Consider the following 85,562-nt stretch of genomic DNA (forward strand, 5'->3'; position numbering starts at 1 on the left):
CGGAGAGGCGAAGCGCGCCGGCCCAGTCGCGGGGCGGCGCGCTCGACTTCCCTATGCGGCCTCGGCCCGCCGGCTCGCCACCACCTGCTCGGCGGCGCGGCCGGTGAGCTCCGCCATGTGATCCAGCGTGAAGGTGAAGGTGCCCACACCCGAGGTCGCCGAGCGCAGCTCGATGATGAGCGAGGCCATCTCGGACTCCGGCATGTGCGCCTTCACCGTGTCCCAGCCCGGCCAGCCCTCGCGGCCGTCATAGCCGAGAAGCTGCCCGCGATGTCCCGTCACGATCTGGTTGACGCGCGAGGTGGCATCGCTCGGCACGTGGATCTCCACCGCCACGATGGGCTCGAGCAGCACGGGCGAACATTGCGGCATGCCGTCCGTCATGGCGATGCGCGCCGCCGTCTTGAAGGCCATCTCGGAGGAGTCGACGTCATGGTAGGAGCCGTCCGACAGGTTCACCGAGAAGTCCACCACCGGGAATCCGAGGGGACCGTGGCCCATCCATTCCCGGATGCCCTGTTCCACCGCCGGGATGTACTGCTTGGGCACCACGCCGCCGGTGATCGAGTCCGAGAACACGAAGCCCGAGCCGCGCGGCAGGGGTGCGATCTCCACCACCACGTCACCGTACTGGCCGTGCCCCCCGGACTGCTTCTTGTGCCGACCGCGCACCTGGATCGGTTTGCGGATCGTCTCCTTGTAGGCGATGCGCCGCGGCCGCGACTGGGCATGGACGCCGAACTTGCCCTGGAGCTTCTCCAGCGCCACGCGGAGATGCATCTCGCCCTGCCCCCACAGCACCATCTCGTGGGTGTCGTGATTGTGCTCGAGCGACAGCGAGGGATCTTCCTCGACGAGCTTGGCGATGGCGCTGGTGAGTTTCACCTCGTCCTTCCGGTCGGAAACGGAGATTGCCAGCCCGTAGACGCCGGGCGTCGTCGCCAGCTTGACGAGCTGCGGCGTGCTGCCCTTGGTCGTGGAAAGCGTTTCGCCCGTCTTCGCCGCATCGAGACGACCCAGCGCGACGGTGTCCCCGGCGGCGGCCTTCTGCACCTTGGCAGGCGTCGATCCCATCAGCGTGAAGACGCCGGCCACGCGGCTGTCCTGCCCGGAGGCGCCATGCAGCACCGTGCCATCCGTCACCTCTCCGGAAAGAATCCGCGAAAGCGAAAGCTTGCCGCCATGGGCTGTGTGGAAGGTCTTGAGCACCTGCACCGTGGTGCCGTTGCCCTTGTAGCCGAGCCGCTTCGCCGTCTCGGCGATGCCGGGTGCCTCGTGGCGGAGCGCCTTCATCAGCCGCTCGATGCCGGTGCCGTGCTCGGCCGAGCCGAACAGCACGGGCGTGATGTAGCCCTCGGCGAGCTCGCGCGAGAGGTCGGAGAACACCCGGTCGCGCGGCGGCTCCATGTCGGAAAGCAGTTGCTCCATCAGCTCGTCGTCATGGTCGGCGAGCTTCTCCAGCATGGCGAAGCGCTGGGATTTCTCGAGCTCCGCCATGTCCTGCGGCATGTCGATGAGCTTGCTCTCGAGGTGCTCCTGGTAGACGAAGGCGCGCTCCAGCGCGAGGTCCACGAAGCCCGTGACGATCGAGCCCTTCATGATCGGCAGCTGCCGGAGGATCAGCGGCTTCGATGAGGCGGGCTGCAGCCACTCGAGCACGTCGCGCGGCGCGGAATCGGACTTGTCCACCTTGTTGATGAACAGCATGCGCGGCAGCCCGATCTCGTCAAGCTGCTTGAGGATCAGCTGCAGCGCGGGGGCCTTCTTGTCGTCCGCCTCGCAGACGACGATGGCCACGTCCGCGCCGAGCAGTGCTGCGCGCTGGTCCTGCGTGAATTCAATGGAGCCGGGGCAGTCGAGGAAGGTGTAACTGTCGCCGAGATAGGTCGTGGTGGCGGCATTGAGCTCGACGCTCATGCCATGGGCGCGTGCTTCCGGGGCGGAATCACCCACCGTCGACCGCTCCGCCACCTTGCCCTGGCGCGGAATGGCGCCGGTGTGGAAGAGAATGGCTTCGAGAAGCGTGGTCTTGCCGCTGAGATAGGGGCCCACGAGTGCGACGCACCGCGAGCCCGAAGGCCTTCTGCCGTTTGATTGATCCATGGACGATGCTCCTTTGACAGCTCAACTCAATGCCCGTCGAAGGACCGCCCTTCTCAAAAACCGTGTCACCACGCCGGGGCGGTTCCACGGCTCAAAGAGTACTCCGTTTGAAGCACCCGGCAAGCGTTTTCGGAGAAAAGCGAGGCCCGGCGCAATGGCCGGGCCCCGCTCGAAAATCCTGGTGAAGTGGTCAGTTCGCGCGCTTGAGGCGCAGGCTGGCGACGCCGGCGGCGATGTTGAGGCCTGTCTGGGCCTGGACGCTCAGCGGCTGCAAGGCGATCGACTTGTCGGACCCGCCGATCAGCACGTTGGCGCCGAGACCGAGCGCCACCGACGCTTCGGCCGAAGCTCCGGCATAGCGTCCGGCAAGCGCACCGCGATTGATCTTGCCCGGTGCGAAAACTGCCCAGGCCATGACGGCCTTCCCGGTGACGCCCACGTCGAGACCAAACCTTCCGATGCTGCCCACATAGCGCTCGCGCTGGCCGACGGTGCCTTCGAAAACGCAATCGACCGACCTGGAAGAACCGATGATCATGCCCACGCCGCCGGACACGTCACAGCTCAATACGCCGATCTTGACGCCTTTCTTGGCAAGCGCCGGGGTGGTGGCGAGTCCGAGGGCGATCAGCGAGGCGAGGACGATCTTTTTCATGGTCGAGTCTCCTGTTGGCAGAATGGCCGTAGAGGCCGGAAATGTGTCGGGAGTTGGACACTGGATGAGAGCGCATAGCGGATCGTTAAGCCCGCCGCAACCCGGGGCTGTGCGCGCCTTTCATTGCCTCAATCGACGTAGCGAAGGGTGAAGCTCGCGAGCCCCGCGGCGATGTTGAGGCCGGTCTGTCCCTGGACGCTCAGCGGCTGCAGCGCGATCGACTTGTCGGAACCGCCCACCAGCACATTGGCCCCGAGTCCCACCGCGACGGTCGCCTCGGCCGTGGCCCCCGCATAGGTGCCTGCCAGCGCGCCCTGCCCCACTTTCCCCGGCGCGAAGACCACCCAGGACATGATGGTCTCCCCCGTGACCCCAATATCGATCCCGAGCTTGCCGATCCGCCCCTCGTAGTTCTCCGGGCCGTTCGGCCCCTCGAACACGCACCGCGCCGCCTGGGAGCCGCCGAGGATAAGCCCCACCCCAGCGGACACGTCGCAGGTGAGCACGCCGAGCTTGACGCCGTTGTCCGCGGACGCGGACGCGGCCGAGAGCGCCAGGGCCAGCGCGGAGAGCGATGCAGCAATCGGTTTCATGGTAGCCATCCCATTGAAGTTACGGGGCCCCCGAGGTCCCCACGCCTCGAACATGGCATAGGCAAGGGCCTGAAGGAAGAGCACCCCGTCCGCTCGCTCTCGGAAGGCTTGGCAGTTCAGAGAACGCTGGAGGATTGGTTGCGAAGTGCCCGAAACGACTCGGTTTTCAGCGCAGATTGCCGCAGAAGCGCTGGATGCGCTTGCAGGCATCCTCCAGCACCTCGGTGGCCGTGGCATAGGAGATGCGGAAGAAGGGCGACATGCCGAAGGCCGCGCCATGCACCGCGGCGACTCCTTCCGAGGCGAGGAGCTCGGTCACGAAATCCTCGTCGTTGCGGATGACGTTGCCGGTGGGTGCGGTCTTGCCGATGCAGCCGAGGCAGGAGGGATAGACATAGAAGGCGCCTTCGGGCGTCGGGCATGAGAGGCCGGAGGCTTGGTTCAGCATCGACACCACGAGGTCGCGGCGCTCCTTGAACACCTCGTTGTTGCTGGCGATGAAATCCTGCGGTCCGTTCAGCGCCTCCACCGCCGCCCACTGCGCAATCGAGGACGGGTTCGAGGTCGACTGCGACTGGAGCTTGGCCATCGCCTTGATGAGCTGCTCCGGCCCGGCGCCATAGCCGATGCGCCAGCCCGTCATGCAATAGGACTTCGAAACGCCGTTCATGGTGAGCGTCCGGTCGTAGAGCTTCGGTTCCACCTGGGCCGGCGTGGTGAACTCGAAATCGTCATAGACGAGGTGCTCGTACATGTCGTCGGAGAGCACCCAGACATTGGGATGCTTCACCAGCACGTCGGTCAGCGCCTTGAGCTCGGCGCGCGAATAGGCGGCCCCCGAGGGGTTCGAGGGCGAGTTGAGGATCAGCCACTTGGTCTTGGGCGTGATCGCCTTTTCGAGGTCCGAAGCCTGCAGCTTGAAGCCGTTCTCGAGCTTGCCCTCGACGAACACAGGCGTGCCGCCGGCCAGCATCACGATGTCGGGATAGCTCACCCAGTAGGGTGCGGGCACGATCACCTCGTCTCCGGGATTCACCGTGGCCATCAAGGCGTTGAACAGCACCTGCTTGCCCCCGGTGCCGACCGAAACCTGGGAAGGCTTGTACTCGAGACCGTTCTCGCGCTTGAACTTGTCGCAGATCGCCTTCTTGAGTTCCGGGATGCCGTCGACCGGCGTGTACTTGGTCTTGCCGGAGCGGATCGCCTTGATCGCCGCCTCCTTTATGTTGTCCGGCGTGTCGAAGTCCGGTTCGCCCGCCGCGAGCCCGATCACGTCGCGCCCCTCGGCCTTCAGCTGCATCGCCTTGTTGGAAATGGCGATGGTGGCGGAAGGCTGGATGCGGTTCAGCGAGTCGGAGATGAAGCCCATTGCGGTAACCTTTCGATTTCGCTGGCTCTCTAGGGGCAACCGGAGGCAAGGGCAAGCCTCAATCCGCCGCATCAACACGTGCTTCTGGATGCGCTAATGAGGCCGGTCATGGAGCGTGAACCCTTCCTCGTGGCGGGTGGCGGCATCGCCGGCCTCGCCGCCGCCCTGGCGCTCGCCCGGCACGCCGGCCCGGTGCGCCTTTTCGAGCAGGCCGCGGCCTTCGAGGAGGTGGGCGCCGGGCTCCAGATGTCGCCAAACGGCGTGGGCGCGCTGCGGGCCCTGGGCGCCTGGGAGGATGTCGAGCCCTCCTGCGTCATTCCGTCGGAAATCCATGTCCGGGACGGCGTCTCGGGCAGGCTCCTGCAGCGCATCCGGCTGGGCCGTCCCTTCGAGGAGCGCTTCGGCGCGCCCTATCGCGTCTGCCACCGGTCCGATCTCCTGGCGGGCCTGCTCGCGGCAGCCCGCCGCCATGGCACGATCGAACTCAACACCGCTCAGCGCGCCGTCTCCGCCCGGCAATCGGGAGACAGCGTCACGCTCGAATTCGCTGGCGGCTCCGCGGCGAGCGGCAGCGGCGTGATCGCGGCGGACGGCATCCGCTCCAGCCTGCGCGCCCTGGTCTGCGGCGAGGTCGCGCCCGTGGCCCGGGGCTCCGTCATCTGGCGCGGGCTGATCCCGCTCGGCAAGGTGCCGCCCGAGATCGAAGCGGACTGCGTGACGCTGTGGCTCTGCCCGGGCGGCCACGTCGTGCACTATCCGGTCAGCAACTGGCGGAGTTTCAACATCGTCGCAGCCGCCGACGGTGCGGTGGAAGATGGCGGCTGGCAGACACCGGCGCCCTCCTCGGAGGTGGTACGGCGCTTCGCTGTCGTGTGGGAGGAGCTGGGTGCTCTTCTCGCCACGCCCGATACCTACCTGCGCTGGCCCGCCGCCGACCTGCCGCCCCTCCCCGTCTGGTCGCGCGGGCGCCTCGCGCTCATCGGCGATGCGGCCCACGCCACCCTGCCCTATCTCGCCCAGGGTGCGGTGATGTCGCTCGAGGATGCCGTGGTGCTCGCGCGTGAACTCGCGCGGTTCGACAGCCTCCCCGAAGGTTTCGCCGCCTATGAGCAGGCGCGCAAGCCGCGCACCGCCCGCATCCAGGAGCAATCCCGCGGCATGAGCCGGGTCTATCACGCGGCGGGTCCCCTGGCCCTCGCCCGCAATCTTGTCCTCGGCTTCGGCAGCCCGTCGCTCGCCCTGAGGCGCCTCGAGTGGATCTATCGCTGGACGCCGGAAGCCGCCGCCTGAGCGATCAAGAAATCGTGTGCGATACGTCCACGGGCGGAGGTGTATCGTAAGAGCAGGAAACCCACAGGAGGAAGTCATGACGAGACTGGCGGCCGCGACCATCGCAGTTATCCTTGCAGCTGCCGCGCCCGCCCTTGCTGCGGGCGGCAACAGCGGCGGCGGCAACGCCTCTCCCGCCAAGACCTGCAAGAAGGGCGAGGTGTGGAACACGCAGAAGAAGAAATGCGTGAAGGTCCAGTCCGGCGTCCTGCCGGATGAGGATCTCTATGCCCAGGGCCGCGCCCTCGCCCGCGAGGGCCATTACGACTGGGCGATCGAGGTGCTCGCCAGCGTGCAGAACCAGAATGACCCGCGCGTCCTCAACTACACCGGCTACAGCCACCGCAAGGCTGGCCGCCTTGAGGTCGGCATCGCCTATTACCGGAAGGCGCTCGCCATCGATCCCGGTTTCAACCTCGCCCGCGAGTATCTCGGCGAAGGCTATATCGCCGCCGGCCGGGTGGATCTCGCCATGGCCGAGCTTAAGGCGATCAAGAGGAGTTGCGGCACCTCCTGCGAGGAATACCGCGAGCTCTCCGCCGCAATCGCCGCGGCGAACTGAGGCCTCCTCACACCGGCGGCACGATCCACTCGACCGTGCCCTGCCCCCACTCGCCGAGGCCCAGCCGCCCGGCGAGCGCGGGCAGCAGAAGCCGCATATCTTCCTCCATCGTCCACGGCGTGTTGAGGATGGCGAGCCCCGATCCCGCCAGCCCGCCCGCCGCGAATGCTTCGCGCACCCGCAGCTCCACCCTCAGCGTCGCCGGAACGCCCATGGCCTTCACCGATGCGAGAATGTTTTCCGCCGTCGCATCGGCCTTCAGCGGATACCACAGCAGATAGACTCCCTTGGCGAAGCGGCGCAGCGCATGGGCCAGCATGCGCACCGTTTTTTCCGCCTCGTTCCTCGCCTCGTAGGGCGGGTCGATGAGGACCACGCCGCGCCGCTCTGGCGGCGGCAGCTTCGCCTTGAGGCAGGTCTCGGCATCCATGCTGGTGACGTCGGCGCGGGGGTCGCGGATCAGATGGCGCTCGAGTGCGACCGCGTCCTCCGGGTGAAGCTCGTTGGCGATCAGCCGGTCTTCCTCCCGCATCAGGCGCAGCGCCAGTTCGGGCGAGCCCGGGTAGAAGCGCAGGCCGCCGCCGGGGTTGAGGCCCGCGATCACCGCCCGGTAAGGCGCCAGCAGCGCCTCGATCTCAGGGGGGAAGGGCTCCGCCAGGCGGCCGATGCCGCCTTCCCACTCGCCCGTCTTTCCCGCCTCGATGCCGGCGAGGTCGTAGAGCCCGATCCCGGCATGCGCGTCGAAGACGCGGAAAGGCTTCGCCTTCTTCTTCATGTGCTCGATGACGCGCGCCAGCACCACGTGCTTCAGGACGTCGGCGTGGTTTCCGGCGTGATAGGCGTGGCGGTAGTTCATGAGCGGAAGACGAAGAAGGCGCCCGCCGCGATCAGCGCGAAGCCGATCATGTGGTTCATGGTGATCGCCTGCTTCAGGTACATGACCGAGAACACGGCGAAGACCGCGAAGGTGATCACCTCCTGGATGGTCTTGAGCTCGGCCGCCGAATAGACCTGGTAGCCGATCCGGTTGGCGGGCACCGCGAGCCAGTATTCGAAGAAGGCGATGCCCCAGCTCGCGGTCACCGCCATCCACAGGGGCTTGCCCGTGTAGTTGAGGTGGCCGTACCAGGCGAAGGTCATGAACACGTTGGAGGCCACGAGCAGCAGCACGGGCAGCACATAGGGCGAGGTCAGGAAGGCCATGGCGAAACGATCTGTCTAGTCGGTGAGGGTGATCGAGGCGAGGTCGATCATCGTGCCGTCCTGCCCGAGATTGGCGAACAGCACCCGGCCCGGGTGGCTTCCATCGACCATGAAGAAGGACAGGGCGTCCACCGTGTAGCCGAGTTCGCCGCAGGGCGGCTCCGGAACCTCGATCTGCACGACGGCGTCGAAGGCCTCCTTGCGCTTGCCGGTTGGCACCACCTGGTAGGCGGTCCAGCCCGGGGGCACCGGCAGGCCCGGCACCTCGGCCATCACGCATTCGGGGTCATCCAGCACCAGGCCCTGCGCCTTGAGGTCTGCCAGCAGGGCGGGAGCGCCCTCCGCACGGAACTGGCGCAGCACGGCATAAGGCTCCCCCGCATTGACGCGAAGCGAGAACACGTCCTTGCCGGGATCGTAGACCACGTCCCACACGCCGGAGTCGAAGCTGCACTGCTCGGTCCACAGCCCGATTCCGCGGCCTTCCTTCCATTGCCACGAGCAGTTCTGCTTGTCGGTGGAATAGAACGGCACCGTCCGTCCGTCGGCGCCCGCCCGGGGCACCCGGACGCTCACCTCTGCGGCCGGAATGCAGACCTCTCCGCCCGGAGCGCGCGAGAGGGGCGCAAGACCCGGCGAGCCGGGCTCCAGCCCCTTGCCCTCGCCATAGAGGCAGATGCTGTCGCTTGTGGTCTCATAGACGATGACGCCGGCGATCTCGCGCGCCGGCAGGCGGTCCTTGGCGAATCCTTCCGAGAAGCGCACGTCGATCTGCTTGCCGAGCGCTGCGCGGAGGTTGAGGGTGGCGCTGTTTGCCGGTACGTAATGGTCCTCCGCGGAGGCGAAGTCGGATGAGAGGGCGAGGAGCCCGGCAGCGGCAAGCGGCGGGAGAGCGCGTTTCATGCACGCCAGTCATGCCAGACTCCCGGGCGTTTGGCTATCGCCTCCCCCACCCCCGGGTTAGGAAGGCCGGATGACTGCCATGACCGCGCCGGAACGCCCCTCCTACGCCATCCTCGTGGCGATCAGTGCCGTGGGCCCTCTGGCGCTCAACATCTTCATGCCCTCCATGCCGGGTCTGCAGCGGGAGTTCGGCGTCAGCTACGGCGTCGTCCAGCTCACCCTGACGCTCTATCTCATCGGCATGGCCGCCTGCCAGCTCGTCTACGGCCCGATCTCGGACCGCGTCGGCCGCCGCCCCATGCTGCTCTCGGGCCTCGCGCTCTTCGTCGCGGCGAGCCTCATGGCGGCGCTGGCCCCCTCGATCCACGTGCTGATCGCCGCACGGCTTCTCCAGGCCGTCGGCGGTGCCGCCGGCGTGGTGCTGGCCCGCGCCATGGTGCGCGACGTCTTCGACCGCGAGACCTCGGCCAGCGTCATCTCCTACATCACCATGGCCTTCGTCGTGGCGCCCATGGTGGCGCCGGCCATCGGCGGCTACATCGACGTCCACGGCGGCTGGCGCCTGGGGTTCTGGCTGCTGGCCCTGCTCGGCGGGATGGTGCTCGCCGCGGCGTGGTTCCACCTGCCGGAAACCCACCTGGTCCGCTCCGGCTCCGGCAAGGGGTTCGGCCTCGTCACCGGCGCGGCAAGGCTCTTCGCGCTGCCCCGCTTCCGCGGCTACACGCTCGTCCTCGCCTTCACCTCCTCGGTCTTCTTCGCCTTCCTCGGCGGCGCCCCCCACATCATGATGGACGTGCTCGGCCGCACGCCGATGGAATACGGCCTGTGGTTCGCCACGGTCTCCGCCGGCTACATGACGGGGAACTTCCTCTCCGGCCGATACACGAGGACCGTCGGTCTCGACCGCATGATCATGGCGGGCTGCGCCACGACGCTGGCGGGAGGCCTGCTCTGCTTCGCCGCGGCCCTCACCGGGCTGCTGACGCCCGCCACCCTCTTCCTTCCCATGTGCCTCGCCGCTCTCGGCAACGGCCTCACCATCCCGAACGGAACGGCGGGCGCCATCAGCGTGGATCCGCGCCTCACCGGAGCCGCGGCCGGATGGTCGGGCTTCGCCCAGATGGCCTGCGGCGCGGCCGCCTCGCAGCTCGTCGGCTCGCTGCAGGATGGCTGGCCCACCGCCGTGTTCTGGTTCATGGCGGCGGCGAGCCTTTTCGCCCTTCTTTCCAATGTCGTGATGGTGCGGCGGGCGGAACCAAGCCGCTGACCCGCCGTTCAGCCCCGGACCACATCCGAGGAGCCGAGACATGGCCGAAACCCGCGTCGAATCCGAAGAGCGCCTGGTGCAGTGGCTGCGCGACGCCCATGCCATGGAGAAGCAGGCCGAGACCATGCTGCACGGCATGGAGGAGCGCATCGAGAACTATCCCCATCTCAGGAAGCGCCTCGCCCAGCACCTGAAGGAGACGCAGCACCAGGCCCAGCGCCTCGAGGATGCCATCGGCCGCCTCGGCGGCTCCACCTCCGCCATCAAGGACACCGCCGCCAGCATGGTCACCCTGGTGCAGAACCTCGGCACGGCGCTCGCCGGCGACGAGGTGATGAAGGGCGTGCTCGCAGGTTTCGCCTTCGAGCACTACGAGATCGGCTCCTACCGCATCCTCATCGCCGCCGCCGGGGTGCTGGGCGACAAGGAGACGGCCCGCATCTGCCGCGAGAACCTGCGCGAGGAGGAAGACATGGCCCAGTGGCTTTCCCAGAACATCGACTCCATCACCGCCGAATACCTCGAACGCGAGGACCGCGGCAGCGAGCGCGCGAAGCGGTAAGGGGCCCTTCCCCTTCTCCCGTTGCGGAGCAATGGGAGAAGGTGTCCGAAGGGCGGGTGAGGGCCACGTTTCCGCCAGCCCCGCCCTTCCCCCTCCCCGCCCCAGCCCCTATATTCCGCCCATCATGGGACACTCACGTCAGGAAGGCGGCTTCGCGGAAGCGCCGCAGCCGCTCGATTTCGACTCCGCCGAACCCCTGGGCGGCGGCCTCGGGCCGCTCCGCCCGGAATTCGTGCCGCTGGCGAGCTTCACCCCCGTCAAGCCGCCCAAGCCACCGAAATCCGCGGGCGGCAAGCCGCTGAGGATCGTCTCGGAGTTCGAGCCGCGGGGCGACCAGCCGCAGGCCATCGCGGAACTCGTCGCCGGCGTGCAGCAGCTCGAGCGCGACCAGGTGCTCCTGGGCGTCACCGGCTCAGGCAAGACCTTCACCATGGCCAAGGTCATCGAGCAGACGCAGCGCCCGGCCCTGATCCTCGCCCCCAACAAGACGCTCGCCGCCCAGCTCTACGGCGAGTTCCAGAGCTTCTTCCCGGAGAACGCGGTCGAGTATTTCGTTTCCTACTACGACTATTACACGCCCGAGGCCTACGTCCCGCGTTCGGACACCTACATCGAGAAGGAATCCGCCATCAACGAGCAGATCGACCGCATGCGCCACTCGGCCACGCGCTCGCTCCTGGAACGTGACGACGTGGTGGTGGTCGCCTCCGTCTCCTGCATCTACGGCATCGGCGACGTCGAGACCTATTCCGCCATGGCCTTCGAGCTGAAGAAGGGCCAGAGGACACCGCAGCGCCAGCTCCTCGCCGATCTCGTGGCGCTCCACTACAAGAGGAACGACCAGAACTTCGTGCGCGGCACCTTCCGGGTGCGCGGCGACACGATCGAGCTCTTCCCCTCCCACTTCGAGGACCGCGCCTGGCGCATCTCGCTCTTCGGCGACGAGGTGGAGGCGATCTCGGAATTCGATCCCCTGACCGGCCAGAAGATGGCGGAGCTCGATCAGATCAAGGTCTATTCCAACTCGCATTACGTGACGCCGAAGCCGACGCTGGAACAGGCCGTCTCGCGCATCAAGCACGACCTGCGCCTGAGATTGCAGGAGTTCAACGCCGCGGGCCGGCTGCTCGAAGCCCAGCGCCTCGAGCAGCGCACCATGTTCGACATCGAGATGATGATGGCCACCGGCTCCTGCGCCGGCATCGAGAACTATTCGCGCTACCTCACCGGCCGCAAGCCCGGCGAGCCGCCGCCCACCCTCTTCGAATACCTGCCCGACAACGCGCTGGTCTTCATCGACGAGAGCCACGTGACGATCCCGCAGATCGGCGGCATGTTCCGGGGCGACTTCAACCGCAAGGCAACCCTCGCCGAATACGGCTTCCGCCTGCCCTCCTGCATCGACAACCGCCCCTTGCGCTTCGAGGAGTGGGACGCGATGCGCCCGCAGACCGTCTGCGTCTCGGCCACGCCCGGCAAATGGGAGATGAACCAGACGGGCGGCGTCTTCGCCGAGCAGGTGATCCGACCGACGGGCCTCATCGATCCGCCCGTCCACATCCGCCCCGTGAAGGACCAGGTGGACGATCTCGTGGCCGAGTGCAAGGAAACCGCGCTCAAGGGCTTCCGCACCCTCGTCACCACGTTGACCAAGCGCATGGCCGAGGACTTGACCGAATACATGCACGAGCAGGGCATCCGTGTCCGCTACATGCATTCCGACATCGACACGCTGGAGCGCATCGAGATCATCCGCGACCTCCGCCTCGGCGCCTTCGACGTGCTGGTCGGCATCAACCTGCTGCGCGAGGGTCTCGACATTCCGGAATGCGCCCTCGTCGCCATCCTCGACGCCGACAAGGAAGGCTTCCTCCGCTCCGAGACGTCGCTGATCCAGACCATCGGCCGCGCCGCGCGCAACGTCGAGGGCAAGGTGATCCTCTATGCCGACCAGGTGACGGGTTCGATGGAGCGCGCCATCGCCGAGACGAACCGCCGCCGCGAGAAGCAGATGGCCTACAACGAGGCCAACGGCATCACCCCGCAATCGGTGAAGAAGAACATCGGCGACATCCTCAAGTCCGTCTACGAGCAGGACCATGTCCGCGCCGATGCCGGCCTGATGGAGGATGGCCCGCTCATCGGACACAATCTCGAGAAGGTCCTGGCCGACCTCGAGAAGAAGATGCGCGAAGCCGCCGCCAACCTCGAGTTCGAGGAAGCCGCCCGCCTGCGTGACGAGGTGAAGCGCCTCAAGGCCGTGGAACTCGCCGTGATCGACGACCCCACCGTCCGGCAGTCCAACATCAAGGACGCGACGGCGTCATGGCCGCAGCCGAAACCGGAAAGAAAGGCGAGCTCGAAGGCGGGAAAACCGGGGTCGAGAACGTTTCGCGGCCGCAAGCCGCGATGAAAAGGTCCAGTGGACCTTTTCACGTTCGAGACGCGCTGAGCTCAAGCGAAGCGCCGGGAGGGCGTTCAGGGGGCCGAAGAAGAGGTAGCAGATCCGGATGACACAAGCCTCGATTGGCGTCGTCCCGAGAAGACCGGAATAGTGTGTGGGAGATGACGTATCCTCTCCCGCGGGAGGTGGGAGAGGGTGCCCGAAGGCCGGGTGAGGGCCTCCGTCCGTGCCCCAGGCCGGTAAGGCCCTCATGCGGCGCTGCGCGCCACCTTCTCCGAAGCGGTTAAGGGTGGGACTTCTTTTTGTATTTGCGATCGATGCGGGCGCCGCCCGGGAAAACTCGACTGCCAGCCCCATGAAGGACCGGCAAGAAGGCGTGGGCAGCGCCCGCGCCGGGGAGAAGAGACAGAACCCAGACGGAGAGGCCTTGAGGGCGTCCGGGAGATGGCCTGTCTCCCGGTCTCTCCGCCTGCCCCCGGATCCCGCGCCACGTTCGCGCGAGGCCCGGAGGGCCTGCCGCTCCCTTTCCAGGTCCGGGCTTCCGTCGCGAGCGGAACCCCTTCCCCGGCGGGAGTGACGACTATCTAGCTCATTCTAGGAATAAAGTCAACAGATAAGATTCCTGTCATTTCCTCCGATGAAGGGGTGACAGCCCCTCCCGCGCGTTGCACAATGCGCGGCAAGGACGGTCAGCCCACTCCGCACGAGGTCACACCCATGCGACGCCGCTCTCTCCTCGCCCTCCTGGCGCTTGCCGCCTCCGCCGCCCCCGCCGCAGCCCATCACGGCTGGGGCTCCTATGATGCCGAAAAGCCGCTCACCCTCGCGGGCGTGATCGACGAGGTCACCATCTCCAACCCCCACGGCATGATGATGCTCACGATCGACGGCGTGATGTGGCACGTCACCCTCGCCCCGCCCTCCCGCATGAACGCGCGCGGCGCCACGGCCGAGATCGTGAAGAAGGGGGCGGAGGTCGCCGCCTTCGGCTATCCGAAGCGCGACGGCACGAAGGAGATCCGCGCCGAGTGGATCGAGATCGGCGGCGCGCGCTTCGAACTGCGCTGAGCCCCTGCCATGGAGGGGCTGTGGCTCGCCCTCGAGCAATCGGCCTTCGGCGACCTGGTGCGCCAGTCCACCTGGCTCTACCCCGCCGCCAACGTCCTGCATGTGCTGGGGGTGATCGGCTTCTTCGCGACGGTGGCCGTCATGGACCTCGCCCTCCTCCGTGCCCTGCCCGGCGGCGCGGCGAAGGCGGCGGTCGCACGGTTCCGGCCCTTCGCCGCGCTGCTGCTCGCCGTGATCGCTGCCACCGGGCTCGTGCTGTTCACGCCGGAGGCCTCGGCCCTCGCGGCCAACCCGGCGCTCCGGGCGAAGCTTCTGCTCGTGCTGCTGGGTCTCGCCAACGTCGCCGTGAACGAGGCGGCGCTGCGGTCGGCCGGCCCGGACTCAGGAACGGTCCGGCTGACGGCGGGCCTCTCGCTCCTCGTCTGGCTCGGCGTGGCGGCCTTGGGCCGCACCATCGCCTATGTCTAGCCGGGAACTTGCCTTCCGCCGGCGTCGTTTCCCGCCGAACCGGTCAATTCACGTACAGGAGGCGAGCCATGCCGCAGGGTGACAAGTCGGCCTACACGGCCAAGCAGAAGCGCAAGGCGGAACACATCGAGGAAGGCTACGAGAAGCGCGGCGTCTCCCACAAGGAAGCGGAGAAGCGCGCCTGGGCCACGGTGAACAAGCAGGACGGCGGGGGCAAGAAGTCCGGCTCGGCGGCGAAGCACTGAGAAGCCGCCCAATTCTTGCCGACTTTTCAAGCTCTAGCGTGGAAGCAGCGCTGCCGCCTTCCGCCGCGGTCGGCATTTGTGTATGGATGTGCCCTGTGGGCATGAGAGGGGAGAACCGATGGGCCTGAAGATGAAGGACGGTCGCATCGTTGCGGCCATGGCGCTGGTGGGCCTGCTCGCCGCGGGCTGCTCGACGACGGGTGATTCGGGCGGTGCCGATTCCTCCTCCACGGTCGGTTCGCAGCAGCTCTCGGCGGCAGAAATCCAGACCATTCTCGCCGGCAAGAGCTGGCGCTTCCAGGGCCCCAACAACACCGGCACCACCCTCTATGCCGAGGACGGCAGCTCGCTCGTCGAGGTCGACGGCAAGGGCACCACCAAGGGCAAGTGGATGACCAAGGACGGCCAGCTCTGCGAGAGCTTCGATCCTGCCCCGCCGTGGCTGCCGGGCGGCGTTCCGATGAGCTGCTATCCCTTCTCCCGGGGCGCGGCGCCGGGGTCCTACCAGGCGGGCAAGGCGGTCTTCACGGTCGCGTCATAGAGCTTTGATCCCTCGCCACAATTGGGCCACAGGCTGACCAAAGTCACGCCTTCTGCACGCAGGATAGGCTCTCAGCGCCAGATCCCGTGAACGATTAGGATGAATTGATGACGATGCGCCTTTCGCGCCGCTCCTTGCTGTTGACAGGTCTCTCCGTGGCGGTTTCCGCCCGCGCCGCCTTCGCGCAGTCCACTCCATACGACGAAGCCGATCCCTTCGGCGGCGGCAGCGACAGCTTCGCCACCGACGAGCAGTATTACGATCCGGCCCTCCTGCCGCCGCCCGAGTCTCCCATCGATTACCCGATCGAGCCCGTCTCCCCCCGCCGCATCAAGAAGCGCTTCCGCCGCCAGATGGTGGAGTTCGACGGGATGGAAGACCCCGGCACCATCGTCGTCGATCCCGACAACCGCTTCCTCTATCACGTGCTGGCCTATGGCAGCGCCGTGCGATACGGCGTCGGCGTGGGCCGCGCCGGCTTCGCCTGGGCGGGCGACGCCAAGATCGGCATGAAGCGCCGCTGGCCGCGCTGGGTGCCGCCGCGCGAGATGGTTGACCGCGACGAGCGCGCCCGCCAGTGGGTGAACGGCCAGCCCGGCGGCCCCGAAAATCCCCTGGGTGCGCGCGCGCTCTATCTCTACGCGAACGGCCAGGACACGCTGTACCGAATCCATGGCACCAACGAGCCGCAGTCGATCGGCAAGGCCATGTCCTCCGGCTGCATCCGCATGCTGAACCAGGACGTGGCGGAGCTTTACGACAACGTCATCGTGGGAACGCCGGTGATCGTCCGGCCATCGCGGGGCGCGTGAGGGCCATGGCGGCGGGACCTGGGATCACCGCCATCGGCTTCGACGCCGACGATACGCTCTGGCAGAACGAGACCTTTTTCCGCATGACGGAGCAGCGCTTCGCCGAACTGCTCTCCGGCCACGGCGAGCATCACGTGATCTCCGCCAGGCTGCTCGAGGCCGAGCGCCGCAACCTCCGCTACTACGGCTATGGCGTGAAGGGCTTCACCCTCTCCATGATCGAGACGGCGGTGGAGGTGACGAGGGGCGAGGTGCCTTCCTCCGTCATCGCCGAGATCCTGAGCTTCGGCCGCCAGATGCTGGAGAACCCCGTCGAGACCCTGCCCCACGCGCGCGAGACGCTCGATGCGCTGGCCGGCCGCTACCGCATCCTCCTCATCACCAAGGGCGATCTCTTCGATCAGGAGAGGAAGCTCGCCCAGTCGGGGCTGGGCGAATACTTCAATGCCGTGGAGATCGTGAGCGAGAAGACCCCCGGCACCTACGAGCGCATCTTCACCCGCCACGCCGACGGGCCCGGCCGGGCCGTGATGGTCGGCAATTCGCTGAAGTCGGACGTGGTGCCCGCCATTGCCGCGGGCGGCTACGGCATCCACGTGCCGCACGAACTCACCTGGATCCTGGAGCACGAGGAGGCGCCGGAGGACAATCCCCGCTTCCGCCGCATCGAGGACCTCGCCCAGCTCCCGCCGCTTTTGGGGCAAATCACTTGAAGGCCTGCGCCCCATGTGGCACATGCCGCCAACTGCTTGAGGACAACCGATCGTGACCGCCCGCAAGACGATTCGTACACTGAGCATTTTCGCTCTCGCCGCACTCCTCGCCGCCTGTTCGCAGGGGCCGAAGGGCGTGCGCATCACCAATGACGGCACCTCGGCCACCACCGACAAGACGCCGGTGCCGATCTCGGACTTCACCGCCGACCAGATCCGCACCGCCATCGCCGGCAAGACCTTCCAGTACACGCGGCCGGACGGCAACGGCTTCATCACCTACAACGCCGACGGCACCTTCAGCTACCAGGACGACGAGAAGGGCGGCGGCGAAGGCAAGTGGACGGCCAACGGCACGGAATACTGCGAGACCTTCGGCAACAACCCACCCGAGTGCGGCGTGTTCAAGAACACCGGAGACGCCTATTTCGCCGCCAAGTCGCGGCTGGTCGAGATGAAGGTCTAGAAGCCTTCGTCCGCCCTTCGGAGGAGGTGGCGCGGCACGCGCCGGATAGGCCCCTCACCTACGCGTTGAGAAACGGATTCGTCCGCCGCTCCTCGCCGATGCGGCAGGGCGATCCGTGGCCGGGGAGGCAGACGACGTCGTCGCCCAGCGGGAACAGCTTCTCCCTGATCGAGCGCAGAAGCGTGGCATGATCGCCGCGCGGAAAATCGGTGCGGCCGATCGAACCCTGGAAGAGGACATCGCCCACCAGCGCGAAGCGGTTCTCCTGGTTGAAGAACACCACCGAGCCCGGCGTGTGGCCCGGCGCCTCGTAGACGGCGAAGGAGAGATCGCCGACCGTGACGCTGTCGCCCTCCCTCAGCCAGCGGTCCGGCACCACCGGCCGTGACGCCATCCCGTACTGCGCGCCCGACTCCGCCAGCTTCTCGAGCAGGAACAGGTCCTCCGGGTGCGGCCCTTCGATGGGAACGCCCAGCTTTTCCTGGAGCTCGGCAGCGCCGCCGGCATGGTCGATGTGGCCGTGGGTGAGGAGGATCTTCTCGATCGTGATGCCGCTTTCGTGGATCGCCTCGATGATCTGATCCACGTCGCCACCGGGGTCCACGATGGCGCCCAGCTTGCGGGCGTCGTCGAAGACCAGCGAGCAGTTCTGCTGGAACGGCGTGACGGGGATGATGAAGGCCTGGAGCTTTGTCATGGCTGGGCTGCATAGCTGCCGCTCCAGTCAGGCGCAACCTCCTTGCCGGACGGTCCGCCCCCGTCTACAGCCATGTTGAACGACGATTCAAAACCAGGTCCATGCCTCCCGCCGCAGCGACATCGCGCACCGGAAACATCATCGCCGCCCTCGCGGCGGTGGGTGCCTGCGACGTCGCCTTCGGCCTGACGCTGCAGCTTCTCCCCCTCCTGATGGAGCGGGATGGATGGCCCGCCTGGGCCATCGGCCTCAACGTCGCCATGGGGCCCATCGGCATCCTCCTTGCCGGGCCTTTCCTGCCGAAGCTGCTCGGCAATTTCGGAACGCGGCGCGCTGCCGTCGCGCTGATCCTCATCCTCGCCCTGAGCCTCGCGGCGATCAGCGTCTCGCCGGTATGGATGTGGTTTCCGCTGCGCTTCGTCTTCGGCATGGCGACGAGCGCCCTCTTCACCATCAGCGAGGCCTGGGTGCTCTCCTTCGCCACCGCCCAGAACCGCGGCCGGGTGATGGGGATCTATACCTCGATGCTCGCCGTCACCTTCGCGGTGGGCCCCCTGATCCTGCCCTGGACGGGGATAACCGGCGTGCTGCCCTGGGCCATCGGCATCGCCTGCATCCTGGTGGGGCTGCTTCCCCTCGCCTTCGTCAGCGTGGCGGATGACGACTTCCGCGAAAAGGAAAGCGGGCGCTTCTTCGCCTTCGTCAGCAAGGCGCCGATGCTGCTTTTCGCCGTGGCCGCCGCCACCCTCTTCGACAATGTGCTGATCTCCTTCTTCACGATCTACGGCCTCCGCCACGGCCTCGAACTCGACGTGGCGAGCCGCATCCTGGGGATCGGCATCATCGGCAACGTGCTGATGTTCTATCCCATCGGCTGGCTCGCCGACCACTGGTCGCGCCAGGGCGTGATGCTGGTGACCGCGGGCCTCACCGTGCTTCTCTCGCTGAGCCTCCTCCTCGTCATCACACACTGGACCGTGTGGCCGGTGATGATGCTGCTCACGGCCTCCGCCTTCGGCGTCTACGTCGTGGCGCTCGCCGTGATGGGCGACCGCTTCGCCGGGCCGGACCTGATCGCCGGCGCCGCGGCGATCGCCGCCATGTGGGGCGTGGGCGGCCTCATCGGTCCGCCGATCGCCGGCGCCGCGATCGACCTCTTCGGCATCAACGCCATGCCGGTGACGCTCGCCTTCTTCTACGTGCTGCTGCTCGCAGGGCTGATCATGAGCGGCGGCAGGCTGGTGCGCGGGGAGGCCCATGGATAGGCAGCGCCTCGTCAACCTCCTGGCGGCGATCGCCGCCATCACGGTGTTCGGTTTCACCTTCGGGCTGATGTTCCCGCTGCTCTCCCTCATCATGGAGAGCCAGGGCATCCCCTCCCACATCATCGGCTACAACGCGGCGATGCACCCCGTGGGAATCGTCCTCTCGATATTCGTCATCCCCGCGGTGGTGCGCCGCTTCGGGGCGAAGCGCGCGGTGATCGGCGCTGCCTTCCTCACCGCGGCGGTGATCGTCTCCTATCCCTTCTTCCCGGTCTTCTGGTGGTGGTTCGGCTTCCGCATCCTGCAGGGCTTCTTCGTCTCGATCCTCTTCGCCATCAGCGAGGCATGGATCGTGAAGTTCGCCGAGGGCCCCTGGCGCTCGCGCATTCTCGCCCTCTACACCTCCATCCTGGCGCTAAGCTTCGGCGGCGGCCCCGCAATCATTACCCTAACCGGCATCGAGGGCACCGCCCCCTTCCTGGTCGGCGCGGCGGTGCTGCTGGTGGCGATGCTGCCCATCTTCTTCGTCAAGGACGAGGAGGTGAAAAGCGAGGACGAGAACCCGCTCTCCGTGCTGGCCTTCGCGCGGAAAGCGCCGATCCTGCTCTTTGCAGTCGGGATGTTCGCCATTCTCGATGCGGCGAACCTGAGCTTCCTTCCCGTCTATGCCGTGAAGAAAGGCTTCGACCAGGAAACCGCCGCCCTGGCCTTGACCGCCTTCGTGGTCGGCAACACCGTGCTGCAATTCCCCATCGGCTGGGCGGCCGATCATTTCCCCAAGCGCCTGGTCATGGCGGTGTGCGGCGTCCTCACCGGCGCCGCCTCGTTCCTCGTGCCCTTCGTGTTCGGCACCTTCGCGCTGTGGCCGGTGCTCACCGTGATGGGCGCGACCGCCGCCGGCATCTACACCGTGGCGCTCGCCGAACTGGGCGAGCGCTTCTCCGGCCATGAGCTCGTCACCGGCACCGCCTCCTTCTCCACCATGTGGGGGCTCGGCGCGCTGGCGGGCTCGCTCACCGCCGGCTGGTCCATCGCCGCCTTCGGGCCCGACGGCATGCCTTTCACCATGGCGGCCGTCTTCCTCGTCTTCATCATCAGCCTCGCACGCCGCCGCAAGCCGGCCTGATCTGCCCCGCTGGACTTTCCCGAAGCCCGCGGCGATGCTGCGCCGGACGAGATCGAGACGGGGGACAATACCCATGCCAGACGCCAGGCCGGACGTGAACGCCGCCGCGAGCCAGCTCTCGACGGTGCGCGACTTCCTGCGCTGGACGATCTCCGAGTTCCGCGCCGCCAAGCTCGCCCATGGCCACGGCACGACATCCGCCACGGACGAGGCCGCCTTCCTCATCCTCGAAACGCTGCACCTGCCGGTGGACGACATCAACCCGTGGCTCGATGCCAGGCTGCTCGAGCACGAACGCAAGGCCGTGGCCACCGTCATCCGCCGCCGCATCGAAACGCGCATGCCCGCCGCCTACCTGGTGAAGCGTGCCTATATCCACGGCGTTGCCTTCTACGTCGACGAGCGGGTGATCGTGCCGCGCTCCTACATCGGCGAGCTCATGTTCTCCGGCATCTTTGGGGGCGAGGAGGCCGCGCTGGTCGAAGACGTCGGCACGGTGCAGAGCGTACTCGACCTGTGCACCGGCTCGGGTTGCCTCGCCATCCTTGCGGCGGGCTTCTTCCCCGAGGCGGAGATCGATGCGGCAGACCTTTCCTCCGCCGCGCTTGAGGTGGCGCGGATCAATGTCGCCGAACACGGGCTTGCGGACCGGATCAGCCTCATGGAGGGCGATCTCTTCGAGGCAGTGGATGGCCGCACCTACGACCTCATCATCTCCAACCCGCCCTATGTGGCGGGCGCCGAGGTCCACGCCTTTCCGCCGGAATACGGCCATGAGCCGATGATCGCGCATCTGGGCGGCGAGGACGGGCTCGACATCGTGCGCCGCATCATCGACGAGGCCCCCGACCACCTCAATCCGGGCGGAGGCCTCCTCTGCGAGATCGGCACCGGCCGCGAGCGCCTGGTGGCGGACTATCCCCATCTCGACTTTCTCTGGCTCGATACCGAGGAGTCGCAGGGCGAGGTGTTCTGGATCACGCGCGAGCAATTGCTCGGCGAGTAGCGCTCAGTCCCTCAGGCCGGTGGCGGTGACGAGATTGTCGTACATGCGCCGCGTCATGCGCGCCATCTGCGGCATCAGCGGGTAGCACTGGCGCAGGAGCTGGGGATAGGCGCCCTCCCCCAGGCACCTCTCGAGGGACGCGATGTAGCCCGGCAGCGAAGACCAGCCGGCCACCGTCTGCGGCGTGAACTCGCAATGGAATTGCGTGCTCATGGCGTGGTCGCCCACGGCCATGGCCTGCACCGGAATGAGCGGCGAACTGGCGAGCACCGAGGCCCCTTCCGGCACGCGCTTCACCTCCGCCATGTGCCACTGCATCACGCTGTGGCTCTGCTCGAGGCCGTGAGTCAGCCGGTGGCGCCTGGCCTCCTCGGTGAGTTGCACTTCGAAGACGCCCACTTCTCCCTCCTCGGCGAGCGATACCTCGCCGCCGAGCGCAGTGGCCAGCAGCTGGTGACCGAGACAGACGCCGAAATAGGGTTTCGCGCGCTCGGCCACCCATTCGCGGATCGCCTGCTTCTCCGCCGCCAGCCAGGGGTGCTGGTCCTCCTGCCAGGTGTCCTGCGCACCCCCAAGCACGAAGAGGAAGTCGTAGTTCGCAAGGCTGGGGATCTCCTGGCCCTCGAACAGCCGCACCGGCTCCGGAATGATCCCGTCCTCGGCGAAATAATCGAGGAAGCGGCCCGGATGGTCATGATCCATGTGCTGGAAGACGAGTGCGCGCTTCATCAAAGCTCCTTCATGCCGCGGCGGCGGGGAACCGCGGATGAAAGCGAAATGGCGCAAATCGCGCCGCCTGTCGAGTGCGGCGCGGCCTGGCGGGGCAGATCACGTCGGCCGGCCCTGCGGCCGGCGGACATCAGACGATCTGCAGGTTCACGGCCTGCGGTCCGCGGCCCTTCTTGTCGGGCTGGACCTCGAAGCTGATCTTCATGTTCTCCGCCAGCTCCGGAATGCCGGAGCGCTGCACGGCCGTGATGTGCACGAACACATCCTTGCCGCCACCTTCCGGCGAAATGAAACCGTAGCCCTTGGCCTGGTTGAAAAACTTCACAGTGCCGTTCTGGCGCATGAGAAGGGCGTCCCTCATCCATTTATACGTTGCGTCCGGACTCTGCCGCTTGTGGAAGGCGGCAGCGAACTTGGCTCAGCGGCGTCTTCAATGGAAAGGCACGTGCCCCTGCATTCGGGAGGCGGTCTTGACCAGTTGAACAGCACTGCCGGCGTCCGGACCTTGCCGCCCGGACAGGTTTCATTATGCGGCACCTATGCGCCCGGGGCAAGAGGGGGCTTCTGGAAAGACAGGGCTTGATCTTGGCCGCCTGCCGCCAATATCGTGTCGCTTCCACGGGGGATTTGCGATGAAGGCAGCATGGGGTCTGGCGGCGTTTGCGGCGGCACTGGGCGTTGCGGGCGTGGCCGCGGCAAAGCCCGTCCAGTCCACGAAATACACCTACTATACGATCAGTGGCGACAGCGCGGTCGAGATCTACGACGCAATGATCCGGAAGGGGCCCAAGGTTAACGGCGCCAAGGCCTATGCCGCCACCTCCGCCACCACCACCCAGGACGGGCAGTTGCTGCAGGGCTCCTCCTGCCGGATCGAGGGCTACCGCCTGAAGCTGGATTTCGTGATCAAGCTGCCGAAGATCCGCAACGAGAAGGTGCTGCCGGCCTCCGAACGCAAGCGCTGGCAGCAGTTTTCCACCTTCCTCAAGACCCACGAGGAGACCCACCGCAGCATCTGGATGGGCTGTGCCGCCGACCTCGAGAGGAAGGTGAAGGCGATCAAGGCCGGCTCCTGCTCGGACGCGGACCGGAAGGCCAACCAGCTCTGGGAGAAGATGCGCGCCGCCTGCGGCAAGAAGCACGAGGCCTTCGACGCGGCCGAGCAGAAGAAGCTGATGTCCCACCCCTTCGTCCAGCTCGTCTACCGCCGTGCCACCCAGACGCACGGCGCGAAGGTGAAGTAGGCCAGGCCTCGGCGAGAGGCCCTTACGCCCTCAGCACGCGCCCCGCCACGGCCTCGAGCTTCTTCAGCAATTCGCGATCGCGCTTCTCAGGCACCGTCATGATAGCGTGGTCCAGTGCCCGGTCGGAGCCGATGGGGCATGCGCGGTGCTCTTTCGGGAAATCGCGCGCGATGCGGCTGACGAGGCGCCTCGCATTGCCGGAATTGGCCTTCAGCACCTCGATGACCTTGGCGACGTCCACCTCGCCGTGCTCCTCGTGCCAGGAGTCGTAATCCGTCACCATGGCCACCGTGCAGTAACAGATCTCGGCCTCGCGGGCGAGCTTGGCCTCCGGCATGTTCGTCATGCCGATCACGGATGCGCCCCAGGAGCGGTAAAGCTGCGACTCGGCGAGCGTCGAGAATTGCGGCCCCTCCATCACCACATAGGTGCCGCCCCGCACATGGGCGATCGCCTCTGCCTCGAGCGCCGCCGCCACGGTCTCCATGAGGCCGGGCGAGACCGGATGCGCGAAGGGAACATGGGCCACGCAACCCGCGCCGAAGAAACTCTTCTCGCGCGCGAAGGTGCGGTCGATGAACTGGTCGACGAGCACGAAGGTGCCCGGCGGAAGGTCTTCCTTGAGGGAGCCGACGGCGGAGAGCGACACGAGGTCCGTCACGCCCGCCCGCTTCATCACGTCGATGTTGGCGCGGTAGTTGATGCTGCTCGGCGACTGGACGTGGCCCCGCCCGTGGCGCGGCAGGAAGACGACCGGCAGCCCCCCGACTTCGCCGCGCCGCACCTCGTCGGACGCCTCGCCCCAGGGTGAGGCGATGCGCTCCCAGCGGGCGTTCTCCATCGGAATGTCGTAGACGCCCGAACCGCCGATGATGCCCACGACCGATGCCGTCATCCCCTGCTCCCTTTCACCTCAGAATGCCCGAGACGGCCGCAAACGGAAAGGCCCGGGTCTGCACCCGGGCCCTGCTTGTCTCTTGCCGATGCAGGGATCAGTGGGCGTTGGCCCAGATCCGCTTCTTCACGAGATAGAGCATAAGCGCCAGGATGCCGAGATAGATCATCACCATGAAACCGGTGCGCTTCCGCTCCTCCATCTTGGGCTCCGCCGTCCAGGCCAGGAAGGCGGAAACGTCGCGCGCCATCTGGTCCACCGTGGCGGGTGTGCCATCGTCATAGGTCACCTGGTCGTCGGCGAGCGGCGGCGGCATGCCGATCCAGTGGCCGTTGGCGAAGAAGGGATTGTAGTGCTTGCCCTCGGGCTGCTCGGCGCGGAGTTCCTCCGTGAGCTGATCGTCAGCCACGTAGCCCGTCAGCACCGAGTAGACGTACTGTGGGCCGCCGATGCCGTTCACCAGCTGGTTGAAGGTGCCGTACCAGCCCGGACGGTACTTGGTGATGAGCGAAAGGTCGGAGGGGTATGCCCCGCCATTGGCGGCGCGCGCGGCTTCCTCGTTGGGGAATGGCGAGGGGAAGCGGTCGGAAGGAAGGCCCGGGCGCTCGAACATCTCGCCCGCCTCGTTGGGGCCGTCCTGCACGGTGTAGCCGGCCGCCAGCACCTTCACCTGCTCTTCCGAGAACTCGGGCCCGCCGGGCTCATGCAGGTTGCGGAACGAGACGTACTGCATGGAGTGACAGGCGGCGCACACCTCCTTGTAGACCTTGTAGCCGCGCTGCAGCTGCGCCCGGTCGAAGGTGCCGAATGGGCCTTCGAAGCTGAAGCTGATGCCCTTGGCCGGCTGCTGGCCTTCCGCCGCCTGGGCGGCACCCAGTGTCAGCATGAGGCCGGCCGCGGCGATTGCGAGTGTCTTGAGCAATGTCATGTCAGTTTCCCCCGGATCACTCAGCAGGCACGGCGGCGGTGGCAGGACGCTTCCTGGCGAGCACGTCGTCCGAGATGGAGGACGGCAGCGGCTTCGGGCTTTCGAGCAGGCCCAAGAGCGGCAGGATCACTAGGAAATGCGCGAAGTAGTAGATCGTGAGGATGCGCGAGAACACCACGTAGAGACCTTCCGCCGGCTTCGAGCCCAGATAGCCGAGGCCGATGCAGACCGCGACGAAGATCCAGAAGAAGCCCTTGAACAGGGGCCGGTAGGTGCCCGAGCGCACCTTAGAGGTGTCGAGCCAGGGCAGCGCGAACAGGATCAGGATCGAGCCGAACATGGCGATGACGCCGCCGAGCTTGTCGGGGATGGCGCGCAGGATCGCGTAGAAGGGCAGGTAATACCATTCCGGCACGATATGCGCCGGCGTCACCAGCGGGTTGGCCTCCTGGTAGTTGATCGCGTGGCCAAGATAGTTGGGCGCGAAGAAGATCCAGGCCGCGAAGAACATCAGGAAGATGACGATCGCGAAGGCATCCTTCATCGTGTAGTAGGGATGGAAGGGCAGCGTATCCTGCGAGCTCTTCACCGAAACGCCGGTCGGGTTGTTGTTGCCCGGCACGTGCAGCGCCCAGATGTGCAGGCCGACGAGGGCGGCGAGCACGAAGGGCAACAGGTAGTGCAGCGAGAAGAAGCGGTTCAGCGTCGGGTTGTCGACCGAGTAGCCGCCCCACAGCAGCGTGGTGATCGAGTCGCCAACGAAGGGAATGGCCGAAAACAGGTTGGTGATGACCTTGGCACCCCAGAAGCTCATCTGGCCCCAGGGCAGCACGTAGCCCATGAAGGCGGTGGCCATCATCACGATGTAGATCAGCACGCCGATCATCCACAGCACCTCGCGCGGCGCCTTGTAGGAACCGTAGTACATGCCGCGGAAGATGTGGATATAGACCGCGATGAAGAACATCGAGGCGCCGTTGGCGTGCATGTAGCGGATGAGCCAGCCCGAGTTCACGTCGCGCATGATGTGCTCGACCGAGGCGAAGGCATAATCCACATGCGGGGTGTAGTGCATGACCAGCACCACGCCGGTGACGATCTGGACGACCAGCATGACGGCGAGGATGCCGCCGAAGGTCCACCAGTAGTTCAGGTTCTTCGGGGTGGGGAAATCGAGCGCCTGGCCCTGCACCAGTTCCATGACGGGAAGGCGCTCGTGCATCCACTTTCCGAAAGCCGACTTGGGCTGATAATTCGAATGTCCGCTCATTGAGGAATGTCCTTCTTAGCCGATGCGGATCTTGGTGTCGGAGGTATAGGCATATGGCGGAACCGGCAGGTTCTCCGGCGCGGGGCCCTTGCGGATGCGGCCGGCCGTGTCGTAGTGCGAGCCGTGGCAGGGGCAGAACCAGCCGCCGTGCTTGGCGGAACCTTCGACCACCGCGTAGTCGCCCTCGTTGGCGATCGGCACGCAGCCCAGATGCGTGCACACGCCCATCATCACCAGGAACTGCTCCTTGCCGCCGACCACGCGGTTGACATCGGTGGCCTGCTCGCCCTCGGGCACGTTGGCGTTGCGCGCCATCGGGTCGGGGAGCTCGGCGATGGACACCGCCTTCGCGGCTTCGATCTCGGCCGGCAGGCGGTGGCGGATGAACACGGGATTGCCGCGCCACTTGATGGTGATCTCCTGGCCCTCGGCGATCGGCGCCAGATCGACCTCGACGGAGGCCAGCGCCAGAACCGAAGCGTCAGGGTTCATCTGGTTGATGAAAGGCCAGACCGTCAGCGCTGCGCCGACGGCCCCCACGGCACCGGTCGCGATATAGAGAAAATCGCGGCGGTTGGTTTCCGCATGTTCCGCTGTGGACACGTCTCTTCTTCCCTTTTGTTGCCGCGCCAGCCCGCCCCATGAGGTACGGGCCGGCGTTCCCCGGCGCTCAAACCCGCGACCTTTTGGCATTGCGACCGTGAGAAGTCTAGCCATCAAGTGTCGCAGTTCGCAGGGAATTCCGGCCTGCCCGGGCCTTGGTCTAAAGTTTGAGAATCATGATCGAAATCGCCCTCTACCAGCCCGATATCGCGCCCAACGCCGCCACCGTCGTGCGAATGTGCGCCTGTTTCGGCCTCACCTGCCGCATCATCGAGCCCGCCGGCTTCGTGATGACCGATTCCGCTTTCCGCCGCGCCGGGATGGACTATCTCGACAAGGCGGCACTGCGCCAGGATCGCTCCTGGGCCGCCTTCCGCCAGGCCACGGCCGGGCGGCGTAGCGTGCTTCTCACCACCAAGGCCGCCCTGCCCTACACCGAATTCGCCTTCCGCCCCGGAGACATCCTGCTGATGGGACGGGAAAGCTCGGGCGTGCCCGAGGAGGTGCACGAGGCGGTCGAAGCCCGCATCACAATTCCCCTGAAGCCGGGCTTGCGCTCGCTCAACGTGGCCCTTGCCTGCGCCATGGCGACGGGTGAGGCGCTGCGCCAGCTTCGGGGCTTTCCGTGAGGAGCAGGGCGAACGCCTGTTCAGCCGGGGGAGGCTGATGCTAGGCTCCGCCCGCCCACAGGAATCGTTCATGACCGCCCTCCTCCAAGCTCGCAAGACAGAGGCCCGCCGCTGGTTCGAGGCCCTGCGCGACGAGATCTGCGCAGCGCTCGAGGAGATCGAGACCGGCGCCCGCTTCGAGCGCAGGCCCTGGGAGCGGAAGGATGGCGGCGGCGGCGTCATGTCGATGCTGCATGGCAGCGTGTTCGAGAAGGCCGGCGTCCACACCTCAATCGTCCATGGCGAGTTCTCGCCCGAATTCCGCAAGCAGATTCCGGGTGCGGAGGAAGACCCGCGCTTCTGGGCCTCCGGCATCTCGCTCATCATCCACCCGTCGAACCCCTTCGTGCCCGCCGTTCACATGAACACCCGCTTCATCGTGACGACGAAGAGCTGGTTCGGCGGCGGCGCCGATCTCACCCCCATGCTGGACCGGCGGCGCAACCAGGAGCACCCGGACTCGCTCGAATTCCACGCCGCAATGAAGGCCGCCTGCGAGGCTCATGCGGTGGCGGATTATCCGCGCTTCAAGGCGTGGTGCGACGAGTATTTCTTCCTGCCACACCGGAACGAGCCGCGCGGCATCGGCGGCATCTTCTACGACCATTTCGACTCGGGCGACTGGGAGGCCGACTTCGCCTTCACGCAGGACGTCGGCCGCGCATTTCTCGGCGTCTATCCGAGGCTGGTCCGCCGCAACATGGCTCTTGCCTTCACCGAGGCCGACCGCGAGGAGCAGCTGGTCCGCCGCGGCCGCTACGTGGAATACAACCTGCTTTACGATCGCGGCACCATCTTCGGGCTGAAGACGGGAGGAAACGTCGAATCGATCCTCTCCTCGATGCCGCCCATGGTGAAATGGCCCTGATTTCCGGGAGAACGGCAATGGACCTGAGGAACGGCTTCGACATCAAGCGCTACATCCGCACCATCCCGGACTATCCCAAGCCCGGCATCATGTTCCGCGACATCACCACGCTGCTCTCCAGCATGCACGGGTTCCGCGCCGCGGTGGACGAACTCGCCTGGCCGTTCCTCAAGGGCGAGATCGACTATGTGGCGGGGATCGAGGCGCGCGGCTTCATCCTTGGCGGTGCCGTGGCCCACAATCTCGGCCGCGGTTTCATCCCCATCCGCAAGAAGGGCAAGCTGCCATCGCGCGTCATCGGCCAGGAATACGCGCTCGAATATGGCGTGGACACCATCGAGATCCATGCCGACGCGATCCAGAAGGGAGACCGCGTGCTGCTGATCGACGACCTCATCGCCACCGGCGGCACGGCGGGTGCTGCGATCGACCTGATCCGCAAGTCGGGCGGGGAAGTCGTCTCCGCCGCCTTCGTGATCGACCTGCCGGATTTAGGCGGCGCGGCGAAGCTCAAGGCCAAGGGTGTCAAGGTGCACACGCTGGTGAGCTTCGAGGGGCATTGAGGGCGGCTAGGCCGGTCGCCTCGGCGTCAATACCTTGCCTTCGAAGGAGAACACCAGTTCGCCCCTCTGGTTGAAGCCCTCGTTGAGCGTGAAGACGAGGCCCCATCCGGGCCTGGACTTGAGTTCGCGCTTGCCGGTGACGGTGGAGCGGTAAGTGACGGTGTCGCCCGGCGTCACCGGCTTCAGCCAGCGCAGATTGGTGAATCCCGGCGAGGGCCCGACGGGCGCCGGCACTCTTCCCTCGGCACGGAGCTTCGCTTCCGCCCGCTGGTTGCTGGCCACGTAATGCTTCATCCAGGCCGAGGCCGTGTGCCAGCCCGAGGCCGAGAGCACGCCGAAGGGGCCCTTCCGTGCTGCCTCCTCGTCGAGATGGAAGGGCTGCGGATCATATTGCGTCGCGAAGGCGAGGATCGCCTCCTTGGTGAAGTGATGGCTGCCGAGATCGACGACGCGGCCTTCTTCGATCTCCTCGAGATAGAGCCCGATCATGGCCGGCGCACCCGCATGAACTGCACGCCAAGCATCTCCAGCTTGAGCTCGCCCCCGGTATTGAACATTTCGAACTTCATGCGGAGAATGCCCATCTCGGGCCGCTTGGAGGAGACCCTGCGGGAAAGCACGGTGGCGCGGCCGGTGAGCGTCTCGCCCGCATAGACGGGCTTCAGCCACTTCACCTCCTCCATGCCGTTCGAGGCCATGGCGGCCGACTTGTTGGCATAGGCCTCGACCGCGAGCCGCACCGCGATGGCGCTCGACTGCCAGCCCGACGCCGCCAATCCTCCGAGCACGGAGCGTTTCGCCTCCTCCTCGTCGAGATGGAATGGCTGCGGGTCCCACGCCCGGGCGTAGGCGATCACCTCCTCCTTCGAGAGGTGATAGGTGCCGAAGGGGATGACCATGCCTTCGGGAAAGTCCTCGTAGTGAAGCAGGTCCGCCATGGCCGGAAGCGCTATGTATTGAACCGGAAATGCATCACGTCGCCGTCCTTGACGACGTAATCCTTGCCCTCCAGCCGGAACTTGCCCGCTTCGCGCGCGCCGGCCTCGCCGCTGTTCGCGACATAGTCGTCATAGGCGATGGTCTCGGCGCGGATGTAGCCCTTCTCGAAATCCGTATGGATGACGCCTGCAGCCTGAGGGCCCCTGGTGCCCTTGGTGATCGTCCAGGCGCGCGCCTCCTTGGGGCCCACGGTGAAATAGGTGACGAGATGGAGAAGGTCATAGCCCGCGCGGATCACGCGGTTGAGGCCGGGCTCCTCGAGTCCCACCGCCGCGAGGAAGTCCTTCTGCTCGTCGGGCGCCATCACGGCGATCTCGCTCTCGATTTTGGCGGAGACGACGACGGCCACGGCATTCTCCTCCGCAGCGCGCTTGAACACGCGGGCGGAGAATTCATTGCCCTTGTCGGCGGAGGCCTCCTCGACGTTGCACACGTAGAGCACTGGCTTGGACGAGAGCAGGCCGAGGCCGCGGAAGTTCTTTTCCTCTTCCGGTGTCCTCTCCACGAGGCGGGCGGGCTTGCCCTCGCGCAGCAGCGTGAGCGCCCGGGTGATGAGGGCGGCGAGTTCCTTCGATTCCTTGTCGCCCTGCTTGGCCTTCTTCTCGATGTTGACGATGCGCTTCTCCAGCGAGTCGAGATCGGCCAGCATCAGCTCGGTTTCGATGGTCTCGATGTCGGCGATGGGGTCGATCTTGCCCTCGACATGGGTGATGTCGCCATCCTCGAAGCAGCGCACCACATGCGCGATGGCGTCCACCTCGCGGATGTTGGCGAGGAACTGGTTGCCGAGCCCCTCGCCCTTCGATGCGCCGCGCACCAGCCCCGCGATGTCGACGAAGGTGAGGCGCGTCGGGATGATCTGGGCGGAGCCTGCGATCTTCGCCAGGATATCCAGGCGCGGGTCCGGCACCGCCACGTCGCCCACGTTGGGCTCGATGGTGCAGAAGGGGTAGTTGGCCGCCTGCGCCGCGGCCGTCTGCGTCAGCGCGTTGAAGAGCGTCGACTTGCCGACATTCGGAAGCCCGACGATGCCACACTTGAAACCCATCAGTTCTCTGCCTTCTTCGGCGGTTTCTCCGGCGCTGGATTGAGCGCCAGGTGCACCTTGTTCTGGAATGACCCCTCATCACCCTTGACGAGGAGCGGAATGTGATCGGCCACCGCGTCGAGCAGCGGCTCGAGCCACGCCTTGTCGGCCTTGGCGAAATCGCTCAGCACATGCGGATGCACCATCGCCTTGTCGCCCGGGTGGCCGATCCCCAGCCTGACGCGCACGAAATACGGCCCGCAATGGGCGATCATGGACCGGATGCCGTTATGCCCCGCGGCACCCCCGCCGAGCTTCACCCGCATCTTGCCGGGCTCGAGGTCGAGCTCGTCATAGAGCACGAGGAGGTTCGCCGGGTCGACGTCGTAGAAGCGCATGGCCTCGCCGACGGAGCGGCCGCTCTCGTTCATGTAGGTCATGGGCTTCAGCACCAGCACCTTTTCGCCTTCGAGCACGCCCTCCGAGGTCTCGCCCTGGAAGCGCTTGCGCCACGGCGAAAAGCCATGGCGGCGGACAATCTCGTCCACCGCCATGAAGCCGATATTGTGCCGGTTGCCCTGATATTTGGAGCCCGGGTTGCCGAGCCCCACGATGAGGTGCATCTGGCCCTCTTCGAAAGAAGATTACTTCTTCTTCGCGGGAGCGGCCGCGGCCGGTGCGGCACCCTTGGCAGGAGCGGCACCCTTGGCGCCCGCGGCGGGAGCCGCTGCAGCGGCGGCAGGCGCCTTCTGGTTCGTCGCCGGAACCTCGGCCGTCGCGGCCTCTGCCGGGGCTTCCTCTTCCTTGGCCTGGGCGGTGATGGCGCAGAGCGTCACGTCGTCCAGGGCGGCCGAGGTGACGCCCTCGGGCAGCGAGATGTTGGAGAGGTGAATCGACTGGCCGATCTGCATGCCCGAGACGTCGACCGAGATCTCGTCCGGGATGAGGTTGGCCGAGCAGTTCAGCGCCACCGAGTGCGAGACGATGTTGAGCGTGCCGCCCTGCTTGATGCCCGGGGCCACGTCCTGGCCGGTGAAGTGCACGGGCACGTTCACCTTGATGCGGGCTTCCTTGCCAAGGCGCAGGAAGTCGATGTGGATGATGAAGTCGCGCACCGGCTCGAACTGGACGTCGCGCGGAATGGCGCGCACCGTCTTGCCGTCGACGTCGAGGTCGATCAGCGTGGAGAGGAAACGGCCGGTCTCGACGTGGGGGAGAACGTCGCCGTAGGTGAGCGAAACGAGCTGGGGTTCCTGGCGGTCGCCATAGACGACGCCGGGGATGAGGCCTTCACGGCGGACTGCGCGAGAGGCCCCCTTGCCTGCCCGGGCGCGCGACGCGGCCTTGAGCTGCACGATCTTGGACATTGGTCTGCTCCTGATATGAATTGCCCGCCCCGCCTTCCTCCAGGGGTGAACGATGCCGGACGGACGGACGCGCGTATAGCGGAAGGGCGAATCAAGCGCAACCCGGCCGGGGTAAGGGGCTGGCTGGCCAATCACTCCGGGTCGAGGACGCAGCCTTCTCCCAGCTCCCCGATGCCCCGGAGTGCCCGTTTAGGCAGGCGCCGCGTGGTGGTCTGGGTCTCGTCGCTCTCGATGTTCCCCGTCGTGGTGACGACCTTTCCGGTGAGGAAGTTTATGCTCGTTACGGTTGTATCGCCGGTCATTCGGTTGGTGTTGTCGCGGTCATAGCCGATGAGCCCGAAGCGCCCGCCCGCATAGCGGAACCGGTAGGTGCAGAAGCCGGCGTCGGAGCCACCGGCGTTGGAGAAATAATAGAGGTCGACCTTGAGGCCGCCGCGGTCGATGGCGACGCCGCCCGCCTCGCTCAGCGGGTCGGACTGGGCGAAGGAGGTCACCCGCGGGATCAGCGTGTGGTTCTCCAGCACCAGGCGGTAGCCCTCGCCGGCTGCGAGCGCGGTGGCAAGGATGCGGGGATTGGTATCCACCCTTTCCTCCTCCGACCATTCCGGGGTGAGGATATTCGCGGGGTTCCTGTCGCGCAGCACGAGCACCAGGTCCTCGGCCCCGTCCATGTCCAGGTCGCCACGGATCTCCTTCTCCGGCACCCAGCCCTCCGGCACGAAGCCAGCCGCCGAGGACGCATTCCCGGGAAGGGACGGATAGTCCACCTCTGGCACATCGAATTCCTGGGCAGCGGCCGGCCAGCCGAGGAGGATCAGCAAGGCGGCGAGCGGGGCGGCGCGGCGGAGCATGGCGGAAATCTCCGGTACCCTCGGGGGCGACTACTCGAACAGGCTCGAGACGCTCTCTTCGCGGTTGGTGCGGCCGATTGCTTCGCCGAGCAGCGAGGCGATCGGGATGGTGCGGATGTTGCGGGCGATCTTCACCGCCTCGGTGGGCTGGATCGAGTCGGTGATGACCAGCTCCTTCAGCTTGGAATTGGTGATGCGGGCCACCGCCCCGCCCGAGAGCACGCCGTGCGTGATGTAGGCGGCAACGTCCCTCGCGCCGTTCGCCAGCAGCGCTTCCGCCGCGTTCACCAGCGTGCCGCCCGAATCCACGATGTCGTCGATCAGGATGCAGGATTTGCCCTTGACGTCACCGATGATGTTCATGACCTCGGACTCCCCCGCCCGCTCGCGCCGCTTGTCGACGATGGCCAGCGGCGTGTCGAGCCGCTTGGCGAGCGCCCTGGCGCGCACCACGCCGCCGACGTCCGGCGAGACGACGACCGTGTTGGAGACGTCGAGATGGTGCTTGATGTCCCGCACCATCACGGGGCCGGCGAAGAGATTGTCCGTCGGGATGTCGAAGAAGCCCTGGATCTGGCCGGCGTGGAGATCCATGGTCAGCACGCGGTCCGCTCCTGCCCGGGTGATGAGATTGGCGACGAGCTTGGCCGAGATCGGCGTTCGGGGTCCGGGCTTCCGGTCCTGGCGGGCATAGCCGAAATAGGGGATCACCGCCGTGACGCGCCGCGCCGAAGCCCGCTTCAGGGCGTCGATGATGATCAGCAGCTCCATCAGGTGATCGTTGGCGGGAAAGGAGGTGGATTGCACCACGAACATGTCCTGTCCGCGGACGTTCTCCTGAATCTCGACGAAGATCTCCATGTCGTTGAAGCGCCGGACAACGGCCCTGGTCATCGGCACGTTGAGGTAGGAGCAGATGGCTTCGGCCAGTGGCCGGTTGCTGTTGCCTGCCACGATCTTCATCATGCCCGAAATCCCCTGATCCGCCCTGCTTGCGCGGCTCTATAACAACCGCATGACGCGCTGCAAAGGGGCTTTCACGCAGCTTCCCCTGCGACTTCAGCCTACTGGAAGCGCTTCACGATGTCGAAGATGCCGCCGGCGGCCGCCTCGGCGACCGCAAGGGCGGCTGGCCCCCAGCCGGCATCGAGGGCACCCTTCGGCACCTCGTTGGCCTGCTTCACGTCGCCCAGCGTCCTGCCGTCGGGCGAGCGCACCTCCCAGCGCACCGAAACGGCCTCGTTGGACTCGCCCTTGGCGGCCACCTTCACCCGTCCGACGATGGTGAGAGCATCCGGGCCGGGCTTGCTCACCACCGGCCAGCCGGCCGCCGAGAGCGTCTTGCGCATTGCGGCGGTGAGTTCGGCATCGCCCGCGCCGGGGGAGCCTTCGACCGGCACCACCGCCACGGCGCGGATCTCGCGCTGGCCCGGCTTCGCGCTGGCGGGCTTCGCCTCCGGGCGTGCTTTCGCCTCGCGGTCCGTCTTGCCGGGAGCCGCGGCCGAGGCGACCTCGGCTTCGGGAGCCTCCCCCGAAACCTCGGCATTTTCTTCCGGCGCCGGCGCAGCGGCCGAGGGGCCGTCGGGCTCCGCCACGCGCGCCATCAGCGCCTCGCCGGGAATGGGCTCCACGGCGGCAACGGTGGGGGGAATGTCCTCGTGCTTCACGATCTTTCCCGCGCCTGCCAGCATGGCGGCGCCGAGCCCGCCGAGGCCCGGCCCGTTCACCGTCTCGAAGTCGATCTCGCGATGGGCATCGCGCGCCGCTGCGGCAAAATACTCCGCCGGCGGCGCGGTCAGCCCGGCAAGCCGCGCGGCATAGCCCATGGCGGCGAGCTTGTTCGCCATCTCCTCCGCTGTCCGCCGGGCGATGCGGTCGAGAACGGCGCCGGAGACGCCGGCCCAGGGATCACTGCCCGCATGAACCCCGGCATTGTCCTCCCCGTCGATGGTGGCGATCAGCACGCCCTCGGCATCCCGGAACTGCCAGCGATAGGTGATGCTCACCCCCGCGCTGGCGTTGCTGGCGCGGAATTCGCCCGACAGGCTGAACACGCCGGACTGGAAATCGCCTTCGACGAAACCGATGTCGTGCTGGCCGCCCGCGGCGGAGAGCGCGGAGCGGAGCTCGGCGAGCTTTCCCGGAGGAATGCCGGTGATCTGCTGCACGGCAACCGGCGGCACGGTCTTGCCCTTGGGCTCGGCACGTCCCGCGGACCCTGAAGAATCGGTCAGGATCGAACTCGCAGAGCAGGAGGTCAGCAGCAGGACGAGCACGGTCATCACCGCGCCGTAGGCCACGGCGCGGAACGACTCCAGCCATCTGATGGTGACGCTCGGCTGCATGCTACCGAATTATCATCTCCAGCGGCGCCGTTGAAACCGGCTCAAGTTTCTTTTCCCCCACGATGTAGGTGCGGCCAAGGCAGAAGGCGGCACCGGCCTCCGAATTCATCAGGATCATGTGCGCGAAGAATACCATGCCGGGGCCGATCTCAACAGGATTGTCCTTGTAGAACATGGGGCTGTCCATCCAGCTCGGGGTGAACTTGGCGCCCAGCGAATAGCCGCAGGCGTTGAGCCGGTGCTCGCGCATGCCATGCGCGTCCATGACCCTCGCGTGAGCGGCGAAGACCTCTCCCGCCGTGCGCCCGGGCTTCAGCTGCTCCTCGACCGCCGCGAGCGCCTCGCGGCAGGCGGCATCCATCGCGACATGATGCTTCGTCGGCTTGCCGACGACGAGCGTTCGCATGAAGGCCGCGTGATAGTGCCGGTAGACGCCTGCCCACTCGAGCGTCAGCTGGTCGCGCTTTCCGAGCTTGCGGCGCCCGGACTTGTAGCGGCAGAGCAGCGCGTCGCGCCCTGAGCCGATGATGAACTCGTTCGCCGGATAGTCGCCTCCGCCGGCGAAGACGGCGCCCTGCTGGGCGGCGAGGATCTCGCCCTCGTCCGCACCCGCCTTGGTCTTGCGGATGGCGGCCTTCAGCGCCGCATCGCCGAGTTCGCCCGCCTTGCGCACGTAGCGCAGCTCCGCCGGCGACTTCACCACCCGGATCATGTTCACGAGGTCGCTTGCGTCGGCCAGCCGGCAGAAGCCGTCGAGCGCCGCATCGACGGCCTTGCCGTTCGCATGGGTAAGTCCATAGGACTGGTTCTCGATGCCGAGACGCTTGCCCTTGCAGCCGAGCTCTTCGAGCATGTCGCGGAGCTGGGTCGAGGGCTTCGCACCCGCCGCGTCGGTCCAGATGCGGATGTCCTCGATGAGCGAGGTGTGCTGCGCCTGGCGCAGGTCGGCGGAGCGTGTGAGCAGCGCCAGCCTGCCATCCGCCCCGAGATAGAGGCACTGGAAGAAGCAGAAACCGAAGGTATCGTAGCCCGTCAGGTAGTACATGCTCTCCTGCTGGAACATCAGCAGTCCGTCGAGCCCGTTCCGCGCCATCGCCGTGGTGACGGCCGCGATGCGGCGGTCATATTCGGCGCGTTCGAAATGCAATGCCATGTCTTCTCCCTCTGCCCGCCCGCTTAGGCCAGCGCAATGGCCGAAATGAGCCGGCCATAGTCCTTTTCCTTGCGGTGGGTCGCCCGGCGATAGCTGAAAAACCGCTCCTCGTCACCGAATGTGCACAGTGACAGGTTCACCACCCTGCCCACGCCTTCCTTCCGCAGGCGGTCTTCGAGGTAGGCCGGAAGATCGAACATGGCGTGGCCGGGCCGGGGCGAAGGGGCAAAATAGCGGGCGTTGGCCGGGTCGGCCTCGGTGAAGCGGTCGGGAAACTCCGGACCCACCTCGTAGGCCTCCTGCGAGATCATGGGCCCGATCACTGCGACGATGCGGGAGCGTTCCGCCCCCTGCTCCTCCATCACCTCGATAGTGCGGCGGGTGATGCCGGTGAGCGCCCCCTTCCAGCCCGCATGCGCCGCGCCGACGACGCCCGCTTCCCGGTCTGCGAACAGGAGCGGGCCGCAATCGGCGGTGAGGACCCCCAGCGCCACCCCCGGCGTGCGGCTGACCAGTGCATCGACCCGCGGGCGCTCCTCCCCCTCCCAAGGCCCCGACACGACGGCGGCCTCGGCACTATGCACCTGCCAGGCGGAGAGCAGGCATTCCGGCCGGACGCCGAGCCGTTCCGCCACGATGGCGCGGTTCCTCATGACCGCCTCGCGTTCATCGCCCGAGCCCATGCCGCAATTGAGCGAGGCGAACACCCCGCGCGAATGCCCGCCCTGCCGCGTGAAGAAACCGTGGACGATGCCGTCGAGGCGAAGGGCGTCTGATTCGATCATGGGCGTCCGAAGGGATAAGGCATTCCGAGTCCCGGCGAGGTGGCGGCGAGCACCTTGAACAGGTTACCCATCTCCTTCTCCGCTGCAAGCCGCTCCATCTGCCGGTGGAGAGTGGCGCGCGTTTCCAAAGTGGCGCGGGAGGCAAGCTGCTCGAAGCGTGGTACGAGCCCCATGGCGAGCAGGAAATCACGCTGGGTGAGGGCCGGCCAGGCCTCCGCTCCGCCCGCCCTGAACGCCTTTGCGAGCGCGGCGAAATCCACATGCGAGGTGAGGTCCGCCTCCCCGGGAGCTTCGGTGACGGGCACGAAACGGTGGCGGCGCATGGCCTGCAGCGTGTCGCCGGGGGCGGAGACGAGGTGGCCGTAATCGATCACCAGCGCAGCACCGGCGTGGCGCGCCAGCCGCCCCCCGATGGCGCGCGCCACTGCCTCGCGCTCGGGGGCGAATTCCACGATGGCGCCCTCTGCACCCTCGCCCCCCGGCACCTCGGGACCGAGGCCCAACACGAGCCGCCCGTTTTCGAGGCCGACCACCCGTTCATGCCAGCGGCCACCGCGCTTCTCCCGCTGGCGCACCGGGAGGGCGTCGAAGAATTCGTTGGCGATCAGGATCATCGGTCCCTCCGGCACCGCCTCGAACTGCCCATGCCAGCTTGGCCCTTCGCCGAGCGCTGCCTTCTGCTTGTCCCGAAGCACCGGGCTGGTCTCGACGAGATGGACGGCAGCAGCAGCCGCAAAGTCCGGCGCGGCCTTGCGGACCGTACGCAGGATGTCGGCCATCAGCGTGCCGCGGCCGGGCCCGAGTTCCACCAGGTGGAAGGCCGCGGGCCTCCCCATCGCCCCCCAGGCGGCCACGGCCCAGACACCGACCAGTTCGCCGAAGACCTGGCTCACCTCCGGCGCGGTGACGAAATCGCCGCGCTCGCCCAGGGGATCGCGCGTCATGTAATAGCCATGCAGGGGATGCCCGAGGCACAGGCTCATGTAGCGGTCGAGCCGCATCGGGCCCTCGCCCGCGATCACCTCGCGGATCAGCGCCTCAAGCGGCGGCATGGCGCGACCTGACGAGCAGCCAGACCCCGACGGCGCAGAGCGGCAGCGACAGGATCATGCCCATGGTGATGAACCCCGCGAAGTAACCGAGGAAGGCGTCCGGCTCACGGAAGAACTCCACCAGGATGCGCGCCATGCCATAGCCCAGCGCGAAGATGCCGGAAGCACGGCCCGGATGCTGGAGCGCTCCGTGCCTATGGGTGGCGATCCGAACCGCCAGGAACAGCACCAGACCTTCGAGAACCGCCTCGTAGAGCTGGCTCGGGTGGCGTGGCAGCTGCAGCGGGTCATCCGGGAAGACGAAGGCCCAGGGCACATCGGTTTGACGGCCCCAGAGCTCGCCGTTGATGAAGTTGGCAAGCCGCCCCAGCCCCAGCCCCACCGGCACCGAGGCGGCACCGAGATCGAGCATCCGGTCGAGCCCGGCGCCGATCCTGCGGCCATAGAAGAAGCAGACGACGACCACCCCCAGAAAGCCGCCATGGAAGGACATGCCACCATCCCACATCCTAGCGATTTCAAGGGGATAGGCGAGATAGTGAAAGGGTTTGTAGAAGAGGACGTAGCCCAGCCTGCCCCCCACGACGACGCCCAGAACCGACCACAGGAAAAAATCGTCGACCTGGGCCGCCGTCATCGTGGGTTTCACCCTGCCCCAGAGCCCGGGATTCGAGACGAGCCGCTTCATGTACCAGGAGGCAAACAGCAGCCCAGCGATATAGGCGAGCGCATACCAGCGGAGCGCAAAGGGCCCGATCTCGAAGATCACGGGATCAATCCCGGGAAACGGCAGCGCGGCGGGAGAGAGGGCCTGGGCAATCATGGCGGGCGGGACACTGGTCGCGCCGGCACCTTCCGTCAAGCCCGCGCTGCCGCCGGCGCGCCATGCCGCATCTTGAAATGGGGGGCGAAACCCCATAGCTGGGTCTGAAGGAAAGGGCCCACGCACATGACCACCTCTCAGACCCGCTTCTTCGACGAACTGGCCAAGCTGATGACCAACGCGGCGGGAGCTGCGCAGGGCGTGCGCCGCGAGATCGACACGCTGGTCCAGTCCCAGATGGAACGCATACTCAACAACATGGACCTGGTGAAGCGCGAGGAGTTCGAAGCCGTGAAGGCCATGGCACAGAAGGCGCGCGAGGAGAACGACGCGATCGCGGCCCGCCTTGCCGCGCTCGAATCGAGGCTCGGCGGCGAAACCGCATCGGCCTCCGACTCACGCGCCGACTGATGCTGAGAAAAGCTTCTTATTGACTCTAAGTCACCGGACTCTGCCGCAAACGTTTCTGCCCTCGCGGCTGAAAAAGCCCACTCCCCTGTGGAGGAATCATTAAGATTTGCGTGCCGACTCTTGATGCGACTCAACGGCTTCGGCAGTTTGCCTCGTGTGGCGCGGCGGGTGATTCGTCAGCCAACGGAGGAATGACCGATGGCCCTGGAGGCCCTTGAAAGCGACGAACTCTCCAATCCGCTCGACCGCGTCGAACGGCTTGCCGAGGCTTACCAGTGGGCCTTTTCGCGCACCAATTCCGGCGAAGTGACGATGCAGGTCGAAGGCGGCTGGAGCGACATGACCGTCGCCCTCAACTGGCGTGACGAATTCGAGATTCTGCATGTGGCGGTGAGCCTCGAGATGAAGGTGCCGCCCCCGCGGCGCGACGAGGTGGCGCGGCTCCTGGCCCGCATCAACGAGCAACTGCTCGTGGGTCATTTCGATCTCTGGCATGCCGACGGCAGCCTCGTCTTCCGCAACAGTCTCCTGCTCTCGGGCAATGCCGAGGCCAATGACGCGCAGTGCGAGGCGTTGATCCGCTTTGCGGTCGAGACCTGCGAGCGCTATTTTCCCGCCGTGCAGTTCGTCGTCTGGGCCGGCCAGAGCGCCACGGAGGCTCTCGAGGCGGCGATGATCGACACATGGGGAGAAGCCTGATGGTGAAGCTTGCCGGAACGCTCGTGCTGGTCGGTGCCGGCAAGATGGGCGGAGCGATGCTCGAAGGCTGGCTCAGGGGCGGCGCGGATCCCGCCCGCATCGTCGCCCTCGACCCACGGCCACCGGCCGAAGTGCTGGCGCTGATCGAGCGCCACGGCGTCCGCCTCAACCCCGACGTGACGGCGATCCGCGATGCCGAGGTGGTGGTGATCGCGGTGAAGCCGCAGCTCATGGAGGAGGTGCTGCCCGGCGTCGTGTCGCTCGGGGCCTCGAAACCCCTGGTGCTCTCGGTGGCGGCGGGCAAGACGATTGCCTCCTTCGAGCGCCATTTTGGCGCCGCTGCGGCTGTTGTCCGCACCATCCCCAACACGCCGGCCGCGGTGGGCCGCGGCATCACCGCGATGGCGGCCAATGCCAATGTGTCGGAGGCGCAGCTGGCTCTGGCCCGCAGGCTGCTCGAGTCGGTTGGCGAGGTCGTCACCGTAGCCAACGAGGGCCTGATCGACGCCGCAACGGCCGTCTCGGGCTCGGGCCCGGCCTATGTCTTCTATCTCACCGAATGCCTCGCCGCCGCTGGCGAGAAGGTCGGCCTGCCGAAGGATCTGGCCATGCAGCTCGCCCGCGCCACCGTATCGGGTGCAGGCGAACTGATGCGCCAGTCCGGAATCGAGGCGGCGACGCTGCGCCAGAACGTCACCTCGCCCAAGGGCACGACCCACGCCGCGCTCGAGGTGCTGATGGCCGAGGACGCCATGCAGCCGCTCTTCGACAGGGCCATCGCCGCGGCCACGCGCCGCTCACGCGAGCTGGCGAGCTGAGGAACCATGACGATCTCCTTCGACGATTTCCTGAAAGTGGACATCCGCGTCGGCACCATCATCGCCGTCGACCCCTTCCCGGAGGCGAGAAAGCCAGCCTTCAAGCTCAGGATCGATTTCGGCCCCGAGATCGGCGTCAAGAAATCCTCGGCCCAGGTGACCAAGCTCTATACGCCGGAATCCCTGATGGGCAGGCAGGTGGCGGCCGTCGTCAACTTCCCGCCGCGCCAGATCGGGCCTTTCATGTCCGAAGTGCTGACACTGGGCTTTCCCGACGAAGCGGGAGAGGTCGTGCTGGTGGCCGTTGAGCGCAAGGTGCCCAATGGCGGAAGGTTGTATTAGGGCACGCGCTTGCGGAATCATCCGCCGTGCGGGCTCCACGAGGCGCACCCCCGCGGTCCAGCCTGGGGCGCCGGAGCAGGCTTGAAGGAAGCTGGCTCCCGGACTTCGCCAGGATGACGGCTTCAAGGAGTTGGAGAAGCTGCCTGCCCCTCACCCCAGCCCGAACATCTTCCGCCAGTTCGCCATGGCCTGCATCCATGGGTTCTCGGCGGCGGGGCCCTGGCCCCAGATGTCCATCGGGGGCTTCATGCCGAAGATCTTCTCGTAGGACTCGAGCGTCGCCTTCCACGTCTCCGCCATCGAGGCGAATGACTTCGCGTCCACGCCTTGGGCCATTGGCCGCTCGGCGATCATCTGCCCGAGCTGCTCCCAATAGTTCTGGGCGTTCTGCAGATGCATCATCCACACGTCGTTGACGGGGCCGGGCGGAATCACCTGGTGGCCGGCACGCATGGCGAGGAACAGGAACTTGCGGTATTCCTCGATGACGCGCTGCGCCATCTCGGCATTCTGCCCCATCTGCTTCTGCATCGCCTCCATGAGCGGTGCAAAGGCCTGGAGGCCCTCCGCATTCATCATGTTGAGCTTGAGCCAGAGCGGGTCCAATCGGTAATCCATCATGGGCACTCCTATACCGGAACCTGCACAACGGCGCGAAGCCCGCCTTTCGGACTATCCTCGAGCCTCAGTTCCCCGCCATGGGCGCGCGCGATGTCGAGCGCGATGGCGAGGCCAAGCCCCGTACCTGTCTCGTCGAGGTTGCGGGCATTGTCGAGGCGCACGAAGGGGCGGAAGGCCTCCGCACGCTGGTCCGGCGGAATCCCCGGACCGTCGTCGTCCACCATGAGGATCAGCATGTGGTCGGCAACCTTCGCCGTCACCTTCACACTGCGTGCATAGCGCACGGCGTTGCCGATCAGGTTGGCCAGCAGCCGGCCGAAGGCGTTGGGCTTCACCCGCACCATCTGGCCTTGCGGCACGTCCGCCTCGACCGTCCCGCCGGCGCGCTCGCAGGCCCGCACGGCGCCGTTCACGAGGCTGGCGAGTTCCACTTCGCGCGGCACCTCGCCCGCATCGCCCTTTACGAAGGCCATGTAGGCCTCGAGCATGCGCTGCATCTCGTCCACGTCCTCCTTCAACGGCTTCACCTTGGGTCCGTCGCCCAGGAAGGCGAGTTCCAGCTTGAAGCGCGTGAGAATGGTGCGGAGATCGTGGCTGACGCCCGCCAGCATCGCGGTGCGCTGCTCCACCTGGCGGGCGATGCGGTCGCGCATGTCGAGGAAGGCCTCTCCCGCGGCCTTGACCTCGCGTGCACCGCGCGGGCGGAAGACGCCGACGTCGCGGCCCGTGCCGAAGCTCTGCGCGGCGCGGGCCAGGTCGGTAATGGGCCGGATCTGGTTTCTCAGGAAGATGATGGCGATGCCGAGCAGCAGCAGCGAGGACATGAGCATCAGCATCAGGAGGAAGCCGGTGCTGGTGGCGAGCGTTCGCTCCTCGCGCGGCATGAAGCGGAACACCACCTGCGGCTCGACCTGCACGCGCACGTCCACGACGTTTGGCTGGCCGCGGCTGTCGATCCAGAAGTCCTTGCCCGTCTCAACCGTGAGTTCGCGCGTGAGCCGCGTGTCGGCTCGCGAGAAGAACGGCTCCGGCAGGGGCTGCGGCAGCACACCGCGCTCGATCGACAGGCTGAGCTTCAGCGTGCCGTTGGCCAGCCGCTCGATCCTGTCCTCCGCCGCAGGGCTGCGGTCGCTCTCCTCGTAGAGCTGGATCAGCAGGCTCACGTCGCGCGCGAAGGACCGGGCGAGCAGCCGCGTGACGTTCTCGAAATGCCGCTCGAAGATGAGGCCGGTCATGATGGTCTGCAGCAGCACCACCGGCGCCACCAGGATGATCAGGGCCCGCGGAAACAGGCCTTCGGGCATGTGGCGTTCGAGGAAGGCGTTGAAGCGGTCGTAGAGCCAGTTCTTCGCCATGGCTCAGCTGTCCTCAGTCGACGTGCAGGACATAGCCGGCACCCCTCACCGTCTGGAGGTGGACGGGATTGGAGGGGTCGTCCTCGATCTTCTGGCGCAGCCGGTTGATCTGGACGTCGACGCTGCGCGCGCCCTCCTCGGAAGCTTCCGGCGCGAGCTCGCCCCGCGCCACCGGGATGCCGGCGCGCGCCGCGAGGACGCGGAGGAATTCCTTTTCCCGGCTGGTGAGCCTGACGGGCTCCTCGCCGCGGCGCAGCTCGCCGCGCTGGAGATGGAACACATAGGGCCCGAAGGAGACTTCCCCGCGCCCGCGCCCGCCCTGCTCCTGGCGGCGCAGCAGACCCCTGATCCGGAGGAGAAGCTCGCGCGGCTCGAAGGGCTTCGCCAGGTAATCGTCGCTCCCCGTCTCGAGGCCGGCGATGCGGTCGGAGGGATCGGCCAGCGCGGAGAGCATCAGCACCGGCACCCCGTTTCGTTCCGCCCGGAGCGACTGGGTGAGGGACAGTCCGGTTTCGCCCGGCATCATGATGTCGAGCACCACGAGGTCATAGGCCATGATCCGCATCTTCTCGCGCGCTTCCGCGGCGGTGGCGGCGGCCGAGATGCGGAAGCCGTTCTCCATCAGGAAGGTCTGGAGCAGCTGCCGGATGCGCCGGTCGTCATCCACCACCAGGATGTGGGGAAGATCATCCACGGCCCTTCTCCCCCTCGCCGAGGAGACTCGCACGGTCGATCCAGTCCCGCACGGCTTCGCGGTTCTCGGGCGAGACCATGTGATAGAGCACCTTGCGATAGACAAGCCCCGCATTGCCGCCGGCGAGCGAGACCGCGCGGCGGATGCGGTTCATCTGCGGCCGCATCAGGCGCTGGCGCAGCTCCTCGCCGGCTTCCGTGAGGTAGAGCAGGCGCTGGCGTCGGTCGCTCTCGCCCTCCTTCTGGAAGACATAGCCCTTGTCGATCAGCTCCTTCAGCACGCGGCCCAGGCTCTGCTTGGTGATGCGCAGGATGTCGAGCAGCTGCTGCACCGTCATGCCGGGGTCGCGGCCCACGAAATGCAGCACCCGGTGATGGGCCCGGCCGAAACCGAACTGGGAGAGGATCTCGTCCGGGTCGGACACGAAATCGCGGTAGGCGAAGAACAGCAGCTCGATGAGTGCAACCGTTTCCTGGTCGCTGGGTGCATCGCCGCCGGTCTCCGGAGCAGAAATTACGTCAGCCATATTGACATATTTAACCGTCATCGTTACGCTCGTCCACCACATAACGAAATCATGTTGCGGGAGCCCTCTTCCGGGACCACTCCTCGCCACATATAGGCCGGACAGGAGCAGCAAGCCATGGCGATCATACCCTTCGACCAGCGCGACGGTTGGATCTGGTTCAATGGCGAGATCGTGCCCTGGAAGGATGCCAAGGTCCATGTGCTCACCCATGGCCTGCACTACGGCTCCTGCGTGTTCGAGGGCGAGCGCGCCTATGACGGCGTCATCTTCAAGACGACCGAGCATTCGGTGCGGCTGCGCAAGTCGGCCGAGATCATGGACTTCGAGATCCCGTACTCGGTGGAGGAGCTGAACGCTGCCAAGGACAGGGTGGTGGAGTTGAATGGCGGCGGCGACCAGTATGTGCGCCCGGTGGCCTGGCGCGGCTCGGAGATGATGGCGGTCTCCGCCCAGCACAACAAGATACACGTGGCGATCGCCACCTGGGCCTGGCCCTCGATGTTCGACCCCGAGACCAAGATGAAGGGCATCAAGCTCGACATCGCGGACTACCGCCGCCCGGACCCGCAATGCGCCCCGGTCCACGCCAAGGCTGCGGGCCTCTACATGATCTGCACGATCTCCAAGCACAAGGCGGAGAAGAAGGGCTATGCCGACGCCATGATGCTGGACTGGCAGGGCCGCGTGGCCGAGTGCACCGGCGCCAACATCTTCTTCACGCGTGATGGCGCCATCCACACGCCGATCGCCGACTGCTTCCTGAACGGCATCACCCGCCAGACGGTGATCGCGCTGGCCAAGGAACAGGGCCTCGAGGTGATCGAGCGGCGGATCATGCCGGAGGAACTCCCCTCCTTCAACGAGTGCTTCATCGTCGGCTCCGCCGCCGAGGTGACGCCGGTTGCCGAGATCGGCCCCTACCGCTTCACCCCCGCCAACATCAGCCGCACCCTGATGGACGCCTACACCAATGCGGTGAGGCCGAAGTCGAAGGCGGCGTGAGCCACGCCTGCGATTATCTCGTCATCGGCGGCGGCTCCGCGGGAGCCGTCGTCGCCAGGCGCCTGAGCGAAAGGACCACGGGCCGCATCATTCTCCTCGAAGCCGGGAAGGCCGACGAGGGCGATCCCGCCGCCGTCGATCTCGCAAGGCTCGACGAGCAGACGGATGATTATGACTGGGGCTTCACCGCCTCGACCCTGCCCGGCGCCCCGCCCCTCCTGAAATATGCCCGCGCCCGGCTGCTCGGCGGCTGCGCCAACCACAATGACTGCGCCTTCATCCGCCCGCCCGCCTCCGATTTCGACGAGTGGGAACGGCTTGGAGCCACCGGCTGGAACGCCGAGGCAATGGCGCCTTACTGGCAGCGCATCGCCGACACCATCGCAATCGAGCCTGCCCCCTGCCACGAGGCGAGCCGCCGGTTCATCGAAGCGGGGCTCGAGCTCGGGCTCGATGAGGTGGATTTCGGCCGCGAGGTGCGCCAGGGCGTCGGCCTTTTTCCGCTCAACGCCCGGGGCCGGCTGCGGCAATCATCCTCCGTCGCCTATCTCCATCCGCTCCAAGGCCTGCCGAAGCATCTCGAGGTGTGGACGGAGTGCATGGCCACCCGCCTGTTGGTGGAGAACGGCCGCGTGGTGGGCGCGGAGACGGCGCGCGGCGAGATCCGCGCCGCGAGGGCGGTGGTGCTCGCCTGCGGATCGATCCAGACGCCGCAGCTGATGATGGTCTCGGGGCTCGGTCCTGCGGCGGAGCTGAAGCGGCACGGCATCCGCGTCATCGCCGACCTGCCGCATCTCGGCCGGAATCTGCGCGACCATGTGGCGGCCCCGGTGGTGTGGGAGACACATGAGCCGGTCTCGGGCTGGGAGGTCTGCCCTTTCGAGGCGACGATGATGCTGACGCTCGACAAGGAGGCGCCGGCCCCCGACATCCTCTTCCATTTCGGGCTGCGCGTGCGCGAGAAATATGCCGACAATCCGCGCCTCGCCACGCAAGGACCGGCGGTGAAGGCCTCGCCCAACGTGACGCGCGCCAGGAGCGAGGGCGAAATCCGCCTCTCCAGCCCCTCCATGGCCGACAAGCCGGCGATCGCCCTCAACTACTTCACCGACCCGCATGACCTCGATCTGCTGCTGCGCGCGCTGCGCTTCACCCGCAAGCTCGGCCAGACCCGCGCCATGGCGAAGCTCGTCCGCGCAGAGGTTCACCCGGGCCCAGCCGTCGAGAGCGACGATGAATGGAAGGCCTATATCCGCGAGGTCTGCGAGACCGTCTATCATCCTTGCTGCACCGCGGCGATCGGCCGGGTGGTGACGCCGGACCTGAAGGTGATGGGCCTCGACGGCCTCTACATCGCCGATGCCTCCGTCTTCCCTTCCCTCATCACCGTCAACATCAATTCGGCAGTGATGATGGTCGCGGAAAAGGCAGCAGACCTGATCGCCTGAGCAGAGCCAGCCTTGCACGGGCGGTTACGGCCGCGCGCCCTTTCTTGCGAGTTCATCCATGAAGGCCTTGACCTTGCCGGGCGGCACCTCGCGCACCTCGCCCGGCGCCAGCCCTTCCAGCGTGAAGGGCCCGTACTGCAGGCGGATGAGGCGGTTCACCATGCAGCCGAAATGCTCGAACAGCCTCCGGATCTCGCGGTTCTTGCCTTCCTTCAGCACGCAGCGGTACCAGCGGTTCTGCCGCCCCTCGTGGCCTTCCTCTTCCGTGAACTCGGCGCCGCGGTAGTGGATGCCGTCGATCGTGATGCCGCGCGCCAATGCGGCGAGATCGGCGGGCTTCAGCTGCCCCCGCACCCGCACCCGGTAGACGCGGGAGAGTGCCGTGGCCGGGCTCATCATCGCCTGGGCGAGCGGGCCGTCGGAGGAGAGCACCAACAGTCCTTCGCTGTTGACGTCGAGCCGGCCCACGCTCATCACCCGCGGATGCGAGCGCGGCCAGCGCGGGGGCTTCAGCGCCGGGAGATCGAAGATCGTCGGGCGTCCCTGCGGATCGCGGTGGGTGACGAGCACGTCCACCGGCTTGTTCATCAGGAAGAGACGCGGCAACGGCCGCAGCGCGGGCGCCACGGGCTTGCCGTCCACCGCGACGGCATCGCCCTCCTCCACCGGCATCGTGGGCTCGGCCTTCGCGCCGTTCACGCTGACACGCCCCTCGGCCACCAGCCGCTCCGCCTCGCGGCGGCTGCCGATCCCGGCACGCTGGAGAAAGACGTTGAGCCGCATCAGCCGCCGGTGACGGGCGGGAAGAACGCCACTTCGCGCGCGCCCGAAACGGGTGCATCGAGAGCCACATGCGCCTGGTCCACCGCGGCGCGCAGCGTGCGCCGCTCGGAGAGGGCCGCGGCCACCGCCTCGTCCCGGGAACTCAGGAAATCGATCAGCTGTGCCACGGTCGAGACCGAGGCGGGCACCTCGACCTCCTCGGAACTGCGGCCGGCGATCTGCCGGATGCGGGCGAAATACAGTATTTTCATTCAATCCACGACATGACGGATGCCGGCCCGGAAATAATCATAGCCGGTGTAAAGTGTAAGACCCGCCGCGATCCACAGCATGCCGATGCCGATCTCCGTCGTATAGGGCACGAACCTGTCGCCCGCGGGGCCGGCGATGAGAAAGCCGATTGAGACGAGCTGCACCGTGGTCTTCCACTTGGCGATCTTGGTGACCGGCACCGAAACCTGCAGCTCGCCCAGATATTCGCGAAGCCCCGAGACCAGCACCTCGCGCGACAGGATGATGATCGCCGCCCAGATATGGCCGCCCGCCAGAATGCTGTCGGCGCACAGCACCAGCAGCACCACGGCGACGAGCACCTTGTCGGCAATCGGATCCAGCATGCGGCCGAGCGAGGATTGCTGCTTCCAGCGCCGCGCCAGGTACCCGTCGAAGAAATCGCTGATCGCCGCCAGCACATAGATGGCGAGCGCCGTCAGCCGCGCCGTGTCGCCGCCCCACAGGAGGAGACCCGCGACGATGGGCACCGCCACGATCCGGCCATAGGTCAGGATGTTCGGAAGGTTCCACACCTTCGAATACTGCAGGGCCTTGCCGCTTTCGGTTCCGTCCATCGTGCTCATTCTGCACTCTCGTGGAAGTGGTCGTAAATAGCCTGCGCCAGCGCCCGGCTCACGCCATCCACGGCGGCGAGGTCGGTCACGCTGGCCCGCGCCACCGCTTTGGCCGAACCGAAGGCCTGCAGCAAGGCCTTCTTTCTGAGCGGCCCGATCCCTGGCACCTCGTCCAGGGGGTTGACGCCGATGGCCTTCGACCGCCGTGCCCGGTGCGAACCGATGGCGAAGCGATGCGCCTCGTCCCGGAGGCGCTGGATATAATAGAGCACCGGGTCGCGCGATTCGAGCATGAACGAGGCCCGCCCGGGCACGTGGAAATGCTCGCGCCCCGCGTCGCGGTCCGGCCCCTTGGCGACGCCGGCCACGGGAAGGTCCGACAGGCCGAGCTCGTCCAGCACGGTTTTCGCCGCCGACAGCTGGCCCTGGCCTCCGTCGATCAGCACGAGGTCCGGCCAGGCCTGGACGTCCTTTCCCTCTTCGGCACCCCGCTCCTCGCCCTGCTCGCGGACGAGCCGGCTGAAGCGGCGGGCAAGCACCTCGCGCATCATCGCGAAATCGTCCGAGCCGATCTCCTCCGTGCGGATGTTGAACTTGCGGTATTGCGATTTGACGAAGCCGTCTGGCCCCGCCACGATCATGGCGCCCACCGGGTTCGATCCCTGGATGTGCGAGTTGTCGTAGACCTCGATCCGCCGCGGCTGCTCCACGAGGCCGAAGACGCGCTGCACGCCTTCGAGCAGCTTCGCCTGGGACGAGGACTCGGCCATCTTCCGCCCCAGCGCCTCGCGGGCGTTGCTCAGTGCGTGCTCGACGAGGCTCTTCTTCTCGCCGCGCTGCGGCACCGCCACCTCGATGCGGCGGCCGGCGTGGGTCGAGAGCGCCTCCTCCACGAGTTCGCGCTCGTCAATGTCGTGCGAGAGCAGCACGAGGTCCGGCACCGGCTTGTCGTCATAGAACTGGGCGAGGAAAGAGGCGAGGATCTCCGGCGCCTCGTGGCTCTTGTCCGCCTTGGGATAATAGGCGCGGTTGCCCCAGTTCTGGAAGGAGCGGAAGAAGAACACCTGAATGCAGGTCTGCCCGCCCTCCTGCGCGAGGCCGAAGACGTCCGCCTCCTCGACCGACTGCGGGTTTATGCCCTGCGTCTGGGTTACGAAGCTCATCGCCTGGATGCGGTCCCGGCAGGCGGCGGCCCGCTCGAAATCGAGCGCCTCGGCGGCCTCCTCCATCTGGCGCGCCAGTTGCGCCTTCACGGCCTGGCTCTTGCCGCCGAGAAATGCCTCGGCCTCGCGCACCAGTTCGTCATGCGCCTCGGGTTCGATGTAGCCCACGCAGGGCGCCGAGCAGCGCTTGATCTGGTAGAGCAGGCACGGCCGCGTGCGGTTGGCGTAGACGCTGTCGTTGCAGGAGCGGATCAGGAACGCCTTCTGCAGCGTGTTGATGGCGCGGTTCACCGCACCCGCCGAGGCGAAGGGGCCGTAATAGCTGCCCTTCCGTGTCCGCGCCCCGCGGTGCTTCACCAGCTGCGGCACGCGATGATCCTTGGCGATGAGGATATAGGGAAACGACTTGTCGTCCCTGAGCACCACGTTGAAGCGGGGCTTCAGCTTCTTGATGAGGTTTGCCTCGAGGAGCAGCGCCTCTGCTTCCGTGGCGGTGGTCACGAACTCCATGTTGGCGGTGAGCGAGATCATCGCCGCGATGCGGCTCGAGTGGCCCCACGGCCGCGTGTAGTTCGACACGCGGTTCTTCAGGTTTCGTGCCTTGCCGACATAGATGACGTCGCCCTTGCCGTCATACATGCGGTAGACGCCGGGCCTTCCGGGAAGCCGCGTCACGAAATCCCGGATGAGATCGGCGCCGGCGAGGGCGGGCCGAGGCGAGTCTTCCGGAGCTTGGGCAGGTTCGGTGATCATCGTGGGTCTTCTATATCCCTGCCCCCAATTGGGGAAGATCGGGTTCCCGCACAATGAAAAACCGGCGCCTCGGGGGCGCCGGCCTGCTTCAGAGGATCCTCGTGGGGGACTTTACGGCCCGTAGGGGCTCACGCACTCCCGTACCCGGCCGCTGTAGGACACCCACGTGTTGTTGCGGGGGTTGTAGGACCGGTAGCGGTCTTCGCACCAACGGACATGGCGGCTGCTGTAGCCGTCGTAATCGTCGTAATCGCGGGTGCTCAGGGCGATCCCGGCACCGACCAGCGGCAGGACCCACCATGGATTCTCATAGTAGTACCCGCGATAGTAGTGGCGGCAGTGATTGTTCCATCCACTGCAGCGCCGGCCATGGCGGTTGCGCTCGTAGGTGCGCGGGCGGTTCCAGTTCTTCCTTCCAATGTGATCGTTCCGGTGGCGGACTTCCGTCAGCAATGGCGAACCACCCGTCTCGATCACGGGCGTCTGCTGCCGAAGTGTGAAGGCGGAAGCCTCCACCGTGGAGAAACCGACGATTCCCGCCCCGAGGGCGGCAAGTGCGATGAGGCTGTTTCGTAACATGAACGCGAACTCCCTTGCTTGCCCCGGCCGCTCTCCTCGCCGGGAAAGCGCTGCGGGTGTGCTCGGGAAACGGCAGGTTACGCAGATGGTTCCTGCGAAACCGGCGGGAAATGCAATCCAGTGTGCAGAACTCCACTCATCGCTGGCGCTCGATCTCCACGCCGACGCTGCGGGCGTTGGGAATGATGTCCGGCTTCTCGACCCTGACGCGGGCCGCCACCACGCGACGGTCCCTGAGGCAGGCGGAGGCGATTTTCTCGCACAGCGTCTCCACGAGATTGATGTGGCCCTCGGCGATGATCGCCTCCACCTTCTTCACCACGATCTCGTAGGAGACGACATGGCCGATGTCGTCGTCCTTCGGCCCCTCGCCTTCCTTCACCGAAAGGTCGATGTTGACGATGATGCGCTGCGGGTCGCGCTTTTCATGCTCGTAGATGCCGATCAGCGCCATGAGCTCGAGGTCGCGCACGAAGACGTGCCGGAGCCCCGAGGCGGCGCTCGCCACGTGATGGCTGATCATGGGCTTCTTCATTCATTCACCTCGACGACGTCCGGCGTCTGCCAGACCAGATGCTGCCCGCCGTCGAGCGCGATCATCTGCCCCGTCAGCGCGGGCTGGGACAATATGAACTTGACGGCGGCGGATATCTCCTCCGGCGACGTGCCGCGGCCCAGCAGCGTCAGGGCGGCTTGTTTGTCGAACTCCGCCTGGTCCATGCGGGCGGAAGGGAGCGCGGGGCCGGGGCCGATGGCGTTGACCCTGATCCGCGGGGCCAGGGCCTGGGCGAGTGTCCGCGTCGCCGTCCACAGTCCGGATTTCGAGGTGGTGTAGGAAAAGAATCTTGGGTTTAGCTTCCACACCCGCTGGTCGATGATCGAGATGATGTTGCCTTCCGTGCCCTCCGGCAGTTGCCGCGCGAAGGCCTGCGAGAGGAAGACGGGTGCGCGGAGGTTGGTGTCGAGATGTTCGCCCCAGCTCTCCTGCGTGATGGCGCCGACCTCGTCGGGCTCGAAGAGCGAGGCGTTGTTGATGAGGCAGGTGAGTCCGCCGAGCGCCGCGGACGCCTCGGCGATCAGCCGGTCCGGCACATCGGCGTCGGAAAGATCGCCCCGCACGATCACCGCGCGCCGCCCCATGCCGCGGATGAAGCCCGCCACCTCCTCCGCCTCGGCGGGCGAGGTGTTGCAGTGGACGGCGACGTCCCACCCCTCCTTGGCGAGGTCGAGCGCAAGCCTGCGCCCGATGCGCTTCGCCGAGCCGGTGACGAGGACCGACCTGTTCATGCCACAGGCTTCGGCATGAGGATGACGTAGTGCTTCCTTACCGTCTTTACCGTCTCCCAGGTGCCGGTGAAACCCGCAGGGATGATGAAAGCGTCACCCTTCCGGAGCGTCCAGGACTTGCCCTCCGCATTGGTGAGGATGGCCTTGCCCTCGATGAAATGGCAGAACTCCCATTCCTCGTACGCGACCTTCACCTTGCCCGGTGTTGATTCCCAGATGCCGCAATAGAGACGGTCATCCTCGCCGGTGAAATGGTTCCATGTCTTCGTGCGGTACTTGCCCTTGACGAGTTTCGCCTCGTCGGGCTTGCCCCTGTCCGGCTTCGGCGCTCCCTTGCCCTTGGTCTTCATCACCAGAATGTCGGCCATGTTGCTGTCCCCCTGTTTGCAGTCGCTAGTTCACTCGCTTCAGAAGCTCTTCGCGGCCGGCCGAGAAGCCCGAGGCCACCCACCAGTCTTCCAGCCGCCGCAGCGTCTCTCCGATCCCGGGGCCAGGCTGAAGCCCGGCGGCGAGAAGATCGCGGCCCGAGACAGGGAGCTTCGGAATCTCCCAGCGCTCCGGCAGGCCGAGCAGGTCTTGCCAGGCGCCATCGTCGGGCGATGCTTCCGATCTGGCCCACGCGATATGGACGAGGTCCCGCCAGGCCTCCGCCCCGATCTGGTAGAGGATGACGCGCTGCTCGGCCGGACGGAGGGCGGGAGACGGCGGCGGCAGCGAGACGATGGCCTCGAGCCGCTTTACCTCGTGGTTGGAAAGCCGCCAGCGCTCCTTCATGGCCGTCGGGTCTTCGGCCAGAACGGCGAGGCGGAGCAGCGGGTCGGGCGGCAGCCGCGAGATCACGCGCCACTCCCGTGTGTGGCCAAGGCAATGGGAGAGGATGCCGTGCTCCGCCATCAGTTGCAGCGTCGGCACGGCGCCAGGGGCGGCCAGGAGCTTGAACATCTCCTGGCGGATGCGCTCCGCCGAGAGCCCGTCGAGCCCCGAGCGGCGCTCGACGCAGGCCGCGAGCCCCGCCTGGTCCGGAGTGCCCTTGCCATAGCGGGCGTGGAACCGGAAGAAGCGCAGGATCCGGAGGTAATCCTCCTCGATCCGCTGCGCGGGGCTGCCCACGAAGATGATTCTCCTTCGCAGGATATCGTCATAACCATTTGTATAATCGTAGATTTTTCCTTGCGCATCGCTGTACAGCGCGTTGATCGTGAAGTCCCGCCGGAGCGCATCGGCCTGCCAGTCGTCGGTGAATTTCACCCGGGCGCGGCGGCCGTCCGTCTCGACGTCGTGGCGCAGCGTGGTGACCTCGAACGGGTGATGGTCGGCCACCACGGTCACCGTGCCATGCTCGATGCCGGTGGGGTGGACGCTCATGCCCCCGGCCGCGCAGGCCTCGGTCACCTGCTCGGGCGAGAGCGTCGTGGCAAGGTCCACCTCGGTCACCGGTTCCTTCAGGAGAGCGTTTCGCACCGCGCCCCCCGCGACCCGCGCTTCACCGCCAGCAGCGGCGATGGCAGCCATCACCCGCTGCAGCGGCGGCGCCTTCAGCCATCTGGCCCGGGCAAGGGAGGGAAGATCGGTCATTGCGTCTCGTACATCAGGGAATAAAGGTTCCGGATCATGCCCGCAGTGGCGCCCCAGATGTAGCGCCCCTGCCATGGCATCGCATAGTAGAACCTCTCCCGGCCCTGGTAATCCCGCGAATGGCGGGCGTGATGCCCGGGGTTCATGAGGAAGGCGAGCGGCACCTCGAAGACATCCGCCACCTCGCCCGCATGCGGCACCACGGTGAAGCCTGGCCGGACGATGCCGACGACGGGAACGACCCGGTAGTTGGTGCTGGTGAGATAGGTGTCGAGAAAACCAAGGGGCTCGACGAAGGAGCGGGCGATCCCGGTCTCCTCCTCGGTCTCGCGGAGGGCGGCGGCAACCGGGCTCTCGTCCGTGTCGTCGATGCGGCCCCCGGGGAAGGCCACCTGCCCGGCATGCCGGCTCAGATGGGGCTGGCGCTCGGTGAGCAGCATGTGGAGGCCATCGGCTCGGGAGACCAGCGGCACCAGCACGGCGGCGGGTTTCGGCGCCACCCCCTCGGGGATCATGCGGGCTTCAGGGTTGAGATCGTCGTCGCTCAGCCTGTGAAGGGCGGGCGCCTTCCGGTGCAGCCGCTCGGCGGCACGCCTCCGGAAATCGGTTTCGTCGAACACGGCGCTCAAGATGCGGCAAGCCCGATCTCGGCGGCCCTCTGCATGGGGTAGAAGCGCCCGGAGGACCAGACGCCGAACCACCCCTCCTCGACCCGTCCCGCCGCCGCAAGATCGTAGAACAGGGCCCGGCTCACCAGCGCCTCGAGCCTGGCCCTGACCAGCACATAGGGCTTGAGGCCGCCGGTGCCCTCCTCCTCGGCGAAACGCAGCGGGTGGCCCTCGTCCACCGTCACCTCGTCATCGACATTGGTCTCGAAGCGGATCACCTGGGCGCGGCCCTCGCCCTCCACCTGCATACGCACCGCGGTGAACGGCGCGTCATCCACCCGGATGCCCACCTTTTCGACCGGGGTGACGAGATAATATTTCCCGTCCTCGTCGTGCCGCAGCACCGAGGCGAAGAGCTGCACCAGCGGCTTCCGCCCGATGGGGGAATTCATGTAGAACCAGGTGCCGTCCTGGGCGATCCGCATGTCGATATCGCCGCAGAAGGGCGGATTCCAGAGATCGACCGGCGGGGGGCCCTTGGCCTTCCGCGCCTCGTTCAGCCCCTTCAGGGGGTTGCTTGCGTCTCTCTGTTCTGTGCTCATGGTGTCCGCAACGGTGAGTCGGGCCCCTTACCCGCCTCTTTTAGGCCATTCTCGTTCACGAGGATGTCATTAAGAACAACGTTGGCGCGCCCGCAATATGGCCGCGTTCCAGGAATTATAGTGAGCCCCATGCCGAGCATCAACGAAGCAGACCGCCAGATCATCGCCGACCTCGAAACCGTGGGAGAACGCCTCGGGCGGGCAAGGGCCGCGATCGGGCGGGTCATCTTCGGCCAGGACGAGGTGGTGGAGCAGGTGCTGATCGCCATCCTGGGCGGCGGGCACGCGCTCCTGGTGGGTGCGCCCGGCCTCGCCAAGACCAAGCTCGCCAGCACGCTCGGCCGCGTCCTCGGCCTCGAGGAGAAGCGCGTGCAGTTCACGCCGGACCTGATGCCGGCCGACATCCTCGGCTCCGAGGTGATGGAGGAGAGCGAGACGGGCCGCCGCCAGTTCCGCTTCCTCGAGGGCCCCGTCTTCTGCCAGCTGATGATGGCCGACGAGATCAACCGCGCCTCGCCGCGCACCCAGTCCGCCCTGCTCCAGGCCATGCAGGAGCACCATGTGACGGTGGCCGGCCAGCGCCACGACCTGCCACGCCCCTTCCATGTGCTGGCCACCCAGAACCCGATCGAGCAGGAAGGCACCTATCCGCTGCCGGAAGCCCAGCTCGACCGCTTCCTCGTCCAGATCGACGTTCCCTATCCTTCTCTCGATGCCGAGCGCCGCATGCTCTTCGCCACGACGGGCGCGGCGGAGGAGGCTCCCGAAAAGGTGCTCACCACCACCGAACTGATGAACGCCCAGCGGCTGACGCGGCTGATCCCCGTGGGCGAGCAGGTGGCCGAGGCGATCCTCCGCGTGGTGCGCGCCGCGCGCCCGGGCCCGGAGGCCGACGAGTTCGTGAACCGCAATGTCGGCTGGGGCCCTTCGCCTCGCGCCTCGCAGGCGCTGATGCTGGGCGCGCGTGCCCGCGCCCTGCTGCAGGGCCGGCTGTCGCCCTCTCTCGATGACGTGATGGCGCTGATGGGCCCCGTCTTCCGCCACCGCATGGCGCTCAACTTCACGGCCCGCGCCGACGGCCACACCATCGACGGCACCATCGAGCGGCTGGCCCGGCTGATCGCCTGAACATGGCCGAAGCCCGAGACCAGGCGCTTGCGCTGAGCCTTGCCGACAGGGCGGCCGCGCAGGCTCGCGCCCTGCCGCCGCTCCTGGTGGAGGCGGAGCGCATCGCCGCGACGGTGATCCTGGGCGAGCACGGGAGAAGGCGCGCCGGGCCCGGCGAGGCCTTCTGGCAATACCGGCCCTACAGTTTCGGCGATTCCACCCAGCGCATCGACTGGCACAAATCCGCCCGTTCCGACCGCGTCTATATCCGCGAGAACGAGTGGGAGGCGGCCAACACGCTGTGGGTCTGGGCCTCGCCCTCGGTGTCGATGGAATTCCGCTCGCATTTGTCGGGGGTCAGCAAGCGCGAGCGTGCCCAGCTCATGGCGCTCGCCCTCGCCTCCCTTGCGATCCGCGCGCAGGAGCGGGTCAGCGCGCTGGGTTCCCCCTACGCGCCGGACCATGCGCGAGCCCAGCTCGTCAAGATCGCCGGGTGGTTCCTCAAGTCCGAGGGCGGCACCCTCCCGGCCTTCAGCCGCATGCCGCGTTTCTCCTCCGCCGTGATGCTCGGCGACTTCTTCGAGAGGATTGACGACATCGCAAAGGCCCTGACGCCAATCGCCGCCGCTGGGATCAAGGGTCACCTGGTGCAGGTGGTGGACCCCGCCGAGGAGACGCTCCCCTATGCCGGCCGCGTCGAGTTCCACGAGATGGCGGGCCCTCTCAAATTCCTCTCCTCGAAGGCCGAGACGCTGCGCGGGGCCTATGCCGGAAAGCTCGAAGCCCATCGCGGCGCGCTGCGCGACCTCTGCCGCCGCATCGGATGGAGCTTCCTCATCCACCGCACCGATGAATCGCCCACCCGTCTTCTTCTCAACCTCCATGCCCTGATCTCCGGCGAGGCGGCGCGATGAACCTCCTCGGCGCATTGAGCTTCACGACGCCCCTGGCGCTGGCGGCGCTGGCGCTGCTTCCGGTCATCTGGTGGCTGCTGCGCTTCACGCCGCCGCGCCCGGAGACGGTGCGCTTTCCGCCGATCCGCCTCCTCCTCGACCTTGCAAACCGCGAGGAGCAGCCGGACAAGACGCCCTGGTGGCTCCTGCTGCTTCGCCTGCTCGTCGCCGCCCTCGTCATCATCGGCGTTTCGCATCCGCTCTACGCGCCGGGCCGGGTGGGCACGCTCTCGAGCGCACCGCTGCTGCTCGTGGTCGATGACGGCTGGGCAGCTGCGGAGGATTGGGACAAGCGCCGCCAGCTCATGACGGAAATTCTCGATGGCGCGGCGGCCGCCGGCGCGCCCGTGACGCTCGCCACCTCGACGCCGCAGCTTCGCCCGCAGCCGCTGGAGCCACAGGCCGCGGCAGACGCCAGGACCCGCGCCATGGCGCTCGCGCCGCGCGCCATGGACCTCGACCGGGAGGCGCTGCAAACCAGCCTCGCCCGGAAGCTTGGAGAGGCCCCGGCGCTTCGCGTCATCTGGCTCTCGGACGGCATCGACGACGGCAAGGCTCGCGCTTTCGCCGAGGGGCTCCTGAAGCTGGCAAGCGGAACGGCGAGCGTCGAGGCGATCGTGCCGGAAGCATCCGCACTTCCCATGGCGCTGGCGACTCCCGGTTTCGAGGGCGGGCAGATCAAGGTGACGGCACTCCGCGTGCCGGGCGGCCCGGAGGCGGCGGCCCGCGTCTCCGCCCGCGCCGGCAATGGACGAAGCTTCGGCGAGACGGAATTGCGCTTCCCCGCCGGGGCGGCGAAGGCCGAAGGCGTGATCGAGCTTCCCGTCGAACTCAGGAACGAGGTGGGACGCATCGCCATCGAAGGCGAGCGCAACGCCGCCGCAACCTTCCTCATGGATGACCGTTGGCGGCGCAAGACGGTGGCGCTGCTTTCCGGCGCCTCCGCCGAAGAAGCCCAGCCCTTGCTCTCGCCCCTCTATTACGTCTCCCGCGCGCTCGAGCCCTATGGCGAGCTGAGCGAGCCCGCCGACACGCCGGCCTTGAGGGCCCTGCTCGACCAGGGCCTCTCCATGCTGGTGCTGGCCGATATCGGCGTGCTGCCGGCCGAACAGCAGGAGATGGTGTCTTCCTTCGTCGAGAACGGCGGCGTGCTGCTGCGCTTCGCCGGGCCCCGCCTCGCCGGCGCGCAGGACGCGCTGATCCCCGTCACCCTGCGCGAGGGCGGGCGCTCGCTTGGAAGCGCGCTCAGCTGGGAGACGCCGCAGGGCCTTCAGCCCTTCCCCGAGACGGGTCCCTTCGCGGGGCTCGCGCCCGATCCCGATGTCAAGGTCTCGCGCCAGGTGCTGGCGGAACCCGACGCCGAACTGCCCGGCAAGGTGTGGGCCACGATCGAGGATGGCACCCCGCTGGTGACGGCCACAAAGCAGGGCAAGGGCCTCATCGTGCTGTTCCATGTCACCGCCAATGCCGACTGGTCGAGCCTTCCCGTCTCCGGCCTTTTCGTCGAAATGCTGCGCCGGGTGCTCGACCTGTCGCCGGCGGCGGGCGGCGGTGCGCCGGCCGCGCAATCCTCGGCCGCCGCACAGGCCTTCGCACCCTGGCGGATGCTCGACGGCTTCGGCGAGCTCGCCGATCCCCCGCCGGATGTCCAGCCCATTCCTGCCGCCGCCATCGACAAGGCGACGGTCAGCGCCGCGACCCCGGCAGGTCTCTACCGGCGCGGCGTCCAGGAGCGCGCCCTCAACGTGACGCGGGGCGGCGACCGGCTCGACGCCATCGCGGAGCTTCCGTCCGGCGTGACGCTGCGCGCCCTGGCACCCCTCCCAGCCGTCGCACTCGCCCCCTGGCTCTTCGCCGCGGCGATGGCGCTGTTCCTCGCCGACTGCCTCGCCGCCCTCTTCCTCGGCGGCGGCATGAGTCGGCTCCGCCAGCGCCGCGCCGCCGCATCGGCCGCCGTGGCGCTGCTGCTGCTCCTGCCCTTGCCGCAACGCTCCGTTGCTCAGGGCACGGATGATTTCGCCATGGCGAACGCGCTGGAGACGCGCCTGGCCTATGTCGTCACCGGCGACGCCGCGCTGGACGAGGTGAGCGAGCAGGGCCTCGCCGGCCTCGGCGAAGTGCTGCGCGAGCGGACATCGGTCGAAGCGGGAGAGCCCGTCGGCATCAACATCGAGCGCGACGAACTCGTCTTCTTCCCGCTGATCTACTGGCCGGTGAAGCCCGACGCGACGGTTCCATCAGACGCCGCACTCGCCCGCATGGATTCCTACATGAAGGGCGGCGGCACCATATTCTTCGACCTTCGCGAGGACGGGCTCGGCGCCGACGCGCTCTCGGGCGGCACCACGGCGGCCTCGGACGCACTGCGCCGCATCCTGGCCAAGCTCGACATTCCGCCACTCGAGCCGGTGCCCGAAACCCATGTGCTGACCAAGAGCTTCTATCTGCTCGACCGCTTCCCGGGCCGCTACGACACCGGCAAGCTGTGGGTGGAGCGAACCGACGGCGAGGGTGCCGTTGCCGGCAACACCGACGGCGTCAGCGCCATCATCATCGGCGCCAACGACTATGCTGCCGCCTGGGCGCTCGATGCCAGCGGCGAGCCGCTCCACGCCGTCGTGCCTGGCTCCGACCGACAGCGCGAATTCGCCTTCCGCACCGGCGTCAACATCGTGATGTATGCTCTGACCGGCAACTACAAGGCCGACCAGGTGCATGTCCCCGCCCTTCTCGAAAGGCTGGGGCAATGACCAGCTGGACCCTCGCCTTCGATCCCGTTCTGCCCTGGGCGCTGATCGCCGGCCTCGCGGCGATCGGCCTTCTGCTTGTCGCCGCCCTCGCCATGGCGCGTTCCCGCGGCGTCCCGCTCCGCGCGCTGGCGCTGGCGCTGCTGGTGGCCGCCCTTGCCAACCCGACGATCCGCAACGAGGAGCGCGAGCCGCTGACCGACATCGCTGTCGCCGTGATCGACCGCTCGCTCAGCCAGGAGAGCGCCGGGCGTGCCGCGCGCACGGCCGAAGCCGAGGCCGCTCTGAAGGAGGCGGTGGCGAGGCTTCCCAACACCGAGCTTCGCACCGTCGAGGTGAAATCCGGCATCGGGCCGGAGGATGACGGAACGCGCGCCTTCGAGGCGCTGAACCGGGCCCTGGCGGACATTCCGCCCGAGCGCTTCGCCGGCGCCCTCATGATCACCGACGGCCAGGTGCACGATGCTCCGCCGGACGCGTCCAGGGCGGGAATCGGCGGGCCGCTGCACGGCCTCGTCACCGGCTCCAAGTCCGAGCGGGACCGCAAGGTGGTGCTCGACGAGGCGCCGCGCTTCGGCATGGTCGGACAGGACCAGACCATCGCCTTCCGCGTCGAGGAGGTGAACGGTCCGGGCGAGCCCGTAAGCGTCACGGTGACGGCCGGCCGCGGCGAGCCCATGCTGCTCGAGGTCACTCCCGGACAAGCGATCCAGGTGCAGGTGCCGGTCGAGCATGGCGGCCAGAACATCGTCGAGATCGGCGTGCCGCCGCTCGAGGGCGAGATCTCGGCGCAGAACAACCGCGTTGTCACGGTCATCGAAGGCGTCCGGGACAGGCTGCGCGTGCTGCTCGTCTCCGGCGAGCCGCATCCGGGCGAGCGCACCTGGCGCAATCTGCTGAAGGCCGACGCCTCGGTGGACCTCGTGCATTTCACCATCCTCCGCCCGCCGGAGAAGCAGGACGGCACGCCCACCAAGGAACTGGCGCTCATCGCCTTCCCGACGCGAGAGCTGTTCATCGACAAGCTCGACGAGTTCGACCTCGTCATTTTCGACCGTTACCGCCGCCAGACGGTGCTTCCCGCCGCCTACATGAGCAACATCGCGCGCTACGTGGAAGATGGCGGCGCCGTGCTGATCGCCTCGGGCCCCGACCTCGCCGACGAGGACGGGCTCTACTACACGCCGCTCTCCGACATCATCGCCGCGGCGCCCACGGGCCAGGTGCTCGAAGGGCCCTTCAAGCCCGAACTCACGCCGCAGGGGCGCAAGCATCCGGTGACGCATGAGCTGCCGGGCTCCGAAGGAGAGACGCCGAGCTGGGGCCGCTGGTTCAGGCTCGTCGACACCACTGCCATCACCGGCGACACGGTGATGGCCGGTCTGGAGGAGAAGCCGCTTCTCGTGCTCGCGCGCCAGGGCGAGGGCCGCGTGGCGCAGCTCCTCTCCGACCAGGGCTGGCTCTGGGCGCGCGGCTTCGAGGGCGGCGGACCCCAGACCGAGCTTCTCCGCCGCATCGCGCACTGGCTGATGAAGGAACCGGACCTCGAGGAGGAGGCGCTGGAGGGCCGGCAATCGGGCGGCAATCTGGTGATCGAGCGCCGCACCATGGCGGACGAGGCCGAGCCCGTCACCGTGACTCTGCCATCCGGCAAGACCGGGAAGGCGGAACTCCGCGAAATCTCGCCGGGCCGCTTCCAGGCTTCGATCCCGATCACCGAGGCCGGTCTTCACCGCCTCACGGACGGCAAGCTGGACGCCGTAGCGGCCGCCGGCAGCGCCGATGCGCGCGAAATGTCGAGCCTCGTCGCCACCACCGAGATCCTGGCGCCGGCCGCCGCCGCGACGGGCGGCAGCGTCCAGTGGCTGGAGGACGGCATGCCGCAGCTCGTCAAGGTCGATGCCGGGCGGCAGATGGCGGGCTCGGGCTGGATGGGGCTGCGCAGCAACGATGAGCACCGCGTGCTCGCTGTCTCCGACACGCCGCTCTTCGCCACGCTGCTAAGCCTTGCCGTGCTGCTCCTGGGCCTCGGCGCCATGTGGTACCGCGAAGGCCGCTGAGAGCGGCGCATGGGCCAGCCCGGTCACGCCGTCGAGCGCGCCGGGCTTAAGTTCGAGGTAGAGGAAGCGATTGGGATCGACCGGGCCGGGCAGGCCGATGAGACCCGCCGGCAGCCTGGCGAAGCCCACCCGCGCGTAATAGGGCTCGTCCCCCACCAGCAGCACCAGGGCATGGCCCTGGGCCTTCGCCCGCGCCAGTCCCTCGCGCATGAGCAAAAGTCCGATGCCGAGCCCCTGGCGGTCGGGGTGGACGGCAAGCGGTCCGAGGAGCAGTGCGGGCGTTTCTTTCTCGCCGATGGCGAGCGGCCAGAAGCTGATCGTGCCCGAAAGCCCGACGCCCGGGTCCCGCACCACCAGCGAAAGGCCAGGCACCGCGGCATTTCCCTCGCGCAGCCGGTAGGAGGTCTTGGAATGGCGGTCGGAGCCGAAGCTCAGGTCGAGCAGATGCTCGACGGCGTCATGGTCTTGCGGAGTCGTGTCGTTACAGGCGATGGGGCCGCACATGGTCTGGAATCTCTGGATTGACGAGGTGTTTTCGAGGGCGACCGGGGCCCCGAAACGCCATTCTGGAATGTGCGGAGTTGGGATGACCGGACGCGAGTTCAGGCGCGCAGCGCAGTGCGCGTGTCGCGGGCTCGTCGTCGCAGCTGGATCTGTTCCATCGCGGTCATACTGCGGCCATTAGCTTTACGAAGACTGAACGTCAAGCGGCGCGCCTGGTTCACCACTCCCGCGATAGAGCAACGCCCTGCGTCACCTCGGCAATCCGCCGCCGCGTGCCGCCCGTGGTGCCCTCGGGAAGGGCGGAGACGGGAAAGAACCGGGCTTCCGCGATCTCGAAACCGCGCTGGAACTCGCCGCGCCGGAACTTCCGCAGCACCAGGCAGGCGACGTGGTCGCCGCGGAACTGCCTCTCGTTGAGGTAGAGGCCGTGCAGCCGAGGCTCCTCCTCCGCCTCCACGGCAGCCTCTTCGAGGAGTTCCCGGACGGCCGCCTCGAAGATCGTCTCACCCCGCTCGACGCCGCCCCCGGGGAGAAGCCAGCCCGGGGCATAGCCGTGCCGGACAAGCAGCACCTCCTGGTCGCCCTCCTTCAGGACCAACGTCCGCGTGCCCAGCGTCAGCCCACGAATCTGGCGGTAGAGCGGGTGGAGGGCCGGCTTGGCGGCCCGGTAAAGGAGGCGTTTGACGTCGTCGAGCATGGCCCGGGATACTCCCGCCGGTCCCTTCCGCCAAGCTTGAGTTCCCCCGGCACAGGCAGTAAGCCCCGCCCATGACCGAGACCATCAGCGTCGAACCGGTGCGCGGCAAGCAGGGGCTCCGGGACTTCCTGGACCTGCCCTTCGCCCTCTACCGGAAAGACCCCCACTGGGTGGCGCCCCTCTATCTCGAGCGTCTCGAGCATCTCGACCCCGGGAAGAACCCCTATTACCGCCACGCCGAGGTGGAACTCTTCCTCGCAAGGAAGAACGGCCGCACCGTGGGCCGCATCTCGGCACAGCACTGCCGCCTGCGGAGTGCCCGCTACCAGGACGGTGTGGGGCAGTTCGGCTTCCTCGAGGCGGAGGACGATCCGCAAGTCTTCGCCGCGCTTTTCGCCGCGGCCTCCGGCTGGCTCCGCCAGCGCGGCCTGGGGCGCATCCAGGGACCGTTCAGCTTTTCCATAAACGACGAGATGGGTCTCCTCGTCCAGGGCTTCGACACGCCCCCGTCCATGATGATGGGCCATGCCCTGCCCTATTACGCCCCGCGCCTCGAGGAGCAGGGCTTCGCCAGGGTGAAGGACGTGATCGCCTATGACTTCACCGACACGGGCGGCATGCCGCGCGCGCTGAAATCGGCCCATGACAAGGCGCTTGCCGACAGGGACGTGACGCTCCGCCCGCTCGACAAGAAGAAGCTGATGCAGGAGCTTGAGATCATCGTTGCGATCGCCAATGACGCCTGGTCGGAAAACTGGGGCTTCGTGCCCTGGACGCAGGAGGAGATGACCGCACTCGGCAACAATCTGAAGATGCTGGTGACGGGTGATTACATCGCCATCGCCGAATACAGGGGCGAGCCGGCGGCGATGGCCGTCTCGCTGCCCAACATCAACGAGTGGATCGCGGGGCTCGGCGGCAGGCTCCTGCCCTTCGGCTGGGCGAAGCTCGCCTGGCACCTCCTGGCGCGCCCGCCGAACTCGGTCCGCATGCCGCTCATGGGTGTTCGGCGGAAGTACCACGGAACGCCGCTCGGCGCCGTCCTCGGCATGGCCGCCATCGCGAGGGTGCGCAACTATCACGCCGGCCGCGGCACCCGGCGGGCCGAACTCTCCTGGATCCTGGAGGACAATCTCCCCATGCGGCGCATGATCGAAGGCTTCGGCGGCAGGCCCTACAAGACCTACCGCATCTTCGAGAGGGCAATCCCGTGAGACCGTTCCCGGGCTTGAAGCTGAAGCCCACAGGCGCTTAAAAGCCCCGCTCACGCAACCCGGACAAGCAGCAAGCGCCCGTCGTGTTCACCCTCGCCCACCTCTCCGACCTGCATCTCGGGCCGCTCCCCGCCGGCTCGGTCAGGCGGCATTTCGCGCTGAAGCGCACGATCGGGGCGTTCAACTGGCGCCTCAACCGCCACCGCCAGCACAGCCCCGCGGTGGCCACGGCGGTCGCCGCCGACATCATGGATTTCGCGCCGGACCACGTCGCCCTCACGGGTGACATCGTCAACGTCGCCGCGCATGACGAGTTTCCGGCGGCGGCACGATGGCTGCGCAGCTTCGGCGAGCCGAAATGGATCAGCTTCGTGCCGGGCAACCACGATACCTACGTGCGCATGGACTGGAAGCACGGCCTCTCGCACCTTGCGGACTACATGCGGGGCGACATGCGCGTCGCCCTCACCCAGACGACGCCGCAGATCTCGACACCCTTTCCCTATGTGCGGCTGCGCCGCAACGTGGCGCTGATCGGCGTGTCGACGGCGGTGCCGCAGCCTTTGCACCGCGCCGCGGGTCTGCTCGGCGGAACGCAGCTCGAATCGCTCGCCGTCCTGCTCTCGGACCTGCGCGAGCGCGGCTATGCCCGCGTGGTGATGATCCACCATCCGCCTCTGCCGGGCCTCGCCAAGCCGCGCAAGGCCCTGCTCGACGCCGCGGCGCTGCGCGACGTGCTGGAACGCGAGGGGGCCGAACTCGTGCTGCATGGCCACAACCACGATCACATGCTGAACACCCTGAATTCCCGTTTCGGGACGGTGCATGTGCTGGGCGTGCCGTCCGCCTCGCTGCTCAACAGCGAACACAACCCGGCAGCGGCGTGGAATCTCTACGGCATTCAGCGCCAGGGCGGAAAATGGCAGATCCAGGTGACGATCCGCAGCCTCGACACCGTGCACCGCCATATCGGCACCCTCACCGAATTCGCGCTTTCGTCATGAACGGCGGCTGGGCTAGATTGACGCCATGACAACCCGCCCATCAGCCGGTGCATGAGGGGCCATGCTCCGGATCGTTGACCGCCACGTACTGAAACAGGTTTCTCTGCCGCTCGCGGGCGCGCTGGTGATCGGCCTGCTCATGCTGCTGGCCGACCGCATGGTGCGCCTGCTCGACGCCACGCTCGGCAAGAAGAACTCCTTCACCGTCGTCTTCGAGATGCTGGCCTATCTGGTGCCGCATTATCTGGGCACGGCCCTGCCGGCCGCCCTGTTCCTCGGCCTGCTGCTGGGCTTCGGCAGGATGTCGGCCAACTCCGAAACGGACGCATTCATGGCGGCCGGCATCGGGCTGCACCGTCTCGCCCGGCCCGTGATCGTGCTCGGCGCGCTGATGGCGGCGCTCTCACTCGTCATCATGGGCTGGCTCCAGCCGCATGCACGCTATGCCTACCGCTCCGTGGTGTTCGACGTGCAGAACGTCGACGTGTTCTACCTCGCGGAGGAAGGCGTCTTCATGCAGGCGGGCGATCGCACCTTCATCATCGACCGGCTCGACCGCGGCAAGAACGCCTTCGAACGCGCCTTCATCTTCCAGGACAAGGGGCAGCACGGCTCCGACACGGTGACCGCCGCCACCGGCACGCTGGTCGAGAACCCGGAGGGCCGCCGCCCCACGCTGCACCTCGAGAACGGCCACCGCCTGTCCTTCACCACCAGGCCAGACGCGGCAACGAACCCGCCGGTCGCCGGAGAGACGACCGAATTCGCCATGGCGGATACGCCGCTGGGCAAGATCTCGAAGGACATTTTCCGTCCGCGCGGCGAGGACGAGCGCGAACTGACGCTGCCAGAACTCTATGCCGCACTCGACAATCCGCCGCCCAAGGCCTCGCGCGAGGAAGTCTCCTCCGAACTGAGCGAGAGGCTCGTCACCGCGATCAGCATCCTGATCCTGCCGTTCCTCGCCATTCCCTTCGCGGTGGGCTCTCGGCGCAGCCCGCGCGGCTTCCGCACGGGCGTGGCGCTGGTCCTCATCGTTCTCTACAACGAGATCATCCAGCAGGGCGCCTCAGCTTCGAACAATGCCGTAGCGCCCCCGATCGTGACGCTGTGGCTTCCCTGCCTGCTACTCGGCCTGTTCGCGGGCTGGCGCTACATCACGACCTGCTTCACGCTTGGAAACGATCCCATCAGCAGCGCGATCGACCGCGGCGGCGATTTCTTCTCGGGCCTGCGGCACGCCCTCATGCGCCGCCTCGGCTGGGAGAGCGCGGCATGATGAAGATCGTCGGCTGGATGCTGATCCGCATGGTGGCGATCCGCTATTTCGCCATCCTCCTCGGCATCTCCTTCTTCGTGCTCTCGCTCGATCTCCTCACCAATGCCAAGGACATCCAGGCGCTCCGGCCGGGAGATGGCACGGTGCTGCTCGAATACATGTTCTTCCGCTCGCCCTCCGTGGTCTCGAACTACATGGGCATCAGCATGCTGCTCGCCATGTTGCTGAGCCTCACCGAGCTCAGCTACCGCAACGAGATGGTGGCGATGTGGGCGGCGGGCCTCTCGCCGCTCAGGATCATCGTCATGCTGCTGCCGCTGGCCTTCGTGGCGGGCGGCCTGCAATTCGTGCTGTCGGATGCGGCCATTCCGTCCACCACGCCGCAGCTGCGCGACTGGGGTATCGGCGATTATGGCACCGACAAGCTGAAGGTGGGCGAGAAGGACCCGATCTGGATGCGCGCCGGCTCCGACATTCTCCGCGCCGGCAGCGCCAACGCCGACTCCACGAAGCTTGCCGACGTCATCATCTTCCGGCGCGACGACAGCGGCCTGCTGCGCGAGCAGATCTATGCCGAGAGCGCCGAACTCTCCAACGGGCGCTGGACGCTGGAACGGGTGCTCGTCTACTACCGCGACAATCTCCAGCCCTCGCGCCTCGCGACGCTCGTCTATTCCGGCGCCATGAAACCGGCCCAGGCGGGCGCGCGCTCGGGGGCACCGGAGGAGATGTCGCTCACCGACCTCTTCTACTTCATCGACAACCAGGGTTTCGGCATCCGCCCCGTCTGGGTCTACGAGACCTGGGCGCACAAGCGGGTCTCGCTGTTCTTCTCGGGCCTCCTGATGATGGCGCTCTGCATCCCGCTCGCCACGCGTTTCCGCCGCGGCGGCGGGCTCGGCGTGCTCTTCGCGGTGGGCGTCGGCTTGGGCTTCGTGTTCTTCATCGTCGACGGCATCTCGCTGACCATGGGCGAACTGGGATTCGTGGCGCCCTGGCTTGCGGCCTGGCTGCCGGTCGTCGCCTTCGGTTCGCTTGCCGTGGTGATGGCCCTGCGGGCCGAATCGGTCTGACGCGATGGCGCGCGAGAACCACCCGGCGGCCGGGCGCGCCGGGCTCATCGTCAACCCGCGTTCGGGCAGGGGCAGCGGCAAGGGTCTCGCCCTGGCCGAAAGGCTGAAGCGCGCACCGGGCGTCATGCTGGGCGTGCTGGACCGCTTCGAGGAGATCGGCGCCGTTCTCGACGGCATGGCAAGGGGCGGCGTGACCGATCTCTTCATCAGCTCCGGCGACGGCACCATCCAGGAAATCCTCACGCGCATCGCGGAAGACAGGCTCTTCGCGTCGCCGCCGCGGCTCGGGCTGCTGCCGCATGGAACAACCAATCTGAGCGCCCGCGACCTCGGCTTCCGGGCCCGATCGGTCGAAGCGCAGGCGCAGTTCATCGAAAGCCTCGCGGCCTCGGATCTCCAGCAGCGCCACACCATCCGCTGCGCCAATCCCGGCGATGGCCGGATACGCCACGGCATGTTCGTCGGCACCGGCGCGGTGGCTCTCGCCACCCGCTATTGCCAGCAGGCCTTCAACGCCAGGGGCGTGAGGGGCCAGTGGGCAGTGGCGGGAACGCTGCTGACCGCGCTGCGAAAATACCTCCTGTCCGCCCCCGATGCGGCGGACGAGAGCCGCTTCGACCGGCCTCACGCCATCACGGTGGAGGCAGGGGGAAGGCGTCTCTGCGAAGGGCCGCAACTCCTCCAGATGTCGACCACGCTCGACAGGCTGGTGCTCGACGCGCGCCCCTTCTGGGGCGGCAAGACTGCGCCCATCCGCACCACGGTCTTCCCCTATCCCGTCCCATCGGTGGCGCGCTGGATGCTCCCTGCCATGTATGGCGGCGAAGGCCGCAGGATGCCTTCCGGAGCGGTGAGCTTCTGCGCGGAGGCGCTCAGCGTCTCCTCCGACACGATCTTCGTCATCGACGGCGAGTTCTTTCCCCCGCCTCCGGGCGAGCCCTTGCGGCTCGAGACGGGGCCGCTCTTCACGTTCGTCAGGGGCTGAGGCGCCCTAGCCGTTCGCGGCCTTCCTGCCATGGCCCTGCGCCACCACCGCGCCGAAGAGTGCCACGATGCGGTCGATCTCTTCTTCGGTGTGGGCCGCCGATACCGAGCAGCGCAGCAGGCAGAGCTTGTTGGGCGTGCCAGGCGGCAGCGCGATGTTGACGTAGACGCCGGCCTTCAGCAGCGCGTTCCACATCGCAACCGTCGAGGGTTCGTCCGGGCAGCGCACCGCCACGACCGGGCTCACCTCCTCGCAGCCGAGTTCCAGCCCGAGTGCCTTGAAGCCCGCGAAGAGCCGTGCCGAATTCTCCGTCAGCTTCTTGCGCCGCTGCGGCTCGGCGGCAAGCTTGCGGATCGCCGCCAGCGAGGTCGCGATCGAGGCCGGAGACGAGGAGGCCGTGAACATGTAGGGCCGCATCGCGTAGCGCAGATACTCGAAATAGGGATGGTTTCCCGCCCCGAAGCCGCCGATGGCGCCCACGCTCTTGGAGAAAGTGCCGACGATGAAATCGACCTCGTCCTCCAGCCCCGCCTCGTCGGCGAGGCCGCGGCCGTGGGGCCCGAGAACGCCGAAGGAGTGGGCCTCGTCGACGAGCAGCTGGAAGCCGTGCTTCCTCTTCACCTCGATGAAATCGGAAAGCGGCGCGCGGTCGCCCAGCATGGAATAAATTCCCTCGAGCACCACGAGCCTGCCGCCGCCGTCCTCGCCCCGCGTCAGTCGCTTGTCGAGGTCGGCCGCGTCGTTGTGGCGGAAGCGCACAAGCTTGGCGCCCGAGAGCGTGCAGCCGTCATAGATCGAGCTGTGCGAATCGGCATCGAGATAGATCGTGTCCCGCGGCCCCGCCAGGCCGGACATCATGCCGAGATTGGCCTGGTAGCCGGTGGTGAAGACGATGCAGTGCCTGCGGTTCAGGAAGGCCGCGAATTCGCGCTCGAGCTCGGCATGCAGCGCAAAGGAGCCGTTGGCGATGCGCGAGCCCGTCGTGCCGGTGCCGAATTCGGCAAGCGCCTTCTGGCCAGCCGCCACGCAGTCCGGGTCGAAGGTGATGCCCATGTAGTTGTTGGTGCCGGCGAGGATCGTCTCGCGTCCCTCGATGATGGCGCGGGTCGGCGAGATGATCTTCTCGTTGGTGACGCCGATCGCCTCCACGCCCAGAGCCTTCATGCGCCGGTGGCGCTCCGCGATGCCTTCGAGCTTGTCGAGGAGGTCCATGCCGTCAGCCCTTCTTCGCCCGGGAATCGACGACCTTGGCGAGATCCTCGACGGTGCGTGTTTCGGACAGCACGTTGAGAGGAATCTCGATGTCGAAGTGATCCTCCACCTCCATGACGAAATCCATCACGGTCATGGAATCGATGTTGAGGTCGGTCGATATGTCGGTCGCGGCGGAAAGCGCCGCGCCGTTGGTGTTGAAGGGCTCGAGCAGCCTGCAGAGCTGTGCGACGGTGTCGGTCATCATGGCGTCCTTGCGTTGGGGGCCCTTCTATCGGCGCCGCGCGGCCGAGGCAACCATCCGGCCTCGCGGTACCAGGCCGCCGTCTCGGCGAGGCCTTGCTCCAGGGATATCGGATCGGCGAGCGCCAGCGTGCCTTGGCGGCTCACCCAGTCCCGGTGGTAGAGCTCGGCGATCTTGCCGCGGTTCACCAGCGATGGCTTGCCGGTGATGCGGGCCACGGCCTCGGCCCCCAACGCAACCGCGGCGGGAATGGCGCGCGGCAGGAACACGGCGCGAAGCGGCGCCCCGCGCAAGCTCTCCGCCGCGCGGATCAGGTCGGGCCAGCCATAGCCGCCCGGCTTGTTGTCGCTCACCTCGTGGATTCCCTGTTCGGCCCCCGTGAGCGTTTCGGCGATGAGGCGCGCGAGATCCCGCCCGTGGATCAGCGAGAAGCGCGCCTCTCGGGGGCCCGGAATGGCGGCGATGGGCCGCGTCAGTTCGCGGATGAGCGGAAGCGTGCCCTTGTCTCCCGGCCCGTAGACGGCAGGCGGACGGATCACGACTGCGGCGATCTCGGCGGCGCGGCGCAGCACCGCCTCTTCCCCGGCGCGCTTGCTGGCGCCATAGGGAGAAAGCGAAGGCTCGCGCGCCGCGAGCGAGGAGATATGGACGAAACGCGGCACTTCGGCGGCGGTCGCCGCATCGAGCAGTGCCTCCGTTCCATCCCTGTTGACGCGGAAATACTCTTCACGGCCGAGAGCCGCGAGGACGCCCGCCAGATGAACGACGGCATCGGCACCGGTCACGAGGCGTGCCAGCGCCTCCGCATCTGCGAGGTCGCCCCGGATGAGCTCGACGCCCTCCGGAAGCGGGGCGTTCTCGGGCCGCCGCACCAGGGCGCGGAGCCGGTGGCCGCGGCCGAGCAATTCGCTGACGGCGTGCCGCCCGGCGAAACCGGTGGCGCCAGTGATGGCATAGAGACGGCTCATGATCTCCGCGGCGGCGGACGGGCTGCGGCTCGCCTCAGAGCGCGGCCTCTAACAGCGCGGGTTCTGCGGCCGGCATGGCCGGGGTGAGCTCCGCGATCTCGCCCGACACATATCTCTGCTTGGCGCCCGCGCGCGAGAGCTTGCCGGAAGAGGTGAAGGGCAGGCTCTTGGGCGGCACCATCACCACCTTGCACTCGATGCCGGCACTGCGGTGCACCACGGCCGCCACCTCGTGGCGGAGCGCCTCGATCGAGGCAGGGTCCTGCAGGCGGCATTGCACCAGCACCACGACATCGTCGTCCCCGTCTTCGCCTTCGACGGCGAAGGCCGCGACGTCACCCGAGCGCAGCGGCTCGATCTGCTCGGCCGCCCATTCGATGTCCTGCGGCCAGATGTTGCGGCCATTGTGCAGGATCAGGTCCTTGGCGCGCCCGGTGATGACGATCTCGCCCCCGAGCCAGTAGCCCATGTCGCCGGTGTCGAGGAACCCGTCTCCCCCGATCGCCGATGCGGTCGCATCCTCATTGTGGAAATAGCCGGACATCAGGCTCGGCGTGGAGACGAAGATGCGGCCGATGCGGCGCTCGCCCAGCACCCGGCCCGCGCCGTCGCGGATCTCGACCTTGCTCCCGGCCAGCGGCCGGCCGCACACGACGAAGCTCCGCGCCTGTTCGCCCCTGGCGGGGATGGCGGCATTCTCCGTCTTGAGCGCGTGGCGGTCGATCCTGTCCACGCGGATCGGCTTTTCGGCATCCACGAAGGAGATGGCCAGCGTCGTTTCCGCCATGCCGTAGCTCGGCAGGAAGGCTTCCGGCCGGAAACGGGCCACGCTCATCGTCGCGGAGAACTGTTCCAGCACGTCGGCGCGCACCATGTCGCCGCCGATCCCGGCGATCCGCAGCCGCGAGAGATCGAGCGTCACCGCCTCGCCGTTGATGCGGCGGGCGGCGAGGTCATAGCCGAAGCTCGGCGAATAGGTGATCGTCGACTTGTTGTCCGACATCAGCCTCAGCCACAGGGCGGGGCGGCGGGCGAAGGAGGTGGTGGCGAGGAAATCGACGCTCACCTGCCCCAGCACCGGCGACAGGCAGAAGCCGACGAGCCCCATGTCGTGATAGAGCGGCAGCCAAGAAAAGGCGCGATCCTCCGCGGTGAGCTTCAGCCCCTCGCGCAGGATGCCGCGTGCGTTGGCGATGATCGCCCGCTGCGAGATCAGCACGCCCTTGGGGTTGGAGGTGGAGCCGGAGGAATACTGGATGTAGGCGTCCTCGTCCGCACGGAACGGTTGGAGCTTGGTGGCGGCCTCGGGCAGCGCCCCGAGCTGCTGGTGGGTGAGAACCCGCCGGACGCCCGCGCGCGCGGCGCCCTCGGTGATATGGCCGAGCAGCTCCTCGCCCGTCACCACCGTGCAGGCCTTCGCCGCGGCCAGCATGCCGGCCACCCGGTCGATATAGGAATCCTTCCCCCCGATATACATCGTGTAGGGCATCGGGCACGGGATCAGCCCGGCATACTGGCAGCCGAAGAACACGGCCATGAATTCCGGCCCCGTCTCGGCCACGACGGCGACGCGGTCTCCCCGCTTCAGCCCGAGGGAAAGAAGCTTGCGCGCCGTGGAGATCGCCAGGCGGCGGAGTTCTGCATAGGACAGGACGGACTGGAGCGCGCCGCGCGCCGAATAGAAATTGAAACCCGTGACGCCCTTGGCGGCATAATCAAGCCCCTCCGCAAGGGAGCGGAAGCCGGCCAGGTTCTGCGCCAGGCTGCGGTTGGCCGTCGGCGTCGCCGAAATCGCGGCGTCCGCCTCACTGCTCCGCTTCAAGGCACTCTGCATGCGCTGGTAAACCCTGCAATTCGTTTCATTTTTGTAACGCCGCATAAAGCTCCCCAGCCTTACGCCGCGACGGTTCATTTTTCGTAACAGGGGGGCCGATTCCAGGGAAATCAATTGATGTTTCAGATTGTAACGCTCGTCGTGCGAGCGAAATCCCTTTGGCTTTTCAACGCACTAGATAGCCTGCAGAGAGGGCGGCGGCAAGCAGAAGGAGAGCCCCGAAAGCGAAGCCGGAAGTCCATGCGAGGATGAGGGAGGCGGCGGTGTAGCCATTGGCCGTTGGGGGCCGCGGAAGCCCGGCGGCCAGCCGTTCGCGCGCGACGAGGCGATGGGCCATGTGGCGCCGGATGGCGGCCGCCATCTCCTCGCGGTCGCTCGTCTCGAACACGATGTGGCGGCGATCCTGCCTGTCCTCGATGAAGCGGTAGGTGCGGTGGTCCGGCTCCATGACCACGGAAGAGATGAGATCGACCCAGAGCTTGGGCGGCTCGCCCGGAACCAGCGTAAGGTCGAAGAGCTCGCGCGCCTCGGGCGAGGCCTGGATCACCGGCGCCAGTTCATCCTTGAGAAGCTGCAGCCGGAGCGACTTCGAATCCCGGAGCTCGAGCGCCGCGTCGAAATGGGCGGCCTCGGCCTCGCGCGCCTGCTTCAGCGCGCTCGCCAGCCCCTCCCCGTCCGATCGTATCGCGGCCTTGGCCAAATCCGGTGCTCCCCATGTTCCGCCATGCGTGCCGGAATGGCACAGATGGAGGGGCCATGTTCACTCTGTTCCCGCCCATGCACGGGCCATGCCACCGTTCCCTATGGCGGCGGCCGCTCGAAGGGGCGGGCGAGAAGGCCCGGAAGGCCCCGGTCCCTGCGCCCTTCGGTGCCGATCGGCATGGCCGGCGTGCGGATCGTCTTGCTCCGGCTGCCGAAAAGGCGGTCCCAAACGGACAGCAGGGCCGAATAGTTCGAATCCGTGTCCCGCCGGATGGCATGATGATGAACCCAGTGTATCGAGGGGGTCACGATCAGCCAGGATAGCCACCGCTCGAGGCGAGCCGGCAGGCGCACGTTGGAATGGTGGAACATGGCGGAGAGCGCCAGCAGCGTCTCGAACACGACGACGCTGACGAGCGGCACCCCGAGCAGCAGGATCACCCCGGCGCGGACGAGCGAGGAGAGCAGCACCTCGCCGAAATGGAAGCGCAGCGCCGAGCTGGCGTCCAGGAACTCGTCGAGGTGATGGACCTCGTGGAAGCGCCAGAGGATCCGCCACTCGTGGTTGGCCCGGTGCCACCAGTAGATCCAGCAATCGAGCATCAGGAGATCGAGGAGGAGGCCGAAGCCGCCGCTCCACCACGCCGGGCGCCAGTCGAGCGCATGGGAGGCGGCCAGCGCGGAGAGCGGCACCACCACCGCCCATGAGAGAATGGCGTTGAGCCCGGCGAGCGAAAGGTTCTTCGCCACCCGCCTCACGCCGCCCACGACTTGCGCCACCGGCATCAGGCGCTCGAGAACGAGCAGCAGCGCCAGCGTTCCGAGCACGATGGCGCCCTTGTAGGTGAGGAGAAAGGCCAGCTGGTCCATCAGCGGTCCTCCAGCTTCGAGGGCATGGGCCCAGACGTGACATTCGCATGAGCGCCCATCCGGCGCAGAACATAGGCCGTCGCCATGGGCATGAGCAAGGCGAGCCCGATGTAGCGGGCCATCTGGTGGGCGCCGACATAGGCCGGGTCGAGGTTGAGCGCGAAGGCCATGATCGTCATGGCGTCGAGGCCGCCGGGCGAGAAGGCGAGAAGCGTGAGCGCGAAGGGGAGCCCCGAGAAGGCGCTCGCCACCCCTGCCCCCGCCATGGCGATCGCGAGCGCGATGAGGAAGCCGGAAAATCCTTCCGCCAGCGCCTCGCGGAACTCGCGGAAGGTGAAGCCCTGGAAGCGTGAGCCGATCATCACGCCCAGCACCACGTTGGCGGGGATCAGCACGCTGGCGGGTGCCGCACCGGCGAGAAGGCCGGAAAGCTCGAGCCCCGCGCTCGCCAGCATCGGCCCCAGCATGAGGCCGGCCGGTACCCTGATCCGCTCCAGCGCGAAGCCCGCCGCCGTCGAAACCGAGACGAGCAGCACAAGGTCGGAAAGCGACCCGATCTCGTCCGGCCCGGCGTGAAAGGCGCTGTCCGGCGACATCCAGGAAATCAGCGAAGGCAGCGCCGCCACCAGGAAGAACAGCCGGATGCATTGCGCGATGGTGACGCGCCGCATGTCGGCCCTGGTGCCGCTCGCCAGCAGCAGCACCAGCGACAGCGCCCCGGGGAGGCTCGCGAACAGCGCGGTCGCCCCGTCCCATCCGCTGCGCTTCACGTAATAGGCCGTGCAGGCCCAGGTCACGGCGATGACGGTGAGGCCCAGGAACGCGATGGAGAGCGGCCACTGCGCGGCGCGCTCCACCGTCTCCCAGGTCACCGACGTTCCGGTTTGAATCCCCAGGAAGATGAAGGAAAGCGCCCTGAGCCAGTCCGGCATGCCGATCTTCACCTGCGAGAAGATGGCGATGATCGCCGCCATCATGCTGCCGGCGAGCCAGGGCGCGGGGATGCCGAGCAGCCAGAAGACGAGGCCCCCCGCGGCGCCGATCAGCAGGCCGGCCGCCGTCTCACGCATGTCCCTGGCGCGCGCTGAGCACGGCGTCCACGAATTCGGCGAAGCCGTGCCCCCCCTCGCCCGCCGTCACATAGGCGGGGAGATGGGCCATCAGCTTGGCGAAGGGCCGCACATTGGCCACGCCGATGCCGAGCGGGAAGGCCGCGTACATCGGCGCATCGTTGGGGGAGTCGCCGCAGTAGGCGATGGCCCTGGCGTCGGTTTCGAGTCGAATCTCAAGCACTTCGGCGAGAAACCTGCGGCTCATGGTGAGCTTGTCGTGGCTGCCGAACCAGGCGTTGACATGGATCGAGGAGACCTTTGCAGCCGCTCCCTCCGCATGGAACGCCTCGGCGATCTGCTGGGCGGCGGCGAGCGGCAGCGGCGGCACGTCCTCGCAGAAGTCGATGGCGACGTCGATCTCGCGATAGGCCTGGTCGGAGGCGATGGCCGCGCCGGGGAATTCCGCCAGCACGCGGCGGGCGATGTCCCATAGCCTTTCCGAATTCGCGCGCCGCTCCCCGGCGCTCTGGGCGTAGACGCGGTGCATCTTCCGCGCGGCCTCGTCATAGCGGAAATAGAAGGCGCCGTTCTCGCCCACCACGCCGTCCACCGGCCATTGCCGCGCGATCAGGTCGCACCAGCCGGCAGGCCGCCCGGTGATGGGGACGACCTTGATCCCCGCGCGGCGCAATTTCCAAAGTGCGTCAAAGGCTTCCGCCGGAAGCCTGCCATGGAGGGTGAGCGTGTCGTCGATGTCGGTGAGCACCGCCTTGACACCGGCGAGCAGCCCGCGCGGGGCGTGGGCCAGGGGTTGCATGGTCATGTGAGGGACGGCCTGTCGGGATGGTAGGGCGCAAGCAGCGCATCGCGTGCGCCGGTGATCAGTTCCGTTGCCGAGGCCTGCCCGATCACCGCCGCGAGCGTGACGCCGGAATGCGTGACGGCGGCATAGAGCCCGGGCCGGTTGCGGGGTCGGCCCACGGCGGCAAAACCGTCCGCCGGCGTGGGCCGGTAACCGATGGTGAGGAAATCGAGGCCGAGCCCCTCCGCTCCCTTCACCATCGCCTCGACCTTGGCCTCGAGCGAGCGGGCGAGGCCTTCGGCGTCCTCCTCCGGTTCCGCCCCGGCGAAATCGGTTCCAGCGACGATGCGCCCTTCCGCCGTCTGGCGGATGTGGAGGCCGGGCGTCATCACGAGGCCGTTGAGCAGCCGCGGCGCCGGATTGGAGTGCGAGAGGAGCCCCGCCGGAGAAGACATCCTGAGCGTGATCCCCACCGAGTCGAGCAGGGCGGCAGAATGGGCGCCGGCGGCGACCACCGTCTCCTCGGCATGGATCACGCCCTCGTCGGTGATGACGCCGGTGACGCGGCCGTCCTCCTCCTCCAGCCACTTGACCGGCATGTCGCCAAGCACCTCGGCGCCCTGCGCCTTCGCCGCCTCGAGCAGGGCGAGCGTGGCGGCGAGCGGCTCCAGCATCCCCTCCCCCGCCACGTGATAGGCATGTTCCGGCACCTCCCTCAGATTGGGCTCGAGGGCGAGGATTTCCGCCCGCGTGACACGGCGGATGGGATGGCCCCAGGCCGCGCGCTCCGCCGCATAGGCGTCGAGCTCGGCCGGCGGCAGGTCCCAGATCAGGCCGCCGCACCATTGGATGGCAAGCCCCGGAATCTCCTCCTGCAGCGCCCTCCAGCGGGCGATCGAAGCCATGCGCAGCCGGAAATAGGGCTCGGGATTGCCCCAGCTGGCGTTGATCCAGGCCCAGCTGGCGCGCGTGGCGATCCCGCCCGGCTCGCCGGCGTCGAGCACCGTCACCTCCGCACCCTCCTTCGCCAGGTGATAGGCGATCGAGGCGCCGATGATGCCCGATCCGACGACGATGACCCGCTTGGCCATGAACAAACTCTCCCCCGCGGCCGGAGCGCCGCTCAAGGCGGAGCACTAGCCGGGCGGGAGGCGTTTGGCCAGTCTCACGGCTGCGGGGTCACCCCCGCGGAAAACGTCCGCGCAGGATGGCGTGGTCGATCTCGCACCGCGAGAGTCCGATATCGCGCAGCATGTGGTCCGAAAGACGGCTCAGCTGGGCGCGGCAGCGCCGGAGCCGGAACCAGCGCTTGACGGCATGGAGCGGCGCAAGCGGGCGCGTTGCCCGGCGGAGCGCAGGTGCAATCGTGTCTTTCATCGGTGTCTCCTTTCCGCCCGAGGCCTTCCGCGCTGGAAGCGCGGAAGGCTCCGGCCGCGGCTCGCCGGATCAGTGGGTTTCGACGGTGACGATCACCGGCAGCGCGCGAGAGACCACGTCGAACACCGGCGAGAACTGCGCGAGGCTGCGGAGCACGGCTGGCGAGCCCTTGGACTTCACGCGCATGTTGACGCGGATTTCGCGGTAGCCCTTGCGCACCTCCTCCGAGATGCCGAGGAAGCCGCGGAGGTCGAGATCGCCCTCGAGCGAGGACTCGACCCCTTCGATGGCAATGCCGCGCGCTGCGGCGTGATAGACCATGGTGGTGGTGAGGCAGCCGGCGAGCGCATGCAGGATGAACTCGACGGGGTTGGCGCCCTCGTTGTTGGCGAGCAGCACCGGGGGCTCGCTGGCGTCGAAGAAGAACGGCTTTTCGCGGCTCGTGTCTTCCATGCCGCAGCCGTAGAAGCCCTGGATCGAGGAGCGGTTGTGCCCGCCGCTGATCCAGCGGTTGGTGGCGCGGAACCTGAACTCCGCGAGGTCGGGCTGCTTCTTCACGGCCGCGATGGTGTCGAAGATGCCGGTGACGCTGACGCCGTTCATCGTCACGGGGGTCTCGGCCTGGGCCAGATTGCTTTTGGACATGCGTTTTCTCCAGTCTTGCAGGGGTTGGGGATCGGCCCTCGGGGCCGCTGCAGCACGTGCTGCATGGGCGCGCTTTCTAGGCGCCGGGCGGCTCCCCCGTGAGATCGCGAATTGCAGGAAACGGTCCGTACGTGCCATATTGTACAGATGGCAGGCGCAGCGCCGCAGACGGTCACCGCGCTCATCGCCGCCGTTCCGGAAACGGCAGGCTCGGCCCTCTACGGCTTGATCGACGTTCTCGCCGCCACGGGAAACTTGTGGGAGGTGCTGACCGGAAGTGGCACCGCGCGCCCGCTCATTTCACCGAAGATCGTCTCCGTCTCGCGCCAGCCGTTCAAGTGCGGGAATGCCATTCCGGTAATGCCGGATCTCTGCTGCGCCGACGATCCCCACGGTTCGATCGTCATCCTCCCGGAGATCTGGCTCAGGCCCGAGGAAAGCATGAAGGGCCGCTACCCGGACCTCACCGGCTGGGTGGTGCGCTGCTACCAGCGCGGCGCCTGTCTCTATTCCGCCTGCTCCGGCGCCATCATGCTCGCCGAGACGGGGCTTCTGTCGGGGAGGCCCGCCACCTCGCACTGGGGTTACGAGGGCCTGTTCCGCGAGCAATATCCCGATATCCGCTTCGATCCCGTTCCGAACCTGCTGATCGCCGACGGCGAGGGGCGGATCGTGACGGCGGGTGGCACCACCTCCTGGCACGACCTGGCGCTGCACATCATTTCGCGCCATTGCGGGCCGGCGGAGGCGCTGCACATCTCGAAGGTCTATCTGCTGAAATGGCACGCCGAGGGGCAACTCCCCTTCCAGCCCCTTCTGCGCAGCGTGAACCACGCGGACTCGGCGGTGAAGCGCTGCGAGGCGGCCATCGCCCGGGATTTCCGCAGCCGCGACGTGCTCTCCGGAGCGGTCGCGGCCTCCGGCCTTCCCGAACGCACGCTGAAGCGCCGATTTCGCCAGGCAACCGGCGCCACGCTGATCGAATACATTCAGAAGAAGCGGATCGAGGAGGCCAAGCGCCTCCTGGAGGAATCGGCGATCCCCGCTGACGAGGTGAGCGCCAAGGTGGGCTATGAGGAACCCGCCTTCTTCCGCAAGCTGTTCAAGCGGCTGACGGGTTTGACGCCGCGCGAATACCGCCGCCTGTTCCGGCCCGCGCCGGGGCAGCGGTCATCGTGAGGCTGGCGCCGGTCGTAACATCACGAAGCGCGGGCATGTTGAAGGAATGACGTGATGGACCCCATGGAACGGCTTCAGCGCTGGTACATCGCGCAGTGTGACGGCGAGTGGGAGCACGATTACGGGGTGGTGATCGAGTCGCTCGATAACCCGGGATGGCGGATCAGCATCGGCCTGCGAGGCACCGCGCTCGAGGCGAGAGACTTCGTGAAGACCGCCCACGGCGCGGAGGCGGAAGGGCCGGATTGGTGGGTATGCTGGGTGGAGGACCACAAGTTCCTCGCCGCCTCGGGACCGGCGTCTCTGCTCCGCATCATCGAAATCTTCTGTGACTGGGCCGAGGCGTAGCCGCTCAACGGAGAACGAGGCCTGAACGTGACCGCGTCGCGCCGGCGCGAGCGAAGGTTCGATCGTTCGATGGAATCCCTCCGGTCAATTCCGCCTCTGTTTCGTCTGCGCGGAAACCATTCCATTCGCAATGACGCCATGGATGTGCATGAGCAGATCGAAAGCCATGACGCTGAGATCCTCCAGTTCGCTGGCGGCACCCTGGGAGACGAACAGCCCTTTGTCGGACCGGATGACCAGACCCTTGGCGATCAGGTCCTCCGTCTTGCGCCTGACGGTCTCTCGCGGGATTTGCGTGAACTCGGCCAGCGAGAGGAAATTCGTGAGCTGCGGCTCGATGCGCTTTTCGCCCGACTTCAGTTCGTCATAGCTCGCCTCGGCGTTCCGCGCCTGCGCCAGGCTCATCGTCGCGATGGCCGCGAGAAGGACGAGCTTGTCGAGGTCCCCGTCGAAGGCCGTCCGGCATGCGATCAGGTAGCGGGTCCAGGGCTCGAGGATGGGCGGCCAGAGTTCGCTGTAGTGATTCCGGATCAGGTTTTCAGACATCGCTGTCCTCTCGTTCAAGCCGCGGGTCGGCCGGTATTTATGCCCAAACTGGGCACCATGTCACTGGGCTTGCCATTCGCCTTGGCTATACTCCGCTCCTGCGAAGCCGGCTCGTCCATGAGCACTCTTTGCGCCGTTGCGGACCAGTAGCATCGAGGCCTCATGCGATTTCGCCTTGCAATGTCGTTCCGGAATGTTTGCGGTGCCTTGCTCCCGGCAGCCACCCTGCTCACCACGGCCTTCGCCGTCCATGCCGCCGACCTCCGACAGGGCGGGGCCGGTGCGGCGGATGCGGTCTCGTTCAAGCCGTTCGGCGAGTTCCTGACCGGGAACTTCGCCTATGACGGCACGTGGTTCGGATTGGGCAACATTCCGCCCTCCGAGTTCGACGACTTCAAGGCGTGGAGCGAGGAATGGCTTGAGATCGGCGCCCGGCTGGAGGCAGATGCCGGCGATTTCACGCTGTATGGCGGGCTCAGTGCCGGCGGCACTTTCACGCTCGGAACGGATTCCTTCGACGAGACGGACCAGCACGACGTCCTCCCCGAGACGGCCTATGCCGGCGTGCGAACCAACAATTCTGACGATGCCTGGAACATCGCCCTCTCCGCCGGGCAGCAGGACTTCGGCGCCGGAACCGGAATGCTGCTCTGGCAAGGCGCAGGCAACGGCTTCGAGCGCGGCGGCCTCAACATCGTCCAGCGCACCGCCTGGTCGATGGCGGCCGTCGCCGAGGTCACCGGGCATAAGCACAAGCTCCAGGCCTTCTACCTCAATCCGAACGAACTCGAGTCGAACGACACCAAGACGGATCTCCTGGGCGCACTCTGGCGCTACGATCATTCGGCGGGTTCGAACCTTGGCGCCTACTATCTGAACGTCCTGAACTCCGAGATGATCTATCCCCTGCCGGACCTGCCGCTCTTCATCCCTGACGGGCGCGACGGCCTTCAAGCCATTCAGGGCTTCGCCCGGCTTGACGGCAACGACGTCGGCCTGGCCAATGCCTGGGCGCGGGCGGAATTTGCCTATGAATGGAATGGCGGCCTAGCGGGCACCGGCGGGATGGAGGCCTGGGCGGGCTATGGCGAATTGGGCTACCGCTTCGTCGGCCTGCCCTGGGCCCCTGCCCTCAGCTACGCCTTCGCGAGCTTCAGCGGCGACGATCCCTCGACCAGCGTCTATGAGCGCTTCGACCCGCTCTTCTACGGCAATGGCCTCGACAATTGGTGGTTTGGCGCGAACGGCTCCTATGCCTTCCTGAACTCCAACCTGAATTTTCACCGTTTCACCCTGCAGATGGTGGCCGGCGAGCAGGACTTCCTCAAGTTCCAGTACGTCATCACCAATGCCAACGAGCTGAACAGCCCGATCCAGTTCGGCCAGGCTGCACGGCCCGATCTCGAGAGCGGCGGACTCATCGTCGGGGCGCCGGCCCACCACCTCGCCGACGAGATCTACGGCGAGTGGACGCATCTCTTCACGCCGTCGATCTCCGCCACGCTCTGGGGCTCGATCGCGATCCCGGGGGACGGGATAGAAGAGGTCGACGCCAGCGTCCCGGCGGAGAACTGGCTGGGCGCGGGACTTGTCCTCTCACTCAGGACGCCGTGACAAAACGCCTTATGACACCGTCTTCACAACAGGGGAGCACATGATGAGAAACCGCCTGACCGGCCTGCTGGGCCTGCCTCTCTTGCTCTTGCTTGGCCAGGCCGGCCCGGCCGCCGCGCAGGCGAGCGACCGGCCCAACATCCTCATGATCATGCCGGACGACGTGGGCTACTTCAACGTCGGCGCCTACAGCCACGGCATGATGGTGCCGACACCGAACCTCGACAGCCTGGCGCGGGATGGCATTCTGTTCACCGACCACTACTCGGAGCCCACCTGCACGCCGGGCCGCGCGTCATTCATCACCGGCCAGATGCCGATCCGCACCGGCCTGACGACCGTGAGTTCGCCGGGATCGGCCATCGGCCTCAGCAAGCTCGACCCCACGCTGGCCGAGGTGCTGAAGGAGCAAGGCTACGCGACCGGCCAGTTCGGCAAGAACCATCTCGGCGACCGCAACGAGCATCTTCCGACCGTCCATGGCTTCGACGTGTTCTTCGGCAACCTCTATCATCTGAACACCGAGGAGGAACCCGAGGATCCGGACTGGCCGAAGGACGCATCCTTCAATGCGCGCTACATGCCGCGCGGCGTTCTCGATTGCGTCGCGACTGCCGAAGAGAACACCGGGAAGGACGAACGCTTCGGGGCGTGGGGAAAGCAGAGATGCACCGACACCGGTCCCCTCAACGTCGAACGGATGAAGACCGTCGACAGGGAATTCACCGACCGCACCCTCAGCTTCATGCGTGAGGCGGTGGAACGGAAGAAGCCGTTCTTTGCCTGGTATGCGCCCTCGCGCATGCACATCTATACCCATCTCAAGGAGGAGAGCCGCTACCTCGCGCAGCCCTACTCGAGCAGCGACGACATCTACGGCAGCGGCCTGATGGAACTGGACGGCTATGTCGGGCAGATCCTGGCGGAAATCGACAGGCTCGGCGTGGCACGGAACACCATCGTCCTCTTCACCTCCGACAACGGGGCGATGGCGGCCTGGTGGCCCGATGGCGGCACCACGCCGTTCCGCAGCGAGAAGGCGACGACATGGGAAGGTGGCGTTCGCGTTCCGATGCTGATCCGCTGGCCGGAGAGGATCAAGCCGGGCTCCGTGTCGAACGGCATCCAGACGCACATGGACCTGTTCACGACGCTCGCGGCAGCGGCAGGCGTGGATGACGTCGCCGGCAAGCTCCGGCAGAGCCACAAGGTGCTCATCGAAGGCGTCGACAACCTGGCCATGTGGACGGAAGGCGCGCCATCGAAGCGTAATCATGTGCTGATGTACAACGAGAGCCAGCTCACCGCCGTGCGGTTCGGGCCATGGAAGACGCATTTCAAGGAGCGCAACGGCTTCTTCGACTACTTCCGTGAAAGCGCGCTGATGTTCAATCTCCGCATGGATCCGTTCGAGCAGCGGGACGACCACTATGCCGCGCTGCTGGCGATGAAGAAGGCGTTTCTCGGCGGTGTCATCCGCGACCTGCTGGACGCGCATTTCGCGACGTTCAGCGAGTTTCCGCCCCGGCAGGCGGGCGGAACGCTGAAGCCCAGCCCCGCGACGATCCAGTGAAGAAGCGGCCCGCCGCCTAGAACTTCACCTGCGCGGCGCCCTTGGTGTCGAGCATGGCGCGGGCTTCGTCGGCCGTGGCGATGTCGATCGAGAGTTCCTCGAGGATGTGGCGGATCTTGGCGACCAGTGCCGCGTTCGAAGGCGCGAGCTGCCCCTTGCCGAGATAGAGATTGTCCTCGAGGCCGACGCGCACGTTGGCACCCATGGTGGCGGCCATCGTCGTGAAGGGCAGCTGGAAGCGGCCCGCGGCCAGCACCGACCAGTGATACTGCTCGCCGAACAGCCGCTCCGCCGTCTCGCGCATGACGAGCACGTTCTGCGGGTCGGGGCCGATGCCGCCGAGGATGCCGAAGATCGTCTGCACGAACAGCGGGGGCGTGACGAGCTTGCGGTCGAGGAAATGGGCGAGCGTGTAGAGGTGGCCCACGTCGTAGCACTCGAACTCGAAGCGCACGCCGTGGCCCTTGCCGAGACGCTCCAGGATCTTCTCGATGTCGCCGAAGGTGTTGCGGAAGATGAAGTCCTTCGAGTTCTCGAGATGGGCGCGCTCCCACTCGTGCTTGAAGGCACTGTAGCGGTTGAGCATCGGGTAGAGGCCGAAATTCATGCTGCCCATGTTGAGCGACGTCATCTCGGGGGAAAAGGCCTCCGCCGCCGCGATGCGCTCGTCGATGCTCATGCCCTGGCCGCCGCCCGTGGTGATGTTCACGATCGCGTCGCAGGCCTGCTTGATGCGCGGCAGGAATTCGTTGTAGGTGCCCGGTGCCGGCGAGGGCCGGCCGTTCTCGGGGTCGCGTGCGTGGAGATGGAGGATCGCCGCGCCCGCCTCGGCCGCCTCCACCGCCTGGCTTGCGATCTCGTCCGGCGTCACGGGAAGGTGCGGCGACATCGACGGCGTGTGGATCGAGCCGGTGATGGCGCAGGTGATGATGGTCTTGTTCCGCTTCCGCATGACGGCCTCTCCTCCATTCGAATGGCGCGGAACCTATCGGGGCGTGGCTCTCCCGTCACGCGGAAGTTTCGGCAGGGATGCCATGCAAGTTTGCGGCAAGCCCCCGCCACTAGTTTCGGCGCCGGTATTTCCCGACGGCGCCCTGACCCATGCCCACGAGCCTGCGCATTCTGCTTGCGATCCTCGCCGGAGCGGCGGGCCTCAGCGCCATCTACGTCATCCAGAAGCCGGAAAGCATGGCGGGTGAGCGCGCCCTGGCGCTCGGCAGCGTCACCACGCTGATGGCGGTGACGCTGCTGAGCACGGTGTGGGAGAGAATGCGCGCCGCGCGCGAGGCTCCGGAGGCGGCGGAAGCCGGCCCCCCGCCCGCATCGCCT

General features: G+C 67.0%; 94 protein-coding genes and 1 pseudogene. 39 read left to right on the forward strand and 56 right to left on the reverse strand.

Annotated features, from left to right (window positions below; translation table 11 throughout):
• Positions 1-51: 51 nt before the first annotated feature.
• The 4 genes from ACK4HL_RS11975 to ACK4HL_RS11990 all read right to left on the reverse strand — a co-directional run bounded on the left by ACK4HL_RS11975 (position 52) and on the right by ACK4HL_RS11990 (position 4,720).
• Complete coding sequence (locus tag ACK4HL_RS11975) at positions 52-2,103, reverse strand: elongation factor G (RefSeq protein WP_409760566.1); 2,052 nt, start codon at positions 2,101-2,103, stop codon at positions 52-54.
• Positions 2,104-2,293: 190 nt separating this feature from the next.
• A complete protein-coding gene (locus ACK4HL_RS11980; protein WP_409760568.1) occupies positions 2,294-2,758 on the reverse strand; it encodes a DUF992 domain-containing protein in 465 nt (154 codons plus the stop codon).
• Positions 2,759-2,886: 128 nt separating this feature from the next.
• A complete protein-coding gene (locus tag ACK4HL_RS11985) occupies positions 2,887-3,360 on the reverse strand; it encodes a DUF992 domain-containing protein (RefSeq protein WP_409760570.1) in 474 nt (157 codons plus the stop codon).
• Positions 3,361-3,517: 157 nt separating this feature from the next.
• Positions 3,518-4,720, reverse strand: coding sequence for a pyridoxal phosphate-dependent aminotransferase (locus ACK4HL_RS11990; RefSeq protein WP_409760571.1), 1,203 nt, complete (start codon positions 4,718-4,720; stop codon positions 3,518-3,520).
• Positions 4,721-4,828: 108 nt separating this feature from the next.
• Here ACK4HL_RS11990 and ACK4HL_RS11995 point away from each other — a divergent pair, with 108 nt between their 5' ends.
• Both ACK4HL_RS11995 and ACK4HL_RS12000 read left to right on the forward strand, forming a co-directional pair.
• On the forward strand, positions 4,829-6,010 hold the full coding sequence (locus tag ACK4HL_RS11995; RefSeq protein WP_409760572.1) for an FAD-dependent monooxygenase: 1,182 nt from the start codon (positions 4,829-4,831) through the stop codon (positions 6,008-6,010).
• A gap of 76 nt (positions 6,011-6,086) precedes the next feature.
• Entirely contained in the window at positions 6,087-6,611 is a 525-nt protein-coding gene (locus ACK4HL_RS12000) for a tetratricopeptide repeat protein (RefSeq protein ID WP_409760574.1), read from the forward strand.
• Between the two features lie 7 nt (positions 6,612-6,618).
• Here the strand turns inward: ACK4HL_RS12000 and ACK4HL_RS12005 are convergent, their stop codons facing one another.
• From ACK4HL_RS12005 to ACK4HL_RS12015, 3 genes are read right to left on the reverse strand one after another with little or no spacing between them, the layout of a single operon-like run.
• Positions 6,619-7,467 (reverse strand): 23S rRNA (adenine(2030)-N(6))-methyltransferase RlmJ, encoded by an 849-nt coding sequence (locus ACK4HL_RS12005; RefSeq protein ID WP_409760576.1) that lies wholly within the window; start codon positions 7,465-7,467, stop codon positions 6,619-6,621.
• Complete coding sequence (locus ACK4HL_RS12010) at positions 7,464-7,814, reverse strand: DMT family protein (protein ID WP_409760578.1); 351 nt, start codon at positions 7,812-7,814, stop codon at positions 7,464-7,466. The genes ACK4HL_RS12005 and ACK4HL_RS12010 overlap by 4 nt, the downstream gene beginning before the upstream one ends.
• 15 nt (positions 7,815-7,829) lie before the next feature.
• Entirely contained in the window at positions 7,830-8,717 is an 888-nt protein-coding gene (locus tag ACK4HL_RS12015) for a hypothetical protein (RefSeq protein WP_409760580.1), read from the reverse strand.
• 70 nt (positions 8,718-8,787) lie between these two features.
• Between ACK4HL_RS12015 and ACK4HL_RS12020 the strand changes: the two genes are divergently transcribed.
• The 10 genes and pseudogenes from ACK4HL_RS12020 to ACK4HL_RS12065 all read left to right on the forward strand — a co-directional run bounded on the left by ACK4HL_RS12020 (position 8,788) and on the right by ACK4HL_RS12065 (position 17,263).
• Positions 8,788-9,984 carry a multidrug effflux MFS transporter gene (locus ACK4HL_RS12020; protein WP_409760582.1) on the forward strand — a complete coding sequence of 399 codons (1,197 nt, stop codon included), beginning with the start codon at positions 8,788-8,790 and terminating at the stop codon, positions 9,982-9,984.
• A 40-nt stretch (positions 9,985-10,024) separates the two neighbouring features.
• On the forward strand, positions 10,025-10,546 hold the full coding sequence (locus ACK4HL_RS12025) for a ferritin-like domain-containing protein (RefSeq protein ID WP_409760584.1): 522 nt from the start codon (positions 10,025-10,027) through the stop codon (positions 10,544-10,546).
• Positions 10,547-10,670: 124 nt separating this feature from the next.
• Positions 10,671-12,959, forward strand: coding sequence for an excinuclease ABC subunit UvrB (gene uvrB / locus ACK4HL_RS12030; RefSeq protein WP_409760586.1), 2,289 nt, complete (start codon positions 10,671-10,673; stop codon positions 12,957-12,959).
• A gap of 708 nt (positions 12,960-13,667) precedes the next feature.
• The gene (locus ACK4HL_RS12035; RefSeq protein ID WP_409760588.1) at positions 13,668-14,018 is read left to right on the forward strand and encodes a DUF6152 family protein; all 351 of its coding nucleotides are present in this window, start codon (positions 13,668-13,670) and stop codon (positions 14,016-14,018) included.
• 9 nt (positions 14,019-14,027) lie between these two features.
• Positions 14,028-14,486, forward strand: coding sequence for a hypothetical protein (locus tag ACK4HL_RS12040; protein ID WP_409760590.1), 459 nt, complete (start codon positions 14,028-14,030; stop codon positions 14,484-14,486).
• 68 nt (positions 14,487-14,554) lie between these two features.
• Positions 14,555-14,728 (forward strand): annotated as a pseudogene (locus ACK4HL_RS12045) (plasmid stabilization protein); the annotation flags it as partial.
• A 121-nt stretch (positions 14,729-14,849) separates the two neighbouring features.
• Positions 14,850-15,272: a hypothetical protein gene (locus ACK4HL_RS12050; protein WP_409760592.1), complete on the forward strand. Its 423-nt coding sequence runs from the start codon at positions 14,850-14,852 to the stop codon at positions 15,270-15,272.
• Positions 15,273-15,379: 107 nt separating this feature from the next.
• Positions 15,380-16,084, forward strand: a complete 705-nt coding sequence (locus tag ACK4HL_RS12055) for a L,D-transpeptidase (RefSeq protein ID WP_409760594.1) — start codon at positions 15,380-15,382, stop codon at positions 16,082-16,084.
• A 5-nt stretch (positions 16,085-16,089) separates the two neighbouring features.
• On the forward strand, positions 16,090-16,797 hold the full coding sequence (locus ACK4HL_RS12060) for an HAD family hydrolase (protein ID WP_409760596.1): 708 nt from the start codon (positions 16,090-16,092) through the stop codon (positions 16,795-16,797).
• Positions 16,798-16,849: 52 nt separating this feature from the next.
• Positions 16,850-17,263 carry a hypothetical protein gene (locus tag ACK4HL_RS12065; RefSeq protein WP_409760598.1) on the forward strand — a complete coding sequence of 138 codons (414 nt, stop codon included), beginning with the start codon at positions 16,850-16,852 and terminating at the stop codon, positions 17,261-17,263.
• A 58-nt stretch (positions 17,264-17,321) separates the two neighbouring features.
• Here the strand turns inward: ACK4HL_RS12065 and ACK4HL_RS12070 are convergent, their stop codons facing one another.
• A complete protein-coding gene (locus tag ACK4HL_RS12070) occupies positions 17,322-17,960 on the reverse strand; it encodes an MBL fold metallo-hydrolase (RefSeq protein ID WP_409760600.1) in 639 nt (212 codons plus the stop codon).
• Positions 17,961-18,061: 101 nt separating this feature from the next.
• On the opposite strand from ACK4HL_RS12070, the gene ACK4HL_RS12075 reads away from it, so the two are divergent.
• The 3 genes from ACK4HL_RS12075 to prmB all read left to right on the forward strand — a co-directional run bounded on the left by ACK4HL_RS12075 (position 18,062) and on the right by prmB (position 21,357).
• Entirely contained in the window at positions 18,062-19,225 is a 1,164-nt protein-coding gene (locus ACK4HL_RS12075) for an MFS transporter (RefSeq protein WP_409760602.1), read from the forward strand.
• On the forward strand, positions 19,218-20,351 hold the full coding sequence (locus ACK4HL_RS12080) for an MFS transporter (RefSeq protein WP_409760604.1): 1,134 nt from the start codon (positions 19,218-19,220) through the stop codon (positions 20,349-20,351). The genes ACK4HL_RS12075 and ACK4HL_RS12080 overlap by 8 nt, the downstream gene beginning before the upstream one ends.
• A gap of 73 nt (positions 20,352-20,424) precedes the next feature.
• Complete coding sequence (gene prmB, locus ACK4HL_RS12085) at positions 20,425-21,357, forward strand: 50S ribosomal protein L3 N(5)-glutamine methyltransferase (RefSeq protein WP_409760606.1); 933 nt, start codon at positions 20,425-20,427, stop codon at positions 21,355-21,357.
• A 3-nt stretch (positions 21,358-21,360) separates the two neighbouring features.
• On the opposite strand, the gene ACK4HL_RS12090 is transcribed toward prmB, so the two are convergent.
• Together ACK4HL_RS12090 and ACK4HL_RS12095 are read right to left on the reverse strand one after the other, a co-directional pair.
• Complete coding sequence (locus ACK4HL_RS12090; RefSeq protein ID WP_409760608.1) at positions 21,361-22,086, reverse strand: type 1 glutamine amidotransferase; 726 nt, start codon at positions 22,084-22,086, stop codon at positions 21,361-21,363.
• Positions 22,087-22,216: 130 nt separating this feature from the next.
• On the reverse strand, positions 22,217-22,429 hold the full coding sequence (locus ACK4HL_RS12095; RefSeq protein ID WP_409760748.1) for a cold-shock protein: 213 nt from the start codon (positions 22,427-22,429) through the stop codon (positions 22,217-22,219).
• Between the two features lie 289 nt (positions 22,430-22,718).
• On the opposite strand from ACK4HL_RS12095, the gene ACK4HL_RS12100 reads away from it, so the two are divergent.
• The gene (locus ACK4HL_RS12100; RefSeq protein WP_409760610.1) at positions 22,719-23,330 is read left to right on the forward strand and encodes a DUF922 domain-containing protein; all 612 of its coding nucleotides are present in this window, start codon (positions 22,719-22,721) and stop codon (positions 23,328-23,330) included.
• A gap of 22 nt (positions 23,331-23,352) precedes the next feature.
• Here ACK4HL_RS12100 and ACK4HL_RS12105 read toward each other — a convergent pair whose 3' ends face one another.
• From ACK4HL_RS12105 to petA, 4 genes are all read right to left on the reverse strand, one after another.
• Positions 23,353-24,225: an S-methyl-5'-thioadenosine phosphorylase gene (locus ACK4HL_RS12105; protein WP_409760612.1), complete on the reverse strand. Its 873-nt coding sequence runs from the start codon at positions 24,223-24,225 to the stop codon at positions 23,353-23,355.
• A gap of 97 nt (positions 24,226-24,322) precedes the next feature.
• Complete coding sequence (locus ACK4HL_RS12110; RefSeq protein ID WP_409760614.1) at positions 24,323-25,153, reverse strand: cytochrome c1; 831 nt, start codon at positions 25,151-25,153, stop codon at positions 24,323-24,325.
• A gap of 16 nt (positions 25,154-25,169) precedes the next feature.
• Positions 25,170-26,423 carry a cytochrome b gene (locus ACK4HL_RS12115; RefSeq protein WP_409760616.1) on the reverse strand — a complete coding sequence of 418 codons (1,254 nt, stop codon included), beginning with the start codon at positions 26,421-26,423 and terminating at the stop codon, positions 25,170-25,172.
• Between the two features lie 15 nt (positions 26,424-26,438).
• Complete coding sequence (petA, locus tag ACK4HL_RS12120) at positions 26,439-27,026, reverse strand: ubiquinol-cytochrome c reductase iron-sulfur subunit (protein ID WP_409760618.1); 588 nt, start codon at positions 27,024-27,026, stop codon at positions 26,439-26,441.
• 176 nt (positions 27,027-27,202) lie between these two features.
• Between petA and ACK4HL_RS12125 the strand changes: the two genes are divergently transcribed.
• From ACK4HL_RS12125 to ACK4HL_RS12135, 3 genes are all read left to right on the forward strand, one after another.
• The gene (locus ACK4HL_RS12125) at positions 27,203-27,655 is read left to right on the forward strand and encodes a tRNA (cytidine(34)-2'-O)-methyltransferase (RefSeq protein WP_409760620.1); all 453 of its coding nucleotides are present in this window, start codon (positions 27,203-27,205) and stop codon (positions 27,653-27,655) included.
• 70 nt (positions 27,656-27,725) lie between these two features.
• A complete protein-coding gene (gene hemF, locus ACK4HL_RS12130) occupies positions 27,726-28,562 on the forward strand; it encodes an oxygen-dependent coproporphyrinogen oxidase (protein ID WP_409760622.1) in 837 nt (278 codons plus the stop codon).
• A gap of 17 nt (positions 28,563-28,579) precedes the next feature.
• Positions 28,580-29,125 (forward strand): adenine phosphoribosyltransferase, encoded by a 546-nt coding sequence (locus tag ACK4HL_RS12135; RefSeq protein ID WP_409760624.1) that lies wholly within the window; start codon positions 28,580-28,582, stop codon positions 29,123-29,125.
• A gap of 6 nt (positions 29,126-29,131) precedes the next feature.
• Here the strand turns inward: ACK4HL_RS12135 and ACK4HL_RS12140 are convergent, their stop codons facing one another.
• From ACK4HL_RS12140 to lgt, 12 genes are all read right to left on the reverse strand, one after another.
• Entirely contained in the window at positions 29,132-29,614 is a 483-nt protein-coding gene (locus tag ACK4HL_RS12140; RefSeq protein WP_409760626.1) for a MaoC family dehydratase, read from the reverse strand.
• Positions 29,611-30,063, reverse strand: a complete 453-nt coding sequence (locus ACK4HL_RS12145; protein ID WP_409760628.1) for a MaoC family dehydratase — start codon at positions 30,061-30,063, stop codon at positions 29,611-29,613. Before ACK4HL_RS12145 ends, ACK4HL_RS12140 begins: the two co-directional genes overlap by 4 nt.
• Positions 30,064-30,074: 11 nt before the next feature.
• Positions 30,075-31,172 (reverse strand): redox-regulated ATPase YchF, encoded by a 1,098-nt coding sequence (gene ychF, locus ACK4HL_RS12150; protein WP_409760630.1) that lies wholly within the window; start codon positions 31,170-31,172, stop codon positions 30,075-30,077.
• Entirely contained in the window at positions 31,172-31,774 is a 603-nt protein-coding gene (gene pth / locus ACK4HL_RS12155; protein WP_409760632.1) for an aminoacyl-tRNA hydrolase, read from the reverse strand. Before pth ends, ychF begins: the two co-directional genes overlap by 1 nt.
• 21 nt (positions 31,775-31,795) lie before the next feature.
• A complete protein-coding gene (locus tag ACK4HL_RS12160; protein ID WP_409760634.1) occupies positions 31,796-32,518 on the reverse strand; it encodes a 50S ribosomal protein L25/general stress protein Ctc in 723 nt (240 codons plus the stop codon).
• Between the two features lie 131 nt (positions 32,519-32,649).
• Positions 32,650-33,369: a hypothetical protein gene (locus ACK4HL_RS12165; RefSeq protein WP_409760636.1), complete on the reverse strand. Its 720-nt coding sequence runs from the start codon at positions 33,367-33,369 to the stop codon at positions 32,650-32,652.
• A gap of 30 nt (positions 33,370-33,399) precedes the next feature.
• Positions 33,400-34,332, reverse strand: a complete 933-nt coding sequence (locus ACK4HL_RS12170) for a ribose-phosphate pyrophosphokinase (RefSeq protein ID WP_409760750.1) — start codon at positions 34,330-34,332, stop codon at positions 33,400-33,402.
• A 101-nt stretch (positions 34,333-34,433) separates the two neighbouring features.
• On the reverse strand, positions 34,434-35,714 hold the full coding sequence (locus ACK4HL_RS12175; protein ID WP_409760638.1) for a hypothetical protein: 1,281 nt from the start codon (positions 35,712-35,714) through the stop codon (positions 34,434-34,436).
• A 1-nt stretch (position 35,715) separates the two neighbouring features.
• Positions 35,716-36,867 (reverse strand): M24 family metallopeptidase, encoded by a 1,152-nt coding sequence (locus ACK4HL_RS12180; RefSeq protein WP_409760640.1) that lies wholly within the window; start codon positions 36,865-36,867, stop codon positions 35,716-35,718.
• A 23-nt stretch (positions 36,868-36,890) separates the two neighbouring features.
• Positions 36,891-37,652: a peptidoglycan editing factor PgeF gene (gene pgeF / locus ACK4HL_RS12185; RefSeq protein WP_409760642.1), complete on the reverse strand. Its 762-nt coding sequence runs from the start codon at positions 37,650-37,652 to the stop codon at positions 36,891-36,893.
• Positions 37,649-38,704: a class I SAM-dependent methyltransferase gene (locus ACK4HL_RS12190; RefSeq protein ID WP_409760644.1), complete on the reverse strand. Its 1,056-nt coding sequence runs from the start codon at positions 38,702-38,704 to the stop codon at positions 37,649-37,651. The genes pgeF and ACK4HL_RS12190 overlap by 4 nt, the downstream gene beginning before the upstream one ends.
• A complete protein-coding gene (lgt, locus tag ACK4HL_RS12195) occupies positions 38,691-39,527 on the reverse strand; it encodes a prolipoprotein diacylglyceryl transferase (protein WP_409760646.1) in 837 nt (278 codons plus the stop codon). The genes ACK4HL_RS12190 and lgt overlap by 14 nt, the downstream gene beginning before the upstream one ends.
• A gap of 126 nt (positions 39,528-39,653) precedes the next feature.
• Here lgt and ACK4HL_RS12200 point away from each other — a divergent pair, with 126 nt between their 5' ends.
• The 4 genes from ACK4HL_RS12200 (at position 39,654) to ACK4HL_RS12215 (ending at position 41,797) form a co-directional block, all read left to right on the forward strand.
• Complete coding sequence (locus ACK4HL_RS12200; protein WP_409760648.1) at positions 39,654-39,938, forward strand: accessory factor UbiK family protein; 285 nt, start codon at positions 39,654-39,656, stop codon at positions 39,936-39,938.
• Positions 39,939-40,136: 198 nt separating this feature from the next.
• Entirely contained in the window at positions 40,137-40,637 is a 501-nt protein-coding gene (locus tag ACK4HL_RS12205) for a YbjN domain-containing protein (protein ID WP_409760650.1), read from the forward strand.
• The gene (proC, locus tag ACK4HL_RS12210) at positions 40,634-41,455 is read left to right on the forward strand and encodes a pyrroline-5-carboxylate reductase (RefSeq protein ID WP_409760752.1); all 822 of its coding nucleotides are present in this window, start codon (positions 40,634-40,636) and stop codon (positions 41,453-41,455) included. The genes ACK4HL_RS12205 and proC overlap by 4 nt, the downstream gene beginning before the upstream one ends.
• A 6-nt stretch (positions 41,456-41,461) precedes the next feature.
• Entirely contained in the window at positions 41,462-41,797 is a 336-nt protein-coding gene (locus ACK4HL_RS12215) for a tRNA-binding protein (RefSeq protein ID WP_409760652.1), read from the forward strand.
• A 150-nt stretch (positions 41,798-41,947) separates the two neighbouring features.
• Here ACK4HL_RS12215 and ACK4HL_RS12220 read toward each other — a convergent pair whose 3' ends face one another.
• The 4 genes from ACK4HL_RS12220 to ACK4HL_RS12235 are packed head-to-tail and all read right to left on the reverse strand — an operon-like array spanning position 41,948 to position 44,993.
• A complete protein-coding gene (locus ACK4HL_RS12220) occupies positions 41,948-42,415 on the reverse strand; it encodes a hypothetical protein (RefSeq protein ID WP_409760654.1) in 468 nt (155 codons plus the stop codon).
• Positions 42,416-42,426: 11 nt separating this feature from the next.
• Positions 42,427-43,773 carry an ATP-binding protein gene (locus tag ACK4HL_RS12225; RefSeq protein WP_409760656.1) on the reverse strand — a complete coding sequence of 449 codons (1,347 nt, stop codon included), beginning with the start codon at positions 43,771-43,773 and terminating at the stop codon, positions 42,427-42,429.
• Between the two features lie 13 nt (positions 43,774-43,786).
• Positions 43,787-44,467 (reverse strand): response regulator, encoded by a 681-nt coding sequence (locus ACK4HL_RS12230; protein ID WP_409760658.1) that lies wholly within the window; start codon positions 44,465-44,467, stop codon positions 43,787-43,789.
• Positions 44,460-44,993: a MarR family winged helix-turn-helix transcriptional regulator gene (locus ACK4HL_RS12235; RefSeq protein ID WP_409760660.1), complete on the reverse strand. Its 534-nt coding sequence runs from the start codon at positions 44,991-44,993 to the stop codon at positions 44,460-44,462. Before ACK4HL_RS12235 ends, ACK4HL_RS12230 begins: the two co-directional genes overlap by 8 nt.
• A gap of 117 nt (positions 44,994-45,110) precedes the next feature.
• Here ACK4HL_RS12235 and ACK4HL_RS12240 point away from each other — a divergent pair, with 117 nt between their 5' ends.
• Complete coding sequence (locus ACK4HL_RS12240; protein WP_409760662.1) at positions 45,111-45,998, forward strand: branched-chain amino acid aminotransferase; 888 nt, start codon at positions 45,111-45,113, stop codon at positions 45,996-45,998.
• The gene (locus ACK4HL_RS12245; protein ID WP_409760664.1) at positions 45,995-47,446 is read left to right on the forward strand and encodes a GMC family oxidoreductase; all 1,452 of its coding nucleotides are present in this window, start codon (positions 45,995-45,997) and stop codon (positions 47,444-47,446) included. The genes ACK4HL_RS12240 and ACK4HL_RS12245 overlap by 4 nt, the downstream gene beginning before the upstream one ends.
• Positions 47,447-47,470: 24 nt before the next feature.
• Here ACK4HL_RS12245 and ACK4HL_RS12250 read toward each other — a convergent pair whose 3' ends face one another.
• From ACK4HL_RS12250 to ACK4HL_RS12300, 11 genes are all read right to left on the reverse strand, one after another.
• Positions 47,471-48,229: a pseudouridine synthase gene (locus ACK4HL_RS12250; protein WP_409760666.1), complete on the reverse strand. Its 759-nt coding sequence runs from the start codon at positions 48,227-48,229 to the stop codon at positions 47,471-47,473.
• A complete protein-coding gene (moaD, locus tag ACK4HL_RS12255) occupies positions 48,229-48,480 on the reverse strand; it encodes a molybdopterin converting factor subunit 1 (RefSeq protein ID WP_409760668.1) in 252 nt (83 codons plus the stop codon). The genes ACK4HL_RS12250 and moaD overlap by 1 nt, the downstream gene beginning before the upstream one ends.
• Complete coding sequence (gene pgsA, locus ACK4HL_RS12260; RefSeq protein WP_409760670.1) at positions 48,481-49,086, reverse strand: CDP-diacylglycerol--glycerol-3-phosphate 3-phosphatidyltransferase; 606 nt, start codon at positions 49,084-49,086, stop codon at positions 48,481-48,483.
• Positions 49,083-50,993: an excinuclease ABC subunit UvrC gene (gene uvrC / locus ACK4HL_RS12265; RefSeq protein ID WP_409760672.1), complete on the reverse strand. Its 1,911-nt coding sequence runs from the start codon at positions 50,991-50,993 to the stop codon at positions 49,083-49,085. Before uvrC ends, pgsA begins: the two co-directional genes overlap by 4 nt.
• A 111-nt stretch (positions 50,994-51,104) precedes the next feature.
• The gene (locus ACK4HL_RS12270) at positions 51,105-51,572 is read right to left on the reverse strand and encodes a BA14K family protein (RefSeq protein ID WP_409760674.1); all 468 of its coding nucleotides are present in this window, start codon (positions 51,570-51,572) and stop codon (positions 51,105-51,107) included.
• A 136-nt stretch (positions 51,573-51,708) separates the two neighbouring features.
• Positions 51,709-52,107, reverse strand: coding sequence for a dihydroneopterin aldolase (gene folB / locus ACK4HL_RS12275; RefSeq protein WP_409760676.1), 399 nt, complete (start codon positions 52,105-52,107; stop codon positions 51,709-51,711).
• The gene (locus tag ACK4HL_RS12280; RefSeq protein WP_409760678.1) at positions 52,104-52,859 is read right to left on the reverse strand and encodes an SDR family oxidoreductase; all 756 of its coding nucleotides are present in this window, start codon (positions 52,857-52,859) and stop codon (positions 52,104-52,106) included. The genes folB and ACK4HL_RS12280 overlap by 4 nt, the downstream gene beginning before the upstream one ends.
• Complete coding sequence (locus ACK4HL_RS12285) at positions 52,856-53,227, reverse strand: cupin domain-containing protein (protein ID WP_409760680.1); 372 nt, start codon at positions 53,225-53,227, stop codon at positions 52,856-52,858. The genes ACK4HL_RS12280 and ACK4HL_RS12285 overlap by 4 nt, the downstream gene beginning before the upstream one ends.
• A 25-nt stretch (positions 53,228-53,252) precedes the next feature.
• Entirely contained in the window at positions 53,253-54,434 is a 1,182-nt protein-coding gene (locus tag ACK4HL_RS12290; RefSeq protein WP_409760682.1) for a CCA tRNA nucleotidyltransferase, read from the reverse strand.
• Complete coding sequence (locus ACK4HL_RS12295) at positions 54,431-55,054, reverse strand: CoA pyrophosphatase (RefSeq protein WP_409760684.1); 624 nt, start codon at positions 55,052-55,054, stop codon at positions 54,431-54,433. Before ACK4HL_RS12295 ends, ACK4HL_RS12290 begins: the two co-directional genes overlap by 4 nt.
• A 5-nt stretch (positions 55,055-55,059) precedes the next feature.
• A complete protein-coding gene (locus ACK4HL_RS12300) occupies positions 55,060-55,644 on the reverse strand; it encodes a DUF1285 domain-containing protein (RefSeq protein WP_409760686.1) in 585 nt (194 codons plus the stop codon).
• 129 nt (positions 55,645-55,773) lie between these two features.
• Here ACK4HL_RS12300 and ACK4HL_RS12305 point away from each other — a divergent pair, with 129 nt between their 5' ends.
• From ACK4HL_RS12305 to ACK4HL_RS12320, 4 genes are read left to right on the forward strand one after another with little or no spacing between them, the layout of a single operon-like run.
• Positions 55,774-56,772 (forward strand): AAA family ATPase, encoded by a 999-nt coding sequence (locus ACK4HL_RS12305; RefSeq protein WP_409760688.1) that lies wholly within the window; start codon positions 55,774-55,776, stop codon positions 56,770-56,772.
• Positions 56,773-56,774: 2 nt separating this feature from the next.
• The gene (locus ACK4HL_RS12310) at positions 56,775-57,665 is read left to right on the forward strand and encodes a DUF58 domain-containing protein (protein ID WP_409760690.1); all 891 of its coding nucleotides are present in this window, start codon (positions 56,775-56,777) and stop codon (positions 57,663-57,665) included.
• Positions 57,662-60,454, forward strand: coding sequence for a DUF4159 domain-containing protein (locus tag ACK4HL_RS12315; protein WP_409760692.1), 2,793 nt, complete (start codon positions 57,662-57,664; stop codon positions 60,452-60,454). Before ACK4HL_RS12310 ends, ACK4HL_RS12315 begins: the two co-directional genes overlap by 4 nt.
• Positions 60,451-62,511: a hypothetical protein gene (locus ACK4HL_RS12320; protein WP_409760694.1), complete on the forward strand. Its 2,061-nt coding sequence runs from the start codon at positions 60,451-60,453 to the stop codon at positions 62,509-62,511. Before ACK4HL_RS12315 ends, ACK4HL_RS12320 begins: the two co-directional genes overlap by 4 nt.
• On the opposite strand, the gene ACK4HL_RS12325 is transcribed toward ACK4HL_RS12320, so the two are convergent.
• Both ACK4HL_RS12325 and ACK4HL_RS12330 read right to left on the reverse strand, forming a co-directional pair.
• Positions 62,452-63,015, reverse strand: coding sequence for a GNAT family N-acetyltransferase (locus ACK4HL_RS12325; protein ID WP_409760696.1), 564 nt, complete (start codon positions 63,013-63,015; stop codon positions 62,452-62,454). The genes ACK4HL_RS12320 and ACK4HL_RS12325 overlap by 60 nt on opposite strands.
• 217 nt (positions 63,016-63,232) lie before the next feature.
• Complete coding sequence (locus ACK4HL_RS12330) at positions 63,233-63,712, reverse strand: NUDIX domain-containing protein (RefSeq protein WP_409760698.1); 480 nt, start codon at positions 63,710-63,712, stop codon at positions 63,233-63,235.
• Positions 63,713-63,783: 71 nt separating this feature from the next.
• Between ACK4HL_RS12330 and ACK4HL_RS12335 the strand changes: the two genes are divergently transcribed.
• The 5 genes from ACK4HL_RS12335 (at position 63,784) to ACK4HL_RS12355 (ending at position 69,267) form a co-directional block, all read left to right on the forward strand.
• On the forward strand, positions 63,784-64,926 hold the full coding sequence (locus tag ACK4HL_RS12335) for a dATP pyrophosphohydrolase (RefSeq protein ID WP_409760700.1): 1,143 nt from the start codon (positions 63,784-63,786) through the stop codon (positions 64,924-64,926).
• Positions 64,927-65,009: 83 nt separating this feature from the next.
• Positions 65,010-65,930 (forward strand): metallophosphoesterase family protein, encoded by a 921-nt coding sequence (locus ACK4HL_RS12340; RefSeq protein WP_409760702.1) that lies wholly within the window; start codon positions 65,010-65,012, stop codon positions 65,928-65,930.
• Between the two features lie 61 nt (positions 65,931-65,991).
• The gene (locus ACK4HL_RS12345) at positions 65,992-67,209 is read left to right on the forward strand and encodes an LptF/LptG family permease (protein WP_409760704.1); all 1,218 of its coding nucleotides are present in this window, start codon (positions 65,992-65,994) and stop codon (positions 67,207-67,209) included.
• Positions 67,206-68,282: an LptF/LptG family permease gene (locus tag ACK4HL_RS12350; RefSeq protein ID WP_409760707.1), complete on the forward strand. Its 1,077-nt coding sequence runs from the start codon at positions 67,206-67,208 to the stop codon at positions 68,280-68,282. Before ACK4HL_RS12345 ends, ACK4HL_RS12350 begins: the two co-directional genes overlap by 4 nt.
• 4 nt (positions 68,283-68,286) lie before the next feature.
• The gene (locus tag ACK4HL_RS12355) at positions 68,287-69,267 is read left to right on the forward strand and encodes a diacylglycerol kinase family protein (RefSeq protein WP_409760709.1); all 981 of its coding nucleotides are present in this window, start codon (positions 68,287-68,289) and stop codon (positions 69,265-69,267) included.
• A gap of 6 nt (positions 69,268-69,273) precedes the next feature.
• Here the strand turns inward: ACK4HL_RS12355 and spt are convergent, their stop codons facing one another.
• The 11 genes from spt to ACK4HL_RS12410 form a co-directional block, all read right to left on the reverse strand.
• Positions 69,274-70,479, reverse strand: a complete 1,206-nt coding sequence (gene spt, locus ACK4HL_RS12360; protein ID WP_409760711.1) for a serine palmitoyltransferase — start codon at positions 70,477-70,479, stop codon at positions 69,274-69,276.
• A 4-nt stretch (positions 70,480-70,483) separates the two neighbouring features.
• A complete protein-coding gene (locus ACK4HL_RS12365) occupies positions 70,484-70,723 on the reverse strand; it encodes an acyl carrier protein (protein WP_409760712.1) in 240 nt (79 codons plus the stop codon).
• Positions 70,723-71,691, reverse strand: a complete 969-nt coding sequence (locus ACK4HL_RS12370) for an NAD-dependent epimerase/dehydratase family protein (RefSeq protein ID WP_409760714.1) — start codon at positions 71,689-71,691, stop codon at positions 70,723-70,725. Before ACK4HL_RS12370 ends, ACK4HL_RS12365 begins: the two co-directional genes overlap by 1 nt.
• Positions 71,692-71,725: 34 nt before the next feature.
• Positions 71,726-73,513, reverse strand: a complete 1,788-nt coding sequence (locus ACK4HL_RS12375; protein WP_409760716.1) for a fatty acyl-AMP ligase — start codon at positions 73,511-73,513, stop codon at positions 71,726-71,728.
• A gap of 178 nt (positions 73,514-73,691) precedes the next feature.
• The gene (locus ACK4HL_RS12380; RefSeq protein ID WP_409760718.1) at positions 73,692-74,225 is read right to left on the reverse strand and encodes a hypothetical protein; all 534 of its coding nucleotides are present in this window, start codon (positions 74,223-74,225) and stop codon (positions 73,692-73,694) included.
• Positions 74,226-74,326: 101 nt separating this feature from the next.
• A complete protein-coding gene (locus tag ACK4HL_RS12385) occupies positions 74,327-75,097 on the reverse strand; it encodes a sterol desaturase family protein (protein ID WP_409760720.1) in 771 nt (256 codons plus the stop codon).
• Positions 75,097-76,167: an AbrB family transcriptional regulator gene (locus ACK4HL_RS12390; RefSeq protein ID WP_409760722.1), complete on the reverse strand. Its 1,071-nt coding sequence runs from the start codon at positions 76,165-76,167 to the stop codon at positions 75,097-75,099. The genes ACK4HL_RS12385 and ACK4HL_RS12390 overlap by 1 nt, the downstream gene beginning before the upstream one ends.
• Positions 76,160-76,972 carry an HAD-IIB family hydrolase gene (locus tag ACK4HL_RS12395; RefSeq protein ID WP_409760724.1) on the reverse strand — a complete coding sequence of 271 codons (813 nt, stop codon included), beginning with the start codon at positions 76,970-76,972 and terminating at the stop codon, positions 76,160-76,162. The genes ACK4HL_RS12390 and ACK4HL_RS12395 overlap by 8 nt, the downstream gene beginning before the upstream one ends.
• A complete protein-coding gene (locus ACK4HL_RS12400; protein WP_409760726.1) occupies positions 76,969-78,042 on the reverse strand; it encodes an NAD(P)/FAD-dependent oxidoreductase in 1,074 nt (357 codons plus the stop codon). The genes ACK4HL_RS12395 and ACK4HL_RS12400 overlap by 4 nt, the downstream gene beginning before the upstream one ends.
• 88 nt (positions 78,043-78,130) lie before the next feature.
• On the reverse strand, positions 78,131-78,328 hold the full coding sequence (locus tag ACK4HL_RS12405) for a DUF1127 domain-containing protein (RefSeq protein WP_409760728.1): 198 nt from the start codon (positions 78,326-78,328) through the stop codon (positions 78,131-78,133).
• 69 nt (positions 78,329-78,397) lie between these two features.
• Entirely contained in the window at positions 78,398-78,973 is a 576-nt protein-coding gene (locus ACK4HL_RS12410; RefSeq protein WP_409760730.1) for an OsmC family protein, read from the reverse strand.
• A 147-nt stretch (positions 78,974-79,120) separates the two neighbouring features.
• Between ACK4HL_RS12410 and ACK4HL_RS12415 the strand changes: the two genes are divergently transcribed.
• Together ACK4HL_RS12415 and ACK4HL_RS12420 are read left to right on the forward strand one after the other, a co-directional pair.
• Entirely contained in the window at positions 79,121-80,152 is a 1,032-nt protein-coding gene (locus tag ACK4HL_RS12415) for a GlxA family transcriptional regulator (RefSeq protein WP_409760732.1), read from the forward strand.
• A 54-nt stretch (positions 80,153-80,206) separates the two neighbouring features.
• The gene (locus tag ACK4HL_RS12420; RefSeq protein WP_409760734.1) at positions 80,207-80,500 is read left to right on the forward strand and encodes an Imm53 family immunity protein; all 294 of its coding nucleotides are present in this window, start codon (positions 80,207-80,209) and stop codon (positions 80,498-80,500) included.
• An 84-nt stretch (positions 80,501-80,584) separates the two neighbouring features.
• On the opposite strand, the gene ACK4HL_RS12425 is transcribed toward ACK4HL_RS12420, so the two are convergent.
• Positions 80,585-81,046, reverse strand: coding sequence for a hypothetical protein (locus tag ACK4HL_RS12425; protein WP_409760736.1), 462 nt, complete (start codon positions 81,044-81,046; stop codon positions 80,585-80,587).
• Between the two features lie 207 nt (positions 81,047-81,253).
• Here ACK4HL_RS12425 and ACK4HL_RS12430 point away from each other — a divergent pair, with 207 nt between their 5' ends.
• Together ACK4HL_RS12430 and ACK4HL_RS12435 are read left to right on the forward strand one after the other, a co-directional pair.
• Positions 81,254-82,660, forward strand: a complete 1,407-nt coding sequence (locus tag ACK4HL_RS12430) for an alginate export family protein (protein ID WP_409760738.1) — start codon at positions 81,254-81,256, stop codon at positions 82,658-82,660.
• 40 nt (positions 82,661-82,700) lie between these two features.
• Complete coding sequence (locus tag ACK4HL_RS12435; protein ID WP_409760740.1) at positions 82,701-84,233, forward strand: arylsulfatase; 1,533 nt, start codon at positions 82,701-82,703, stop codon at positions 84,231-84,233.
• Positions 84,234-84,249: 16 nt separating this feature from the next.
• On the opposite strand, the gene ACK4HL_RS12440 is transcribed toward ACK4HL_RS12435, so the two are convergent.
• Positions 84,250-85,185: a 3-keto-5-aminohexanoate cleavage protein gene (locus ACK4HL_RS12440; RefSeq protein ID WP_409760742.1), complete on the reverse strand. Its 936-nt coding sequence runs from the start codon at positions 85,183-85,185 to the stop codon at positions 84,250-84,252.
• Between the two features lie 149 nt (positions 85,186-85,334).
• On the opposite strand from ACK4HL_RS12440, the gene ACK4HL_RS12445 reads away from it, so the two are divergent.
• A partial coding sequence (locus tag ACK4HL_RS12445) for a hypothetical protein (protein ID WP_409760744.1) occupies positions 85,335-85,562 on the forward strand: 228 nt, incomplete at its 3' end.

Origin of the sequence: Aestuariivirga sp., assembly GCF_046294715.1 — a bacterium.
In the GTDB taxonomy this organism is placed as follows: domain Bacteria; phylum Pseudomonadota; class Alphaproteobacteria; order Rhizobiales; family Aestuariivirgaceae; genus Aestuariivirga.

What these genes read in the sequence shown, in the direction of transcription:
- ACK4HL_RS11975 (WP_409760566.1), bottom strand. Translation starts at nt 2,103, where the DNA reads ATGGATCAATCAAACGGCAGAAGGCCTTCGGGCTCGCGGTGCGTCGCA.
- ACK4HL_RS11980 (WP_409760568.1), bottom strand. Translation starts at nt 2,758, where the DNA reads ATGAAAAAGATCGTCCTCGCCTCGCTGATCGCCCTCGGACTCGCCACC.
- ACK4HL_RS11985 (WP_409760570.1), bottom strand. Translation starts at nt 3,360, where the DNA reads ATGGCTACCATGAAACCGATTGCTGCATCGCTCTCCGCGCTGGCCCTG.
- ACK4HL_RS11990 (WP_409760571.1), bottom strand. Translation starts at nt 4,720, where the DNA reads ATGGGCTTCATCTCCGACTCGCTGAACCGCATCCAGCCTTCCGCCACC.
- ACK4HL_RS11995 (WP_409760572.1), top strand. Translation starts at nt 4,829, where the DNA reads ATGGAGCGTGAACCCTTCCTCGTGGCGGGTGGCGGCATCGCCGGCCTC.
- ACK4HL_RS12000 (WP_409760574.1), top strand. Translation starts at nt 6,087, where the DNA reads ATGACGAGACTGGCGGCCGCGACCATCGCAGTTATCCTTGCAGCTGCC.
- ACK4HL_RS12005 (WP_409760576.1), bottom strand. Translation starts at nt 7,467, where the DNA reads ATGAACTACCGCCACGCCTATCACGCCGGAAACCACGCCGACGTCCTG.
- ACK4HL_RS12010 (WP_409760578.1), bottom strand. Translation starts at nt 7,814, where the DNA reads ATGGCCTTCCTGACCTCGCCCTATGTGCTGCCCGTGCTGCTGCTCGTG.
- ACK4HL_RS12015 (WP_409760580.1), bottom strand. Translation starts at nt 8,717, where the DNA reads ATGAAACGCGCTCTCCCGCCGCTTGCCGCTGCCGGGCTCCTCGCCCTC.
- ACK4HL_RS12020 (WP_409760582.1), top strand. Translation starts at nt 8,788, where the DNA reads ATGACTGCCATGACCGCGCCGGAACGCCCCTCCTACGCCATCCTCGTG.
- ACK4HL_RS12025 (WP_409760584.1), top strand. Translation starts at nt 10,025, where the DNA reads ATGGCCGAAACCCGCGTCGAATCCGAAGAGCGCCTGGTGCAGTGGCTG.
- uvrB (WP_409760586.1), top strand. Translation starts at nt 10,671, where the DNA reads ATGGGACACTCACGTCAGGAAGGCGGCTTCGCGGAAGCGCCGCAGCCG.
- ACK4HL_RS12035 (WP_409760588.1), top strand. Translation starts at nt 13,668, where the DNA reads ATGCGACGCCGCTCTCTCCTCGCCCTCCTGGCGCTTGCCGCCTCCGCC.
- ACK4HL_RS12040 (WP_409760590.1), top strand. Translation starts at nt 14,028, where the DNA reads ATGGAGGGGCTGTGGCTCGCCCTCGAGCAATCGGCCTTCGGCGACCTG.
- ACK4HL_RS12050 (WP_409760592.1), top strand. Translation starts at nt 14,850, where the DNA reads ATGGGCCTGAAGATGAAGGACGGTCGCATCGTTGCGGCCATGGCGCTG.
- ACK4HL_RS12055 (WP_409760594.1), top strand. Translation starts at nt 15,380, where the DNA reads ATGACGATGCGCCTTTCGCGCCGCTCCTTGCTGTTGACAGGTCTCTCC.
- ACK4HL_RS12060 (WP_409760596.1), top strand. Translation starts at nt 16,090, where the DNA reads ATGGCGGCGGGACCTGGGATCACCGCCATCGGCTTCGACGCCGACGAT.
- ACK4HL_RS12070 (WP_409760600.1), bottom strand. Translation starts at nt 17,960, where the DNA reads ATGACAAAGCTCCAGGCCTTCATCATCCCCGTCACGCCGTTCCAGCAG.
- ACK4HL_RS12075 (WP_409760602.1), top strand. Translation starts at nt 18,062, where the DNA reads ATGCCTCCCGCCGCAGCGACATCGCGCACCGGAAACATCATCGCCGCC.
- ACK4HL_RS12080 (WP_409760604.1), top strand. Translation starts at nt 19,218, where the DNA reads ATGGATAGGCAGCGCCTCGTCAACCTCCTGGCGGCGATCGCCGCCATC.
- prmB (WP_409760606.1), top strand. Translation starts at nt 20,425, where the DNA reads ATGCCAGACGCCAGGCCGGACGTGAACGCCGCCGCGAGCCAGCTCTCG.
- ACK4HL_RS12090 (WP_409760608.1), bottom strand. Translation starts at nt 22,086, where the DNA reads ATGAAGCGCGCACTCGTCTTCCAGCACATGGATCATGACCATCCGGGC.
- ACK4HL_RS12095 (WP_409760748.1), bottom strand. Translation starts at nt 22,429, where the DNA reads ATGCGCCAGAACGGCACTGTGAAGTTTTTCAACCAGGCCAAGGGCTAC.
- ACK4HL_RS12100 (WP_409760610.1), top strand. Translation starts at nt 22,719, where the DNA reads ATGAAGGCAGCATGGGGTCTGGCGGCGTTTGCGGCGGCACTGGGCGTT.
- ACK4HL_RS12105 (WP_409760612.1), bottom strand. Translation starts at nt 24,225, where the DNA reads ATGACGGCATCGGTCGTGGGCATCATCGGCGGTTCGGGCGTCTACGAC.
- ACK4HL_RS12110 (WP_409760614.1), bottom strand. Translation starts at nt 25,153, where the DNA reads ATGACATTGCTCAAGACACTCGCAATCGCCGCGGCCGGCCTCATGCTG.
- ACK4HL_RS12115 (WP_409760616.1), bottom strand. Translation starts at nt 26,423, where the DNA reads ATGAGCGGACATTCGAATTATCAGCCCAAGTCGGCTTTCGGAAAGTGG.
- ACK4HL_RS12125 (WP_409760620.1), top strand. Translation starts at nt 27,203, where the DNA reads ATGATCGAAATCGCCCTCTACCAGCCCGATATCGCGCCCAACGCCGCC.
- hemF (WP_409760622.1), top strand. Translation starts at nt 27,726, where the DNA reads ATGACCGCCCTCCTCCAAGCTCGCAAGACAGAGGCCCGCCGCTGGTTC.
- ACK4HL_RS12135 (WP_409760624.1), top strand. Translation starts at nt 28,580, where the DNA reads ATGGACCTGAGGAACGGCTTCGACATCAAGCGCTACATCCGCACCATC.
- ACK4HL_RS12140 (WP_409760626.1), bottom strand. Translation starts at nt 29,614, where the DNA reads ATGATCGGGCTCTATCTCGAGGAGATCGAAGAAGGCCGCGTCGTCGAT.
- ACK4HL_RS12145 (WP_409760628.1), bottom strand. Translation starts at nt 30,063, where the DNA reads ATGGCGGACCTGCTTCACTACGAGGACTTTCCCGAAGGCATGGTCATC.
- ychF (WP_409760630.1), bottom strand. Translation starts at nt 31,172, where the DNA reads ATGGGTTTCAAGTGTGGCATCGTCGGGCTTCCGAATGTCGGCAAGTCG.
- pth (WP_409760632.1), bottom strand. Translation starts at nt 31,774, where the DNA reads ATGCACCTCATCGTGGGGCTCGGCAACCCGGGCTCCAAATATCAGGGC.
- ACK4HL_RS12160 (WP_409760634.1), bottom strand. Translation starts at nt 32,518, where the DNA reads ATGTCCAAGATCGTGCAGCTCAAGGCCGCGTCGCGCGCCCGGGCAGGC.
- ACK4HL_RS12165 (WP_409760636.1), bottom strand. Translation starts at nt 33,369, where the DNA reads ATGCTCCGCCGCGCCGCCCCGCTCGCCGCCTTGCTGATCCTCCTCGGC.
- ACK4HL_RS12170 (WP_409760750.1), bottom strand. Translation starts at nt 34,332, where the DNA reads ATGAAGATCGTGGCAGGCAACAGCAACCGGCCACTGGCCGAAGCCATC.
- ACK4HL_RS12175 (WP_409760638.1), bottom strand. Translation starts at nt 35,714, where the DNA reads ATGCAGCCGAGCGTCACCATCAGATGGCTGGAGTCGTTCCGCGCCGTG.
- ACK4HL_RS12180 (WP_409760640.1), bottom strand. Translation starts at nt 36,867, where the DNA reads ATGGCATTGCATTTCGAACGCGCCGAATATGACCGCCGCATCGCGGCC.
- pgeF (WP_409760642.1), bottom strand. Translation starts at nt 37,652, where the DNA reads ATGATCGAATCAGACGCCCTTCGCCTCGACGGCATCGTCCACGGTTTC.
- ACK4HL_RS12190 (WP_409760644.1), bottom strand. Translation starts at nt 38,704, where the DNA reads ATGCCGCCGCTTGAGGCGCTGATCCGCGAGGTGATCGCGGGCGAGGGC.
- lgt (WP_409760646.1), bottom strand. Translation starts at nt 39,527, where the DNA reads ATGATTGCCCAGGCCCTCTCTCCCGCCGCGCTGCCGTTTCCCGGGATT.
- ACK4HL_RS12200 (WP_409760648.1), top strand. Translation starts at nt 39,654, where the DNA reads ATGACCACCTCTCAGACCCGCTTCTTCGACGAACTGGCCAAGCTGATG.
- ACK4HL_RS12205 (WP_409760650.1), top strand. Translation starts at nt 40,137, where the DNA reads ATGGCCCTGGAGGCCCTTGAAAGCGACGAACTCTCCAATCCGCTCGAC.
- ACK4HL_RS12215 (WP_409760652.1), top strand. Translation starts at nt 41,462, where the DNA reads ATGACGATCTCCTTCGACGATTTCCTGAAAGTGGACATCCGCGTCGGC.
- ACK4HL_RS12220 (WP_409760654.1), bottom strand. Translation starts at nt 42,415, where the DNA reads ATGGATTACCGATTGGACCCGCTCTGGCTCAAGCTCAACATGATGAAT.
- ACK4HL_RS12225 (WP_409760656.1), bottom strand. Translation starts at nt 43,773, where the DNA reads ATGGCGAAGAACTGGCTCTACGACCGCTTCAACGCCTTCCTCGAACGC.
- ACK4HL_RS12235 (WP_409760660.1), bottom strand. Translation starts at nt 44,993, where the DNA reads ATGGCTGACGTAATTTCTGCTCCGGAGACCGGCGGCGATGCACCCAGC.
- ACK4HL_RS12240 (WP_409760662.1), top strand. Translation starts at nt 45,111, where the DNA reads ATGGCGATCATACCCTTCGACCAGCGCGACGGTTGGATCTGGTTCAAT.
- ACK4HL_RS12250 (WP_409760666.1), bottom strand. Translation starts at nt 48,229, where the DNA reads ATGCGGCTCAACGTCTTTCTCCAGCGTGCCGGGATCGGCAGCCGCCGC.
- moaD (WP_409760668.1), bottom strand. Translation starts at nt 48,480, where the DNA reads ATGAAAATACTGTATTTCGCCCGCATCCGGCAGATCGCCGGCCGCAGT.
- pgsA (WP_409760670.1), bottom strand. Translation starts at nt 49,086, where the DNA reads ATGAGCACGATGGACGGAACCGAAAGCGGCAAGGCCCTGCAGTATTCG.
- uvrC (WP_409760672.1), bottom strand. Translation starts at nt 50,993, where the DNA reads ATGATCACCGAACCTGCCCAAGCTCCGGAAGACTCGCCTCGGCCCGCC.
- ACK4HL_RS12270 (WP_409760674.1), bottom strand. Translation starts at nt 51,572, where the DNA reads ATGTTACGAAACAGCCTCATCGCACTTGCCGCCCTCGGGGCGGGAATC.
- folB (WP_409760676.1), bottom strand. Translation starts at nt 52,107, where the DNA reads ATGAAGAAGCCCATGATCAGCCATCACGTGGCGAGCGCCGCCTCGGGG.
- ACK4HL_RS12280 (WP_409760678.1), bottom strand. Translation starts at nt 52,859, where the DNA reads ATGAACAGGTCGGTCCTCGTCACCGGCTCGGCGAAGCGCATCGGGCGC.
- ACK4HL_RS12285 (WP_409760680.1), bottom strand. Translation starts at nt 53,227, where the DNA reads ATGGCCGACATTCTGGTGATGAAGACCAAGGGCAAGGGAGCGCCGAAG.
- ACK4HL_RS12290 (WP_409760682.1), bottom strand. Translation starts at nt 54,434, where the DNA reads ATGACCGATCTTCCCTCCCTTGCCCGGGCCAGATGGCTGAAGGCGCCG.
- ACK4HL_RS12300 (WP_409760686.1), bottom strand. Translation starts at nt 55,644, where the DNA reads ATGAGCACAGAACAGAGAGACGCAAGCAACCCCCTGAAGGGGCTGAAC.
- ACK4HL_RS12305 (WP_409760688.1), top strand. Translation starts at nt 55,774, where the DNA reads ATGCCGAGCATCAACGAAGCAGACCGCCAGATCATCGCCGACCTCGAA.
- ACK4HL_RS12310 (WP_409760690.1), top strand. Translation starts at nt 56,775, where the DNA reads ATGGCCGAAGCCCGAGACCAGGCGCTTGCGCTGAGCCTTGCCGACAGG.
- ACK4HL_RS12315 (WP_409760692.1), top strand. Translation starts at nt 57,662, where the DNA reads ATGAACCTCCTCGGCGCATTGAGCTTCACGACGCCCCTGGCGCTGGCG.
- ACK4HL_RS12320 (WP_409760694.1), top strand. Translation starts at nt 60,451, where the DNA reads ATGACCAGCTGGACCCTCGCCTTCGATCCCGTTCTGCCCTGGGCGCTG.
- ACK4HL_RS12325 (WP_409760696.1), bottom strand. Translation starts at nt 63,015, where the DNA reads ATGTGCGGCCCCATCGCCTGTAACGACACGACTCCGCAAGACCATGAC.
- ACK4HL_RS12330 (WP_409760698.1), bottom strand. Translation starts at nt 63,712, where the DNA reads ATGCTCGACGACGTCAAACGCCTCCTTTACCGGGCCGCCAAGCCGGCC.
- ACK4HL_RS12335 (WP_409760700.1), top strand. Translation starts at nt 63,784, where the DNA reads ATGACCGAGACCATCAGCGTCGAACCGGTGCGCGGCAAGCAGGGGCTC.
- ACK4HL_RS12345 (WP_409760704.1), top strand. Translation starts at nt 65,992, where the DNA reads ATGCTCCGGATCGTTGACCGCCACGTACTGAAACAGGTTTCTCTGCCG.
- ACK4HL_RS12350 (WP_409760707.1), top strand. Translation starts at nt 67,206, where the DNA reads ATGATGAAGATCGTCGGCTGGATGCTGATCCGCATGGTGGCGATCCGC.
- ACK4HL_RS12355 (WP_409760709.1), top strand. Translation starts at nt 68,287, where the DNA reads ATGGCGCGCGAGAACCACCCGGCGGCCGGGCGCGCCGGGCTCATCGTC.
- spt (WP_409760711.1), bottom strand. Translation starts at nt 70,479, where the DNA reads ATGGACCTCCTCGACAAGCTCGAAGGCATCGCGGAGCGCCACCGGCGC.
- ACK4HL_RS12365 (WP_409760712.1), bottom strand. Translation starts at nt 70,723, where the DNA reads ATGACCGACACCGTCGCACAGCTCTGCAGGCTGCTCGAGCCCTTCAAC.
- ACK4HL_RS12370 (WP_409760714.1), bottom strand. Translation starts at nt 71,691, where the DNA reads ATGAGCCGTCTCTATGCCATCACTGGCGCCACCGGTTTCGCCGGGCGG.
- ACK4HL_RS12385 (WP_409760720.1), bottom strand. Translation starts at nt 75,097, where the DNA reads ATGGACCAGCTGGCCTTTCTCCTCACCTACAAGGGCGCCATCGTGCTC.
- ACK4HL_RS12390 (WP_409760722.1), bottom strand. Translation starts at nt 76,167, where the DNA reads ATGCGTGAGACGGCGGCCGGCCTGCTGATCGGCGCCGCGGGGGGCCTC.
- ACK4HL_RS12395 (WP_409760724.1), bottom strand. Translation starts at nt 76,972, where the DNA reads ATGACCATGCAACCCCTGGCCCACGCCCCGCGCGGGCTGCTCGCCGGT.
- ACK4HL_RS12400 (WP_409760726.1), bottom strand. Translation starts at nt 78,042, where the DNA reads ATGGCCAAGCGGGTCATCGTCGTCGGATCGGGCATCATCGGCGCCTCG.
- ACK4HL_RS12405 (WP_409760728.1), bottom strand. Translation starts at nt 78,328, where the DNA reads ATGAAAGACACGATTGCACCTGCGCTCCGCCGGGCAACGCGCCCGCTT.
- ACK4HL_RS12410 (WP_409760730.1), bottom strand. Translation starts at nt 78,973, where the DNA reads ATGTCCAAAAGCAATCTGGCCCAGGCCGAGACCCCCGTGACGATGAAC.
- ACK4HL_RS12415 (WP_409760732.1), top strand. Translation starts at nt 79,121, where the DNA reads ATGGCAGGCGCAGCGCCGCAGACGGTCACCGCGCTCATCGCCGCCGTT.
- ACK4HL_RS12420 (WP_409760734.1), top strand. Translation starts at nt 80,207, where the DNA reads ATGGACCCCATGGAACGGCTTCAGCGCTGGTACATCGCGCAGTGTGAC.
- ACK4HL_RS12425 (WP_409760736.1), bottom strand. Translation starts at nt 81,046, where the DNA reads ATGTCTGAAAACCTGATCCGGAATCACTACAGCGAACTCTGGCCGCCC.
- ACK4HL_RS12435 (WP_409760740.1), top strand. Translation starts at nt 82,701, where the DNA reads ATGATGAGAAACCGCCTGACCGGCCTGCTGGGCCTGCCTCTCTTGCTC.
- ACK4HL_RS12440 (WP_409760742.1), bottom strand. Translation starts at nt 85,185, where the DNA reads ATGCGGAAGCGGAACAAGACCATCATCACCTGCGCCATCACCGGCTCG.